Below are 113,431 nucleotides of genomic sequence, written 5' to 3'. Positions count from 1 at the left end.
GTCGACACCACGGTGATCACCGCGGAGCTTGGGCCCGGCCAGTTCGAGATCAACTTCGGCCACCTCAATGATGGCCTGCAAGCCGCGGACTGGGCCGCACTGTTCTGCCGCAGCACCCGGGGCGTCGCCCTCAAGCACGGCTATCGCGCCAGCTTCATGGCCAAGCCCTACCTGCAGCACCCGGGCAGCGGCATGCACGTGCACGTCAGCCTCTACGATGGCGAAGGCCAGAACCTGTTGGCCGCCAACCAGCAACAGGCCCTGCGCCATGCCGTGGCCGGCTGCCTGGAGCTGTTGCCCCACTGCATGCCGATCTTCGCCCCGAACCAGAACGCCTTCCGCCGCCTGGGCGGCACCGTGAACGCGGCAACCCAGGCCAGCTGGGGCTTCGAAGACCGCGACGCCTGCGTACGCATCCCCGAGTCGGACAGCAAAAACCTGCGCATCGAACACCGCCTGGCCGGCGCCGACGCCAACCCCTACCTGGTGTTGGCGGCGATCCTGGTCGGACTGGAGCAGGGCCTGGAAGCCGGCCGCGAACCGATCCCACCCCTCAACGAAGACCGTAACAGCGGCATCGACTTCCCCCTGGAAATGCTCGAAGCCGTACGTGCCATGCAACACCAACCGCAGCTGCGCCAAGGCTTGGGGGCCGAGTTCGTCGACGTCTACTGCGAGAACAAGCGCCAGGACCACCTGGCCTTCCAACAGGAAATCACCGCCCGGGAATATCGCTGGTACCTCTAGCGAACGCCGGAGTGAACTGTGGTTCGGCCACCATGGCCGAACCATAGTGTTGACCGGGTTGGAGATTTTTTACTTCCCGTTCTTGACATGCCCAGAGAAGCAGTCCAGAATTGCGTCCATTCCTGATTAGGGAACGAGAAAAACCCTTTAGATTTCAAAGGGTTGGAAGTAGATGCAAATCTAGATTCCCTCTCCAGTTTGTATGTGTTTGATGTTGCTTTTAGGGCATCTGACATTTGAGGCCGAGTAGCAAAATGGTTATGCAGTGGATTGCAAATCCACCTACGCCGGTTCGATTCCGACCTCGGCCTCCACTTTTAAAAACCCCGCAGATCAATGATCTACGGGGTTTTTTATTGCCCTCAGGAAAGTGAAGTGTTCTGTAATTTTCGGGCAGTGTTCCGCAACTGCTAACGATGGGAGCACCTGTGGTCAGAGTGATGACAGGTTGCAATCGGCCAATAGCAGACGTTCAAAGCTGTCAAAAAAAACGTGGGGGGATTTACACATCCCGTTACTCAGAGTAGGAGCTGGAGACCGCGCCTCAATCTCAATTTCCCTGTGCTCATTCAGACAAGGCTAATTGCCATTGCCAAGGGGCAACCGTATGCTGACAATTCGTGACTAATATCTTGATCCTTTACACCGAGTAATTGCCCAATTGCAGAGGTGTCTAGGACTGGGATCACGCCCGTCCAACAAGATATTTGCGAGTTAGGGAGAGAGCGGTGGGTTTCTTTACAGATGGAGAGACGGCTGACCTGAGGATCACAAATATGATCCTGCACGTAGTCGGTGGAGAAGAATTTACCCCGGAGTCCGTACGCCAAGTCGAGCATGAAGAGTTTTTCATCGCACGAATACTCGATACCGATGCGGATGCAATCTATAGCTTCAGGGAGACGTCAGCTACCAAGGCTCAACTAGAAAAAATTGCTACGGGAGCCGAAAATTTTGAGAGAGGAACTCAGAGTCTCTCCGCTACTTTTTCTCGTTGGCACGTTAATAGCAGCCGCGACGGTGCATTATTTATCTTCGAGTTGTCCGGTGGTGATGAGAGTACGAAACTCTATAGCATGATCAAATATGACTACAGCGAGGCTATAGAGCAGGCCCCTGCGGAAGACGGCGGCCTGCTTCGACGCATTGTTCATGCATTTGTCGCTGATAAGAAAGCTATTCAGAAGTCCTCCTTGGTGAGGGTTGTAAACGGTGTAGCGGAAACCCTAGTGTCCGCCCGAGATAGAATGAAAAAAGCTCCTGAGATCGTTGATTACTTTGCCAACTTTCTCGATGTGGTCCGTAGTATGTCTGATCAAGAGCTTAATACTAAGGTCGTTAGTCTGTTACGCGAAACCTTAACTTCTTGTAAAGCCGACTTGGGAGATACAGTTCCAAGAGCTTTTTCCGTAGCCAAAAATTCCTTAGCTCAACGTCGAGAAATCAATGAAGATGCGATCATTGATGCTGTCCTGTTGGCAGCGGGAAACCCTACCGATGAAAAGGTAATTACAAGATTGCAGAATGCAACACGCCGAAAAATTCGTTCCGCTAGAATTGAAAATTTGGTGTTTCCTTCCGATCAAGCAATCCTAGGGCGGCCTCCAATGCGTAGGATCCGAACCACCGAAGGCGTCACAGTTCTGTACCCAGACGATGCTGGGATGACAGTCACTCGCGAGCCTAAGGCTAAAGGTGGGGAATTGATTACGATTGATACTCAGGCAATCACGGAAGACAAACTTGTCTCTGACAACCCTCGCTGAACAACTTGATGTACTCGCTGCTCAGGCTAACGCGCATATCAATGAGAGTGATGAGAGCATCACAGTCTCGAATCTGTGTGCGGACGCGACCCTTGAAATTCTCGCTACTTGCTTGGGGCTCGGTTGGGGGTGCTCCGCATTTGATGAGGAGCAAACACCAACTGAGCCAAGTAATATTGTTGAGGATTTCGAGCCTTTCCGCGTAACAATTCGGAAACCAGATCGCCCCGAAGAGACACTAGATATTCTTACCTCAGTTGGCATTTTACACTGGCTGGAGAAAGGACACGACGCAAAACGCTGGCGGATCGCTGGTCTCTCGAAACCGCTGTTTACTCAGGTTCGCATATATACCGGCTGGACGCTCCCCGAAGCAGTTACGGCAGTTACGGTTTCTCCTACGACTAAGTCTCCCAGGGCTCTCGTAAGGGAATCAGGCTCTTTGAAGATCGTCCCAGGAGACATTCGCCCATGGCTCCTTCTAGATCAATCGCAGTTTGATTTAGATCAGCCATTCCATAAAACATGGGGTGTAAAGGCGTTTGATGCAATAGTGCACACTCTCGCGAATGAGATCGATCCAGATAGTCATTCACTAATATTCAAGGGGGCGCCAAAGCTGGTTTTACAACCCCCAAAATCCACTACAACTACTATACAAGAATTTGGTGTAGATGCTTTTCTGCATCTCCAAACAGCCGCTCATTGGGTTTATGAAAATAGCCGCGAAGCGGAAGTCAAACATAGCTTGTTAGCGATGGAAATTGCCCGTTCAGGGCGTGAGAATGGCCCTGCCGCTGATTACTTAAAAGCCAATCTCTCAACAGCGCTGGAAAGTGCAAAGATCGCGTATCAAATGTCGCTGTCAGACTTAGGCAAAGACACTCTTAAGTCGCTAGGCGATCTGCGCAAAGCAATCACCGAAGAAACCGCTAAAGCTACTGACGCAACAAGACAAACGATAACAGCTGTTTCAGGGGCCTTGGCCGTAGGCGTAGGTCTAGTGGCCGCGAGGCTGAGCACTGACATCAATCCTTGGTTAATCAGCATGGTGATGTTGATAGCAACTGGGTACATCGGGATGATCGTCTACTCCGGGTGGAGCTTCATAAGTTTACAGCGCGGACTTCGGAAGGACTGGCAACCAAAACTCTACCGTTTCCTACCACAGGACGAATACAACAAGATGGTAGCAGCACCGGCCGAAAAATCTGAGCAAGTCTTCAAATACTCAGCGATGATTGGAATGGGGGCCGTGATAGTAATGTTTGTTGGTGTATCGATATTCAGCTTTGTTAGTGAACCTAAAGTAAACGGCCCCAAACCCGATCATTCAGAATCAAAAAGAAATGAAAGCAATACTGCCGTCGTCATCCAACTGAATGAGCAATTGCAGAGACTGAATGTACCGCTCTCTGCCCCCGTCCCGTTTCGCAAGGATTGGATCTCACCGCTCCCGATCTCTGCTGAGTCTAGTGAAGTTCCAGCGAGGCCTTGAATCCCCTCTGAGTCTGTGGACATTGTTCTCTGTCTGCTATAGGTCAAAGCCGCCCCTATTGATCGGCGGCTTTTGGCCGTTTTCTACCTGCCGCGACCGGCTAAAAACGACCCACAGCTGTCATTCAGATGTGTCTACGATTTTGAGGGCGATTCAGGGTTTTACGTCTCGCCTACAAGATTTGATTTACGTCCATCCATATGGAACTACTAATCGTGCCAGATGCGTTAGCACACTTATCGAGACTTGTGCGTAAGGTATGTTCTGATATAAAGATCAATTAACTTACTAAGCTGTTTGTTGGCCTCATCATGTTTCTGCAAGCTGCGCATCTTTGATAGATGGCGCTCAAGAAACTTATGTGAAATTTTAATTATTATTTTGTTGTGATTGTCATAGATTTCTTTTGCCCATTGAAGCTCGCGATTTTTCTCCAGGTTATCATTAAAGTCTCGATTGATGATAAATGCTAATCTTCCGTAATCTTTATAAAGATAGCCATTTACCTGTCTATAGTCGGAAGAGGTGAGGTCGCGATAATTTTTAACTTCAAAAATAACTTGGCGAGTCTGATAGTCTGTGAGTATTCGGGACCAAACCCCTGAATCAGCAAGGTTTGTAGCAACAATATCTCGCTGCTGAAGACCATTTTTATTAGGATGCAATTCTATATTTGTTAAATTTGTCGCAAAGAGTATTTTTACAGCTTTCAAGGCCCATGCCTCAAAATCTACAGCACCTGCTGCTCCCTCTGGAATTTCACTCAGCTCCTTTAATAGCGAACCTATGCGGTGCTTTCGTTGCTCCTCAGATACCGAGCTTACTTCGATGTCGTATTCATCGTGGATGTCTTCCGCTGCACGACTATCAATATCGAACTCTTGTACGCTCAATGCTAGCCAATAGCACGGATGTATAAGTATTTTTGAGCTTTCCGTAAAATCTTTTTCTGGCTCTTTTCCATCATGACAAAATACATATGAAGAAGACGGAGTGTTGTATAGACCTAGAAAGCCTATGCTATATAGGCGCTGTATGACTTGAATAGGGCCGTCAAGCAGTAGAATATCTTGTAGCTTGACCTTGCTTTCAAGTGAATTAGCTGTTAGCGCGACAGTTATTATTTTTGCCGCCTCTGACACCTGATAATCAGGCTTTTTATTTGAAAACAAAGAAGTGAATATATCCAGCGCCGGAAAAACAGTTTCATATTCTTTCAGCAAATCATTCAGGCGATTTTGGGAAATTGTATTTGCAGTGGCATTTATGTCGTCAATTATGATTTTATCACGGCCTTGTACGAAAGCTCGGAGAAAAGCATCGTTGAGCAAAACAAGTATATCTCTCGGTCGATAAAGCGTAAGTTTTAGTGCGTCACGGAAGCCTGTACTAGATTGAAGGCCATTTGCAGTATAAGCATTCCACAAGCGAGTATTATTTTCGATCTTTGATTCAAAAGCGGATCGGATCCTGTTGCATACTAGATTGAAAAGATTGTATTCATCCCAGTGCAGCCTTAAAACCTGGCCTTCAATGTTTCTGGTAAAGTCTGGATCCATTTTTGAAATTGCACGATGGATGTTATCTCTAACAAATGCAAAGGCGATGACTTTTTCTCTGAAAGTTTGTTTTATGTCGATTACTGATTGAATGAAGCCGTCAACAATGGCAACTCCTAGGTCATCTGGAGTATAGCCTTCGTCCAATCTGTCAGCAAAAATCACGAATTGAAACTTGTTTTTTTCAAGTGAGTCAAGTATCGCATCTTCCAGCTCTTCGAATTCAAATGCGTCCGAAAGTTCTGATATACGACGGGCTGGAGTCTGATCTTTAGTGTGATCCAAAATGCTAAGCAATTTCTTTCTTATTTTACCACTAATGTTTTGGCGTTTCGTTCCCCAGAGGCTTAAGTGCTTAATAGCCACTTGACAAGTCAAGCTGCCTTGCAGTTTGTAGTGCCCGCTTATTTCAGACAGGATCTCCATGTAAATTGCATAGCGCCATGCTAACTTGCTGCCTGCTTTAATGTGCAGATAGTTGTCGCCAAACAGCGATACAATGTCTCTTAAGCCAATTATTTGCTCTTCTACTGGAGTTATGGTTAAGGCGTGAGTTTTGGGTTTGCTGTGCCAATGCTTAGAAAGCATATATACAAGAGCACTTTTACCCGTTCCCCGGCGCCCGACTACTATGCACCTATCGTGGGACTCTAAGAGAGACTTGTAATCCGAAGTTGGCCAAAAGGACGCTTCGAGCATTTTTGCATCATGCTCAGCACGAATATCGCCCAAAACATTTCCTTTCATAGCGCCATCCTTCTCTGTGATAGCTTTCAAATCTAGCATGGCCCAGAAGCTGGCGTCAGGAATGCTTGGAGTTGGATTGTTAATTGGAAGGTGACATGGGAACCGAACGGCACTTTCTCCCGTTTTTGTTCTGGGCATAAGCTTTGGATCGAGACTAGTCATCCTCGCATCTTGAACCGCCACTGGTTCCAGCGACTGCTTCTGGCCGACAGCGAACCTGGCCTGAACGTCTGCTTCTGGCCGTTTTCTGCCTATCGCGAAGGGCTGCTATGGGTTGTGGATTCGTGCCTTTCAGAGATAACTGGAAGCGACCCATTGCGCCCCATAGTTATTTTGTGGGACGTACAATTTCGCCAACGCGGCGATAAACCTTTTTCGTCATCTCCTGCGCTGAATGACCAAGCAGCCTGCTGGCATGACCAATGTCGTCGATTTCGCTGGCGGCTTTTGGTCGGATGTCGCGGAATTGGAGCCGGCGGATCGTGGTGGCAAGCGTCGCATCACCTTCGGCTGCGGCCTTCGTGGCTGCTTTCTCTCTGGCTTGATCCCAGCGATTTCTCAGCACGGCGTAACTCATTCGCAGGCCCGCCTGGTTGGTGATCAGACTTGAACTTCTGATGCCGGCCATGGCTTTGCGCTCAAGCAGGGCATCAAGGAAGGTGCTGAGGTTTGATGCGTCTGTCCCGTCGTGTAGGCGGATGCGCAGGCGTTTCTCGGTCTTACCCTGGCCTACCAGCAGGAAACCATTATTGAGGTCGTTGGTTGAGGCCTTCAGCACGTCGGCCGGCCGTTGAGCGGTCAGATAGGCCAGGTCCATCGCGTCTTGTGGTTCAGGTGGCGCCTGGGCGATCACCTGAGGGGGTGATCGCTTCGATAGACGCGGCGTCGAATGCGCTGCGTACCTGCTTCAGCCCCTTCATCTAACCCTTCTGCGTGCCCGGCTTCAGCCCGGGGATGATCTTCGATTCGTCATCGTCAAACAGTCGACCCATCTACATCTCCGACTTTCGCGCTGATGCGTCAAGCGGTGGCCGATGGTTCGTGTGGGCAAGCACTAGGGCATTAGCGAAGGCAAGGCCCGAGAGCAGGTAAGGGCAGGGGCTGCCTGGATTGACTGTGCTGTGAGCGAGGTCAGAGCGGCTGCTTGACGTGAGTAACGGTAACTCCATACGACTTTGAAAAGGCGCTGCTGGTCCTGACTGAAGCAACCACGGCCGCCATGCCCGCGGGATATTCCGGGTCTGTCATGAATAGCCAAGCGACTGTCGTCGAATGAAAAGCTCCCCCCCATTTGGGGGGCCTTAATGTCAGTCATAAAAACGCATCTGGCGATTGAGCCAGTCTGGTTGCCCACAAGGCGAGCATAACCAGGCGGGCAAGCTGCAGGCCGGCGTAACGCGATGATTTTGCCAGCCCTGTGTGAATGCACTGCCAGCCTTGGAAGGCCGTTATCCGAGGCGGTGTGTACAGCGTACTGCCGCTTGAACCGACGGATGCGACTGCTTCGCTTGAGTCACGAGTTGCTTGGTACGCTAAGCAGGAGAATAACAATATGAAATTCGTGAAAAGTTTTCTGGCTGCTTCACTCATCATGGCACTGGCCATTGATGCACAGGCATTGGTGTCAAGTCAGGAAGCCGCCGAACTGGGTAACCGCCTGACGCTGGTGGGGGCTGAAAAGGCCGGTAATGCCGATGGCTCCATTCCGCCTTATAGCGGTGGCCTGACCACTGCCCCGGCCAGCTTCAAGACCGGTGATAGCATGCGCCCGGACCCCTATGCGCACGAGAAACCGCTGCTGGTGATCAATGGCAAGAACGTCGACCAGTATAAGGGCTTGCTGACGGCCACCACTGTCGAGTTGGCCAGGCGCTACCCCGGCTACCGCATCGATGTGTATCAGACCCACCGCACCGCTGCGCTGCCGCAGGCGGTACTGGAAAATAGCCGCAAGAACGCCACCGCCGCCAGGTCCCTCGATGATGGGATAGCCTTCGACAATGTATTGCCCGGTGTGCCGTTCCCGATCCCGCAATCGGGTGCCGAGGCGATGTGGAATTTCCTGCTGCGCTACCAGGGCGTCAACATCCATTCCAAGTACGACTCCTGGAGCGTCGACTCGGCGGGGGTGCCGAGCCTGGTTGTCACCGGTGCGGCATACGCCTCCTTCCCGATTTACGAGAACATGTCGAAGCCCATCAACAACTCCGACCTCTACTACCAGTTGAAACTGTCCTATACCGGACCTGCGCGGCGAGCCGGCGAGTCGATTATGCTCAAGAACGCCACCAATCCGCTGCAGCGTCCTGGCCGTGCCTGGCAGTACATGCCGGCCCAGCGCCGGGTCAAACAGATTTCGATCCTGGCCTACGACACACCGAACCCCGGTACCGCCCGTGCCCTCGAACTGTATGACTGGACGCTGGTGGGCAAGCAGGAAATGATCGTGCCCTACAACACCTACAAACTGACCTATGCTCGGGATGCCGCGTCGCTGACCACCCCCAATTACATTTCCCCGGACTTCGTACGCTGGGAAAAACACCGCGTCTACGTGGTGGAGGGCAACCTCAAGCCCGGTGCAAAGCACATCTACCAGAAACGCCGCTTTTACCTGGATGAAGACACCTGGGCCGCTCTGGCCTCCGATCAGTACGGCATGAGTGGCGAGCTTTATCGTGGCTCCTTCGCTTTCCTCAGCCAGAGCTATGACCAGCAGGTCCCGGATGCCACCCCGTTCATGACTTACGATCTGTCGCGCGGCTCCTACAACATCAATGGCGTGGTAGGCCCCCATGGCGGTATTCGGTATATCGAGCCGCTATCGACGGCGCAGTGGGTGCCAGAGTCCATGGCGGGTGCCGGTATTCGCTAGGGTGATACAACGCCAGATCATGCATGACCGATAAATCACAACCCCTCCCGGTTTTGAAAGCAGGCCAGATGCTGTCGATGCGAATCTGGGGGATTGTGTCCATTGCGAGGTTTCCAGACACTTCACAATCCACCCTTCAGCCACTACTTCACGACGCCATTGAGCAGTACCCCGTAGGACTGCAGAAACTCAACCGTGCCGTGGAAGATCAAACCGACCCCCATGGCGGAGACGAAGAAGCCAACGATGCGGGTGGCGGCGTCTATGCCTTGCGGGCCGATTTTCTTGAGGATGTTCTTGGCGTAGACCAGGGACAGATAGACGGTGAGCATGGTGGCGCAGATGGCCAGGGCGACTACGGCGAAAGAGATCACGGCGCGGTCGGAGTCCTTGATGGTGCTGGTCAGGCCGATCACCGTGGCGATGGCGCCCGGGCCGAACATGATCGGCATGGCCAAGGGAATGAAGGATACGTCCTGGTTGCCCTTGCCTGCGCTGGGGATCAGGTTGCTGGCGGGCGAGGGGGCGAATAGCTCGAAGCCGATACGCATCAGGATCACCCCGCCCACTACCCGGATCATGCTCAATGGCACCTCGAACAGGCGCAATAACAGGTTGCCGAAAATGAGGAAGAAGAACATCAGCAGCAGCGCGTAGAAACAGGCCTTGCGTGCCACCTGGCGGTGCTCGGTGTCGCTCTTGCCTTGCAGTAGACCGAGGAACACCGGGATGGCCTCCAATGGATTGATGATTGCCAGTAGCGTGGTGAACATGCCAAGGAATTGTGTGATGTGCGCGTTCATCAGGTGCGTACCGGGTTGGGGGCTACTGAATTACCTTAGTCCAAACGCCGCGCATGCACCTGACAGGCCCCCGGCCGTTGGCTGTTCAGAAATCAGCAACCCAGGCAATTGACAGGAAACCGGTACAAGGCCGGTGTTTACGATGCTTCGCCAAGCAGGCTTTCGTAGGGGATTCTGAGGCCATTGTGCAGCCGTTTGATCATGGCCAGGCTCAGTGCACGTTTGTTGTTGAGTACCTCAGAAACACGTCCGCTTGGGCCAATGAACGCCTCCAGGTCTCGAGGGGTGAGTCCTTGTTGTTCCATTCGAAATTTGATGGCCTCGATAGGGTCCGACGGGGCAATTGGATAATGCTCGTCTTCATATTTTTCAATAAGCATTGAGAGTACTTCCAGTTCGTCGGCTTCTGGGGATCCGGCGGCTGCTCCCCAAAGCTCTTCAAGGCGAGCAAAAGCGGCATTGAGCTCTTCTTCGCTGCGAATCGGTTTCAGGTTCATTACACAGACTCCACGTCAATTTGATCGTACTGGGCGTGAGTGCCTATGAACTTAACCCATGCGATCTGATGGCCATAATCGATGGACACCACGAGTCGATACTTGTTGCCGGCGACGTTGAAAACGACCCGGCCGCTCTTGATGATACTAGCTGTACGTATCTCAGCCTTTAGCTCCTGGGGTGTGCTCCAAACGGCCTTTAGCATCATGTTGTGCCATTCGGTGAGTGCTCGCTCAGCGTCCTTGCACCCTGGTCTTTCCCAGAACTCCTTTAGTGTTCGCTTTGCGATGACTCTCATGTCGCGGTAATTCTCCCAATTTGGGAGAATTATGCTGGTGCCGTATTGGAGTGTCAAGAGAGGACGTGTAACACGGTATAGACGCAAAAAGCCGCTCTGCAACCCAACACTGGCCCCTTGAGAATCTGGCGCGTGGTCCTTTTAAAACCAGCAGCTTGAGCCGTCCGTGGGGGTGAGCGCAGGGCAATCGGGATGGATCGTTAACCAACTGCGCCAGTTCGACTCGCTACCCAAAGCCCGCATCGAATCCCGAAAAAGGGTCCATACAGGCGCTGATCCTCCACGCAGAGCACTGCATGAGTGAATGATCATCACCCCCACCTATTTCATGGACATTCATCGCTTTTCAATATTTTCATCGTCCGTCCGGGCGCCGCTCATTCCAATTCACAGCGGCCTTTGGAGGGCTATGCCTTAATGCAGCGAATTGGCCGGGATCAAAGAGGGTGTTTGATCCACGGCGACCGTTGTTGGGCCAGGCCAGGCAGCAGGCCCGCAACCGATACCTGAGCGACACACTCCCGTTCCCCCGAAAAATGTCGATGTGCGCCGGCTCTCTTGTCTGACCTGAACACGCCGCCCGGAAACCCCAATGATCACTGCCGATACGGTATTTCTTGTCATGGATGATGCTGATGCCCTGCGCACGATCAATAGCCGCCCGTTGCACCTGTTGGCGCAAAACAGCCGGCCGTTCTTGAACAAGATCAATCTGTCGACTGAACTGTACAAGAGCGAAACCAGGCGCCTGGAGTTACACGCAAGTGAAATGACCGAATCCTTGCAACCACACGCTGAAGCACGCAATGACTGCTTAACTCTGGATGTCGACAACCATGCGGACCTGACGCGTTTGCTTATCGGCTTTCCACGTGCGCAAGGGGGTCAAGGGCCATGGGCCGAGTGCTGATCGATGAGCAGGTTGTGTTCGATGAGGACAGCTTCCTGCTGTTTCGTGTGGATGCGCCTGACGTGGCGCCCTTGCGCCTGGGCGCGACCACCAGCAGCTGTCTGGCCTTGTTGCTCCGCTCGGGAGGCGCCGTGGTGCGCAAGCGCGAGTTGATGGAGGGTGCCTGGGGTCAGTATGGCCTGGAGGTTACCGACAACAGCCTTGCCCAGTCGATTCGCCAATTGCGCCTTGCCCTGGAGACACTGCAACCGGGCCGCGAATTCATTCAGACGCTGCCGCGTGTGGGCTACAAGCTCGCCGATGGCGTGCGCACTCGAGCGTTGCAGGCAGCTGGGGAGGAGGCGGCTTCGACTCCCGACTCTCGGGAGATTGACCACGACTTGCCGGATTGCGCGGCGTCAACCTTGCCGCCAGTTGAGGACGTCGTGAGTGTTGTCGCACCTTCAACCACTTCACCCGGGCCTGTCGAGGGTGGCACGTCGAGCGTATTGGCGCGGGCAATGTCTGCGTATAAATACTGGGGACTGCTGATCGCCTTGATCCTGTGGGGCATCGCCAGTTTTTCCCTGGGAGTCGTTCTCCAGACGCCGATGTTGAACACCGATCTCCCGGTATTTGCCCCTCCAGTGACGATAGAAGGCATGCGCGTGCATGTGCCGGTTGAGGGCTTGAGCTCCCTTTCAGCCTCCCAGTTAAAGACCTTGGCCCAGCGCAGCCAGCAGTTGGCGCAATTGCTGGATATCGCGTCGAGCAGCGCAAACCTGTACCTGATACCGGTGTACCACAGGGAGCACGCCATCCTCTGTGACGGCGAGCTGGAGCTGGCCAGGTCCCGCTGCGTGGGAGTACAGCTGAATGACTAAGCGGGGTGCGAAAGCGATCTGGTGCCTGGCCTTCGTCGTCGTCGGGCTGATGGGCATTGGGTTGGGGCGCTTGTCGGGGGTGCAGCCGGTGCCCATGGACCTCTGGTGCGATGGCGAGAGCGCGCGGCAAGTGCAGATCAATGCACGTCCTGCCTGGTTCATGACTCGATTCAGTCTGGACTTGAGTCCTTCGGGCCTCAGTCATTTGCGCATGGCGGCCCGGTTGATCGACGCGGATTCCAAAGCGGAAATTGGCGTCATGAATCGCTATAGCGCTTTTCGAGTCAAGAAAAACGGATCCCGGTTGATGGTCGAAGTGGACAGTAGCCTCAAGAGTAATGCCGACAATCTGAGCCCGGAGCAGTTGTCTTCACTTGATCTTTATATCTTTCAACCTAAGTCCAGCTTGAGTTACTGGATGCAGCCACTGGGTGAAACCCGTTACACGATTGATGTCGGTGAAAATCTGTTTGTGTTGTGCAGCAGGAGAAGTCCGCTGAAACCATGGGCCCGCGTGGTGATGGTGCTGGCACGCAGTAGCCGTCTATAAAAAGTGAAGCATGGTTGAATTCGAAGGTTCAGTGTTCATGTGGTTGAGACTTATTCCTTGAATAGTTTTCTTTTTGTATAGCCCGGATGAAGTAGCCACCCCCATCGCCGCAGGCATGGCGCAACTTACCCGCAGTCGTTACCCCCGACAGTCTTACTTCCCGGTATGCAAACGGTATCGGTTCAGCCATTGAAAAAGTGAGTTATGGAAAACGCTTTTCGCAGAATTCGTGTTTGCTCGGCATTCAAGCGCTTGCTGGCCGCCTTGATGGTGTGTTCGACAGGGCCCACCGTCCAGGCCGCCGCATTGCCGCCGCCCAGCAGCGTGGTCTTTTGGTACGCCGACAAGCCCCCGCTCCTGGAACTGGCCCAGTTCGACTGGGCGGTCGTGGAGCCGGGGCATCTGTCCGTTGCCGACGTCAAGACACTGCGCAGCCAGGGCAGCTTGCCGTTCGCCTATCTGTCGGTCGGCGAGTTCCACGGTGGCCAGGCAGAGCTCGACACGGCGTCCCTCACGGAGGCGGTCAGCCCTGTCCGTAATGGCGCCTGGGGCAGTCAGGTGATGGACCTCACCGCCACGGCCTGGCGTGAGCACCTGTTCAGTCGCGCCAAGGCCTTGCAGGCGGACGGGTATGCCGGGGTGTTCCTCGACACGCTGGACAGCTTTCAGTTGCTGCCCGAGTCGGCGCGAGAACCCCAGCGCCTGGCACTGGCCAGTTTTCTGCGTGAATTGCATCAACGCCAGCCGGACTTGCGGTTGTTTTTCAACCGTGGCTTCGAAGTCTTGCCGCAGCTCGATGGCGTGGCGTCGGCGGTTGCCGTGGAGTCAATCCACGCGGGCTGGGATGCGGCTGCCAAGCGTTATCGGCCGGTGCCCGAAGCGGACCGCCAGTGGCTGGACACCCAGCTGCAACCCCTGCGAGCCAAAGGCACGCCACTGGTGGCGATCGAGTACCTGCCGCCGTCCCGTCGTGACGAAGCCCGCCAGTTGGCCAAGCGCCTGAGCAAAGAGGGGTTCGTTCCGTACATCGGCACACCTGAGCTGAACACCCTGGGCATCAGCAACATCGAAGTTCAGCCGCGTCGAATTGCACTGCTGTACGACCCACGAGAGGGTGACCTGGCCTCCAGCGCCGGGCATACCCTGCTGGGTGGGTTGCTGGAATACCTGGGCTACCGGGTAGATTACCTGGCCGCGGATGCTTCGTTGCCGGAGCAGGGTTTCAGTGGCCTGTATGCCGGTATCCTGACCTGGATGACCAGCGGCCCGCCTCCGGGCAGCCAGGCATTCAACCGCTGGCTCAACCTGCGGCTGGATGAGCAGGTCCCGCTGGTTTTTTTCGCCGGTCTGCCGGTTGAGGACGATGGGCTGCTCAAGCGCCTGGGGCTCAACCGCGCAACGGCGCCGGGCCTGCAAACCTTGCGTATCACCCATCAGGACAAGTCGCTGATCGGTGCATTCGAGGCGCCGGTTAAGCCCAGAAGTCGTGAGTTGATGGCGATTTCGCTGTTACCCCGAGGCCCGAAGGCCGTGTTGTCGCTCATGGCTGAAAACGGTCAGGAATATTCGCCAGTGGCCGTCGCTGACTGGGGCGGCCTGGCCCTGGCGCCTTACCTTCTGGAATCGAACAACGAGCGCGCACGCTGGATCCTTGATCCTTTCGCGTTTCTCCAGGCGGCCCTGCATTTGCCTGCGCTGCCACGCCCGGACGCCACCACGGAAAACGGCCGGCGGATCGCCACCGTGCATATCGATGGCGACGGCTTCCCGTCCCGGGCGGAAGTGCGCGGTATGCCCTATGCCGGCCGGCAGGTGTTGGATGGCTTCGTGCGGCCCAACCCGTTCCTCACCTCGGTTTCGGTGATCGAAGGTGAAGTGTCACCGCAGGGCATGTACCCGTACCTGGCCCAGGAACTGGAACCCATCGCCCGCGAGCTGTTTGCCGAGCCGAAAGTCGAAGTGGCGACACACACCTTCAGCCATCCGTTTTTCATGCAACCGGAACTGGCCCGCAAGCGTGCTCACTTAACGGCGGCATATGGCTTGAAAATGGCGATCCCGGGCTATGACACCATCGACTTCAGGCGCGAAGTCGTGGGTTCGCGCGATTACATCAATCAGCGTCTGACCACCCCTGACAAGCCGGTCAAGCTGATCTTCTGGTCGGGCGATGCCTTGCCGTCGCCTGCCACCGTCAAGCTGGCCTACGACTCAGGCCTGAAAAACGTCAATGGCGCCCAGACCATGCTGACCCGGGCCGATCCGTCCCTGACCGGCTTGAGCCCGTTGCTCAGGCCGACCGAAGGTGGCCTGCAGTACTACGCGCCGATCATCAACGAGAACGTCTACACCAATCTGTGGAAGGGGCCGTACTACGGCTTTCGCGACCTGATCGATACCTTCGAGTTGACCGACAGCCCGCGGCGCATGCGCGGCCTGCACCTGTATTACCACTTCTATTCGGGCACCAAACAGGCCTCGATCAAGGCCGTGAACGATATCTACCGCTACATGAAGGACCAGCAACCGATTTCGCTGTGGATGAGCGATTATCTGGATCGCGTTCATGGGCTGTATCAGGCCAGCCTGGCCCGCACCGCCGACGGCGACTGGCAGGTTCGCGGGATGGATGCATTGCGCACCCTGCGCCTGGACCCGCAACTGGGCTGGCCGGACCTGGCGCGCTCGCAAGGCGTGGCCGGTGTGCGGGATCTGCCCCAGGGGCGTTACGTGCATTTGAGCAGCGACCGGGCGTTGCTGGTGTTGCGGCCCGACAGGGATCCGCGGCCGGCGCTGGAAGAGGCCAATCTGCCGTTGCTGGACTGGCGTTATCTGGCTCCCCGGCGCGTGCGCTTTTCCTTCGCCGGTCAAGTCGAGCTGAACTTTTCCGTGCGCTGCGCTACCGCCTGCCGGGTAGAAGTCGATGGGCAGCGATTTGCCGGCAAGGCCGCTGCCGGACTCTGGCATTTTCAGCTGCCCCTCAAGCACGTGAGCCAGGGGCAACTCATCTGTGAGTGAGGACATCCGCCTGCTCAATCCCTGGGTGCTGGCAGTGGTGGCTGGCGCTGTGGGCGGTCTGTTGCTGCTGGTATTTCAGCGTGAAGCCGTATTCCACCCTGATAGTCGTCAACCGGACGCGGTATCGGCCAACTATGCCGCGCTGCTGTTGATGGCCCGTCCGGACAATGACCGATTGCGTCTGCAACTGGTGGACCTGCTGATCCAGCTCGGTGACACCGTCAAGGCCCGTCGTTACCTGGAGAGCTGGCCGCGACCGGTGCCGGCACTGCTTGATTACTACCGGCTGGAGCTCGACAGCCTGGCGGTGGCCGGTGCTCACGAGACCCTCGAGCAGCGGGCGCGGCTGGAGGCGATCGATCGTCAGTCACTGCCCTTGGCGCAACTGCAGCGCCTGGCCAGGCTGGCGTTGCGCCTGCAGGCACCGGCGATTGCCGCGCAGGTCCATGAAGAGCTGGCCAGCCGCGATCCGCAGCAGCGCAGGGCGTCGCTTGATGCCGCGGCGCAGTGGTACCTGGCCGGGGAGCAACCGGAGCGTGCCGCCGACATCTATGTGCAACTCTGGCAGGGCAGCGAGCACCCCGGGGACCGTCGTCAATACGCGCGGCAGGCCTTCGACAGCCTGCTGGCGAGCGGACGCGGCGAGCAAGCGATAGAGGTCCTCGCCGATGAACTCGACGCGCTGGAGGGGCCACCCATCGATGCGGCCTGGTTGGAGCAGGGCGCCGATATTGCGCTGGCGAACACGCGTACCGCGTTGGCCATGCAGTTTCTTGAGCGATGGCGCACCGTGCAGCCGGACAACCCCGAGCGACTGGGCAAAGACTTCCGCCTGCGCCTGGCGCTGGGCGACGTGCCCGGTGCCAGGGAGAGTGGCCGGCAACTGTTGATCGAGCATCCGCACGACGTGTACGTGCTTGAGCAGTTGGGCCTTCTCGCACAATGGCGGGGCGAGCTGGACGAGTCCCTGGACTACTGGACCCGCCTGTTGGATCTGGGTGAAAACCCCGAGATCCGCGAGCGTGCCTGGCGTCTGGCAATGCACCTGTTCGACTTTGACCGCGCGATCCCGTTGCTGGCCGTCATCATGGACCAGCGAGCACTGACCGATGACGAGCTTGAGGCGTTGGTTTACAGCCATGACTCACGGGGTACCCCGGAGCAGTCTGAAGCCTGGTTGCGGGCTTACTTGCGTCAGTACCCCGGGCATCGCCTGGCCTGGAGCAAATGGCTGCTGAACCTGGACAGTACCGGACAGCTGACGGCCAAGGCGATGGCCTACGAGAACCTGTCGACGCATTTCGAGCTGACCCTGCCCGAACGGCTCGACAGGTCTCGTACCTACCTGAAACTGTTCGATAACCAGGCGGCCTGGCAGGTGTTGCAAGTGGATAGCCGCACCCTCGTGGATAAAGGTTTCTGGCATGCGCGGGCGGCGTTGGCCTGGGATCTCGAGCTTGACGACGCACTGCAGGAGGCCCTTGAACATCTGCTGAGTCTCGAAGGTTCGCTCAGCCGTGCTGATGAGGATCGGCTTGCTGCCCTCTACCATGCCCGCGATCCGCAGCGGGCCTTGAGCCTGCTGGTTGCCGGCTGGCAGCGCAGCCATGAACCACAGCCCTTGATCCGGGCACTGCAACAGGCCCGGGAGCTTCAGGACTGGCCGCAGATCAATGCGTTGCTCAACGACGCCGAGCGCTATCCGGCCCTCTATGACCTGCCGCAGGTCCTGGCGATGCGTGGTGCCTTGGCCGTGGAGCAGGGGCGCTTCGATGAGGCGGCACAGGTGTACCTTGCGGGGCTGGCGCGGTATCCCGACGACAAGCGGTTTCGTGAACACCTGATGTGGTTGTACGTGGATCAGGGCAACGTCGCCGCGCTCGGGCCACTGGTGAGCAAATGGCGTGTCCTGGCACGCCAGGAGCCGACTCTGTGGCTGGCGTTTGCCAGTGCCAGCCAACTGCTCGGCCGTAACCGCGAGGCCCTGGCCTGGTATCGCCTGCACCTCAAGGCCCATCCTCAGGACTGGCTGGTACAGGCCGCTTACGCCGATGCGCTGGACAGCGCCGGTTATCAGGATGCCGCGCAGCGCCTGCGCTTGAAGCTGATACGTGACCTTGATAGTGAAACGCTGCAGCCATCCTCCGAGCGTTACACCACCTGGTTGCGCCTGGTGGCCACCAGCTATTCGCCGCGCAAGGCTCAGCAGCAGGTGCTGCAGTGGCAGGACGGTTCGCCGGCCATGTTGCAGTTGTGGTTCGAACGTCTGCTGGCGCGCCTCGATGCTTCCAACCAGCCCGCGCAAAAGGACCAATGGCTGGCGTGGGCGCGCGGCCAGGGTTTGCAGGTTGAGCGTTACGAGCAGATTCAGGAAGCCCTGCGCAGCCGTAACACGGCCCAGGTCGAAGCGCTGCTGGGCAATGCCGATCTGAATCCGGCGCAGCGCGCCCAGGCCCTCAGCCGCCTGGGGCGTCACCGCGAGGCCTTGGGCGTAAGCCTGTCCGAACTGGGTGAAGAGCAACCCCGGGCCATCCGTGAGCAGCTGCGGCGGCAGGCGGTGGAAGGTCACGAGCGCACGCCGCAGGGGGCACAGCTGGCCTGGCACCAGCAGGATTTCGGCGGGCTTGAATTCAACGGGCCGCGTCTGCGGGTCGCTCAAAGCCTGGGTGATCAGTGGCACGCCAATCTTGAGCTGGAGCAGGGCACCTACGACAGCGATCAACTGATCTCATCGCGCCTGGGGCAGGAGCGTAACGCCGAGCTGACCCTGCAGCGGCAAGTGGAGCGAGGTCATTACACGCTGGTCCTCGATACCAGCCAGCGCCAGGACGATGACCGCAACGGTTTCGGCCTCAGCCGCCATTGGCAACTGGGTGCGGGTGACGAGCTCGAAGCCGGTTTCGACTGGCACCGCGAGAGCGAGGACAGTGGCCTGATGCGCACATTCGGGCAGTACGACGGCGTTCGGCTGGGCGGCCGCCATGGATTCACCGCCCGTGACCAGCTCAGTTGGGAGGTGGCCCAGAAGTCATTCTCCACCCGGGGTGGCGACGCGCTGGGCAATGGTCAGGATGTGAAGGCGGAGTACGGCCACACGCTGCAGTTCGAAGGGCCTGCCTGGACCCTGCGCAGCGGTGTCGCCTACCAGCACAACCAGGTGGACGACCGCACCCTGGACTCACTGTCCAGCAACAACGGTGGCCCGGTGAGGGTCGAGTTGCCAGACCCTGATAGTCCGCTTGATCAACCCACCGTGGTTGCTAGCGACCTGCTGCAGAGCCGTTACGGCCTGCTGTATGTCGGCAGTACCTGGCGTCGAGGCATGCCGGGCGCGCTGAGCCGGGCGCACCCACAGTACACCTGGCTGGTGGACGTGACGGTCGGCTGGCAGTGGCTGGATCGAACCGTCAACTACGGCATCAACACCGGGATGGGCATGGAAGTACTGGGTAATGACGAATTGGCCTTCACCGCGGGCTACCAATCCGAGCCACAAGGCGGCAACGGGCAGGCGGGCGGAACCCTGGGTGTGAGCTACAGCGTGCGCGTTGGGCGCTGATCATGGAATTTCTAGAGGAACATCAAGCGATGCAAGTGATCCGTAATCTGAGTCTGGGCCTGGCGGTCTTGCTGATCGCCAGCTGCACCCGCTTTACCGGTGACGCCGGCCCGAACCTGCCGCGTCAGGCGCAGTGGGGCATTCTGCCCATGGTCAACTATTCGCAGACGCCACAAGCCGGCGAGCGCAGCGAGCAGATCCTGCTCAGTGCGATCAGCCGCCATGGACTGCAGCCCCGCGTCTACCCAGTCAGCACTCAAGGTGAGCAGGCCTTGATGGATGACAACGAACGTTTGGCTGGCGCCATGGACTGGGCGCGCGCCGAGCAGCTCGACTACGTGATCATGGGCAGTGTCGAGGAGTGGCAGTACAAAAGCGGTCTGGATGGCGAGCCGGCGGTGGGTGTCAGCCTGCGTGTGATGGACGTCCGCAGCGGCCGCGTGCTCTGGAGCAAAAGTGGGGCGCGGGCCGGTTGGTCCCGTGAAAGCCTTGCCGGCACGGCACAGCAGGTGATCGAACCGCTGGTTGATACCCTTCGGTTCGAGTGATTGCGATGAAATCTCCCTACATGGATTACAGCCTGGCGCCCCGTGCCAAAGGCCCGGTGTCCTGGCTGGAAACCCTGATCGTCACGGGACTGTTCATTGGCCTGGGGCTGTGGTTGATACCGGAAGACCCGCTGCAGATGCATGCCGCCTTTGCCTGGCCGGTATTGGCTCCGCTGTTGGCCGGTGTGCGCTATGGCTTTGCCCGGGGCCTGCTGAGCGCCAGTCTGTTGGTGATGACCTTGTTCATCCTGCGCGCTGCCGGGCTCGCCGCCTACGAACAGATCGAACCGTCATTCATTGTTGGCCTGTTGCTGTGCGGCATGTTGGTGGGGGAGGTGCACGATCTGTGGCAGCAGCGTTTGCAGCGCCTGCAGAGGGCCAACGACTACAGCCGGTCGCGTCTGGACGAGTTCACCTGCGCTCATCAGATTCTTCGGGTGTCCCATGACTTGCTGGAGCAGCGTGTGGCGGGCAGTGATCAGAGCCTGCGCAGTGCGTTGCTCGGCTTGCGGGAAAAGCTGCGGGTCATGCCCGGCGAAGGCGATGCAGTGACGCTCCTGGCCGGGCCGATCCTGGCGTTGCTGGGCCAGTACGGCTCACTGCGAGTGGCCGGGCTGTATCGAGTGGATGAGCACCGGACAAAGGTTCAGTCAGACGCACTGGCCACCATTGGGGCCATGGGGGATCTGGACACCGATGACGGCTTGATCAGGCTCTGCCTGGAGCGCGGCGAACTGATCAGCGTACGTCAGGAGTTGATCGATTCCGGCGGTCTGGCGCAGATCTACTCGCTGCAGGCCTGTGTGCCGCTGATCGATGCCGAAGGCCATCTGCTGGCGGTCCTGGCGATTCGGCAGATGCCATTCTTTGCCTTTCAGGAGCGGACCCTGAGCCTTCTGGCGCTACTGGCCGGACACATCGCCGACCTGTTGCGCGGTGATCGGCACGCGCTGCAATCGGTGGATGCCGATGCTCACCACTTCAGCCGGCAGCTCAAGCGCTGCCTTTCGGATAACCAGCAACATGGGCTCAATGCGTGTCTGTTCGGCCTGGAAATGACCCGCGCCAATGACCGGCTGGTGCGTCTGCTGGAGCGTCACCAGCGAGGTCTCGACGTGCAACTGCTAGTGCGTAATGGTCGGGGCAACCCGGTGCTGCTGATGCTGCTGCCCTTGACCGACAGGACAGGCGCCACCGGGTATCTCACACGCATTGGTGTGTTGTTGCATGAAGAGTTTGGTGTCGAGAGCGACCTGGCCAGCCTGGGGGTACAGGTCCTGGCCTGCAACCTGGAGCCTGACGACGATTGCGCCGGGTTACGTCATTTTCTATTCGACGAGTGTGGTTTGAATGATCAGCAAGTGGATGTTTAGCGCTGCCCTGGTGCTGGAAGCGGGAAGCTGGAGTCATTTGTGGTCGGCTTCGCCCGAGTGGCAACAGTGGCTGGTCTTCATTCCGGTTCATGGACTTGCCTGTGCGCTGCTGTGTGCGGCGGTGTGGCGGTCGTTGCCGGTGCGCTATCGTTCGCCGCTGCCCTGGAGTCCGTTGTTGATCTTCAGCCTGGCGTTCTTTGTGCCTGTGTTTGGCACCTTGGGGGTCATGGCGATTTTCCCGACGCTGCACGTGTCGCGCCAACGCGACAAACAGACCTGGCAATCCGTCACCATCCCCAAGCTGCCGTTCCTGGCCCAGGTCAACACGGGGTTGTCGACCTTTGCCGGGGGAGGGTTGCAGGATGTGTTGCGCCATGCACCGCAGCCAGAGCAGCGTTCGGCCGGCCTGCTGGCGACCCGGCGCATGGCAGGCCGGGAAGCGGTGCCTATCCTCAAGCTGGCATTGGGCGATCCAAGCGATGACGTGCGGTTGCTGGCGTACTCCATGCTCGACACGCTGGAGAGCGACATCAACCTGCGGATACAAACCGCCCTCGCGCAAGTGCCCGCTGCCACTGCACAAGCGGCAGGCGTACTGCACGCCACACTGGCGCGCTGGTACTGGGAGCTGGCCTATCTTGGGCTGGCCCAGGGCAGTGTGCTGGAGCACGTCCTCAATCAGGCCAGTGAGCATGCCGCACAAGGACTGCAGGCTGGGGAGGGCGGTGAGCTGTTCCTGCTGGCCGGGCGTATTGCCCTGGAGCGTGGCGATGTCGAGCGAGCCGACAAGCTGTTGAGCCTGGCTCAGGAGAGCGGCATAGACGAGGCCCACGTGTTGCCGTATCGCGCGGAACTGGCCTTCGTGGCCGGTCGTTACCATGAGGTGCTCGGGCTGTTGACCCGCCTGCCAGTGGACATGCAGCAGCGACCGCCATTCGCAGCCCTGGTGAGGAGCTGGACATGAGCCGCAAAGACGATGGGCCGCGCGCTGATATCTGCCTGTTGCTTGAAGGTACTTGGCCCTATGTCCGCGGAGGTGTGTCCAGCTGGATCCACCAGATGATTCTCGGTCTGCCGGACCTGACGTTCTCGGTGATGTTCATTGGCGGACAGCGTTCGGCTTACGCGAGCCGGCGCTATGAGATTCCGTCGAATGTTCTGCACATCGAGGAAGTCTTTCTGGAGGATGCCACCCGGCCCACCAGCACCAGGGCATTGCCGCGCAAGGCCTGCGAGCAGCAACTGTCCGACCTGTATCGCTTCCTGCACCACCCGGAAACGCCGGTCCCGGAGCTGGGCGAGTGCTTGCTCGATCTCATGGTCCAGGGGCACTTGACGCTGGACGATGTGTTGCGCAGCCGTGCCAGCTGGGCAGTGCTCAGCAGCGGCTATCGGCAGCACTGCAGCGCTCCGTCGTTCGTCAATTATTTCTGGACCTTGCGCTCCATGCAGTCGCCATTGCTGATGCTCGCCGAAGCCTCGCGGCGAATGCCACCGGCACGGGTGCTGCACGCCATCTCCACCGGTTATGCCGGGGTACTGGGCAGCATGCTCAAGAAGCGCTGGGGTTGTGCCTATCTGCTCAGCGAGCACGGTATCTATACCAAGGAGCGCAAAATCGATCTGGCCCAGGCCAGTTGGCTCGCCGAGAGTACCGAGCATGCCCTGAACGGGAGCCTGGATGCCGGCACGGGTTACCTCCGTGAGCTCTGGATACGCTTCTTCGAGCGCATCGGCCAACTGACCTACCACAGTGCCGACACTATCGTTGCGCTGTACGACGGCAATCGCCAACGGCAGATCCAGGACGGTGCCGACCCGGCCCGCACCCAGGTGATTCCCAACGGCATTGACCTGCCGCAATGGACGGCTGCCTTCAACGCACGCGCGCCCGGTATTGCCCCTGTGGTTGGCTTGATCGGTCGTGTGGTGCCGATCAAGGACGTCAAGACCTTCCTGCGAGCCATGCGGGGTGTGATCAGTGTCATGCCCCAGGTCGAAGGCTGGATTGTCGGGCCCGAAGAAGAGGACCCGGAATACGCCAGTGAGTGCCGCAGCCTGACGGCGAGCCTGGGGCTGGACGGCAAGGTGCGGTTCCTCGGTTTCCAACGCATCCAGGACATCCTGCCGCAGTTGGGCCTGATGGTCCTGACCTCGATCAGCGAGGCCCAGCCGCTGGTGATTCTGGAAGCCTGGGCCGCCGGAACACCGGTGGTCAGCAGCGACGTGGGGTCCTGCCGCGAGTTGATCGAAGGCGGCAGTGCCGAGGACCGCGACCTGGGATGTGGCGGGACGGTGGTGGCGATCGCCGACCCTCAGGCCACGTCTACAGCAATCCTTGGGTTGCTGAGAAACCCGCAGCGCTGGCAAGACGCGCAGACCAGCGGCCAGTTGCGGGTCAACCGTTACTACAGCCAGGCCTTGATGCTGCGCCGCTATCGCGATCTTTATCACGCCGCCATGGGGACCTGTTGAATGGCTGGAATAGGCTTTGAACTGCGCAGAATTCTCTCGCGCGACTCCTACACGGCGACCCTGCATGCCTACCTGTATGCCGGATTGATCAGTTCCGGCCCTTGGGTGCTGTCGATTGTCAGCGTGATGCTGGTCGGCAGCATCAGTCTGGGCTTGTTGCTGCCCGACGTGCTGGTTGGCCAGTTCCTGGTGACCGTGACCTACCTGATGGCCAGTTCGTTGATCCTGACCGGTGGCCTGCAGCTGTTTTTTACCCGTTTCGTTTCCGACCTTCTGTACGAACACCAGCACGAGCGGATATTGCCGAATCTGTTGGGGATCTTACTGTTGGTCACCCTCGGTGCCGGGTTGTTGGGGACCATCGTGCTGAGCCTGCTGTTCGACGAGTCGCTGATCTTCCGCGTGCTGGTGCTGTCAAACTTCGTCGTGCTCTGCAACCTGTGGCTGGTGATTATCTTTCTGTCCGGCATGAAGGCTTACAACCGGATTCTGCTGGTGATGCTGGTGGGCTATTCGCTGATGGTGGCCAGTGCCTATGCGCTGAGTTTCCTGCAGCTGCCGGGCTTGCTGCTGGCCCTGTTGATCGGTCACAGCGCGTTGCTGTTCCTGTATCTCTACGACATCCTGCGCGAATACCAGGCAGAGAAACTGATTGCCTTCGACTTCCTCGACCGCCGCCAGGTGTTTGTCAGCCTGCTCGTCACCGGCTTCTGTTACAACCTGGGTATCTGGGTCGACAAATTCCTGTTCTGGCTCAACCCCGGGACATCGAGTGAAATGGTCGGCCCGCTGCGCGCCTCGATTATCTATGACCTGCCTATCTTCCTCGCCTACCTGGCGATCATCCCCGGCATGGCGGTGTTTCTGGTGCGCATCGAAACCGATTTCGCCGAGTGGTGCGAACGGTTGTTTCAAGCCATTCGAGACGGTGAAACGCTGCAGTACATCGGTCAGCTGAAAACCGAGATGGTCCTGTCGATCCGCCAGGGCCTGCTGGAAATCTGCAAGGTGCAGGGCGTGACAGTGTTGCTGTTGTTCCTGTTCGCCCCGCGTTTGCTCGAGTGGTTGGGGCTGTCCAGTTACTACCTGCCACTGTTTCACATCGCCTTGATTGGCGTGAGTCTCCAGGTGGTGTTCATGGCCTTGCTCAATGTTTTCTTCTACCTGGACAAACGCATGATCGTTCTTGAATTGTGTGTCTGGTTCGTGGTGTTGAATACCGTGTTGACCCTGCTCAGCCAGTACCTTGGCCCCAGCTTCTTCGGCTATGGCTTTACGCTCTCGTTGCTGGTCTGTGTGCTCCTGGGACTGCACCGGCTTTCGAGGGTGCTGGAGGATCTGGAGTACGACACCTTCATGCTGTCGCATTGACGGTCGAGCATCACGTTTGTGAACAAACGCCTATCGATACGCCGCCTTATCAGCCACGTTCACAGGTATTCAGCATTACGCTTCGATTTTCAGCGCAACTGCGCCTCAATTCACAGCGGCCATGCCCGGGGGTATGCGTTACTGCAGGCCATTGTCAGCGCCGTGGTCGGCCCGTCACTGGCGGCGGCCCCGTTTGCCGCCGCGTCCTGACTACCCCCGCGAGCCCATCGCGAGGCCGATGTTGATGCGAGAGAGTTGGACACGGCCGTTCCAGCCTTGCGCAAGATCAGCAGTGGAGCAAGACAACGCGTGCCAGGTGCCGCAGTGGAGCAGGTGTCATGAATTGGGTCGTCGAACACGCGCGCAGCGTCAGGATCGGTTGTTGGTTAGTGGTGGCGGTGCTGTCCCTGGCTGCCTTGCAGGGGCTTGTGCATCAGTACCAACTGCAGCGTGAGTTGTTGCTCGCCGGGCAGCATGCGGCGCTGGTGGAGCGTACTGATCGAGCCTTCTCGGGTCTGGTGAAGCAACTCTCCATCCATGATTTGCATCAGTCGGTGTTGTGGGCCAACTTACCGACGGATACTTGCCTGCCGAACGATGGCATTACCCGTCGGGAGCGGGTCAGTGCGGCGCTGGCCCGGAACATGCCTGAGCTCAAGCAGCAACTGCTGAATGTGCCGCGTGCGATGGCAGACAGCATGCCCGCTATGAACTCGCCGCACATGAGCTTGAACGAAGGCATGATCCGCTTGCTCAGCCGACAAGTCGTCGGCTACGCCTGCATGGGTGATTTGGCCTTGATACGGGAGACGCAGACCGATTTGCCACCGCTGCCTTTACCTGCGCGACCTGACCTGGCGATGGCGTTCGGCGATGGCATTGTCTTGCATGTCGCCATGACCCAAGGGCGCAATCCCGGCTTGTATTTCGACATTCATATGGACCTGGCCTCAGGCAAGGTCGAGTTCCTGGCCTGCTCTGCCGAGCGCTGGAGGGCGCTGGCCCCCCCAGCGTTTGTCTCTGCGTCTGTGGTGGACGAGGGTGTAGACGTGGCAGCGGGCGGCGAGCGATTTATCCGGCGTCTGGTGGACCCCCAGCACGAGTTGCAACTGATTTACTACAGTGAGCCGCTGATCTCGAATTACCTGGCGCTGTTCGTGCGAATCAATAGCTTTCCATTGATATTGCTCGCCGGGTTGCTCCTCTGTTTGCCGTTGATCGGTCTACTGCTGGTGCATCTGGTCGATGTCAGCGTGGGGCATCACCAGGCGGCCACCCGTGACTTTCTTACCGGTGCCTACAACCGGCGTGCGTTGATGGTGCTGGGCGAGCGCGAACTGAGCCGCGCCGTCCGCAACGGTCGTCCGCTGAGCGTGTTGCAGCTGGACATCGACCATTTCAAGCGGATCAACGATACCTATGGCCATGATGGTGGTGACCAGGTGTTGAAATTTTTCGTGCGCCAGCTGGAGCGGATCATCCGCCAGCATGACGTGCTCGCCCGCATGGGCGGCGAGGAGTTTGTCATCCTGCTGCCGGACACCAATCTGGAGGGTGCCCGGCTGCTGGCGGAGCGTCTGCTGAAAACGCTGCGCAAGGCCCCCTTGAGCCATGAAGGGCAGTGCATTGGCGTGACGTGCAGCCTGGGTGTCAGCACGTGGCGCGGTGCCGGCGACAGCCTCGAGGCGTTGCTGATTCGCGCCGACCAATTGCTGTACCAGGCCAAGCAACAGGGGCGCGATCGCTATGTCTGCGACATCAGCCAGGTGCCTGTATCGCCCAGCTGTGCCTGAGCCCTGCCTTGATTGATTGAACAGCGTCCCGGCCGGGCTTGCTTCAAGGCGTCCAATCCACCTCATGCTCATCCAGGTACGCATCCACCGCCGCGCCCACCGTCGGGTGGAACACCTCGCTGCCGATGCGCTCCAGCACTTCCAGGCGTAGCAGCTTGTCCTTGACCGGGTCTTTCATCTCGGCAAATCGCAGTTCGACGCCCATGGCGCGCAGGGCTTGTTCCAGCTCCACCAGCATGTCCGCCGAGGTCACGTCCACGCTGGTGACCGGTTCTGCGGTCACGACCACCCGGCGCACGGGTGTCGGGGACTGGGCGACGGCTTCCATCACGCAGTTCTGGAACAGTTCGGCATTGGCGAAGAACAGCGGTGCGTCCCAGCGGAACAACACCAAGCCCGGGGCGCGGCGGGCGTGGGGGTAGCGCGAGATGTCGTGATAACCGCGAATCCCGTCGACGCGGCCAAGCACGGCGAAATGCGGACGCCAGCCGTCCCAGAGGAATTCGATCACCGCCGCCACCACCGCCAGGCCGATACCGGGTACCGCGCCGAGCACGGCGACGCCGACGAAGCAGGTGACCGACAGCCAGAACTCCCAGCGCTGAATGCGGTAGATGCGCCGCAGGTCCTTGAACTCAAAGAGGCCGATGGCGGCGGCGATCACCACCGCGGCCAGGGCGCTGTTGGGCAGGTGCTGCAGGAGGTTGGGGCCGAACAGCAGCAACAGCGACACACCCACGGCGCCGAACACGCCGGTGAGCTGGGTCTTGGAACCGGCCGCCTCGGCCACCGGGGTGCGCGAGGAGCTGCTGCTGATGGGAAAGCCCTGGAACAGTCCCGCGGCCAGGTTGGCAGCGCCCAGGCCGATCATTTCCTGATTCGGGTCGACGTGGGTGCGGGTCCGCGCGGCGTAGGTGCGCGACAACACGCTGGTGTCGGCGAAGGACACCAGCGCCACGGCGAAGCCGCCTATCAGTACGGTGCTCAGGTCGGTCAGTGTCAGCCAGGGCAGACTGAAACCCGGCAGGCCCTCGGGTAGGGGACCCAGCACCTTGAGGTCATGGGCCGCGTCCAGACTCAGGCCGCCAACCACCAGGGTGGCGGCGACCACCGCGATGAGGATGCCAGGTACGCGGTCAAAGCGCGCAAGCAGCAGGATGAGCGCCAGCGTGCCGATGCCGATGGCGAAGGCCATCCAGTTAGCCTGCCCCGCAAGCAGAGCCTGGCTGAGGGCCAGGATGTCGCGCAGCGGACCGCTGCTGTCGATGGAGATGCCGAACAGCTTGGGCGTCTGGCTGATCAGCACGGTGAAGGCGATGCCGTTCATGTAGCCATAGCGGATCGGCTTGGACAGCAATTCGGTGATGAAACCCAGGCGCAGCAGCCCGGCGCCGATGCAGACCAGGCCCGACACCAGGGCCATGGCGCTGGCCAGCGCGATGGCACGCATGGGGTCGCCACCGGACAGCGGCAGGACCACGGCGATGATGATGGCCGCCAGCGCCGAGTCGGGGCCCAGTACCAGGATGCGGCTGGGGCCGAACAGGGCATAGGTCAGCAGCGGAATGATCGTGGCGTACAGGCCGTAGATGCCCGGCACCCCCGAGGCCTCGGCATAGGCGATGCCCACCGGGATCAGCATGGTGGTCAGCACCAGGCCGGCAATCAGGTCCTTCGGCAGCCAGCCGGGCTGGTAGCTGCGCATCAATTGCAGCCCAGGCAGCCAGCGTTGCCAGCCGGACAGGCCACGGTTCTGAGGGGGCGTTGCTTGCCCGGGTTCGGAGGGCTGGACTTCGCTCATGGCGACGTTTTCCTTGGGTCGATAGGGTTCAGGCGCTCACAGCCTCTGGTATGAAGAAATAGGCCAGGCCGAGGATCAGGTACACCGCCAGTAACTGTACGCCTTTGAGCCAGTCCGATCGCCCGTCGGCCGCCACCTGGCCGGTAATCAGCACGGCCAGCAGCACGCTGAGCACCAGGCCGCCGGGGAAGGCCAGGTCCATGGGCGTTGCACCGATAGCATAGCTGGCCAGGACCAGGACGGGGGCGACGAACAGGGCGACCTGAATGCTGGAGCCGATGGAGATCGAAAGTGCGAGGTCCATGCGATTTTTTCGGGCGGCGGAAATCGCGGAAAAATGCTCGGCCGCGTTGCCGAGTATCGCGACAATGAACACCCCGACGAACAGGTTGCTCAGGCCCAGTTGATGGGCGCTCGGCTCGATGGCGGCCACCAGGATTTCACTGATCCAGGCGATCATCAGGGTGGCTGCCGCCAGTACCAGCAACGCTTTTTTCATCGACCAGAGGGGCGGCATGCTCGCATCGCGCACCACCGGTTCCCCGGCAAACAGGCTTTTGTGGGTGACCAGCGAGTACACCAGGAACAGCCCGTACACCAGCAACAGGACCAGGGAGATGTACAGGCTTAACGCCTGCGGCGCGCTAGGGACACGGGAGGCCACTACTGAACTGAGGATCAGGGCAATGGTTGCCAGGGTCAGCAAGGTGGCCTGGGAGCGGGCGGCGGAGGCATTGAAGTGCTGCTCCTTGTGCCCCAGCCCCCCGGCGAGCATGGCGGCGCCCAGCACCAGCAGGATATTGCCGATGATGGAGCCGACGATGGAGGCTTGCACCACGTCGTGCAAACCGGCGCGCAGTGCACTGAGGGCGATGATCAGTTCGGTGGCGTTGCCGAACGTGGCATTGAGCAGTCCGCCCACGCCCTCGCCGGAGCGCTCCGCCAGTTGCTCGGTAGCCCGGCCCAGCCAGCCGGCCAGCGGCACGATGGCCAGCGCGGCGGTCAGGAAGATCAGCAGGTGCTGCTGCGGTACCAGGAACTCCAGGAGGATGGCACCGGGGATGAAGAGCAGCATCCAGTAGAGCATTGACTTACCTCGCAAGCGGCGCCGGTCATGGGAAATGGCTGGCAGTGGCTGGTTGTTCTGATGGTTCGAATCCGTTTCGCACGCATCGTTGATGCCAGCCGCCGGTGGCGATGGCCCGCGAAAGGGTACTGGAGCACCGGTAGCGCCCCTCTGATATTTATCAACGAACCGCCAACTGCCTGAGGTTGCCGACGTACACCAGGAAACGACCGGCACCTGCCGACAGCCTTGGGGCGGCAGGGAAGGCAAGATGTGCTCAGGGCTAACGGAAAGCCTAGCAGTCGTTTTGCCTGGCAGGCAGCTGTCGTTGACGCCGTGTTGTGTTCCGCCAGGCCTGGCCGGCTCCGGTCGCCGCCGGGTTGAGACGCTCAGGCAGCCCCCAGGGTTTTCACCTAATCTGCCGCAGCGGGCGGTCTTCCTGGTGGTATCCGACGGCCCTGCATCGCGTCATGCAAACACAGACAAAAGGAGCGCTTCACATGCTGCACATGGACTGGCTCGACCAACACATGGATCAGTGCGCCACGATGGCCGAATGGTTGTATCGGCAATTCAGCTACGAATATGCACGGCAGTCTCTTTCCGATTGGCAACGTGAGTTCGCTGATGGGCAGCGTGACGGCAGCTGGAAGTCGTTGATCGTCCTGGACCGAGGGCAACTGCTGGGTGGCGCGGCCCTTGCCAGCGACGATCTGCCTGACCGGCCGGAGTTGGGCCCGTGGCTGGCCTGTGTGTTCATCACCCCTCAAGCCCGAGGGAAAGGGCTCGCAGCGCAGTTGATCGAAGGTATCTGCGACCACGCCAGGGAAACCGGCATCCCGACCCTGTATTTGCACACCCACGACCAACGTGATTATTACGCCCGGCGCGGCTGGAAAGTCATGGAGCGATTCGAGGCATGGGGCAAAGAGCAGTGGCTGATGTCGCGGGACTTATAGCGTCAACCCGCGCAACCTCATGGCTGCGCAGATACTCTCGCCACAACAGCCCTGCCTGCCCCTGGCTATTGCCGATCGCCGGGCCCTGGTCTCAAGGCCCGACGGCATTCAACGCCCGTGCTGCGACAACGTCGGAAACAACGCATGCTCCATGGGCGCGCCCGGCGCCAGGCTTTCCTGCAGCCCGGGAAAGTCGGGGGAAGTGGCCCAGGCCCTGGGCGCATGCCTGACGTCGTCACCGATGACCCGCACCGAAAACGCGCGACGGCGGTGTTGCCCGCCGACGCCTGCGGAGGCGTGCAAGGTCAGCATGTTGAAGCACACCATGTCCCCCGGTTCCAGTGCCCAGCCGAGGATGGGATAGTCCTGGCGGTGGTTCTCGATGTCCGGCAGTTCGTCCAGGGTGCCCTCGGCAAACCATTTGGCCTGGCTGTCCATGAAGGTGCGGGGCATCAGCCAAGGACCCTTGTGCGAGCCGGCGATGAACTCCAGGGTCGACTCCCTGGACACCGGGTCGACGGGAATCCAGAAGCTGACGGTGTCCGAGCCGCTGATGTTGTAGTAGGGCTGGTCCTGGTGCCAGGGCGTACGCTGGCGGGTATTGGGTTCCTTGACCAGCAAGTGGTCGTGGTGCAGGCGCACCTGTTGGCTGTCCAACAACGCGGCGGCGATGGGGGCGATGGCAGAGTTGAAGATGAAGTCGCGGTAGTGCGCGTTCTCCTGCCAGTTGCAGAAGTCCTCGAAAAACCAGCCCGGGTCCGAAGCGCTGCTGGCCACTTTGGCGCGGGGGCTGGGGCGGGCAAGGTTGCGTTCGATACCCTGGGTCAACTGGCTGATTTGCTGTGCGGTGAACGCGTTACGGATGCACACCGCGCCATGGGCCTGAAAGGCACGCACGGCCTCATCGCTCACGGGGCAGGCAAAACCGGACTCACCGAATGGGATCATGTCGTTCATGGCCTGGCCTCACTCACCGTAAATGTCGAAGTTGAAGTACTTCTTCGCGATCTGGTCGTACTCGCCGGACTGGCGAATGCTGGCAAGGGCCGTGTTCAACTGCGCCTTGAGTTCGGGCTCGTTTTTACGCACACCGATGGCCACCCCGTCGCCGATGATGCTCTTGTCGGTGATGGGCGCGCCTGCAAAGGCGAAGGCCTGGCCCTGGGGCTTTTGCAGCAGACCGACATCGGCCTGTACCGAAGCCTGGAACGTTGCATCCAGGCGCCCGTTGATCAGGTCGGAAAACACCTGGTCCTGGGTCTGGTAGGTCAGGATGCTGACCCCCTGGTTGCCCCAGTGCGAGCGGGCGAAGCTTTCATGCAGCGTGCCCTGGACTACCCCCACCGACTTGCCCTTGAGGGACTCGGCCGTGGGCAGCAGGCCGCTGTCCTTGCGGGCGACGAGCGAGGACGGGGCTGTGTAGATCCGGTCGCTGAAATCGACCTGCTGGCGCCGCGCCGCGGTGGCGCTGAAGGCCGACAGGATGGCGTCGAATTTCTTCGCCTTCAACCCCGGGATCATGCCGTCGAAGGTCTGTTCGACCCAGATGCACTTGACCTGCAACTCGGCGCACAGGGCATTGCCCAGGTCGATATCGAAACCGCTCAGCGAGCCGTCGGGCTGCTTCTGTTCGAAAGGCGGGTAGCTGGGGTCGACGCCGAACTTGATCACCGGCTGCGCCTGGGACAGCGGGGCGAAGATCAACCCGAGCAACATCAGGGTAGAGCGGAGTTTGCGTGGCTGCATGATGACCTCTTTTATTATGGTTTTTCACGGTTTGGCAGGTCTGGGTTCAAGGGTTGAGCGGTAAGAAGGCCTCGGTCAACTTGACCCAGAAGCCAGCGCCGCGCAGCAGGATCTCGTCGTTGAAGTCATAGCGAGGGTCGTGGGCCATACAGCTCTTCTCACCGTCGCCGTTGCCGATAATCAGGTAGCAGCCCGGGCATTGCTGCAGGAAATAGGCGAAATCCTCACTGCCATTGAAGGGCGCGATGTCGTTCATGACTTCGTCCGCACCCAGCCAGTCGGTGGCCACCTGGCTGGCGAACCGGGTCATGTGCGCATCGTTGATCAGCAACGGGTAGTCGGCACTGTAGTCAATTTCGGCGCTCGCGCCGAATGCCTGGGCCTGGGCGTGAATCAGTTGCTTGATCTGGCTCTCCAGGCGGTCCCTGACCGTGTTGTCCAGTGCCCGCACCGAAATCAGCATGTGGGCGCTGTCCGCAATCACATTGGAGGCCTTGCCGGCGTTGACCGCCCCGACGGTGATCACGCTCATTTCCTGCGGCGACACATTGCGCGAGACGATGGTCTGCAAGGCCATGATGATGCTGGCGCAGACCACCACCGGGTCGACGGTCAGGTGGGGCATCGCGCCATGGCCGCCCTTGCCGTGGATCGTGACATTGACCTGGTCGGCGGAGGCCATGAACGGCCCGGCCCGGAACCCGAGTTTGCCGGTGGGGTAGCCCGGCATGTTGTGCGCGGCGAACACCGCATCGCAGGGGAACTGTTGCAGCACGCCTTCCTGGATCATTCTGCGGGCGCCGGCCAGGCCTTCCTCGGCCGGCTGGAAAATCAGGTGCACGGTGCCATCGAACGGGTGGTCGTGGGCCAGGGCGTAGGCGGCGGCGAGCAGCATGACCGTGTGCCCGTCGTGGCCGCAGGCGTGCATTTTTCCCGGTATCCGGCTGGCGTAGGGCAGGCCGGTCTTCTCCAGGATGGGCAACGCGTCCATGTCCGCCCGGATGCCGATCACCCGGGTACCGGTGCCTTTCTTCAGGGTGCCGATGACGGCGGTTTCAGCCAGGCCACGGGTCACTTGGTAGCCCCACTTGAGCAAGCGTTCGGCGACCAGCTGGCTGGTCTCGACTTCCTGATAGCCCAGTTCGGGGTTGGCATGGATCCGGTGGCGCAGTTCGCGCATTTCGTGCTCAATCTCTTGCAGCAGCGTGATGGACTCGGACATGGGCAGCGTTTTCCTTGATGATCGGGAGGCCCAACCCGGCTGTCGCCCGCACCGCAACCTGTGCCAGGGTTCACGACAGCCTGCGTTTGGGCGAACCTTGCGGGCGTTTTCTGCTACGGTCCCTGGCAGCGGTGCAAGGCCCGGGCTCTGTGGTCCGAGCTTAGAGGGCCACGTGAGCGGCCCATAGACATCCGAAAGTCAACACGGCAACCCAGGGTTAACAGTGGCGGACACTATGAAGTTCTATCAACTCAATGCCCTGGTGGCCGTGGCCGATGCGGGCAGTATTCGCGGCGCGGCCAGGCGGCTCGACACCTCACCAGCCGCGGTCACCAAGGCCCTGCAGAAACTCGAGGCCGACACCGCCACGCAATTGCTGATCCGGCACACCTCCGGGATCGTGTTTACCGAAGTCGGCAAGAAATTGCTGGTCGAGGCCCGGTTGCTGGTGGCGCAGATGGTCAGTGCCCGCCAAGTGCTGGCTGACGGCAACGGCGAGCTCACCGGGCGCCTGGCGGTCGCGGTGACGCCGTGGCTGGCGATGACGCTGATGCCCAAGGCCGTGGTGTGTTTTCGCCAGCGCTTTCCCCAGGTGCAACTGGAACTGCATGAAGGGCTTTCGTCCGTGGCCTGCCCGCGGCTGCGCGAAGGCAGCATCGATCTGTTCGTCGGGCGGCTGGATACCCATAGCCGCAACGCCGACCTGACCTGCCAACCCTTGTTCACCGCCGATTGTGCGGTGGTGGCCCGTCAGCAACACCCGCTGTCGGACTGTCACGCCATGGCGGAGCTGGACGCAGCCGACTGGATCCTGGCCTCACAGCAGGACGAAACGATCACCCGCCAGGGGCATGTGCATTTCGCCCACTCGCTGTCGATGCTGTTGAGCCTGCTGCGCGAGACCGACATGTTGAGCATCTTCCCCTGGCCACTGGTGGAGATTTGCGCGCAGCGCGAGGGCTTGTGCGCCTTGCCGTTGCGCGAGCCGGTCGGCAGTGCCTCGGTGGGGGCCATCAGCCGCAGCGGCCAACGCCTGCGCCCGGCGGCCGAGCGGTTCCTGGAGTGCCTGATCGACGTCATTCACTTTGAGATGGGCCAGGCACAGTCGCCGTATCGACGGATGCTGCAGACCGTCGATCTACTGGTCTGAGCACGGCAGTCATACAACGCTCGTTGTGCTGAATTCGTCATCGAGCCTGCCTAAAGCGATCAAGCTTCACACCCTGCAATGGGCCAGTCTGGACGGTCTGTCCAAGGAGTTGATTATGATCCGACTGACCCTGATCGAGGCCCGCGAACTGGCCGAGTCGATCCTGCTGCACAACGGTTTTAACGCGGCCCATGCCCAGGCGGTGGCCGCCACGGTGATCGCCGGTGAGCGCGATGGCTGTGCCTCCCACGGTTTGTACCGGGTCCTGGGCTGCGTGAATTCCCTCAGGGCCGGCAAGGTGGTGGCCGATGCCCAGCCCCAGGTCATCGACCAGGCGCCGTCGATCGTACGGGTGGATGCCGCCGGCGGGTTTTCCCAGTTGGCGTACCAGGCCGGCTTGCCATTGCTGCAGGAGAAAACCCGGGCCAACGGGATTGCCGCCCTGGCGATCAATCGGTGCGTGCATTTTTCCGCCTTGTGGGTGGAGATCGAGCAGTTGACCGCCGCCGGCCTGGTGGCCCTGGCCTGCAACCCCAGCCATGCCTGGGTCGCGCCGGCCGGCGGCAACCAGCCGGTGTTCGGCACCAACCCGATTGCCTTCGGTTGGCCCCGTGCGGGCCAGGACCCCTTTGTCTTCGATTTCGCCACCAGTGCCATTGCCCGGGGCGACATCGAGTTGCACCGGCGTGCCGGCAAGGCGATTCCCGAAGGCTGGGGCGTGGATGCCCAGGGGCGGCCGAGCACCGATGCCAACGTGGTGCTGGATACGGGCGCGATGCTCACGTTCGGTGGGCACAAGGGCTCGGCGCTGGCGGCGATGGTGGAATTGATCGCCGGGCCATTGATCGGTGACCTGACCAGCGCCGAGTCGCTGGCCTATGACGCCGGCAGCAAGTCGTCGCCATACCATGGCGAACTGATCATCGCCCTCGACCCACGGCGCTTTCTCGGCGAGGCTACCGAGCACCACCTGGCCCGGGCCGAAGTCCTGTTCGAGAGTATCCAGGGGCAGGGCGCGCGCTTGCCGTCGCAACGGCGTTACCAAGCGCGAGCGCGCAGCCTGGTGGAAGGGGTGCAGATCCCCGAGGCCTTGTACCACGACCTGAAGGCACTGCTGGCCTGAGTGTACGCAACCTCCGCGGGAACGATCGTGAACCTCTGTGGGAGCCGGCAAGCCGGCGCCCACAGGGTTGGGCGTTCGTCCTTTTTACAGGGCTTCGCGCTGGCTGTTGCCGTCAACCAGGCGGGCAATGCCCAGCGGGTTGGCGTCTTTGAGCGCCTCGGGCAGCAGGGCGTCCGGGCAGTTCTGGTAGCACACCGGGCGCAGGAAACGCTCGATGGCCAGGCTGCCGACCGAGGTGCCACGGGCGTCGGAGGTGGCCGGGTACGGCCCGCCATGGACCATGGCATCGCAGACCTCGACCCCCGTCGGATAACCGTTGAACAGTACTCGGCCGACTTTTTGCTCCAGCAGCGCCAGTAACTCGCCGTGCTCCTGCAGGTCCTGCGCTTCGCCGATCAGGGTGGCGGTGAGTTGGCCGTGCAAACTGTTCAGCACCTGTCGCAACTGTGCCTTGTCGGCGACTTCGACGACGATGGTCGTGGGACCGAACACTTCTTCCTGCAGCAGTGGATCCCCCCTGAGCAAGAGGCTGGCGTCGGCCTTGAACAGTTGCGGTTGTGCGTGATTGCCTGGTTGATCCTGGCCGGCCAGGCGATGGATGCCCGGATGGCTGAGCAACGCTTGCACGCCGTTGCTGTAGCTACGATACGTACCCGCGTTGAGCATGACTTGCCCCGGCTGTTCGGCCATGTGCGCGGCGAGGTGTTCAACGAACGCGCTGAACGCAGGAGAGTGCATGCCGATCACCAGGCCCGGGTTGGTGCAGAACTGACCGCAGCCCTGGACCACCGACGCCACCAGTTCGCTGGCGATTTTCTCGCCCCGCAGGTGCAGGGCTTCGGGCAATACCAGCACCGGGTTGATGCTGCTCATTTCGGCGAACACCGGGATCGGCTGTGGCCGGGCGGCGGCCATGTCACAGAGGGCGCGGCCACCTTTGAGCGAACCGGTGAAACCGACGGCCTGGATCGCCGGATGCTTGACCAGTGCTTCACCGACGCCGGCCCCGTAGATCATGTTGAACACGCCCTTGGGCATGTCGGTTTGCTCGGCGGCGCGCAGGATCGCATTGGCCACGCGCTCGGCCGTCGCCATGTGTCCGCTGTGGGCCTTGAACACCACCGGGCAACCGGCGGCCAACGCCGCTGCGGTGTCGCCACCGGCGGTGGAGAACGCCAGGGGGAAGTTGCTTGCGCCGAACACCGCCACCGGACCGACGCCGATCCGGTACTGGCGGATGTCGACCCGTGGCAGCGGCTGACGCGCGGGCAATGCCCGGTCGATGCGCGCCCCATAGAAATCGCCCCGGCGCAGCACCTGGGCGAACAGGCGCATTTGCCCGCTGGTGCGCCCGCGCTCGCCCTGGATACGCCCGCTGGGTAAGGCGGTTTCCCGGGTGACCAGGGCGACGAATTCGTCATCCAGGGCATCCAGTTGGCTGGCGATGGCCTCGAGAAACTCCGCCCGACGACTGGCTGGCAGGTTGCGAAAGGTCGGGTAGGCCGCCGCGGCGGCCAGGGCGGCAGCGTCCACTTCCTCGAGTGTGGCCTGGGTGAAGGTGTAGGGCAGGGCTTCGCCACGGGTGGCGTCATGGCTGTGCAAGGTGATGTGGCCGGCGGCACTGCGCGCACCGCCGATGTAGTTATGGCCGATGATCTCGGGCATGGAAAACTCCTGTTGAAAAGAGGGGGCTAATGCCTAATGCCGATCAGTTAAGGAGCGGAGGTCGCATTTGTAGGAGTGAGCGTGCTCGCGATGAACTCAAGGGCAACGCGTTTAATCAGAAAGCACGCGTTATCGTTAACGTCCATCGCGAGCACTCGAGCGTCGACCGGCTGCTCCTACACAGGTCGACGTTCGCTTAACTGACCAACTCACTACCCCGGCGCGTAGACGCTGGTGCTGCGTGACCCAACGCCGCGATCCGCGCCGCCGACTCGGCATCCACCTGATGCAGCGACTTGCCACGGGTTTCCCGGGTCAGGCCGACGGCGATGAGGGAAATCACCGAGGCACCGACCAGGTACCAGGCGATCGGCGTGGAGCTGTGGTACTTGTTGAGCAGGGTGATGGCAATCAGCGGCGCCAGGGAGCCGGCGAAGATCGGCGCCACCTGGTAGCACAGGGACAACGCGGTATAGCGCACGTGGGTCGGGAACATTTCGGCCATCAGGGCCGAGTAGGGCGCATAGGTCATCGACTCGATGGCCAGGCCCAGGGTGATCGCGGCCATGATCAGCCAGTTGTTGCCGGTGTCCATCATCGGGAACCCGACGAAACCCCAGAAGGCCGTGAGGACCGCGCCGGTCAAGTACACCGGTTTGCGCCCGACCAGGTCGGACAGGTAACCCATCACCGGAATCAGGAAGAAGTGCAGCAGGTGCGCACCGAACATCAGCAGCAGAATCTCCGAGGTGTCCTTGTGCACTACCAGTTTCAAGTAGGTGATCGAGAAGGTCACCACGGTGTAGTACAGGATGTTTTCGGCAAACCGTGCGCCGATCCCCACCAGCACCGCGCGCCAGTGGTGACGCAGGACTTCCACCACCCCCAGTTGCTGTTGCTTGGTCTGCGCCTGACGGGCCTGGGCTTCCTTGAAAATTGGTGCGTCATCGACACTGGTACGAATCCAGTAGCCGATCAGCACCACCACCGCCGAGAACCAGAACGCCACGCGCCAGCCCCAGGCGAGGAATTGTTCCTCCGACAGGTTCGAGGACAACAGCAGCAGGGCGACCGTGGCCACCAGGTTGCCGGCTGGCACCCCGGCTTGCGGCCAACTGGCCCAGAAACCCCGGCGATTGTCCGGGCAGTGTTCGGAGACCAGCAGGATCGCGCCGCCCCATTCACCACCGAAGGCGAAGCCCTGGATCAGCCGCAGCAGTACCAGTAGCACCGGCGCTGCATAACCGATCTGGTCGAAACCGGGCAGGCAGCCCATCAGGAAGGTGGTGATGCCGACCACCACCAGGCTCAGTTGCAGCAGGTTCTTGCGGCCGAATTTGTCGCCGTAGTGACCAAACACCAGGCCGCCCAGCGGGCGGGCGAGAAAGCCGACCGCGTAGAGGGCGAAGGCGGCGATGATGCCGTCGATCGGGCTGTCGGTCTGGCGAAAGAACAGTTGGCCGAAGACCAGTGCGGAGGCGGTGCCGTAGAGGAAGAATTCATACCATTCGGCGACGGTGCCGGCCATGGCGGCGGCCACGACACGCTTGAGTCCAGAAGGGGTGGTTGCGCTTTGGGGGTGTTGAGGATTGGACATGCTGGCGTTTCCTGTAGGGGCGCAAAGACAGGTAGCCGGGGCTGGCCCGTGAGGGCCGGCCCGGCAATCACTCAGAGACCGACGTCCGGCAACTCCGGACGGTTGGCCAGGGCCTTGGCCATGATCCGCTCGACGAACACCCGGTCGGCTTCCGGCAGGGCCAGGCGTGGCGGACGGGTCAGGGCGCTGCCACGACCGGCGATGGCTTCGCACAGCTTGATGCACTGCACCAGGTCGGCGCGGGCGTCCAGGTGCAGGATCGGCATCAGCCATTCGTAGATCGGCATGGCTTCGGCGAAGCGACCGGCCTTGGCCAGGCGGAAGATGGTTTCGCCTTCTTTCGGGAACACGTTGGACATGCCCGAGACCCAGCCTTCGGCGCCCACGGCGATGCTTTCCAGCACCACGTCGTCGAGGCCTGCGAACAGCACGAAACGATCACCCACTTCATTGCGCACGTCGATGAAACGGCGGGTGTCGCCGGAGGAGTCCTTGAAGCACACCACGTTGTCGCAGTCGGCCAGGGAAATCAGGATGTCCGGGGTGACGTCGTTCTTATAGATCGGTGGGTTGTTGTAGACCATCAGCGGCACGTCGGCATTCTTGGCCACGTAGCGGTAGTGCTCGGCCGTCTCGAACGGCTTGGAGCCGTAGACCAGCGCCGGCATCAGCATCACGCCATCGACGCCGACCCGGCGTACCGCGTTGGCGACCTTGGCCGCCTGCACGCTGGTGAACTCGGCGACACCGCAGATCACCGGCACCCGGCCTCGGGAAGCGTCGACCGCGACTTCGGTCACGGCGATTTTTTCTTCGGCGGTCAGTGAGGTGTTTTCCCCCACCGAACCGCACACCACCAGACCCGACACGCCGTCACGGATCACGTTGGAAATCACCTGGTGGGTTTTTTCCAGGTTGATCGAGAAGTCATCGTTGAATTGAGTGGTCACCGCGGGGAAGACGCCACTCCAGTTAATGCGCTTGCTCATTGTTGCCTCCTGTTCGTTTATTGTATTTCGTATACGATATTTTAAATGTCGATGTTCGGCTAGTGCTTTTTTCAATCAAACAGTGGTTTTTTCAGCCGTTGGTCTGGGGGAACGGTATTTCCCGATTGCGCCGATTCCTGTGGCGAGGGAGCTTGCTCCCTCGCCACAAAAGCTCCGGTTCGGCGTCAGGCGCCGGGCCAGGTGTCGGACAGGCGATAGCCTTGTGGCCACGGATCGCTGGGATCGAGCAGCAACTGGTGGGTGCCGGTGATCCAGGCGCGGCCGGAGATGCACGGGTATATCGCCGGGCGCCCGGCCACTTCGGTCAGCGAATCGATGCGGCAGTGGAACTCGGAGCCAAGGATCGAGCGGCCGATAAAGCGCTCGCCCACCTGCATCAGTCCCTTGGCCTGCATCACCGCCATGCGTGCCGAGCAGCCGGTGCCGGTGGGGGAGCGGTCGATCTTGCCCGGTTGAATCACCACCGCGTTGGCCCCGGTCGCGATGCCGTTCTCATGCACGATGGGGGCAGCGATCTGGCAGAAGGAGATGTGCGACCACTCAGGGTTCAGCGGATGGACGAAACCCAGTTGCTCGTTGGCCGCCCGGGTGATTTTCAGCCCGACCGCCACCAGGTCGGCCGCCTCGTCCGGCGCGATGGCAAAGCCCAGGCCCTTGGCGTCGGCGATCACGAAACTGTCGCCGCCGTACGCGGTGTCGACCTGCAATGAGCCCAGGCCTTCGACTTCGATCCACGCATTGAGGCGGTCGGCGAAGGAGGGTACGTTCTTGACTTCGACCCGTTGGACCTTGCCGTCACGGCAGTCGGCCACGACCTCGATCAGGCCACCGGGGGCTTCGAGCACCAGCCGGGTCTGCGGTTCGGTCATCGGCAGGATGCCGCTGTCGAGCAGCACGGTGGCCACGCACAATGAGTTGGAGCCGGACATGGGCGGGGTATCGGCCGGCTCCATGATAATCCAGGCCATCTGTGCCCTGGGGTCCTTGGCCGGCACCAGCAGGTTGACGTGGCGAAACACCCCGCCGCGCGGTTCGTTGAGTACGAAGTTGCGCAGGGTCTGGTCCTGGGCGATCCAGCGTGACTGTTCCCATACCGTGGCGCCGGGTGGCGGGGCGACGCCGCCGACGATCACGTCGCCGACTTCGCCTTCAGCATGGCAGCTGACTACATGGATGACTTTTGATGAACGCATGGCTTAATCCTTCTATCACCTATTGAGGCCCATCGCGGGCAAGCCCGCTCCCACATTGATCTGTGGCAGCCATCGATTTTGTGTACACCACCCAACCCTGTGGGAGCGAGCTTGCTCGCGATGGTCGCAAGAGCGACGCGTTTATTCAGACTGCACGCGTCATCGTTAACGACCATCGCTGGCAAGCCAGCTCCTACAGGAGGTTTGCGTCGGCCATTGGTTATTTCACTGATTTGAGAAAGGCCGCGGTTTCCGCGTGCAAGGGATTGCCAATGACCTGGTCCGGCGAGCCGATCTCATGCACCAGGCCGTTGCGAAAGAACGCCACGCGGTCGGATACGTCGCGGGCGAAACGGATTTCATGGGTCACCAGGACCATGGTCATGCCGTCTTCGGCGAGCATGCGCATGGTGTCCAGCACCTCGCCCACCAGCTGCGGGTCGAGGGCCGAGGTGGCCTCGTCGAACAGCATGTAGTCCGGCGACATGGCCAGGGCGCGGGCAATTGCCATGCGCTGTTGCTGGCCACCGGAGAGCTTGCCGGGGAAGGTCTTGAGCTTGTCGCCCAGGCCCACGTGGGTCAGTTGCCGGACCGCCAGTTCCTCGGCCTCGGCCTTGCTTTTACCAAGCACCTTGCGCGGCGCCAGCATCACGTTTTCCAGCACCGTGAGGTGGGGAAAGGCGTTCCATTGCTGGAACACGATGCCGATCTTCTGCCGCAGGCGGTTGAGGTCGGTGGCGCTGTGGTGGACCTCGACGCCGTCGACGCGGATGTTGCCTTTCTGGATCGGCTCCAGGCCGTTGATGCACATCAGCAGCGTGGATTTGCCGGAGCCGGAGCCGCCGATGATCGACACCACCTCGCCCTTGTTCACCGTCAGGCTGACACCCTTGACCACTGCCAGGTCGCCGAAGGATTTATGTACGTTGTCGATCTCAATCATTTTCTTGCCACCTTCTTTCCAGACGGGCGCCCAGGCGAGCGACCACCAGGCTCATGACGTAGTAGATGAGGCCCGCGATGCACAGCACCAGCAGAGGTTCCTGGATGCGGGTCACGATGGTTTGCGAGGCGCGCAGCAGTTCGACGATGCCGATCCACATCACCAGCGCAGTGTCTTTCATCACACTGAGCACCAGGTTCAGCCAGCCGGGGAAGGCCACGCGGGTGGCCATCGGCAGGACGATCCAGCGCAGGTCCTGCAGGTAGCTGAGCCCCAGCGAGCGGCTGGCCCGGCGCAGGGTGAACGGCACCGAGAGCACGCCGCTGCGCACGATCTCGGTGAAGTACGCGGCGGCGTAGACCCCCAGCACAATGCAGCCAACGCTGAAGGCGCTGATGTTCAGGCCGACGATGCTCTTGAGCGAGTTGAACAGCACGAACTGGATCAGCAGCGGCACGCTGCGAAACACGTCCAGCACCCAGGCCAGTGGCAGGCTGGCCCGTGGCAACAGGGCGCGCAGCAGACCGAACAGCAGCCCGGCGAAGGAGCCGAGGATGATCGACCAGAACGTCAGTTGTAGCGTGACCCAGGCACCCTCGAGGAGGAACAGCAGGTCATTCATGGAAAAGCCGGTGTTCGACATGTTCACCTCCTCAGTAACGGAACAGCCGCCAGGACATCAGCCGGGCTACCGCGACGATCGCCTTGGCAATCAGGTAATACAGCACCGCTGCAATGGCGAAGTACTCGAAGGTGCGGAACGTCTTGACGTTGTAGTCCTGGGTCACCCCGGTCAGGTCATTGTTCAGCCCGACGATCACCCCCAGCGAGGTCATGAGCACCGCCCAGACCATCTGATTGGTCAACGGGTAGAACACGATCCGCAGCAACTGCGGGACGATGATCATGCGGTAGGCCTGGAAGGCACTCATGCCCAGTGAGCGTGCCGCCCGCACCTGGGTATCGGGCACCGCCTTGAGGCCTCCGCGAAAGTTCTCCGCCAGGTAACCGGCATTGTTGAAGGTGATCCCGGCCAGCAGGGCCAGCCACGAGCTGACATGCAGGCCCAGGGAACCCAGGCCGAAGTACAGGACGTAGATCTGGAACAGCGACGGGGTGTTGCGGGCGATCGACACCCAGCCGTTGCCGATGCCACGCAGCAGCGGGTTTTTGGTTTCTCGCATCACCGTCAGGGCCAGGGCGATCAGCACGCCGAAGATCATCGACAGCGCCGCGGTCTCGAAGGTGACCAGGGCACCGGCGAGCATGTCCGGCAGGGCACGCAGCGCAGAGCGCCATTGGAAGGTGTAGTCAAACATGCGCGGGGCTCTCAAGGTGGGTGGCAGGTTGCAGCCAGGCCGGCAGGCGCCCGCTGGCGGTGGCACTGCAGGCAGCGTCGACGCATTCCTGGAGGCTGGCGAAGTGCACCTTGCGCCCCACCAGGCCCGGTGCGTAATGGGCGTACTTGCCCGAGTTGGTCATCAAGGTGGTGGCGGCCGGCGGGATCACCGGCTCGCCGAGCATGCACCAGCAGGTATCGGTGACCAGGGTCGCGCCAAAGGCCTCGATCACCGCAATGTGCCCGGCCGTGCGCGCCTGCTCCAGCACCGCACGGCCGCAGGTGATGGCGAGCACCACCTGCGGGTGCTTACGCCGACCGCGACACAGCCGCGCCAGCCGGGCAAATTCGCTGAGGGAGAAATGCGGGTTGCCCAGCGACACCACATCCACCCGGCTGTCGCGGGCGCTGTTGAGCTCGCGCCAGCTGACCAGCAGGTCCTCCAGGCGGATGCGGTGCAGCGGTATGACGGCCTGCGGGTCCAGCATCTGCGCCGGGTCCATGGCTTCCGGGGTGACCCCGGCGATGTGGAACAAGGGCGCGGCGGAGGTGGTGGCGAAGGCCGCGCCGAAGGCTTTCAGGTCGTCCAGGTCAGGCGTGCGCTGTTCCAGCCCGAGCACCAGCGGAATGCGGCTCCCTGCCAAACCGCCGATGTGGTAACCCAGCAGCGGGTAGAAGGCATCGTCCAGTTCCCCCAGGTCGGGCAGTTCGACGCGCAGCGCCGCTTTGCGCTGCGCGTCCAGGTGGCAGCCAATCAGCGGCGCGCGACCGGTCAGGGCGATGCAGATGTCCAGGTAGTCCGGGTATTTCAGGGTGCGGGCGCCGAGCACGCTGTTGGCGTAGACCACGGCGTTGGACTCGGCCCAGACGATCTGCTCGCCGGCTTTCGGTGCACTGTCGAGCAGGTAGGGGGCGCACGTGAAACTCAGTTGCGCGCCCATTGCCATGTACGCGTCGCCCAAGGCACTGGCCGGTTCCCCAAGGGTCGGGTCGATGCCCAGTTCGCGCCAGCGGCGCTGGTCGACGGAGATCGAATTGAGGGTGGTCGGCACCCGGACCTTTGCTCCCCATTGCACCAGTTGTTCGGCAAAGCGCAGGCTCGCCGGCCCGGTGTAGATGCAGCCATCGATGTGGGCTTGGCTGACATCCACCAGGCCATGGGCACCCTGCAGTTCGGCCATGCGCAGGACGATCTGCATGGCCACCTGGGCGGCCTTGCCCTGCTGGCCGTCGAGCAGCGCCCGATCGAGCTCGCTGAGTTCGATCGACGGTGTGCCCACTGCACTCGGCAACGGGCTGGTGGGTGCCTGCCAGGCATCAGTTGGTGGTTGTTGGAACAGACTCAGGGCGCCGTCCTCGACCCGGGCGAAGGCCTTGCCGCGCAAGGCGGCGAAGGCCTCCCGGCCGATGCACAGCACCGGCAGGGAACGCTCGAAAATGACCTGTGCCACCAGCACGCCCAGGGTGAGGATTTCATCCGCTTCAGCCAGCACCAGGGCAGCGGGTGCATGGCCGTTGCTGATCAACTCCATCAACACACTGCTGCCGGTACAGGAGCCACGGCCACTGGGAATGGCCAGCACCCGGCCGGCCAGGTGTTCACCGCTGAGGGGGTGGTGGCGGTCGATGACTTCCCCGCTGTACGGGTCGACCCCACCCCAGAAGCTCAACCCGACGTCGGCGAACAACAGGGCGCCCTGTGCGGCGCCCGCGACCAGGCTGCGCCCGGTCAGAGCGGTTGGCCCAGGCATACCGGACATCTCAGTAGTAGACCTGTGGCACGGTCAGATTGGTGGGCGGGATCTCGGTGCCGACCCATTTGACGAACAACTCGTTGTAACGACCGGTGCGCACCTGCTGGTTGACGAACAGGTTGAGGTAGTTGAGCAGGCCATACTCGTTGCGCTTGGCGCCCAGGGATACGTAGTCGATCACGTAGGGGGCGTTGCCGGCGACTTTCAGGTTCTTGTATTTGCCTGACTTGAGGGTGGCGGCGGCCACGGTGTTGGTTACCACGGTAGCGTCGATATGGCCCTGGGCGACCGCCAGCAGGGTGTCGTTCTGCGACTGATAGGCGCGGAAGGTGCCGGTGCCCCAGTTCTTCACGTCTTTTTCCAGGGCGATGGCCTCATAGGTGCCGCTGGTGTTGCCCACGGGCTTGCCCTTGAGGTCGGCGAAGCCGTTGATGCCGGTGTTGTCGCGGGTCAGCACCACCATCTGGAAGGCAAAGTAGGGCACGGTCAGGCCGACGGTCTTGGCCCGTTCGAGGGTGTCGGAGGTCGAGGCGACGATCACGTCGGCGCGCCCGGAGACCAGTGCCGGGATGCGGTCGGGGAAGGGGGTTTCCACCACTTCGGCATCCACGCCGAGGATCTTCGCCAGGTCGTGGCAGTAGTCCACGTCGAATCCGGCCGGGTTGTTGCCGGCATCGCGAAAACCCATGGGCGGGAAGTCCAGGGTCACGGCGCAGCGCAGCTTGCCGGAACCGATGATGTCGTCGAGCTTGTCGGCCTGGGCGGTGGCGATGAAGGAGGTACTGAGCACAGCGCTGAGGGCTACGGCAAATGCTGGGTTTTTCATAGAGGCCTCGTGGTGGGTGAAGTGCGGTCAGGTATCGTATTGGGGATTTCGTATACGATATTAACAATAGCAATCACTGTGCCTGTTTCCAGGCCGAAGCACGAATAAATTCTCAGGCCTTGAGCTAGAGGCTTTGCAGGGGGGCAGTCGCCGACAGGGTGACACCCGGCGCGTCGGACGCCCGGTGGTGGGTGTTACATATGGGAGCAGTGGGTGAGGGGGCGCCCCTTTCGGGAACACCGGCGGGGCCCAGGCTCAGCGCCGGTTGTCGCGGTATTGGCTGGGCGAGAGGCTGGTCAAGGCGCGGAACTGCCGGCTGAAGGCGCTGTGGTCGGTGTAACCGCAGCGCAGGGCGATCTCGGTGATGGGCTGTTCGGTCTCCAGTAACAGCCGCGAGGCTTCCTCCAGGCGGGCCTTGTGAATCATCTGCCGTGGGGTGAGCTGGAACACCCGTTTGCAGTGACGCTCCAGTTGCGCCACGGAGAAACCGGCGATGGCCGTCAGCTCGGCCAAGCTGATAGGCCGGGCGAAGTGGCGACGGATATGGGCGTCCACCGCCGCCAGTTTCTGGAACGCCGGGTGGCTGGATTGCGGCAACTGCAAGTCGCGGGAGATGCCGGCCAGGCCGACGATATGACCGTGCTGGTCGCGCAGGGCGAGCTTGTGGGTCAGGCACCAGATGGGCTGGTTGCCGAAGTAGAGATGGAGTTCAAGCTGGTCGGCCAGCTCACGACCGCTGGCCAGCACCCGCCGATCCTGTTCGGTGTAAAGCGGGCCGAAGCGTTCGGGGAAGACCTGGTCGGCGGTCAGCCCGAGCAGGTCGGCACTGTGCTTGAAACCGCCGCGCCGGGCCAGGGTCTGGTTGACGAAGGCATAGCGGGCATCGCGATCCTTGATGAAAAACACCACGTCCGCCAGGGTGTCGAGCAAGGGCGCGATGGGGGCCAGGCTGTCGAGCAAGGTCGGCAGGTCGCAGGGCTTGAAGGCGTTGAGTGAGGGGAACATGGCGCCGAGGGTCTGGTGGGGACCCCCGGGATCATAGAGGCTCGGCCGCGTGGCCGGAAGCCCCGGTGGGATTCAGGCCGGCGGGGTGTCGTCCAGGCACATCAAGGTCGCGATCCGTGCCGGGCTGAACGGTGGGCGTGGTGTCGAAGGTTGCCAGCCGAACAGGTGCTGCACGGCACCGCCGCATACCCGGCCCTGACAGGCACCCATGCCGCAGCGACTGGCCAGCTTGGCCTCGCGCCACTCGGCGTGGCCGGCCAGTGCGGAGTAAGGCACGTCTTCGCAGCGGCAGACCAGGGTGTCGGGAGTGGCCAGGGACTTGAGTGGCGCGCCGAGGGTAAACGCTCGGTTCAGTACCTTGGCAAAGCCCTGCCAACGCGCCCGGCGCGGCCACAGGTGCCGGGCCGCGCCCCTGTCCCCGACGGCGGCGTGGCCGGCAATCGCGCCTTCCACCAGCGCCAGCTCGCTGCCGCCGAAACCGGTGCATTCGCCCGCCGCATAGTGATCGGCACGGCTGCTGGCCTGCCAGGCATCCACCGCCAGGGCTTGCCCTTCGACGGCGCACCCCAGGGCTTGGCCCAATTGGGTATTGGGGATCAAGCCGAAGCCGCAGGCCAGACGATCACAGGCCAGCTCGACGATTTTTCCGTGTTGTTGCAGGCGTACGCCTTCCAGCCGTTCAGTGCCGAGGGCGGCCAGTACATGGGTGCTGCTGCGGTAGTGACGGTCGAACAGGGTGAACGACTGCATCAGCTTGTTGGGCCAGCGTGGCAGGTGCGCGGCGAAGCCGGCGACGGCGGCCAGCGAGGCTTGCTCGGCGATGCGCAGTACGTGGGCGCCGTTGTGTCGGGCGGTGGCGGCGCAGGCCAACAGCAACGGTCCGCTGCCGGCGATCACCAGGCGTTCGCCCTGTACCGGCAGGTCACCCTTGATCAGCGCCTGCAGGCCACCGGCCCCGGTCACCCCCGGCAAGGTCCAGCCGGGGAAGGGCAGGAGCAGTTCACGGGCTCCGGTACACAGGATCAATTTGTCGTAGCCGATCAGCCAGCCACGCTTATCGTCTTCCACCAGCAGCTGTTTCGGGCCGGCGCAGGCGATCACCCGGGTAGCGGGGTGACGGCGGATGTTGCTGCAGGCCTCCAGGCGCTCACGCAGGCGGCGGGCCGGGTTCGGCAGGTTGGCTTGAGGGCCGTCGCGCCAGATTTGCCCACCCGGCAGCGGGTTGTCGTCGAGCAGGACGATGCGTGCGCCACTGGGGGCGGCGGCGAGGGCGGCGGCCATGCCGGCGGGGCCGGCACCGATGATCAGCAGGTCGGCGTAGTCGCTCATGGTCGTGTCTCCACCTGCATGCCATCACGGCATTGAGTTTGGCAGGCCAGGCGCCGCCTGCCGTCAATGGTCACCCGGCATTCCTGGCAGATGCCCATGCCGCACAGCGGTGCGCGGCGCTGGCCACTGACCGAGGTGCGGCTGCAACCGTCGCCCCCCAGGGCCAGCGCGGCGGCCACACTGGTGCCTTCGGCCACGCGCAGGGCACGACCGTCCAGGATCAAGTCAGGCATACACGGCCTCCCCGAGGAAACGTTGTGGCAGATAAGGTTGCGCGGCCAGTGGCGAGGGCTCGTCGAACAACTGCGCCAGCAACAGGTCCGCGGTGCCGGGGGCAGTGGTTACCCCCAGGCCTTCGTGACCGACCGCCAGCCACAAGCCCTGGCGTTGAGGGTGCTGGCCCACCAGCGGCAGGCCGTCGGGGCTGGCGGCACGAAAGCCGGTCCAGGCGCGGATGCCATTGAGCCGGGCCAGCCCCGGCATGTACTCGGTAGCGCGCTTGAGCATCTTCGCCAGCATCCAGCCCTCGACCTGGGGGTCGGTGGTGCCGAACTGGCGCGAGGCACCGATGAACAACTGCCCGGTCGGCCGCGGTTGGATGTTGCAGGCCGTCGATGGGCCTGTGGCATTGTGGGCGCTGGTGACGTAACCGAGTTCCACCAGCGTGTGGGTGACGGTGCCGGGGTAGCGGTCGGTGATCAACAGGTGGCCTTTCTTCGGCTCGATCGGCAACTCCGGGCACAGCTCGCTGGCCTGGACACCGTTGGCCAGCACCACGGCCTCGGCACTCAGCCAGTGGCCGTCGTCCAGACGCACGCGGTTGCCCTCGACTTCGCAGACCCGCGCCCGGCGTTGGCGGATGTTCGCGTGGTCGAGCATCCAGCGAGCGGTGGCCGGGGCATAGAGAATGCCGTCGCCATGGATCAGCAGGCCACCCTCCAGGCCTGCGCGCAGTTCCGGTTCGCGCTGGCGCAGGGCGCTGGCACCGAGCAACTCGCACGCCACGCCCTGGGCCTGCAGGTTCAGGTATTTGCTCTGGGCCACGGCCATTTCTTCGGCATTGGCCGCCAGCCACAGGGTGCCATTGCTGCGGTAGGCGCAGCCTTCGGGCAAGGATGGCGCGTGTTCGCGCCAGCGTTGCAGGGAATACTGACTCAGGGCCAGTTCGGCCGGGTTATCGTCGAGCACCAGCAAATGACCCATGCCGGCTGCCGTGGCGCCGGGCAAACCGGCGTCCAGCACCAGTATGCGCAAGCCGCGAAGGGCCAGGGCCTGGGCACAGGCGGCGCCGATGATGCCGGCGCCGATCACGATCACATCGGCCACCTGGCCCTGGCTCATGGGCGAATGCCCCAGGCGAACGGGTCGTCCTGCTCGATGATCAGGCTGGCTTCGGCGCTGATGAACGCGCGACCGCGAATGGTCGGCACAATGCGCTCGCCCTGCCGTTCGTAAGAGCCTTCGAACTCGCTGCCGATCACACTGGCCTGGCGCCAGATCTGCCCCGGTTGCAACTTGTCGTCGGCGGCCAGGCACGCCAGTTTGGCGCTGGTGCCGGTGCCGCAGGGTGAGCGGTCGTAGGCTTTGCCGGGGCAGAGTACGAAGTTGCGGCTGTCGGCTTGCTCGTCATCGGCGAACAGTTCGACATGATCGATCAGGCCGCCGTCTTCGCCACGGATGCCCTGGACTTCCAGTGCCTGCTGCACGGCGAAGGTGTAGGCGGTCAGGGCGTCCAGGTTGTCGCCGGCCACCCGCAGGCCATGCTCGGCCATCAGGAAAAACCAGTTTCCACCCCAGGCGATGTCGCCAACCACCCGACCGATTCCCGGGACCTCCAGGGCCAGGGCCTTGCGGTAACGGTAGGCCGGTACGTTGCGCACGCTCACCGAATGGTCGTCGTGCAGGGTCGCCTGCACGGTGCCCACCGGGGTCTCGATGCTGTGCACGCCAGGGCCGATCCTGCCCAGGTGTGCCAGCGAGGCTACCAGGCCGATGGTGCCGTGGCCGCACATTCCCAGGTAACCGGTGTTGTTGAAGAAAATCACCCCGGCACAGGCGCTCGGGTCCACAGGCTCGCACAACAGTGCGCCCACCAGTACGTCGCTGCCCCGTGGTTCCAGCACGCAGGCGGCGCGCCATTGATCGTGGTGCTCGGCCAGTCGCTGGCGACGTTCGGCCATGCTGCCGCTGCCCAGGTCAGGGAAACCGGCGGTCACCAGGCGGGTGGGTTCGCCGCCGGTGTGGGAGTCGATCACGGTAATGCGTTTCATGGGTGGGCCACGTCCGTTCAGATGAGTGAACGAAAGAGTGGCCTGTCCAGGGGGGCGCCGGCTTGATGGATTTATCCGGCGCCGATGACGAAATCAGCACAGTGGCCTGGCGGCTCAGTGGCTGTGGGGCAGGTGCTCGAACAGGGTCTTGCAGACCCCGGCAATGTGCTCGTCCAGCAGCTTTACCGCCAGGTCGACGTCACCGGCACGGCAGGCTTTGATGATTTCCCGGTGCTCGTGATCGGCCCGTTCCTTGCCGGCCGAGAGGCTCATCTGCATGCGCAGGTAGCGCTCCAGCTTGTCATTGACCGAACGAATCAGGCTGACCAGGAACGGGCGTTGCGCCGGCTCATACAGGCAGGAATGCAGTTCCCAGTTGAGTTCGGCCCAGCGGCCGACGTCGTCCTCGCCAATGAATTCCTGGCAGATGCGCTCCGCGCGGTCGAAGGTGTCCTGCGTCATGTTGGGGATGGCCAGGCGCAGCACCTTGTCTTCCAGCAGCATGCGCACTTCGAACATCTGCGCCAGTTCCGCGTCGGAAATCCGCGTGACCATCGCCCCGCGATTGCGCTGGAACATCACCAGGCCTTCAGCTTCCAGGCGCTTGAGGGCCTCGCGCACCGGGATCTTGCTGACGTTGAATTGCCGGGCAATGTCGTCCTGACGAATCGGCTCGTCCTCGGCGAAGTGCCCGGCGACGATGGCGTCACGCAGGTGGCGAGTGATGATTTCCGACGTCGAAGGCGTGTTGCCGAGGTCGGGAGCGTTGAGTCTGGGTAGGTTCACGGTGGCGGTCGTTTGGAGTGAGATACCGATAGGGTATACGAAATTCCTTCTTTGGGCTTCCCGGGCCCGTGGCAACCCTGGATGGTGCATCACCTTTGCTAACAGCGCAGGCTGCGGCGCAGAGGCCGTTCATGCTCCAATAACGCCCCGCATTGGCGCTCAGCCACTCCCGACTGGAAACCGAGCATGAAGAACACCGCAGCATTGACCCTCGTCTGGATACTCATGGCCGGACTGGCCAGCCCGGTCAACGCGGGGGCGGGGGATGCCCAGGCGGGCGAAAAGCTGTTCAAGCGCATCTGCGGCGGCTGCCATCAAGTCGGGGAGTCGGCCCGGGCCGGATTCGGCCCGCCACTCAACGCCATTTTTGGCCGACAGGCCGGCAGCGCCGCCGGCTACCAGTACTCCGATGCCATGAAAGCCGCCGACATCGTCTGGACCCGCGACACCCTGACCGCCTACCTCGAAGACCCCAAGGCGGTGGTCCCCGGCACCCGCATGATCTTCTGGGGGCTCAGCGACCAGGAGAAAATCGACAATCTGCTGGCGTATTTGCAGGGCTTTCAGCCGCAGTGATGTGAAAGGCCGTTATCAGCCAGCCACGTGCGCCTGGATCTGCAGTTGGCCATCGATGTCCTTGACCAGTCCACTGGCCACGAACAGCGGCACCAGTCGCTTGTGCAGGTCGGGCTCGACAAATTCCTTGACGGTGTCCAGCGCCAGAATGCCGCTGACTTCCAGCTCGACCTTGGTGTAGGACAGCCAGGCCTTTTTCAGCATCAGCAGGACATCGCTGCCTGAGGTCGAGGCAAAGCGGCGGTTGGTCGGCTGGCCGTCGAAGGTGAAGGTGTGCCGGTGTTCATAGCCCGTCTCGTCGCCTGCGCTGGCGGCACAGCGACTGCACGTGCAGGGGCCGTTGCCGAAGGCGGTGCGCAGGTAGCTGTTGAAGTCCACCACGGGCTTGAGCGCCAGGCGCTTGTCCACTTCGAACAGGTCGCCGGTCATTTTCTCGTCACTATTCAACGTCCACTTCCTCGCAATCAAACCGTTGATCTTTTTCAGCGCGGCACAATAGCAGCCGAATGGGCTGTGCAGGATTTTTTTGCGGCCGGTTGGCTGACCGGTGCTTATTCATACCAGCAGGCTTTCTGGTCAAGGCAACTGTGTTTCTGCCGGGCAGGCGGCAGTGGCGTGTCCAGAGTGGCGATGGCGATGGAGATCCAGTCGGCATAGGGCCCTTGTGAATTGCGCCAGAACAGCGACGCGCCACAGTCGCCGCAGAATTGCCGGGTGACACCGGGGGAGGATTCATACGCCTTGAGCGTGGCGGCGGGGTCAATGAGCGACAACGCCGATCCGGGTACGCTGCCGTAGGTGGCGAAGGCTGCGCCATGGGCCTTTTGGCATCGGCGGCAATGGCAGTGGGTGATCGCCTTGAGCGCGCTGGATAGCTGGTAGTGCACAGCGCCGCACAGGCAACTGCCGTGGTGAAGTTCGTCCATGGGGGTGTCCTCAATGTCGTCGCGCTACTGTAGCGTTCAGGTGCCCCTTGGCGATTGGGGAGCGGCCGGGGCCACTCCCGAGGGCCGGGTTTACTGACGCAGTTTCGCGCAATGGTCCTGTGCCGGTTGCGCGGCGGTGTACCACACATAATCCGCGCTTTCGGCGGTCACGGTCTTGCCGACCTCGGCCAACACCAACACCGCATTGCCTTCGCCCGCTCCCAGGTCTTTCAGGTGCAGGGGCACGCCCAGGTCCTTGCGCACATGGAAGGCCCCGGCCAACAGTACCGCAGGTGTTGGTGCGGCCAGCAGGCGCTCGGCCATGCCTCGGTCACGTTGCTGCTGCACGGCGAGCATCGCCGGCATCTGCGCTTCGGGCAACAGGCCGCAATGGGACTCGCGAATATCGTCCAACAGGGTGGCTTGCACCTGGGGGGCGGTGGAGGCATCGCCGGTAAGCACAGGACGCTGTTTGTAGATCTGCCTGATCTGCGCCCGGTCCAGGTTGGCCGCCAGCAGCGGGTAGGGTTGCCCCAGGGCGTAGGTCACCAGCGCGCCATACACACTCCAGTCCCAGTTGGCTTGCCAGGCCAGTGCCTGGTAAGGATCGGCCAGTGGCTGGCCGGCACGGGTCGCGGCTTGCGCGGCATCGACCCTGGCCTGCTGGTCGGGGTTGAGCATTTCCATCAGCAGGCTGCCCTGGGGGCGCTGCGCCGCCAGTTCGCGCAGCAGCCACAATTGCAAAGCGTGGTGATCGGGGTTGTCGTGCTGTTCGCCGACCAGTACCCGCGGCGCGCTGGCGAGGCGCTCGACCAGTTGCTGCGGGGTGAGAGTGTGGCCGGTGGCGAGTTCACGGATCATTCCCAGGTCGGCGTGGTCACGCCCTTGCGGGGCGATCGGCGCCGGAGGCGGCAGTACGTGATGGGATTGGCAGGCCGCCAACAGGCCGAACAGGCAAAGCAACAGAAGGCGCATCGGTAGTCCTTGTCAGAAAGAGAGCCCCTCGTTCCGATGGGGAGGAGGGGTGATATCAGCGCGCGATGATCAGTGGGTGGCCCCGTTCCGCGTACAGTGCATCGGCGCTCAGCACCTGCTCCGGTGGACCACAGGCAGGGGGCAACCGTCCTGGTGTAACTGTAGAGGGTCACCATAGCGTGCCGCCAGTGTCCCGGTCGTAAACGTCTTCAAGGGTAAACAGAGCGGCTTTGGCCAGGCGGGTTGCCGATGGTTATGATGGCGCACCCGGACGAAGGACTTCATGCCCGGGATGACCATCAAGAGGTGACAATGGACGCATGGACGCTGCACTGGCTGGAAGCCTCGGGGAGCCTTGGCGAGATTCGTGGTGATGTGATCGACGAATTCGACGTCGCCTACCAGGCGATTTCCCGCCTGCTGCCGCCGCCACGACTGGATGTGCTGATCCAGAGGCTGCCGGGCGAGACCATCGCTGAAATGGGCCTCGTCGGGCGAGCGTATCGCAGCAGCATGTTCTCGATGACCCTCGACCCGGACAACCCGAATTTCTCGTCCAGCCTGCGCAACGGCACCTTGCAGCGGCAGGTCATCCACGAGGTTCATCATTGCCTGCGCATGGCGGGGCCAGGCTACGGCTGGACCCTGGGCGAGGCGCTGGTCACCGAGGGGCTGGCCGGCCAGTTTGTCAGGCAGTTGCTCGACAGCGAACCCGAGCCTTGGGAGCAGGCCCTCACCGCCGCAGAGTTGGCACGCTCACCCGTCGACCTCAAGGCACTTGAGGCAACGTACTACGACCACAACGAGTGGTTCTTCGGTACCGGGGCTCGCCCCAAGTGGCTGGGCTATACACTCGGTTACCGGATGGTCGGGCACTGGCTGGCGGCAACGGGGGAAGTCGACGCCGACACCTGGATCAACGTACCGGCGAAGGACATCATCGCCTCGGCGGTTGAGGCAGGCATTGTGCTGCTCGAACCCTGAGTGACGAGGGTGGGGACGCCCACCCTCTACCCAAGCGTCAGAAGCGCTCATCCCCGATCGCGGGCAAGGTGAGTTCCTTGACGAAGCTGGCCGAAGACAGGCTCAAGGCCATGCGCACCACCTGTACAACGTCATGCACCGGGATCAGTTGGCCTTCACCGCGCTGCTCGGCCAGCGCTCGTGGTGTGCTCAGCGCATCCTCGGTATTCAGGTAGCCGAGGTTCAGCAAGGTCACGCCCAGGCGCTGGTCCCGGTAACCCTCGCGCAAGGCGTCGGCGATACCGCGCAGGGCGAACTTGGAGGCACCGAAGGCCACTTCCGGCCGCCCGCTCTGCGGCAAGCCTGATGTCGATCCGGTCAGGATGATCCTTGGATTGGCGCTTTTGAGCAGTACGGGAAGCACGCGCTTGATCAGCAGAATGGCCGAGGTGATGTTGCAGTTGACGATGGCTTGCAGTTGGTCGTCGTGATCCCCCCGGAAGTCGTAGGTCGGATCAAAGGCCAGCGCTTCCCAGATGCCCAGGTTGTAGACCAGGGTGTCCAGTCCATCCTCGATCACCGCCTGCTCGATGATCTGCGCCGCCATTGCGGGTTCGCCCAGGTTGGCCTCAATCCATCTCAGATCAACACCGGCCCTTGCCATCAGGTTTTCAGGGCGGGAGCGGGAGACGCCCACCAGCGTATCGCCTGCCTCACCCAATCCTTCGATCAGGGCCTTGCCCAAGCCTTTGCTGGCGCCTATCACCAGGGTTTTCATCGATTGTCTCCTTGACGTGTGGTTGATCCAGGGAAGCGATGCAAGCAGAGGATGCCCGGGCGTGGCAACTCGCCAGCTGTTTCCAGATGTTTACCGGAGGTCGAGGATCCATCCGCGCCGAGGGTGGGGCGTCGAGGTGACACGTATATTGGCCATTACGATCTCCTTTTGGCCAACCGCCCACTGTGAACCATTGCGCCTGTCAGCAAGAATCAGGAACCGAGCGCGGATTGAGTCGCGTGCGGCGCAACCACCACCACCAGGCTTCAGATCCTCCAGCCCTTGGCCTTTTCCAAGGGTCGCTGCCGTGTACAGAACATAACAACCATCGAACTCACGCCACACTTGGGGAGCCATACATGGACACGATAAAACGCAGGCTGGGTGTCACGCTGTGTGGGCTGACGCTGCTGGCCAGCGCAGTGCACGCCGAACAGCGTGAACTGCGAGTGTACAACTGGGCGGACTACATTCTGCCGTCCGTGCCCAAGGATTTCGCCAGGGACAGTGGGATCAAGGTCACCTGGGACACGTTCGACACCAACGAAGCCCTGGAAGCCAAGCTGTTGACCGGTAACTCGGGATACGACCTGGTGGTGCCGTCAAACCAGTTCATCGATACCCAGATCAAGGCCGGTGTGTTCCAGAAGCTGGATAAATCCAGGTTGCCCAACTGGCAGCACCTGGACCCCGAATTGCTCAAGCTGCTGGACACTAACGACCCCGGCAACCAGTACGGCGTGCCTTACATGTACGGCACTGTGCTGATCGGTTTCAATCCGGCCAAGGTCAAGGCGGCGCTGGGGGAGCATGCTCCGGTGGACAGCTGGGACCTGGTGTTCAAGCCCGAGAACATGGAGAAGCTCAAGTCCTGTGGCGTGGCGATGCTCGACTCTCCCTCGGAAATCCTGCCGCTGGCTCTGCATTACCTGGGGCTTGACCCTAACAGCCAGAACCCGGACGACTACGAAAAAGCCAAGGCGCTGATGTTGAAGATTCGCCCTTACGTCACCTACTTCAACTCTGCCAAGTACATGACCGACATCGCCAATGGCGATATTTGCGTCGCCATCGGCTACTCCGGCAGTTTCTACCAGTTCGGCAATCGCGCCAAAGAGGCGGGTAACGGCGTGGTGGTCGACTGGCGTTTGCCCAAAGAAGGCGCGCCGATCTGGTTCGACACCTTTGCCATTCCAAAAAGCGCGAAGAATGTCACCGAGGCCCACGAATTCCTCAACACCCTGCTGGACCCGAAAGTCATTGCGCCCATCAGTGACTTTCTCGGTTATCCCAACCCCAACAAAGACTCGCTGGCGCTGATCAACAAAGAGATCACGGGCAACCCGGACCTGACGCCGACCCGCGAGGCCTTGAAAAAGCTCTATGTCGTGCAACCGCTGCCGCAAAAACTCGAACGGGTTCGTACCCGGGTCTGGACCAGCATCAAGTCAGACAAGTAATACCCGCGGCCAAACCGTTTCGCCCTTGGGCGGGACGCTCGGCGTCCCGCTTTTTCATGAATGTGGCGATCAGCTTGCCGCTTGTTTGTTCAACGCCTCTTCGGCCGCGGCGATTTCAGCCTGGCGCTTGATGATCATCTCGCCCACGGGCGGGCCCTGGAAGCGCCGGGCTTCAAAGGCGAACCAGACAATGGCGGTCAGGATCAGGAAGCCGATGGTGATGTACAGCGCCCAGTCGTTCGGCGGCTGGATGCCGATGATGAAGATCAGCACCATGGAAAGGATCGAGAGGATTGCGAAGAACGAGTACAACCAGCGGCCCATGTTCCACGGGCCCATGGTCGGCCACTTCGGGGTGCCGAAGGTGAACAGGCCCAGCACGATGGGAATGATGAACGAGAAGAACAGGAAGATCACCGTGCAGGACACCACGATGGTGTAGACCGGCGTTTCGCCGATCGAGACCAGGGACGATCCCCAGACGAACAGCACCGCCAGCGTGGCACCGGTCCAGATCGCCGCGACCGGGCTGCGATGGGTGGGTGAGACCTTGGCCAGTGCTTTCGAGCAGGGCAGGCCGCCGTCACGGGAGAAGGCGAAGATCATCCGCGAGACCGAGGTCACGGTGGCCAGCCCGCAGAGAAACTGCGAGATGAAAATCGCCAGGTACAGCGCCATCTTGACGGCGGGATTGACCTGGGTGTCCATTGCCCAGAAGAACACGTTCCAGCCCTTGGTTGCCGCTTCGTCCATGCTGGGCAGCATCAGCACGAACGAGCTGAGCATGAGCCAGCCAAACAGCAGTGACCAGACCACCGACATGACCATCCCCACCGGCACCGACTTGGCCGCCTGCCGGGTCTCCTCGGAGGTATGTGCCGAAGCGTCATAACCGGTGATGGTGTAGATCGGCAACAGCAGGCCGAGCATGAAGATCCAGCTATTGGAGACCTGTGGCCAGACGTTGCCGCCGCTCTCGCCGGAATAGTTGCCGAAGGTCACCAGCCGGACGAACTCATAGCTGGGGGCCGCGATCAGGCAAGTGATGGTCAGTGCGATCGCCGTGGCGAAGATCAGGTAGCCCGAGAAGTCGGTGAGCTTTGCGGTCAGCCCGATCCCGAAGTGGTTACACAAGGCCTGGATGCCGGTCAGGATGGCCAGGAAAATGATCCGTGTGGTGGTCGTGTCCTCCATGCCAAGGGCCGGTCCGAAGGCACCGAAAAAGAAGTAATAGGTCCCGACGTTGATCGCGCCGAGCACCGTCACCAGTCCCAACAGGTTGAACCAGGCCGTCAGCCAGCCGGTGAAGCGATTACCGAGAATCGAACCCCAATGATAGAGGCCACCTGCGGTGGGGTAGGCCGAGGAGATCTGCGCCATGGCCATGGCGAACACCCCGGAGATCAGGCAGCCGATTGGCCAGCCGATGCCGATGGCCGCGCCGCCCGCGCCTGAGGTGCCCTGGGCCAGTGAATTGATGCCACCCGAGAGGATGCAGATGATCGAAAAGGAAATGGCAAAGTTGGAGAAAACGCCCATTCGGCGTGAGAGTTGCTGGGCATAGCCCATGCTGTGCAGCATCTTGACGTCATCGTCTTGCGCGTCGGTGCCGGGCTGGCTTGCTGGATTCATTGTGTGTGCCCCATCAGGTTTTGATTCAGATCCATTGGCGTATGCGTCGCGCAATGGGCTGGCCTTCAACACCTTGTCGTACTGCTCCTGCTGCTAACGGATCACACCTGTCCTGATGCGTGAACAAGCCTCAGCCCCGGACAGGCGACTGCTCTAGAGGCGGCCGTGATAAGCCGCGTCGAAAATGCTGGCCGCGCCACCCCGGGTCAATGGCAGCGGGTTGCCGCTGGCCGAGGGGTCGACAATCGCCATGTCTGCGATCAGGTCGGCCTGCCGGTCATCCACGCCCAACTCGAACAGCGTGTGGGGGACGCCGATGTCCTTGCGCAGCTTGAGGACGAAAGCCAGGAAACTGTCGAAGCCCGGGGAGGGCAGGCGCAGATACGCCGCCAGGCGGGTGATGCGCTCCTCGATGGCCGGTCGATTGAACTGCAGGACGTAGGGCATGAAAGTGGCGTTGGTCATGCCGTGATGGGTGTCGTACAGGGCGCCCACCGGATGGGAGAGGGCGTGCATCCCGCCCAGGCCTTTCTGGAAGGCGGTAGCGCCCATCGCGGCGGCCGCGAGCATCTGCGCGCGCGCCTCGAGGTCCGAGGGCATGTGGACGGCCCGCACCAGGGCATTGGCGACCAGGCGCATGCCTTCCACCGCAATGCCTTCGGCCATGGGATGAAAGCCGGGGGCGCAGTAGGATTCCAGGCAATGGGCGAACGCATCCATGCCGGTGCCGGCGGTGACCTTGGCCGGCATGCCGACGGTGAGGGCCGGGTCGCTGATGACCACGCGCGGCATCATCTTCGGATGGAAGATGATGCGCTTGGTGTGCGTGCGCTCGTCGATGATCACCGCCGCCCGGCCGACTTCGGAGCCCGTCCCGGCGGTGGTCGGTACTGCAATGACCGGGGCGATGTGGCTGTCGTCGGCGCGGGTCCAGTAGTCGCCGATGTCTTCGAAATCCCAGACCGGTCGGGTCTGGCCGCTCATGAAAGCAATCAGCTTGCCCATGTCCAGGCCACTGCCACCGCCGAAGGCGACCACCCCGTCGTGCTGGCCGGCGCGCCAGGCATCGAGCCCGCCTGCCAGGTTGGCCTCCACCGGATTGGGCTTGAGGTCACAAAACAGCGCGACGCCAAGGCCGGCGGCCGACATGGCGTCCAGCGCCGCGCGGGTGATCGGCGCGCGCGCCAGGCCACTGTCGGTGACCAGCAACGGTCGTTGGATACCCTGGCTGCGACAGACCTCGGCCAGTTCGGCAATGCGTCCGACACCGAAGCGAATGCTCGTGGGGTAGTTCCAGTTTCCGGTCAGGTTCATGCTCTACACCTCGTGGCGCAGATGGAAGGATTTGGCTCGGGTCAGGTGCTCGTAGCCAAGGCGCGAGAGGGTGATGCCGCGTCCGCTGTGTTTCACCCCGGTCCAGGCCAGCGCCGGGTCCAGATAGTCGCAGCGGTTCATGAATACCGTACCGGTGGCGAGCTCATCGCCCAGGCGTTCGGCGGCAGCGAGGTCCTGGGTCCAGAGGGAGGCGCTGAGCCCGAACTGACTGTCGTTCATCAAGGCAATGGCTTGCTCGTCGCCGGCCACCGGCATGATGCCGACCACCGGGCCGAAGCTTTCCTCGCGCATCACCGACATCTGGTGGGTGACATCCACCAGGACCTGCGGGGCCAGGTAGGCACTGCCCGGTACATCGGCGGCAAAGGCCGCTGGATCGATCAGCGCCCTGGCGCCCTGTGCCAGGGCCTGGGCAATCTGTCCGCGAACGAACTCCGCGGCACCGGGTGAGACCAGCGGGCCGAGCGTGGTGGCTTCGTCCAGCGGGTTGCCCAGCACATACTGGCCGGTCAAGGCGACGAAACGCTCGACAAAGGCCGGGTAGAGGCTGTGGTCGACATAGATGCGCTCGATGGCGCAGCAGCTTTGTCCGGAGTTGAAGAAGCTGCCGTCGACCAGGTGTTCCACCGCATGCTCAAGGTTGGCGTCTGCCCGTACGTAGGCCGGGTCTTTGCCGCCCAGCTCCAGCCCCATGCCGATAAAGCGTCCCATGGCGGCGGCCTCCATGGCCTCGCCGGCCTGGACTGAGCCGGTGAAGTTCACTTGTTGCACACGGCCCGAAGCAATGATCGCGGCGGTCTGCCGATGATCGAGCAGCAGGTTGTGGAACAGGCCGGTGGGCAAATGGGCGCGACGCAAGGCTTCGGCGAAACGTTCGCCGACCAGCAGGGTTTGCGTGGCATGCTTGAGGATCACGCTGTTGCCCGCCATCAGCGCCGGGATGATGGTGTTCACCGCCGTCAGGTAGGGGTAGTTCCAGGGCGCGACCACCAGCACCGTGCCCAGCGGCTCGCGCTTGATCGTGCGCCGAAAACCTGAAATCGGCTCGGGCTCTACTGCCGCCAGCGCGTCGGCGGCGATGGCGATCATGTAGCGGGCACGTTCTGCGAAACCACGCAGTTCACCGGCACCAAAGCGCACCGGGCGGCCCATTTGCCACGCCAGCTCTGGCACGATTTGATCCTGCATCGACAGCATCGCGTCCACGGCGGCGTTGCACAACACCGCGCGTTCGTTCAATGGCCGACGTTTCCAGTGCTCCTGGGCCGTTGCGGCGGCCACTAGCGCCTGCTCGATCTGTGCGGCATCGGCGCACTGGCGTTCGACGTAGACCCGGCCATCGACCGGGGAGATGAGCTGAACCTTCGCCGTCATGGTGTTCTCAATAGCGCTCGAAGCCGCGCTGCAGTTCCCAATCGGTTATCCGCCGGTCGTACTCTTTCTGCTCCCACTCGGCGGTGTGTACATAGTGATCGATCACTTCATCACCCAAGGCCTCGCGCAACATGCGCGAGGTCTTGAGTGCGGCGCAGGCCTCGCGCAGGGTCTTGGACACCTCAGGCAACTGTTCATCCTGATAGGCATCACCCTCGAAAGGCGGTGCGAGCTCGAGCTTCTCGTCGATCCCGGCCAGGCCCGCGGCAATCAACGCGGCGAAGGCCAGGTAGGGGTTGAGGTCGGCACCGCCGATGCGGCATTCGATGCGGATGGCCTTGCTGCCTTCGGCACACAAGCGAAAGCCTGCGGTGCGGTTGTCCCGACTCCACACCGCCCGCGTCGGTGCGAAGGTGCCGGCCTGGAAGCGCTTGTAGGAGTTGATATAGGGCGCGAGAAAGCAGGTGATGTCGTTGGCGTACATGAGCTGCCCGGCCACCCACGAGCGCATCAGCGCCGACATGCCAAACTCGGCCTTGGGATCGAAGAACAGCGGCTTTTTAGCGTTCTTGTCCCACAGCGAATTATGGATGTGGCTGCTGGAACCGGCAGCGTCATAGCGCCACTTGGCCATGAACGTGATCGCCTTGCCCTGCAATTGCGCGATCTCCTTGCAGGCGTGCTTGATGATGACATGGTGGTCGGCCATGGTCAGGGCATCGGCATAGCGGATGTTGATCTCTTCCTGGCCGGGGCCCCATTCGCCCTTGGAGTTTTCCACGGGAATGCCGGATGCCTGCAGGTGCTTGCGAATGGCCCGCAGCACCGGCTCCTCGCGAGTCGTCTGCAGGATGTTGTAATCCTCGATGTAATGACCGGCCGTCTTGGGGTGGTGGTAGTTGCGCTGGTGGATCGCCTCATAGCTTTCATCAAACAGGTAGAACTCGAGCTCCGAGGCGAACATGCCGGTATAGCCGCGCTCGCGCAGGCGCTCGACCTGCTTTTTCAGAATTGCTCGCGGGCTGTGCGGCAGGTCCTGCCGATGGTGATGATCGAGCACGTCGCAGAGCACCAGCGCCGTGCATTCCAACCAGGGCACGCGCCGCAGCGTGGCCATGTCGGGCTTGAGCACAAAATCGCCATAGCCTTTGCTCCAGCTGGCCGCGGCGTAACCTGGCACCGGTTCCATATCGATGTCGTCGGCCAGCAGGTAGTTGCAGCAGTGGGTTTCTTCATGGCCGCTGTCGATGAAAAACTCGACCTGGAAGCGCTTGCCGACCAATCGTCCTTGCATGTCGATCATGCAGACCAGCACGGTATCGATTTCACCGCTGGCAGCGGCGCGCTTGAGGGCGTCAAAGCTTAAGAGGGGCTCGGTCATCACGTCAGTCCTGCGTGAACAGTTTGGGCCTGTCTGAGATAGCTGTTGCAGACGCTCTCCAGAAAACCCAAACCTGCAGAATCGAGCATCGTGAGCAATGAGCTGCTCAGAGCCTAGCCTACTGTTGCCGCGCGTGCGTCTCGCCGATCACAGTTTGTAGCCGATCTGGCGCAAAAGGTCCTTGCGCCACAGGATATCGTCGTCGCCCTCGATGTCCCGGGCACAGAAGCCATCCACCACGCCCAGGACCGCCCGCCCTTGTGCCGTCTCGGCGACAATCACTTCAGTGGGATTGGCCGTTGCACAAAAGATCCGGCAGACCTCCGGCACCATCTTCACGGCGTTCAATACATTCAACGGATAAAAGCCGTCGCCCAGGAAGATCATGAAGCTATGACCGGCGCCGATGGTTTGCGCATTCTGGCGGGCCAGTTCGATCATCGCGGTATCGGTGCCGGACCAGCGCACCAGGCATTTGCCGGAGGCTTCACAAAAGGCCACGCCGAACAGGATGCCCGGGACGGCATTGACCAGGGCTTCGTGGATGTCCTCGACGGACTTGATGAAGTGCGTCTGGCCAAAGATGAAGTTTGTTGCCTCCGGCTTGTCGATTTTCAACGTGATGAGCTGCATCTCGAACGCCTCCTTCCACGATGTGGCTGCCAGGGGTTGGCAACAGTTCAAGCATAGCCACTCATGGGCCCTGGCTCTGTCCAGTGAGCGCTATGGAGCCAATACAGCCAGCCCGGGTTGGCAAAAATCGGCCATGGTTGAGGTGTGAATCGCAGTAGCAGATTAATAGCTATGCTTGCTCAGTGACGTGATCGGGCTGAAGGGAACACCGTCCACACAGGCGTGTGGCCGCGTGATCACCTCGCTTCAGACCTCATCGCAATGTGAGTGTGTGCCATGGAGTCGTCACTCGATATGAACAAAAAAGAAGCTAAAGCCAAAGTAAAGGAACTGCTTTCGTCCGGAGTCCCCAAGTCGGAGGTGTTCACTCAGCTTTCAGGCCAGGGGGTCAAGGACAGGCTGCTTGCTTATTTGATCGCTTCAAATCCCGACCCCTATCTCTGCGATATGCATGACCGCAAGGTCAATACCGTGATTACACTCATGTTTATCCAGGCCACCTTGGCGCTGCTGATCGGTTTTGCCGTGGGCTCAAGCATCGGGCCTAACGCCGGGTGGATCATTGGCGGCCTGAGCGCGCTGATCCCGCTGTTGTTTGCCTGGGGGTTCTACAACCACCTGGCGGGTGCTTACAACGCCTACATTATGCTGTCGCTGGTCTCTGCGCCGAGGCAGTTGGAAGGGCTGGCCTCAGGCTCTGTCGCAACCTTTGTCGGCCTGGCTATCAGTATTGGTCTGTTGGTTTTCGTCTGCTACGTTCGCCAGAAGCTGTTTCCGGACCTGGCGTTTCTTGCACCCAAAAAGGTCAAGGGACGCTATGTGTTCTCCGGCTGAATTGCCCGGTTGCTAGCGAAACCGCTCAGGGATGGCGTCGGCAAACGGATAGAGGCAAAAGTAGGGCCTGGCTTCGTCGATGACCCGCTGGAATGACGGTCGGTGCGTCAGCCTGTCGAAATAGGCGCTCAAGTGCCGATAGCCATCGGGAAATGGCAGGAGCGTGCTGGCATAGAACAGTGCCGGGGCCGCGGCGCAATCGGCCATGCTGAAGTCCGGGCTGGCCACCCAGGTTCTGGATGCCATCTGGCGCTCGAGCATGCCGTACGCGGTCATCAGTGTGGTCCGCGCGCCCGTCATGTCGCCGGCAGTGCCACGCAGGCGATCGGCGACGATCTGTTGCATCGGCTCCTGGATGTAGTGGTCAAAAAAACGGTCCCACAGACGGACCTCTAGCGCGGTATCCCAATCGCCGGGAAGCAGGTGGTGTGGGCCTGTATGATATCGGTCCAGATACTCGATGATGACGCTCGACTCCGGCACATCGCGCTGCCGGGCGTGATCGCGGATGACCGGGAATTTGCCGATTGGCCATAGCGCCTGAAGCTCGGCTCTGTCGGCATCGTTGGCGAGATCGATGATCCTCCTTTCGAATTCGATGCCGTGTTCGTAGAGCGCAATCAGCACTTTGTGGCAGAACGACGCCAGCGGATGGAAGTAAAGGGTCAGCGGCATTTTTCGGATCCTCGGCGAACGAGCTGGGAGCACTGCTGGCAATCAGGGAAACCACTGCATTATCAGCCGGCGTGCGCCAATGCGCGAGGTCATCCAGCGGGACGAGTTGACGGGGCGTGTGGCAATGTTGCGTCTCGACAGGCGTTGTCTCTACCCGGTTGCCGAATTTCCCTACCGTTCTGATCGGTATACTCGCCACGGGTACGCTTCGCTAGCCAATGCCCCTGAGCGGTCAGCCGAGGACTTTAATGCCATCGTTCATCAATGCCGAAACAGTCTGGATCGATACACCTTACGGGCGCTTGTTTGCGCGACGCTGGTTGCCGCTGGGCGTGGCGTGCAGCCGGGTAAAGCCACCGATCGTGCTCTTTCATGACTCCCTTGGATGCGTCCAGCTGTGGCGAGACTTTCCAGAGCGGCTCTGTCAGGTCACGGGGCATGAGGTGATTGCCTACGACCGGCTCGGCTTCGGGGAGTCCGATGCTTACCCGGGAGATTTGCCCCTGCATTTCATTCGCGACGAAGCCGAGCGCTTCTTCGCGATTCTCAGGACCGAGTTGCAACTGGACCGGTTCATTGCCCTGGGCCATAGCGTTGGCGGCGCGATGGCAGCGCATTGCGCCGCCCTGTACCCACAAAGCTGCGTCGCGTTGATCACCATCGCGGCACAGGCGTTTGTCGAAGAGCGGACGCTGCACGGCATTCGGGTTGCCAAGGCGCAATTCGAAGCGCCAGGGCAGATGGCGCGTCTTGAGAAGTACCATGGCGACAAAGCGCACTGGGTGCTGTCGGCCTGGACCGACACCTGGTTGTCGGAAGCCTTCAGCGACTGGACGCTTGAAAGCACAATCGACGCCATTGATTGCCCACTGCTTGCGCTGCATGGCGAGCACGACGAATACGGCTCCGCTTTGCATCCCGTGCGCATCGCCAGGCTCGCGACGACGCCCGGGGATTACCTGATTCTGGACAATTGCCAGCATGTCCCCCATCGAGAAGCCCCCGAGGTGGTGCTGGATGCCGTCGGTCGACTCCTTGAGTCCATTGCGGATGAATGACGACGCTTGAGAGCAAGCTGCCAGTCATGAAGGGCGGCTTTCGACTGTGGACTCAATCGGTCGATGCACCGGAGAAGTTCACAGCCCTTGCGGGTCCACCCAGGTAGTCGTATCGTCAGATTTCATGTATCGCGCGGAGGTTTTGTGGGTTGTGAGCGAACGATGTGAGGCATATTTCCCCAGCACATCACTCGGTGAGTGAACGGTCTGGAGCCGGGTGCGGCTGATGATTGGGCACCGAAGTGATCGAGTGTTCTTGAATGGGAGGAAGACCATGATTCGCAAGCACTACTTGATGGTCCTGGCGACACTGGCCATCGCCGCTGGCATGCAGTGGGTGTCGGTACCGGCGTACGCGACCGAACAGGGTGAACAACGGCGTGAAGCGCGGGATACGAGGCAGGAAGGGCGCTCCACTGCAAGACAGACAAAATATGACTGCAGAGCGGACAATGAAAAGAGCAATGCACAATGTCGTCAGGACAAGCGCAGAACCAAGCAGGATACGCGCCGCACGGCTCGTGACATCAAATACTGATCGTTAGATCAATCCCTCTAGACCCCCAGTGGTTGTTCTAAGAGGAGGCGCAGCATGGACCGATTCACGGGTGGCTGCCTGTGCGGCAACGTCCGGATTGTGGCGTCTGGACGCCCATACCGGGTCGGCCTTTGTCACTGTCTCGACTGCCGCAAGCACCATGGGGCGCTTTTTCACGCCTCCGCAATATTCCCTCAGGATGCGGTGACGATCGAAGGTGAAACAGGCGACTACGCCGGGCGGTTTTTCTGTCCCCGTTGCGGCTCGTCCGTTTTCGCGCGCACTGCCGACGAAGTCGAAGTGAACCTGGGATCCCTGGATGCCCCTGATCAACTGGTGCCAACCTACGAAAGCTGGATCGTCCGTCGCGAGTCCTGGTTGCCGCCGTTTGCGCTCACGAGGCGATACGAGCGCGATCGTGACGCTACGGGTCGCTTCGAGGAGTAGGTGGCACGAACGGTGCGACGGCGTTGATGCGCCGTTTCGCTCGGCCGAACGCACCGTGCGCGAGAACAGCCAACACCTGCGGATCACTGTGCGCCTGGCCCACGGCCTGGCGGCTATCGGTCCAGCAGAGGTGCCAGCAGTGCACACATACCGCGCCAGTGCGAACCCTCCCAGTAAATCCGTTGGCAGGCGTCGCAGCGCAGGAAGCGCGAATAGAGCGCGCCAACGCGTGGCGGCACCAGCGGCCGGGCCAGTTCCGGGCTGATCTCGTGCAGCGGCAGGTTGCAATGAAGGCACAGGCTGAATGGCCGCGCGCTACGCGCCAGGTCGAGGCGCTCGTACAATTCGCGCAGCTGTAGCGACGGTTTCAGGGCATGCACATAACAGCCGTGGCTGATGATCCGCCGCTTGAGCAGTTCGCGGTCGCGCGTTAGCACGATGCGCCCTTGCTGCGCAGCGATCCCGGCGATCTCGCCATCCTCGAAGCCATTGTCGTAGAGGGTGTCGAAGCCGCTCATGCGCAGCAGGCTGGCCAGCCCGCCAAGGTGCGCATCAGCGACGAAGCGCAGCACCCGTAAAGGTTGCGCACGAACCTTTAGCAGCGGGCTGATGTCCAGCGCTTCGAACTTGGGATACACCGCCAGCCGGTCACTGTCGAAGATCACCCGCTCGAAGCCCACCGACTCGCCGTTGAGCAGCACCAGCTCGACCTCGGTGTGCGGTACCCCGAGCGCCTCGATCATGTGCTTGACCGTCGCCCCTCGCGCGCACTCGCAGGTGAAGGATTGCCGCCGCCGTTCGGTCGGCAGGAAATCGTTGAGCTCCTCGTAGAAGCGGAAGGTTGCACTGGTCATGCTGAACAGTATGGCAGGGCTGCAGGATGAGCGAGTCTAGTCCGGACATCTTCTCCGGCAGGCCGCTACGAAACACCCGCTGAAAGATTGAGCCAATCTGTTGCATCGACCGGTTGAATCCACAACCCACCAGGGTCTGTTGACGTCGCTGCGAACCGCCGCGATCAGGGAAACACGACCGCCGCCGCGAGATACAGCAGCAACGCCAGCAGCAACACCACGGTGAAGCCCAGGTGGATCGCCAGCAGGGTCGCCAGCACGGCCGCTACCACCGATACGCTGGCGTTGACGCCCCAGGCGATCGGCACCAGTGCTTCGGCGCGCGCGGAGACGCGCCCGAGTCCGAGCGGAAACGGCATGCCCATGGCGAACGCCAGCGGCGCTACCAGCGCGGCGCAGATGCCGAACCTGGCGAGGGTCCGCACCGGCGCCAGCAGCTGGAACAACGAGGGCAGGGCGATCAGGTAGAGCAGGGCGATCGCGCAGATTGCCAGGACTGGCCGCGCGAGCGGATGACGGGGCCCCACACCCGTTCCAATGTCCCCCCGCCGCCGGCCGGAGTAACGGCTGCCGAGGCCAGCGAAGATCAGGAATGCGCTGAGCGTTACCGCCACCGAATACAACGGGTGGCTGAGGAAAAGGGTGAACTTCTGGATGAAGGCGATTTCCACGAACATGAAGGCGAAGCCGATGGCGGCGAAGTAGGACACGACCCGACGTTCGAACCTGGCCAAAGCCGCATTCCGAGAGCGCCGCTGGCGCCGCCGCGCCACCCATAGCGGCGCCAGGATCAGCAGCACGGCGGCCACGCTGGACTGCAGCAGCGTGGCGATCAGCACCGGATAGCCCCACTCCAGCATTGACAGGCCACCCTGCTCCTTCAGCGCCAGCAGTTCCGGCAGCGAGCGCCACTTGAAGAAGTGGAAGAAATACGGCCGGTCATCCATGGTCGGACGCACGTCGAACTTGTAGCGTGCCAGGAACTCCGCGCGCTCGCCGGACAGCAGGGCCTGCGCCGCTTCGAAGAACCAGGGCCGCTCGAGCAGGTTGTAGCGGTTCGCCTCGGCCACGGTCATCCCGGGGTAGTAGGCCAGGTCGAAGGAGCGCGCCCGGCAGAACTCCCGCAGCACGGCGATGCCGGCGTCGTCGAAATCCCTGTTGCTGACCAGCAGCGTCGCGGTCTTCCAGCCGCGGATCATGACGATGCGGCGCGCCGCGCTGGCCTGCCCGTCGCGCTCGATGGCCGCGGCCGCGGTGGCCAGCAGCCTGGGAACATCGCGGGGCGGCAGGGTGACCCAGCGGGTGATGGCCAACAGGCCGCCGGGCGCGAGATGGCGCAGGTACTCGGCGAAGGCATCCACTGTGTACAGGTAGTTCTCGGACAGCGCATGCAGGCCACCCGAGGCGGTGCCGAAGGAGTCCAGTAGGGCGATCTGGATCAGGTCGTAAGGCTCTTCGCGCGAAGCCACCAGGCCGCGCGCCTCGCCGATCAGCACACGGACGTTGGGCGCGCTGTACGGCTTGCCGGAGAAGTCGGCGAAGCGGCGCTGGACCAGATCGATCACCTGCGGGTTCAGTTCGATGGCATCCACCGCGCTGGCGCCGTGGTAGATCGCCTGCAGCACATCGGCGCCGGCGCCGCTGCCCAGCACCAGCACGCGGGGTTGGTGCAGCAGGTGATAGGGCAGAGCCGAGGTCAGGTAGTCCAGGTAGGCGAGCGGCTCGCGGCGCCCGTCATAGCGGTTCAGCACGGAAAGGCCGTCGCCGTCGGTGAAGATGGCCAGTTGTGCGGGCGGTTCCTGCGTCGCATTGAGGCTTAGGCCCGGCGCGTGGCGCAGGGGAATGGTCGGGCTGTCGACGACCGTGAGCAGGCCCAGCGGACTCCAGGTCTGGGCGATTGCGCGCGCATCCTTAATACGCAGCGTCTGGCTCAGTTCCTTGTACTCGGAGGGCGACAGGGCGATCCAGCGCCCGGGCACGCCGGCCGGCACCGCGACTGCCGCCGCCAGCAGCAACGGCGCGAGCCAGTGCCTATGCCCCGTGCAAGCCATGCCGGCCAGCGCCCCGGCGGCGATACCGGTGCCGGCCAGCAGCCGCAGCGCATCGACGGGCGTCAGGGCGAACAGCGCGGCGACGATCGCCAGGCTGCCCACGCCGGCGCCGAGAATGTCGAAGGCGTAGATCCGGTGAATCTGTTCCTGAAAGCAGGTGAAGGTCAGGCAGATGCACACCGCCGCGCAGAAGAACGGCACGAACAGCAGCAGGTAGATCATCAGCAGTCGCGCCGACTGCCGCGCGTCCCAGAGGATCTCGAGGGGATTGAACGGAACCTGCTGGGCCAGGCTGAAGCAGGCAATGGCGCTCAGCCCGAACAGCACCGCGCCGCCGATGAACACGCCGTGGAAGCGTGGCGCCAGCACCGGCCGCGCCAGCGCCACGGCGGTGCCGGCAGCGCCGTAGCCGAGCAGCGCGACGCTGATCATCATGTAGGCGAAATGGTGCCACTGGATGATCGAAAGCAGTCGCAGCAGCAGCACCTCATAGCCGAGCGCGGAGGCAGACAGCAGCGCCAGGGCGAGCAATGGCGGCGAATGCATGCTCAACCGCCTCCGACCAGCGGCACGAAGCGCACAGGCAGCACCTGCCGGGTGGACACACTGCCATCGCCGGCCTTCTCGATCAGCAGCAGGTACTGGATCATGAACGGCGCGCCGACCGGGATTACCATCCGTCCGCCGGCCTTGAGCTGGGCGATCAGTGGCGGCGGCACATGGCTGGCGGCGGCGGTGACGAGGATGGCGTCGTAAGGCCCGTGCTCGGGCCAGCCGTGGTAGCCATCGCCCAGCCGGGCCTGCACCTTCGCATATCCCAGCCGGCCCAGGCGCTCCCTGGCCTGCACTGCCAGCGGCTCGATGATCTCCATCGTGTAGACCGCCTGCGCCAGCTCGGCGAGGATCGCCGCCTGGTAACCCGAGCCAGTGCCGATCTCGAGTACCACGTCGCCGGGCCCGACCTGCGTCAGGTCGGTCATCAGGGCAACGATGTAGGGCTGGGAGATGGTCTGGCCGTAGCCGATCGGCAGCGGGCGGTTCTCGTAGGCGTAGGGCCCCTCGTCGGGCGGGACGAACTTATGGCGTGGCACCTTGGCCATCGCGGCCATCACCGGCGCGGCAAACTCGACCCTGCCGGTTTCGTCGCGGGTGACGGACGACAGGTTGGCGATCTCCCGCACCATGGCGTCACGCAACGGCGCGAACGGGTCGTCGGCATGCAGGCCGGCGGATGCCAGCGCCAGAGCGATGGCAGGCGCCAGGATGCGCGTCAGGAGCATCACCGGCTTCACAATGACTCCTCCGTCTGAGGAATAGTCGAATCGTATGGCCGGCGGGCTGGCTCGGCAAGCCGGGGGAGGGGGGGCGATCAAACCAGGCTGCGGCGACTGCCTGAGAAAATATCGCAACCTGGAATACTACCGGCATTGCGATACCTTAGCTTCATGGCAAGCTGCGACAACAGGCTCACAATGCACGTCATTACTCAGAAACGCATCCGGGACCGAACACCTAGTGGGCGAGCACTGCTATGTCGGGCCGGTTTGAGTCCCGGTTTCGCAGGTTGGCAGAGCAGTGCCCGTGTTGCAGGCGGATTGATCCCGTGGCATCGCACTAGCGACGATAGTAGCGGCGATCGTCCTCGTAGCGGTGCCGCATGGCCCGATCATGGTGGCGCTCCCAATCACGATGGCGTTCGGCTTCTCGGCGGGCTTGCTCTCTACGCCAATTATCTCTACGCCAGTTGTCTCGGCGCCAATCGTCTCTACGATCGTGCCAACGGCCGTCATGCCAGTATCGGTCGTCATGGGCAAGCAATGGCCCTGGCTGCTTGCCGGCCATACTGGCCAAGGTTGGCCAAGGATTGCCGGCAGCCTGGACCGGAGCCTGAACGGCTGCGACTTCAGTTGCGAAAACAGGGGTTGAGGTCTTCATCTGTGTTGCTGATGCCGAGCCCACTGCCGCGAACGCGAACAGGCCGAAGAGCACCATCCGTGGATCATGGAATTTCATGAGCGAAGACAACCTCTGATTGACAATTGGACGTGTGGCCATCTGGCTGCGGGAAACCTGCGGGTTCGTGCTTGCCGAGCGGATGTGCTTATCCAAATAGACCGATAAATAGGGAAAAGTTCTAGGGAACCGCTGCTTAAATAGCCAACGGCCTCAGTGTTCGGCCCCTTTGAGGTTTGCTATCTCGATGTCCGTATATGGACTCCTCTTTCTTAATGCCATACACCCACCCGAGCCCCTGAAGAGTCAGCGACAAATACGATCTGCCAATCTCCTGGCTTGCTGAGTCGCAGCCTCACGCGCGCTGAGATCAACGTCTTCCCCCAGGATGGTTTTCTCCACAATCACCGAATGCACATCCGTCACGCCGACAAATTTTAGCCAGGCTTCAACATAAGGCTTCTGAAAGTCGAAGCGCGCTGCCGGCGTGATCGACTGCGCCGAAAAATCCAATCCGCGGGCGTACATCACCACCGCGGTTTTGTTGAGCAGCATGCCTTCCAGGCCACGCTCCGGGTCAAAGCTGAACAGGATGTCTTTCTGCGACACCAGGTCGATGAAGTGCTTGAGTTTGTACGGGATACTGAAATTCCATAGCGGTACGGACATCACTAGTACATCCGAGCTGTGCAGGTGAGCTGCCAAATCTTTCAACGTGTTCCAGGCGTGTTGTTGTGCGGGGGTCAAGGGCGTGCCATTGAGTCCGGCGTATTTGGCCTCCATTGCCAGGTCATCGAATTCCGGCAAAGCCATGTTCCAAAGGTCGAGCGTGATGATTTCGGTGTCTGGGGTGTTTTCTTGATAGCGCGCAATGAAGCTGCGGGCGACTTCGAGGGAGGCCGAACGTTGCTTGCGTGGAGAACATTGAATATGGAGAAGAGTCGTCATGGCGCGCCTTGAGTGGTAGGGAGATAGGGCAGGTGGGAACATTGCAACATATTTGAATTTGAAATATAAATCGTAAATTAATGCTTGATTGATCACGTAAATAACTATGTTCGATACGCTGCTGCTCAAGACATTTGTCACTGTCGTCGATGAAGAAGGCTTCAGCCGTGCAGCTCAGAAGCTGCACCTCACTCAGTCTGCGGTCAGTGGCCACGTGCGGCGATTGGAAGAGCAGATTGGTAAACCCCTGTTGACGCGTACCACCCGCTCCCAGCAACTGACTCCCGATGGAGAGCGCCTGGTCTCTTATGCGCGCACGATCCTTGTGCTCAATCGTGATGCCTGGGCAGAACTGACGCGCACGCCGTTTCACGGACGGCTGCGGATCGGGGTGTCCGAGGATTTTGTCGAATCGCGGTTACTGCGGTCTTTTCAGGATTTCGCGGCGCAGTACCCGGGCATGGAGATCGACGTGCAGGTGGGTATTCCTGGCACGTTGCTGAACCTGATGAGGCAAGGCCATCTGGAATTGGTCATCGGTTCCCTGTGCGAAACCGGCGAAGAGGGGTTGCTGCTATGGCAAGAACCGCTGGTGTGGGCCTGGTCGGCGCAACCGGTCACTCAGTTACCGACGCCGTTGCCACTGGCCCTGTTCCCAGAGCCGTGCCCTTATCGCGGGGTAGCGTTGACGAGGTTGGCTCAGGCGGGGATCGCCCAACGCACGGCGATGTTATGCAGCAGCACGGCCGGGTTGCGGGCGGCGGCACTAGCAGGCTTCGCGGTAGCCCCCATGGCACTCAGTCAGTTGAGGCAAGGACTGGCGGTTCTTGGGGCTGAACAAGGGCTGCCGGATTTGCCGGATGCGCAATTTCGGTTGTTTACCTCCCCTGAAGCGGATCAGGCGATTGTGGCAGCGCTCACTCAGCTCATTGTGGAGTACTGCTCCACGCGCAGGGCTTGAGAGAACGGGTCGACAGGTCGCTTGTGGCCGATGGCTGCCTGTCGCCGACAGCCGCTTTGCCATCAGCGTAGCCTGTGAGGTCGCGCGCGTTTACGATTGGACAACCACTCGCAGCGAGGTACTCAAGATGGATTGTCAGGTTCGCCTTGCAACCGGTGAGGATGCTGAAGCGATCAGCCATGTTGTGATGAGTGCCCTGCGTGAGTCCAATGCGCGGGACTACCCCGCCGATGTGATCGTTCAAGTGGAGCAGGGCTTTTCACCACAGGCGATCCATCGATTGATGACGCAGCGCCGGGTGTATGTGGCATCTGTCGATCAACGTGTCGTCGCCACCGCCAGTCTGGAGGGGGAGACGGTAAGAAGCGTATTTGTCGAACCACAGCATCAAGGGAACGGGATCGGCAGGCAGCTCATGGCGGTCATTCATGCAACCGCCCTCAACCTGGGCCTTGAAGTTTTGCACGTGCCGTCCTCAATCACCGCAGAAGGCTTTTACGCCACGCTGGGCTTTCGAAAAGTCCGTGATGAATTCCACGGTGCCGAGCGTACTATCATCATGCAGAAGGTGTTGCGTAGTCGCGGATCCTGATCAGAGTCTGCCAGGGTCGTTTTCGACCCCGTGCGATCACCTGGATTTGAAGTGTCGGCAGTCAAGCGCAGGCGTGCAATGAAACGAACGACGTTGTTTTTCGGATCCTTCAGTATTGTCTTTAGCGCGACAGCCGCTGTTCCTCCGCCAGAGGGAGCATTCGATGCGACCGAGTGGCCGGCCTCTCTGAAGGAGGCGGCTTCGAAAAGTGCGACGCTTGGGGCATTCGTCATTCAATTCGAGAAAACAACACTGGCGCAGGTCATGAGCGAAGCTTCCATTGGCACCATCGCGCATCGAGGCGATGCAGGTGGCAGTGTGTATTGGCTGTGCTACAGCCAGCCAGATGCCGGAGTGCGGATATGGATCATCTCGAGTGGTGAGATGGGGGGTGACAATCACTCTGTGACCGGTGTTGTCGCCGAGCAACTCAACGCTGCGCAGGCGAGCACCGACTGTCCTGCGTTACCGGTACAGTTGCGCCCCGTATCATTTGCCAATCACCTATGGCTGGGTTCAACGGATGTCGAAGTTCAAAGAGTACTTGGGATGCCTTCACATCAGGATGGCCCATGGCGGACTTTTGACTTCCAGGGCAAAACGACAGGCAAGTGCGAAGGCGGATATGACGTCTATAACTGGCTCTGGACCCGGTCGGACGAAGGGCGCGTCAACAGGATTGATGCAGGGCAAGTAACCAGTTGCTAGTGCAGCTTTTGATCATGGCTTCTGGCCGGAAACTGCCCGTCGCGGCAGGTAGTAATCGACCCAAAGGTGACTCATCGTATTGCCAAATACGGGCATCACACAAGTCGGATTCAGGCTTCCATCGCCATGGGCCTTGCACTACCCCGTGTAGTATTTGTCCCAGAGCTTGTTCCTGAATCGCTTGTCCGGATCGTATTGCGCCTTGAGTGCAAACAGGCGTCGTGCGTTGGGATAGGCATATGAGAATTGCTCCCGTGTCGCATGCAGTTGGTAGGGCAGGTAATAGGTACCCCCAAGCGATAGCGCGACGTCGATAAGCTTGCGCGTCCACACGCCGACTTCCTCGCGGTCGCTCACGCGAATGTGTTGCCAGTAATAGAGTACGAATGAAAACACCTCTTCGCGTGCCCAAGACAGACACGAGTCGGGGGCGCCCGGCGAGTGCCGGATGGAGATGTTGATGGCGTTAACGCGATGCGCCTGCAGAACGATGGCCATTTGATGTACGAAAGCGTTGAGCTGGGCCACCGGCACAAAATATTCCTGCAGCGCGTAGGTGCTGTTGCGGGTTGCGATAGGCCCGAGCGAGGCGACGTCCGCACTGGCCTCGTAATTGCGGCGTACAACCGGGTGACTGAGGTAACGCAGCGGGTCGACCACATCCTTGCGAATCAGCGGGCCGCCGGGAAGTTTGGCCACGCTCCACATGACGGTCTGGTCGAATTTGTACGATTGCCCCGGAGCGACGAGCCTGTCTGCGACTGTCAGTTCTTTGTCCGTGGTGCGCCAGGTGACAGAAGTGGCCTGGTCAAAGTAGGGCGGTGCCAGATCGGCGTTGTGCAGGATTGCCTGTTCGTTCCCGCGGATCTGGTCATGGAAATATTTCGGGTAATCGGCAACGGGCATGCGGTGTACCTGGCGCTCCATAGTGACATTGGGCGCAAGGTCCAATTCAACCTCGGTGATGACCCCCAGCGCGCCATAGCCACCGATGGCAGCGTGGAACAAGTCGGCATTTGCAGTGCGGGACGCTTCTACTAGCGAACCGTCGGCGAGCACCAGTTGCAGGGAACGCACTGAGTTGATCACCGGGCCGGCGCCGACATAACGCCCATGAGCATTGACCGACAGCGCCCCGCCGACGGTGAAGTTGGCATAGCTCTGCATGATTTTTACCGAGAGGTCGTGCGGGTCGATGACCGATTGCAGGTCGCGCCACCGCATCCCTGTTTGTACGCGTATGACCCTGTTCTCAGGCGAGTAACGGATCACCTGATTGAACTGACGCATATCGAAGTGCAGGCTGTCTTCGGTGGCGATCTGTCCACCCATGCTATAGCGGCCACCACCAATACTGACAGGGCCTGACCACATCGCGAGCGCTTGTCGTATTTCGTCGGTGGTGCGCGGTGCGAACAGGCGATTGACCCAAATCGGATTGAGCAGCGTTACATCGTTAACCAGGATGCCCGAAGGTGCGGCCCATAATGACCAAGGAGACAGCACACTGACCGCAACCCCGGCCATGCTGGCCTGGAGTAGGCTGCGTCGAGTGAGATTATGCGATGGTTCTGAAGGGGAGTGCGCTCGCGTGTTGTCGATCATGCTACGTTACCTCCCTGTGAATCGAGAATGGTGCACACATTCAGACTTCGAAGCAGGCGTTTCAAACCATCGATTGACGGATAGGCCGATCGGTATGTCTGCGAGAGAAAATTCGTCGGCGGATATGATGTCTATAACGGGCTGTGAACCCGGTCGGACGAAGGGTGCCTCAACAGGATTGAGGCGGGGCAAGTAACCAGCTGTTGGTTTGCGGTCCGTCATGCGAACAATTCGCGGTCAAGTATCTTTCGGCGGTCGTTGTAGTTGTCATACCACCACGGTTTCTGCCCGGTCGTTGGGGCTTTCTTCAACTGAATGGGCGTGTTGGATGCGTCGGCTTGGGCCTGGCGTACGCGGAAGTGATAGTGGTCAAAGAGGGTCAGGGCCTGGATCATGTAGGACACCGCGATGCGACGGTCTTTGATGAGGAGAAGGTTCTCGCCATTCTCGTTGTCAGCAGGCTTCGAAAAGTTGTAGGACCCCGTGTAAACGCGGGCCGTGGGCTTGTCGAAATCGATGACGACAAACTTGTGGTGCATGCGCGAGCCCAGGCCGTTGACCCCTTGACCCGTGGGTTCGCTTTTGAAGGGCTCGGGGAGGTTGGCGCTGAGGTTGGCCACATACACGGGTGCGATCTTGCCGTCAGGGAGTTGCACGTCCAGGCCAGCCGTTCTCTTGTCGGAAATGCCATAAACAAAGATGCCCTTTTTCATGGTCACTGCCTTGATGGCTTCGGTCACGGCCCCGTCTGTCTGGTTCAGGAACGCCAATGAATAGAAGACCGAGGATTGCGCGTCCCGTATGTCGTCCGCGACAGCTTGCAGTACGCCTTCATTACTGGAATGCGGCGAGAAGGTGACGTGGGCGTCTATGTCGTCGAGCTGAAGGCTTTGCCAGCCGGTCGAATCCGTCGGCCCGAAACCTCTGACGGAGTCATGCTTCCAGTAGTGCTCAAACGCATTGATGAACGGCCGGATGGCACGTTCTCCGTACACGACGATGGCGTTGTTGGACTGTATGAATTGGCCACGCCAAGTGAAGTTCGTGGAGCCGCAGACAGCTGCCTTGACGTGTTCGCCATCGACCACGATGGTCTTGTTGTGCTGGAGGTCACTCATGTGTTGGCGTTTGACCTGGTCAGCTCCAGCGGTCGTGGCGAGGAGATTGGCAGCTTGTGACTCGGCACAAGTTTCTGGCTTGTGGGCCTTGCTGTTGTCGATGATGACGCGCAACCGCTTTTTGAGCTTCTTGAGGCGAGAGACGATGGCGGGGTCGTTGAGATCAAAGCAAACCACACGCACGAGCGCTGTCTTGTCGGCGATAGCGGCGTCGAGTACTTCGACAATTGCGCTGCGCGTCTCGAAGCCCATCCATTGAAGCGCTTCTTTGGCCTCAGGGTGAGTGGGCACGAACGTCAGGCCTTCGCTGGCGGTGGCGGGGATAAGGGTTTGCATGCCATCTGTGTCGGTGACGTAGCGGTCAACGAAAGCCTGCGAGGAGACGAAGCCTCGAGTGAAGGTGACGTTCAGTTTTCCGGGATAGGTTTCACGTGCCAAGGCAATGCCTGCCTCCTGCGCCTCTCCGTAACTGAGCTCACCGGAAAGGCTCATGAACACAGGTGTAACCCGGTAGGTGAACGTGCCTTTCTTTTCAGCGTTCAGGGGAAAGTGAACCCAGCGGAACTTCTGAATGGGAGCGAGACGGCTGGAGGTTCGCGCCTTGCTCACGCTGCCGTCGGGGTTCGGGAAGCTGATGCGGTTCTTGATCACCCAGTAACGGTCGCCATCGGGCTCTTTGTACTCAAGGGCGAAACCAACGAAATCACGGGGTGGTTTTGCTGCCCTCCAGTTCATGGCAAGGAGCGTCATGCCATCGCCGCGGTGAAGCTTCAAGGTGAAGGGCGCGTTGGCGTTCCCTGCGACAATCTGGAATTCTTCGGACATGTTTCATTCCTTTTGAAACGATGGCGGTGGTTTCCCGGTCTTGCCCTGCCTGACGATTTAGCTGAAGGCGATCAAAAGCGTAGCTGTTGGAGGCACAGGGTGCTGTGAAAGTCTGTGCAGACCGACCCAATAGGCGCACCAGATTAGTATGAACGCCAGTCCCAGGGTGGCGATTAGCAAGAAACCGAAACGGCGTGCCATGGAGCAGATTCCTTTCTCCAGACAGTAACAATCACGTCACCGGGTTTTCGGCTTCCAGGCGGCTCACCAGCCAATCGCTGAAACTGCGCGCCAGCGCATTGGTCTCGCTGTCACGATGGGTCAACAAGGCCCAGTTCGGGCCGCGAATGGTGTGGTCCACCAAGGGTTGCAACAGTCCGTCGGCGCGCGCCTGCCGACTCAGTAGCTGGCTGACCAGAGCGATGCCGAGCCCCGCACACGCGGCGTCCAGCAGCAGGCCGGGGTCGGAAAAGTTCAGCCCCTGGTCTTTCTGACCCACATCTATACCGGCTTCCACGGCCCAGTGACTCCAGTCCATTTCCCGCTCGCCGTGAAGGGTTGTGCGCTGTTCGCCAGGCATCGCCAACTGACTGGGGTGACACGCCGGGTAGAGCCGATCTGCATGCAGCACCTTGAAGCTGCACTCGGCCTGGGAGCTGATGTCGTCCCGGACCGCGAGGTCGATGGTCTGGGTGGTCATGTCCGGGGCTTCATCGGTGGTGAATACCCACAGATCCACTTCTGGATGCTGGCGGCGAAAATCCCCCAGGCGTGGCAGCAGCCAGTGGCGGGCGAACGCCGGGGTGGTGTTGAGGACCAGTTGGTTGGGCTTCTGGTACTGCCCAAGACGGCGGATGCCGACGGCCAGTTGTTGCAGCAGCACCTGGGTGGTGCTGAGCAGGTCGTGCCCCGCATCGGTCAGGCTGACGCTGCGTCCACTGCGAAAGAACAAGGGTTGCTCAAGGTATGCCTCAAGGCTGCGGATTTGCTGACTGATTGCCGACTGGGTGAGGTGCAACTCGGCGGCAGCCTTGTGAAAACTGCCCAGCCGGGCAGCAGCTTCAAAGCCGCGAAGGGAGCTGAGCGGTGGCCAGTGCTTGAGCATATTGATAAGTTCCTCTAATCACTTTTCTGCAAAATCCATCGTTTGTTGGCCCTGTTTTACAGTCGTAGCATGCATGACAAGACCGCCAAGGCAGTTTTGTTGAACACAATGGCTTAACTAACAGGGCTTTTTATCATGCAGCATGTCATGCAACACGAAGAAATTCGCAACAGGGGCTGGTGGATGCCGGCCGAGTGGGTCAGGCACGCCGCGACATGGATGGTCTGGCCCCATAACCAGGCACTCTGGGAGTCGGGTTGGGGCGTCACCCTGGCGCAGGTGCAAGAGGACTTCGCCGGCGTGGCCAACGCTATTGCCCGTTTCGAACCGGTGAAGATGGTCGTCGACCCGGCTGCGGTCACCAGCGCCAAGGCCTTGTGCGGACCCAACATCGAACTGATCGAGTTGGCGGTGAACGACAGCTGGTGTCGGGACTCCGGCCCGAGCTTCGTCTGCCACCCGCAACAGGGGGTGGCGGGTGTGAGCTGGCGCTTCAACGCGTGGGGCGGAAAGTCGGTGCACGACCTGGACGAAAGCCTGGCGCGGCGCGCACTCAACCACCTGGGTTTGCCGTGCTTCGGCACGCCATTGAGTAACGAAGGCGGTGCCATTCATGTCGACGGCGAGGGCACGCTGATCACCACCGAGTCCGTCTTGCTCAACCCCAATCGCAACCCGGGCATGAACAAGGCCGAGATGGAGGAAGTCTTCACGCGCTTGCTGGGCGTGAAGAAGACCGTCTGGCTACCGGGCGATCCGGACTACGTGACCGGCGACATGACGGATGGTCATGTCGATGGCGTGTGCGCGTTCGCGCGCCCAGGCGTGCTGCTGGTCGATGCCACCCACGACAGGGGTTCGGTGTATGCCGAAGTGGTGCGAGAAAACCGTCGCGCCCTGGAACTGGCCACCGATGCCCAGGGCCGCCAGTTCGAGCTGATCGAGTTGTATGAAGCCACCGAAGCCGTGGACACCGACGCTGAAGTGTTCTGTGCCTCCTACACCAACTTCTACATCGCCAACAACGCCATCATCATGCCGGCCTATGGCATTGACGCTGACCATGTGGCTGCGAAAGTTTTGGCTCAAGCCTTCCCCGACCACGAAGTGGTACCGGTGCGGATCAATCACCTGGCCCATGGCGGTGGCGGCGTGCATTGCATCACCCAGCAACAGCCGGCCTGGCCGGTGGAGGGTTGAGGCCATGACGTTATTGACGATTGCGACCACCCAGATGCCCTGCACCTGGGACTTGCCACACAACCTTGATCAAGCTGAGCAACTGGTGCGTGAGGCGGCGGCCAAGGGCGCCCAGGTCATCCTGTTGCAGGAGCTGTTTGCCACGCCGTATTTCTGCATCGAACAAAGCCATCAACACTTGGCGCTGGCCGAAGAATATCGAGACAGCCGTGTCCTCAAGCGCTTCGCGGCGCTGGCCAGGGAGTTGGGCGTGGTACTGCCGCTGAGCTGGTTCGAGAAGGCGGGCAATGCCTACTTCAACTCCTTGAGCGTGGCCGATGCCGATGGACGCCTGCTGGGCGTGTACCGCAAGACCCACATTCCCAACGCCATTGGTTATCAAGAGAAGGAGTATTTCAGCCCCGGCGATACCGGCTTCCGGGTCTGGGATACGGCGTTTGGGCGCATCGGCGTGGGGATCTGCTGGGACCAGTGGTTCCCCGAGACTGCGCGTTGCCTGGCGTTGATGGGCGCCGAAGTCCTGTTGTTTCCCACCGCCATTGGCTCTGAGCCTGGTTGCGCCGCCCTGGACTCACGTGACCACTGGCAGATGACCATGCGCGGCCATGCGGCCGCCAACATCCTGCCGGTCGTGGCGGCCAATCGCGTCGGCCGGGAAGTGGCGACCACCGATCCGGCCCTGCAGATGAGCTTCTATGGCTCGTCCTTTATCTGCAACCACAAGGGCAAGTTGCTCGCCGAGGCCGACCGCGACAGCACGGGGGTGCTGGTCCACAGCCTGGACCTGGCCGCCATGCGTGAAGAACGCCTGAGCTGGGGGATCTACCGCGATCGCCGTCCGGAGATGTACGGGGCGCTGCTGAGCCAGGACGGTCGTCACCGCCATGCACGCTGGAACACAGAAGGGGTTTGACATGGGTATTTCCAACAAACTGTTGATCGGCGCCCTGGGATTGGCGTTTGGCTGTGCCTTGCCATCGCTCCACGCGCAGGAGAAAACCCTCAGGCTGTACAACTGGGCGGATTATTTTGCCGAGGACACCCTGGCCCGGTTCACCGCTGAAACCGGGATCAAGGTGATCTACGACGTCATGGATGGCAGTGAGACGCTGGAAGCCAAGCTGCTGGCGGGCGGCAGTGGTTATGACCTGATCTTCCCGGGCGATACGGTGGCCGAGCGCTTGATGCGTGCCGGCAGCCTGCTGCCGCTGGCCCCGTCAAAGCTCACGGCGCTAAATGATATCGAGCCAGGTTTGCAGAAACTGCGTACCCATTACGTGCATTCAAACCAGGCCACCGTTCCCTACACCTGGGGCACCATCGGCCTGACGTACAATGCCGAGCAGATTCACCAGCGCATGCCGGATGCCCCGGTCAACAGCCTGGACCTGCTGTTCAAGCCGGAACTGGCTGCCCGGTTTGGCGATTGTGGTATTTCGATGATCGACTCGCCGGACGAAGTGCTGGCGGTCGTGCTCAATTACCTGGGTCGTGAACCACGCAGCGCCAAGCCCGAGGACCTGGCGGCGGCGAGTGACTTGCTGCTCAAGTTACGGCCGTACATTCGCAAGTTCCAGTCGCAACCGGTGACCGACCTGGTAAACGGCAACCTGTGCCTGTCGCTAGGCTACAGCGGGGACATGACTCAGGCACAACGGACGTCGGACAGCGCCGGCAAGAGCACCACGTTCCAGTACCGCGTTCCCCGTGAAGGCACCACGGTGTGGATGGACGCCATGGCGATTCCTGTCGACGCCAAACACCCGGAGTACGCCTATGCGTTCATCAACTTCGTCATGCGTCCGGAGAACATGGCTGCAATCAGCAACTTCACCGGCTATCCCACTTCCAATGCCAAGGCCCGTCCGAGCGTCGATGCGAGCATGCGCAACAACCCGGATATTTACCTCGACGATGCCACTTATGCACGGCTGATTCCTGGCAAGGACATCTCCCAGGCCGATATGCGAGCGCGCATGCGGGCTTGGACCAGGTTCAAGACAGCCGCTACTCAATAACGACAGATCGGTGCCCAGGCAGTTGGTCATCCGGGTGGCAGACGCGAGGGACGCAGATAGGCTCCTCGCCGTCATGAAGAAAATATTCAAGGATCAACACATGTCAACGCGTCGTAAGTTCATCAAACAGGCCTCGGTAGTTGCCGGTATGGGCGCTGCCGTGTCCATCGGGCTTGGCCTGACACCCTTGCGCACACAAGCGGCCGCCGCAGGCAGTTGGCACATGCCGGATGAGGGCGACCGGCACCGGCGGGCGTTCATCGCCTTTGGTGCCCAGGAGGCCATCTGGGAGGAATTCACCTCTGACGTGCAAGCGGCGATTGGCCTGATCGCGCGCACCATCGCCCGCCATGAGCCGGTGACCGTGTTCTGTCGCGAGCACGAGCGGGATCTGGCCGAGGAGCACTGCGGTACGGCGAACATCAGCTACGTCGTCACCGAACTCGACGATATCTGGATGCGCGATACCGGAGCCAATTTTGTCATCGATGGGGACGGCGGGCTTGGCGCCGTGGATTTCAATTTCAATGGCTGGGGCAACAAACAGCGGCATGCCAAGGATGCGCGGTTGGCAGCTTGGGTTGCCAGCACCGTGGACGCCCGTCATATCCGCAGCGAGTTGGTGGGCGAGGGCGGTGGTATCGAGGTAGACGGTCACGGAACGGGGATCATGACCGAAAGCAGCTGGATCAATGCCAACCGCAACCCCGACTGGAGCAAGGCCGAGGTCGAGCAAGAGCTGAAAGCCCGACTGGGCCTGCGCAAAATCATCTGGCTGCCGGGCATCAAAGGCAAGGACATCACGGATGCCCATGTGGATTTCTACGCCCGTTTCGTCCAACCCGGCGTGGTGCTCGCCAACCTCGACAACGATCCCGAGTCGTACGACCACAAGGTGACACTGGCTCACCTGGACATTCTCAAAAATGCCACCGATGCCGATGGCCGCACGCTGCAAGTGCATACCGTGTCGCCACCGCTCAATCCACGAAAGAGCACCTTCAGCAACAACAACCCGGACTTCGCTGCTGGCTACATCAACTACTTCGTGATCAATGGCGCGGTCATCGCGCCCGAATTCGGCGACAAGAGGGCAGATGCCAGGGCCTTTGACCTGTTGTCTGAACTCTACCCTGACCGTGAGGTGGTGCAGCTCAACATCGACGCAATCGCAGCCGGTGGCGGCGGTATTCACTGTGTGACCAGTCATCAACCGTGGGTTTAGCCGGGGTCAACGGGTTGCCCGATCAGCAAGACCGTGTTCTGTGCCGTATGGCCAAGTCGGCTGAGCTTCAGCGCGACGGTCACTACCGTTTGCGATTGGCCGGTCACAGTCGGTCGTGACGGGTGGCCCCCGCAGCAATCATCGGCGGTCCAGCCCATCCCCCATAAGCCCGTCGATGAAGGGCAATGCTGTTCAGTTAAGGGGATGAAACCGCCGTTGGAGCGAGCGCGCTCGCGATGGACTCCAGAGCAACGCGGTTACCCAGAAAACACGCGTTATCGTTGACGTCCATCGCGAGCGCGCTCGCTCCTACCTAAGGTCGGCGTTTGCTTAATTGAACAGCATTGCGTCGATGAAGGGGGCCTTTTGTGCCAGGTATTCACCTATGCCACCGGTGTTGGTTGCTTCCAGTTCAAGTTTCAAGTCTTGATACCGTTGGCGAATCACAGGGTCGCTCCTGAGCAGGTCACGAAAACGGAGCATTCTTTCGACTTGACCGTGGCCGGCGATACAGACGTGGACTTTATGGGTTCGAACGCCATCCACATCCCGACGATAAAAATGGTGCCCTGCCGACAGATTGCTTCCTCGTGCGTACCCTAGTTCACGCATGACATCGTCTCGGGAGGACTCGTGTCGATGCTCCGAAACTTCGACCAGGAGATCGATCTCCGGCTTGGCGGCGAGCCCGGGAACGGCGGTGCTGCCGACATGGTGGATGGTAACTGGCTCAGTGCCAAACGCCTTCGCGATCTGCTCTTTGGCGCCAAGAAAGAGCGAGGGCCATCGACTGTCATAGGGGGAAATTCTGCTAGTAAGCGCCATGGTGTTTCTTCCTTGTATCCGCAGGCTTGGCAATAGGGTGATTCCAGGACTGTGCATGCGCGCTCAAGACGCTGCCAGGCAGCCTCCATGCGAAGCCGGAATGTTAGCGTTCCCTGCGTGGAGCAGCTACTAGAGGTGGGAGACCTGGAGTTTGACCGCTGATACACCCACTGGATGCTTATGGCCGAGGTCGGACATTCACGAGGAAGGCGTTTATCGGGCGCTCTCTACCAGCTTCAAGGCAATGATCGTGATGATTGGGGACAGCAACACCAAAGCGCCTAGGGTGCAGGTTACTTCAGACCAATAGCTGCTTTTGCCGGTGAAGCGGCCAAGCGTAATTGCCTTGAGCACCCAGTACCCGACGCGATAGCAAATGACGCGGAAAACAACCTCAATCAGCGTCTCCATGGCATCTCCTTTGGCAGGTTCTTGACTGACTCTAGATGAAGTTGTGAAACGCCTCTGGTTTCGTAGATACACTTGAACGATCAATCATTGCCGGTATCGGCCAGGGTTGACCGAGAGAAGGAGTCCGTCCCATTGCTGTTGGTCGGTAACTGTCTGGGCTGACCGTCCGCTCCTGGCCGCGACTAGCTGCAGCGATGGGTCAGTTGCATTGACCCAGGCCAGCCGATCACGGCCTCGAAGAGGTTCGATGTGGTGCTGGCGACGCAGCTCACGTCGACATCATTCCCCAAGAAGGAACAGGGTCCTGGTGTCTGGCTCGCCGGCGAAGAACTGATCAAGGGCCTGCTGGAACAAGGGCTGTTCGGGCTGGACGCTGGCGAACAGCGTGAGGCAGGAGCGCAACTTCAGGTCATCAGGGTGACCTAGGATTTGCCGTGCAGTCTTGTCTCTGTGTTGCAGGAGGGTGCTGACGCATTCCTCCAGCCGTGGCCCCAGCACATCATGCTGCAGATAGGCCCGGGCTTCATCAGCACCCGAGATGGCAAAGCGTCTGGATGTCTCGCTCTGCCCGAGGCCCTGCAGTTGCGGGAAAATGAACCACATCCAGTGACGGGTCTTGTGCCCGGCACGCAACTCCTCCAGGGCATGGGTAAACACTGGGTGCTGGGCTTCGACGAAACGAAGAAGATTGAAGGGGTCATGCATGCTTGTACTCCCTGAGTTGGCAGGCACTGCGGCCCGGACTGTTTGAACCCGCACGCAATAACGCACTGTCGCGCCAAGTCACGCCGAATGATCCAGCCTGTAAGGGTATGACGCGTCGGCGAAGGCAGTAGTTTCATCGAAGGCAACTGGTGCAGACGACTGCGTTCGACCGGTTGAATCCACAGCCAGGAGCGGTCGCTCACGATAAGAGTGGCGGCGTCATAAGCGACAAATTTTCAACGTGGCGCGCAACCCTACAGGGATACGATTCTCTAGTTTGATCTGCCCGCCCAAGCGATCTGCAATGGCCTGAACGATGGTCAGTCCCAATCCTGCTCCTTGGTCATTTCCGCGGCTGTAGAAACGCTCGAAAAGCCGATCACGATCCTCCTCGTTGATTCCCGGCCCCTCGTCCTCGACAGACAACTCGTAGTCATTGTCTTTTTTTGCCAGTCGTACCGTGATCACTCCATGCGGCGGGGAGAAATTCGCCGCATTGGTTACCAAGTTGTTCAAGGCAATATCGATAGCTGCAGGGTCGACTTTCACACGTATGACTTCGTCACTGACATCGAAAACCAGTTCGAGATCCTTGCTCAACAACCAGGGCGTTAACTGAACCAGACTGTCGCGAACGGTGGCTGCCAGATCAATAGGTGCAGGCGGTTGAGTTCCTGCTTGAGGTTCAATACGAGCCATCGTGAGCAATTGGTTGACCAGTCGGCTGGTACGGTCCACGCCGGCAATCAAATATTCGAGCGATGTGCGACGATCTTCTTCACTCTCCGCTTCCATCAGGTTTTGGGCATGCACCCGGAGCACGGCGAGTGGTGTACGCATTTCGTGAGCCGCGTCAGCGATAAAGCGCCGCTCACGCCCCATTACTTCCTGAATCTGCGCGAGCACTCGGTTGAGGGCTGCCTGCATGGGCTCAAGCTCAGTGGGTAACGGCGTCAATTGCAAGGGTTCGAGTGAACCGGGATATCGCTCCCGCAGCGTTTTAGCCATGTTGACCAGCGGTTTCAATCCCCAGCCAATGGCCAGCCAGATCATTGCGGCCAACATCAGACTTCCCAGAATATTGGGCCACAACGTGTGGCGTACTATCCGGTCCACCAAGTCCGAGCGGACGTCGTCTCGTTCACCAACCCAGATGCGCAAGCTGTTCTGCTTGTCTTCGAGCAGGAAGGCGCGCCAATGGCGGTTGTTCAGGTCTACAACATCGCTGAAGCCTGGTGTGTCCGGTGGTGCGCTGAAGGACGGTGAGCTAGCCGTGTGTACCAGCACTTCGCCCTTGAGGTTCCAGACCTGAAAGGCAATCTTCGTTTCATAGGGATGCCCGTCGCCCCTGGGTTCCGCCTCGCTCAGGGCCTGATTGAAGGCCTGATACAGATCAGCATGTTCTTTGCTGGTCATGGGCATGCGCATGACACCTTGTAGCAGGCGAGCGTTCCGCGCCAGTTGGGCATCATAGACTTCGGCAATTTCATGGTTGCTGTCATACAGGTTGAGTACGCTGATCACGGCAAGGCCGGCCAGCATCAGGCCGATGATCAGAGTCAGAGTGCGACGCCTGATCGAGGTCATCGACGCTCCTCCACCAGATACCCGACACCACGGATGGTGCGGATCAGGTCGGTCGAGAACTTCTTGCGCAGATGATGGATGTGTACTTCCAGGGTGTTGCTTTCAGCTTCCTCGTTCCAGCCGTACAACAACTGCATCAGGTGATCACGGGTCATCACCCGGCCAGGGGGCGAGAGCAGTTCGTGGAGCAACTGGTATTCCTTGGGCGTCAGGGCCACGGGCTCGCCGTTATAGCTGACTTGCTGGGTGCCGGGGTTCAGGCTGATGCCCGCATGATCGATCAACACTTGTGCCCGACCGGCGCTGCGCCGCAACAATGCACGCAGACGCGCCTTGAGCTCGGCCAGGTCAAAGGGCTTGATCAGGTAATCGTCGGCCCCGGCATCCAGCCCGGCGATGCGGTCTTCGGTGGCATCGCGCGCGGTGAGGATCAGCACCGGCAGATTGCAACCGCTGTCGCGCAGGTGCCGCAGTACTTCGAGACCGTCCATGCGCGGCAGGCCAAGGTCGAGCACCGCCAGGTCGAAGGTTTCACTGAGCAGCGAATGCAAGGCACTGCTGCCGTCCTGCAACCAGTCGACGGTATAACCTTCGCGCCCCAGGGCCTGATGGATACCCTCGCCGAGGGCCACGTCATCCTCTATCAGTAGTAAGCGCACATGGACTCCCGTCAGTTGAGTTTCTTGTCAACGTCGACCAGCAACGCTTCTATCTCTTTACGCCGGCCAGCGTCGGCGGTTTCGCGCCCCGGCCGTGGCGCCGCTTGCAGCGCTCTTTGCAGTGCCACTTTGGCTTCAGAGTAGCGTTTTTGACGGTAGAGATGATCACCCCAGAAGTACAGGCTGTCGATGCCGTTCGGGTTCAGTTGCAAGGCCTGCTTGAGTAACTGTTCGGCCTTGTCCGAGTCGCCAAAGCCGATGGGCCAGCCCGGTACACGGTCGTAGAGCGCGCCGAGACTGGTGTAGGCCGAGCCTTGCAGGGCCTTGGGGTCCAGCACCAGTGCTTTTTCCAGATCGGCCTTGGCATCCTTGACCTTGCTCAGCGCCCCGAGCCCTCCCTGGGCGCCGGCCCAACTGCTGGTGACGATGCCGGACCAGACCCAGGCCTCGGCCACGGTCTGGCGCTCTTGAGTGAAGCTCGAAGCCTGAGCGGCGAGTTTTTCGAAAGCGGCAGTTCGTTGGTCCTCCGGCAACTCGTACTGAATGTGTGCCCAACGTTGCTGGATGCTGTTGAGGCGTTGCTGGTCAGCGGTATCCAGGGCCCAGACACTCTGGCTCAAGGCTGCAAACAGCAAGCAAGCGATGGTCTTCTTCATGGTTTGAGATTCTCCTTGTCGGGTTTCTGGCTCAGGCGACGGATCAGCGGCAATTGCTTGCGCAAGCCGCGGTCCACCAGATGGGGCAGCAGGCTGTTGAGGCGTACAAAAAAACGTTCCGGCCAGCCCAGGTACAAGTCGCGACGGTCATCCGCAATGGCGTGAATCACGGCGGCCGCCACGGTTTGCGGATCATCGACATTGGCCTTGAGGGCATCGTTCAGCGCCTGGGCCGCCGGGCTGTTCATGCTGGTGCGGGTGGCACGCGGGGCGACGTAGAGCACGCTGACCGGGGTGTCTGCCAGCTCCCGGCGCAAGGCTTCGGAGAACCCGCGCAGGGCAAACTTGGTGGCGCAATAACTGGCGTAGCCGGCGTAACCGATGGAGCCATAGGTCGAACCGACGTTCACCACCATGGCGCTGTCGGCGCGTTTGAGCAGTGGCAGCAGGAGTTTTGTCAGGCAGATCGGCGCACTGATGTTCACCGCCAGCATCGCGTTGATCTCACTGTCATCCAGTTGTTCGAGCATAGCGAAATGATTGACCCCGGCGGCATTGACCAGCATGTTGATGCCGCCGATGCGGTCGGCCTCCGCCAGCACTTCGCGGCGGTCGGAAATCGACGTCAGGTCAGCACCGATCCAGCAGAGGTTACGGGGGTAACGCTCAAGCAGCGGTACCAATGGTTCCCGATGCCGAGCCACGGCCAATACCCGGGCACCACTGGCGCACAGGGCTGTGGCAATGGCCAGGCCGATGCCGCCGCTGGCACCGGTCAACACGACGCGAGCTTCAGACAGGAGCATGCAGATTCTCCCCGTCACGCGGCAAGCCGCGGAACATATCGGTGTAGAGCCGGTACACCACTTTTGAGGCGTGAATGACGGCGGCCTGATCGTCCGGGTCTTCCAGCTTGTTCATCAGTCGGCGGTAGGTTTGCATGTGTTCGATATCCAACGAACCGTGGGAACTGAGGTAGCTGAAGGCGCTTGCCGGCAGGTCCAGGCGTTCACGAATGCTGCCGGCAGCGTGGGTGGCCAGGGCGATGCTGGTGCCTTCAAGCACGTTGACCATGCCAAACAGCCCCACCGGGTTGTCCCTGGCAATCAGGTCGTAGAGGAAGCTGACCATCAATTCGATCGGCAAGGACGGACGCCCGTCGCGTACGGCATCCTTGTCACCGCCGCAGGCCTGGATGTCATCGAGTACCCACTTTTCGTGGCCGTATTCCTCCTCGATGTACTCGCACACCGCTTCACGCAGCCATTCCAGGCGTAATGGCAGGCGCGCACCGCAGGCCATCATCAACGGCACGGTATGGCGCACGTGGTAATAGGCCTGTGCCAGGAAGGCCCGGTAACTTTCCAGGCTGACCCGGCCTTCGAGGGCGTCGAGAATGATCGGCAGATTGAACAGCTCGTGGCGTTCTTGTTGAGTCGCTTCTTGCAGGGTGTCGAAAAAACTCATGGTACGGATTCCTCGGAAAATGCAGATTCGGTCAGTTGCGCCCGGTAGCGTTCGACAATGGCGTCGCGACGGGGGCGGCCATTGGCGGTCAGCAAACCGTTGGCGGGGGTGAAGGGTTGATCGAGCCGGGTCCAGTGACGGACCTGGGCGTACTCGGGCAAGGCCTTGTTGGACTCGGCCACAGCGTTGGCCAGTTGTTCGTCAGTGCAGTCCGGGCGATGCGGCCAGAGCAGGGCATGGTTGCCCGGCATGGCTTCGCCGTAGACGAAGGCCTGGGCGATATGCCGGCGCTGGGTCAATTCGGCCTCCACCCACTCGGGATTCACGTTGCGCCCGAAGCTGGTGACGAATTGATGCTTCTTGCGACCTTTGAGGTAGAGAAAACCCTCCGGGTCGAATTCGCCGAGATCACCGCTGGGCCACCACTCAGCGGTGTGCGGCGCGTCTCCCAGATAACCCATGAAGGTCGAACCCTTGATCAGCACTTCGCCGTCTTCGGCCAGGCGAATCTCCACATGGGGAAGAGGGCGGCCGACACTGCCGGGACGGCGTGCCTGCGGCTTGTTCAGGCATACCACCGATGCGCACTCCGACAGTCCGTAACCTTCGTATACCGGGACGCCTGTGCGCTGAGCACGCTGCAACAGTTCCTCGGAAACCCGGGCGCCGCCGACAGCGGCAAAACGCAGGCATTGTGGATCGAAGGCCTTCTGCTCGGCAGCGCTGACCAGCATCAGCAACAACTGAGGTACCAGAATCAGGCTTTGGGGGGATCGGCTGGTCAGGCACCCCAACAGTTTTGGCACATCCACACCGCTGGCGCCTTGAATGCCCAGGGTTTTCTGGCTGGGCAGGCTCAAGGTCGCGCCAGCGTACAACGCGGCATAACAACCAATGTTCTCAAGCAAAATGGCCAGCGGCAGGAGGGCCAGATGGTGTTGTGAGTCGGTGGGTTTGCTGGCCAGATCCAGCTCGCGGGTGACACGCAGAATGCTGTCGGCACTTAAGCACACACCCTTGGGTGTACCTGTAGTACCCGAAGTGAAGGTCAACTTGGCGGTGCCTTCGGGCATCCGGTCTGGGCCGTTGAAGGTGCGGCACCAGAACTCTCCGGTTTTCAGATAACCAGCCGCTTGCAGTTCATCTTGCAGTTGCGGCTCGGCAATTACCCGTTCGGCCTGGCTTTGTTCCAGGCAATGCTTGCGTTGCGCTGGACTGAAAAAGGGCGGCAAGGCCACGCAGGTCAAGCCTTCGAATAACACGGCCAGGTCCCAGAGCATGGCTTCGACGCCGTTATCCAGCGCCAGTGCAACCACCTGGACCTGCTCATCGCGCAGGCGCTGCTGGCGATACATGACTTCGGCATAAAGCGTGGCGTAGTCCAACTTCCGCCGATCGTCCCATAACGCGGTGGCATTGGCTTTAAGCTCGGCCTGGTTGCGCAGTGTCTGATTGAAACGCTCCACTTCAGGCGACATGGCAGAATCCCTCCGTGGACGTTGGCAAGCCCAAACGATTGAACAGGCCAATGTTGCGTAGATGAATGAACCCGCAGCGGATATTGCCAACGTGAACCCAAGGTTTGCTTTCGTAGTAGCTGCCCCAGGCGTGGCGGTCTTCGCCCAAACGCGCTGGGTCGGCAGCACACAGCGCCACAGGCTTCAATCCAAGGCGATGAAAGCTGTTCACCAGCCCCAGGTTCCCGGTGAAGGCGACCCATTCCAGACCCCCCATGGCGAGCAGGTAAGTCATCGCGATGATGCTCATCCGTGCACTTCCAGTGTCGCTGGCCGCCAGGTTGCCCACCTCTACGATGGCTGACCGGTCTACTGCCTGGTCTTCTGCGGCACTGATCAGCGGATCAATCGGCTCATCCAGATAACCTTCCAGAAACAGCGGTTCGGCGCCTGCCACGCGCACACCGACCACCGCACACAGCACACCGGTGGCATCACTCATGCCAAACAGCTCCGGCATGAAATGGCGGATGTCGGCACCGTGGGCCTTGCGGAATCGTTGCTGGATAAAACTTTCGAAGACAGGCCGTTGCGGGTCACCCGGCAATGCTCTGACAAGATTCATTTGCAGTTTTTCGGCTTGGCCGAAGTACAGCGGCAACTGAACATTCCAGTTGAAATCGGACATTGGAAAACACCTCCCCCGGATCAATTGGGGAGAAGTATCAAAGGCATTTCTTAACGAAGTCTGAAGGTGACAAAAGATCGGCCCAAATGGTCTTCAGATTGCCTTAAGACTCGGCGGGCAGGGTGGCGCCAGTCGACTCGGTGAAAGCCGCGTCCAGGCTGCTCGAATGAGTCGGCAGCCAGCAATGACGTTCATGAGGCCCACAATGACCGGCGATATAACAACACAGCGTTATGGGAAACTGTCGATCACGATGCACTGGCTGATGCTGGCGCTGTTTATCGGCGTATACGGCTGTATCGAAATCAAGGGGCTGTTGCCGCGCGGCGGTAACTTGAGGAGCTTGTTTCTCGGGCTGCACGGTTTGTTCGGCCTGAGTATTTTTGCCCTCGTCTGGGTCCGCTTGCTCGGACGGCTGACACCGCGCCCGCCGATCAAGCCGGCGCTGCCCGCCTGGCAGACCGGTATTTCCCATCTCATGCATTTGGCGCTGTATATGCTGATGATCGGCACGCCTTTACTGGCTTGGCTGATGCTGGCGGCAGGGGGCAAGCCGATGCCCTATTTTGGTTTTTTGCTGCCGGCGCCGGTGGCGGTCGATCCTGACCTGGCCAAGCAGTTCAAGTATTGGCACGAGCTGCTCGGGAGCGCCGGTTACTGGTTGATCGGCCTGCATGCGGTGGCGGGGTTGCTCCATCATTACTGTGTGGGCGACAACACCTTGACCCGGATGCTGCCAAGGAGTTGATTGCCTTTGCCTTGAGGTTTTGGCTGCGTATGTCCAAGGGCTCGCATCGGGTCAATAGAGGTCACTGAAGCGCAACAGTACTTCGTCAACGCATGCGCTAGCCACGCTGACCGGCACGGAAATTCGCTGCCATCCAGAAGTGAGAGTGCAAGTTTCAGTCATGTCGGCAGCGTTTTTTTATTTGCTGCATATACTGACCGAGCAGCCTGATCTTGCCATCCGTCGTGTTCCTTCTTGAGCAGTGTCGCGTTCACCGTGAACAACTTCAGGCAAAACAAAAACCTACAGAAAGACAAGGAGCGTTATGAGCTATCAAGTCATGAGCAACACGACATTGTCTATCGCCTGATGAGTAGTTAGCTGACCGACTCACTCATCTAATTCAAAGAATGGAGATTCAGGTTCATGATGATCACACTACCGAGAGCACTTGGCTGTGCAATGGTATTGCTCGCGCCCTTTGCATTCACGCTCGCCCATGCCGCGGACACCACTCCTGCCGAAACGAAGGCCATCGCGCAGGAGGGTTACATCTACGGCCTGCCCATCGTGATGAACTATGCGATCATGTACGACTACGCCGTCGACAAGCACTCCAGCCAATACAAGGCTCCGTTCAACCAGATCCATAGCCTGCACCATGTCGCTACTTATCAGGACACGGCCGTTGTTTCGCCGAACAGCGACACGCCGTATTCCATGCTGTTCATGGACCTGCGCAGCGAGCCGATCGTGCTCTCGGTGCCAGCGGTGGAGAAACAGCGTTACTACTCGCTGCAGCTCATCGATGGCAATACCTACAACTTCGGTTACATCGGCAGCCGAGCCACCGGCAGCGAAGCCGGCGATTACATGGTGGTCGGCCCCGATTGGAAGGGCGTGACCCCACCGGGCATCAAGAAGGTGTTTCGTTCCCGCACGCAACTCCCTTTCGTGATCTTTCGCACCCAGCTCTACAACCCGGCAGACATGCCGAACGTCGAAAAGATCCAGTCCGGCTACGCGGCCCAGCCGCTATCGGCTTTTCTCAAGCAGCCCGCGCCGCCTGCCACGCCATCGATCGACTTCCCGAAGATTGACAAGGACCTCGTGAAGACCGACTTCTTCAAGTATCTGGGTTTTGCGTTGCAGTTTGCCCCGGCCACACCGGATGAAGTGGCGATCCGCGCGAAGCTGGCCCGTATCGGCATTGGCGCCGGCAAGGACTTCAACTTCCAGGAACTCCCCGCCGAACAACAGGCCGCAGTGGTTGAGGGCATGCAGGCTGGGCATGCGAAGGTCCGGGATGCGGCCAATCATCTTGGCACGCAGGTCAATGGTTGGAACATCGTGGGGGCCGGCGGGGACGCCGCCTTCTACAAGGGCGATTGGCTAAAGCGTGCCGCCATCGCGCAAGCGGGCATCTACGCCAACGACGCCGAAGAGGCCACGTATCCGATGGCCAAGACCCTGGCCGATGGTAAGCCGCTTGACGGCAGCAAGCACAACTACACCATCACCTTTCCGGCTGGACAGCTCCCGCCGGTCAATGCCTTCTGGTCGGTGACCATGTACGACGGCAAGACGCAACTGCTGATCAAGAATCCGCTCGATCGCTACCTCATCAACTCGCCGATGCTGTCCAACATGAAGAAGAATCCGGACGGCTCGCTCACGCTGTACATCCAGAAGGATTCACCCGGCGCGGACAAGGAAAGCAACTGGTTGCCCGCACCGAATGACCTGATCTACCTGGTGATGCGCCTCTATTGGCCTCGGACGGTATCGCCTTCCATCCTGCCTCCCGGCAAAGGAACGTGGAGTCCACCGCAGATCGTCAAGGTCACGTGACCCGCTAACGCTCCGGTTGCAGCGGACGGCACGGGTGCGCCGCCGCTGAACCGGCGCGTCAGGGGTTACCACTGATCGAAAACTGATCCGGCAACAGCGCTTGTACCAGGCACTGACCCATTTGTTGTGCCGCCCCTGCCAGCAAGAGAATACCGGGGAGTCGAATGCGAAACAGGATAGCCGCCCTGGGTAAAATGTTGACCGGCAGATGGAGTCAGTTTTAGACCAGCGTCGACACTCTTCTGGTTGCATCGACCGGTTGAATCCACAGTCGATAGCTGCCCTTGGTGGCAGGCAGCAAACGGCCCAGAGTGTGTAAAAACGCATGCGCCGTTTTGAAGTCTGCGTTGCTACGTAAAATCCGCTGGTGCTTGTGTAATCAGCAGACCAGAGATTTGCGTAGGAGCGCGATTTTTGTTCAAGCCCCGACTGTCAAACGTGTTCTAAAACGTTTTTACACAGCCTCGGCCAGAAGCAGCTGCTTGGAAATGATCCAAAATCGCTTTTCAGAAGGAGAAAACCGGGTGCCGGCAGCGCCAGGAAGTCAATTGATGAGCTATACCCGCTAATCTCCCATTGCAGTTTTTCAACACAGGGGTTTGGCAATGATACTCAGACATTCACTTGCAGCTCTCATGATCACCGCAAGCCTCTTCGGCTGCACCACGTCATCGGACCATGGAGTGTCCGTTCCTTTGGTTGCCACCCGGCATAACACCGGTCAGATCGGTAATGTAACGTTGGCAAGCTGGGACAAACAGACGGGACTCAGTTTCTTCATCAGTGGTGCTCCAAGCGGGGTCTCGCTGCCGTTGCGCCTCTACACGTTCATCAATAAAGGCAGTTGCCAGCAACCCGGGTCAGTCGCCTACGCAATGAATGATCAGGTCAACACCGAACCCCAACCCATACGCGGCTGGACGTTCTCTAGAAGCGCACCTGTCGAACTGCCCGTCCTGCTTTCCGGTGAGTACTCCATCCTCGTGCGAACTGCACCGGAAAGTGGCAACGTCGATATTTTTTGTGGGGATATCCAGCAAGTAAGCTCGATGAAATAGCCTCGGCCATTTCGACCCGTTCCATAGGTTTGCGCTGGTCAGCCACTCAGTGCAGGTCAAACTGGACGCTGCGCAGTGCAACCGAACCGGCAGAGATCGACCGAAAGCAGGCCTATGATCCTGTCCGGGAACCCAGGTTGTCTCTATGAAACCAGAGGCGATTCAATAAGTGTCCCCCTACGCTTGGAAGAATCGCTCGGGACGGCATGGGCTAAGGGCAGAAGATGCCTTGTCGTCGATTATCTCCTCGCTGGCAAGGCGGCCTACTATCGCCGCCAGAGTAACTCCAGGATGCATCGCGCAAACGTATACACCGCCGATATTGGGTAAATAGCCGATGATGGGGATGCCATCGACAGGAATGGGTCTGAGTCCGACACAAGCCAATTCCGGATCAATGGAAATAACCCCGTAGAGTTCGTTCTGTATGGCCTTGGCGGTTCGTAGCGCTATCGCTACTGGCTGGTTTTCCAAAGAGTCGCCCAAGTAATCTTCCGCCGCTAGCAACGTACCATCCGTGCTTTGTCTCACTTCCATTTCAGGGCTAGAGATGATGGTGTGCACGAGATTGGGTTGTGACTTGTAGCGGATGAATATTGCAGGAGAGGCCTCGATTGGAAGGGGCACTTTTAGCGTCTCTGTCAGCTTCGTGATGCCAGTCCCTGCTGCCAGCACGACAATGTCGGCATCGATGACGCCCATTGCGGTTTCGACTCCCGTCACCTTTGCACTCTGGGTTGTAAAGCCGAGCACCCGAGTCTGTGTGAGAACCTTCGCCCCATGAGCCTGGGCACCTGCGATCAAAGCATGCGTTGCTTGCACTGCGTCCAGCGCGCCTTCTTCAGCTTCATACAAAGCATGCCGAGGGGGATTCTTCAGGTTTGGCTCAAGGCCGAGAATCTGGGAGCGGGACACCAGGGTGGCCGAAGGCTGGTGACCTGAGGCTTGCAGCACTCCACCCAAGCTCGCGCTGTAAGACAGGGAGCCTGTCCATCGTACCTTCAGACCAGGCAGTTCGGTTTCGAGTCGGCGGTACTCGTTGATGGCGGCACCGCGCAATTGCGCGATTGGATCGGTCCCGCTGTGTGAGGTGTTGATCCATGCGAATGAGCTTCCAGTCACTCCAGACGCTATTCCTTCAGCCTCGACCAGGATGACATTCGCGCCTTTGCTAGCCAGGTGATACGCCAGGGACGCACCCACTATGCCTGCGCCAATGACAACGACTCGTTTGTCTACACCATTGCCCATATCAACCTCCGCTTTGTCGACCCGATGATGGTACGACATCCGGATGATCGAATGACCTGGAAACCTGGTCGTCCATGACTCCTTTGCGCGTCCGCTTCTGGCCGGGTCCGTTGAAAAACTCCCGTTGCGATTTCGGCCCGCAATAGAGCATTGCCTATGTCAACGGCTGGGAGTGGTCTGTCGTGAAGGGCTGCTATCGATGGAGGTCGGTGTTTCGAACCCGAACTTATTCGTTAGCCGTTACGCAGTCGCTCGCGGCGCGATCATCGCAGCGGCGAGGGTCAACGTATTCAGGATGGGGTTCATGCGGTTCTTCCTTACCTGCATCAGAGGGGCTGCCGAGGGTGTGGAAATACCAAGCCAAAGGGGAGTTCATCGAATCCATGAAGCACGCCGTTCATCAGCAGACTTTTCGAGGTCACGCTCACCTTTGCACATTACCCGCTACGGTTTACTTCACAGGCACGATCTGATTGAAAGTTGGCGTGAAATGAACAATCCGGATCATCAGGGTGCCGCAAGCTAGCGAAGGATCTGCGTGATCCTCAACGACAAGAATGGCACTCAGAGCGACGGCCCCGAGCACGTTGCGAGGTTTTCGTATGACTAAGGCAACCATGCCCGTTGGCTCCGGTGGGCAACAACCGGAGGCTCCCCGTTCGGTGTTCATCACCGGCGCCAACGGATTTATCGGCAAGGCGCTGCTCAAGCGCTACAAAGCGCTGGGCGCACAGGTTCGGGGCATGGATCTGTACGCCGACCCGGACAACGATGTCATTGCCGGCGACTTGACCCGGCCACAGGTCTGGGCCGAGCATGCCAGGGGTTGCGAGTTGTTCATCAATACCGCAGCGGTGGTATCACTCGCGGCGCCCTGGGCACTCTATCGCGAAGTGTCGGTGCAAGGTGTGCGCAACTGCCTGAACGTCGCGATTGCCGGTGGTGCAAAGCGTTTCTTGCACATTTCTTCAATTGCGGCGCTGGGCTGGAACTACCCGGATATGGCCGATGAGTCCAGCGACGTGGTGATCGGCGACCAATATCGCTACGGCGTGGCCAAGGGCGCGAGCGAGCACGTGGTGCTGGCCAGCCATGCGGCGGGGGAGATCGATTGCACCATTGTGCGTCCGGGGGATGTGTACGGTCCGGGTTCGCGAGCCTGGCTGATCGAACCCTTGAAAATGGCCAAGGCCGGGGCATTGATTCTGCCCAATGGTGGCAAGGGGGTTTTCACTCCGGTGTACGTCGAGGATTTGCTCGACGGCATCATGTTGGCGGCGGGCCTTGTTCAGGCGCGGGGGCATATCTTCCATCTGAGCAGCGCCAGCCCCACCACCTGCAAGACGTTTTTCGCCAATCACTGGCGCTGGGCCGGACGTAGCGGCACACCGCGAACGCTGCCCCTCACACTGGCGACCGCGCTGACCCACTTCATCTGGCGGGTGAACGGTTTGTTCAAGATCAACAGTGAAGTCACCCCGGACGCGATGTACATGCTCGCCCGTACCGGCGATATCTCGATCGCCAAGGCCCGGCGTTTGTTGGGTTATGAACCGAAGGTTTCCCTGGAAGACGGGTTGCGCCGGTCCGAGGACTGGTTGCGGGTGAATGGGCAGATTGCGCCTTGACCTGTGGGGGAGGGCTTGCTCGCGAACCCATGGCTGCCAGTCATTCTTAACGCATGAATCCATGATGTCTTCGTGCTAAGGCTTGAGCACGGAAGTCACCCTAGGCTTCAGCAGTGATCAGAAGGTTTCCAGCTCGTGTTGTTACATCACGATGGGCATCGGTCAGAGCGCTTGAGCACCGTACTGAGGACGCGCTGTCCGTATAAGCCGACACCTAGCCCCGACACGATGAGAACGACGGCAACTATTTTGTTGAGTGACAGGCTCTCATTGAAAATCATGACTGAACCGAGCAGTCCGAATACCGGCACCAATAAGGACAATGGCGCGACTGTAGACACTGGATATCGTTTCAGAAGTGAGTTCCACACCCAGTAGCCGAACAGTGTATTGGGGTATACCTGGAACAGGATCGACAGGACAGCGCGGTAGTCGAGTTGGTTCACCAATGCGCTGTAACCCGTCGAGCCGTTCACCGCGTAATCAAGCGCGAACAAAGGGATGGGCGAAAACGCGCTGGACCACACAAGGAAAGCGAAGACCTGAGTGGTCTTCGCTTTTTTATTGATCACGTTGGCCGCACTCCAGGCGACCGCTCCCAGCAGCGTCAAGACCAGCCCGGCCATCGTTACTGTCCCATCAGCAATTGAGATGATGCTCAACAAGCCACAGGAGGCGATACCTATACCCGCAAGTTGGTAGCGGGAAATCGCTTCCTTGAAAATCCATGAGCCCAGCAGGAGGGTGAAAAACGCGCTGAACTGAAGCACCAGCGAAGCGATTCCTGCTGATAGACCAGACTTGATGCCAATGTTAACGACGCCCCAAAGTCCGATACCGAAGACCAGACCGTAACCGATGATATAGCGCCACTGCACATCAGGTTTCGGAATGAAAAAGATTGCTGGAAGGGCGCAAAGCGTGAAGCGAATACCAGCAAGAATCAGCGGGTCAACGCTGATGAGGCCCAGTTTGATCACCGAGAAATTCAAGCCCCATATGGCAGTAATCGAGATTGCGAGTAGTAGGTGCCCGGCTTTCATGCTGATCTTCCTTGAGTGGTAGTCGAGAAATGACTCGTAAGAACCCACAGCGCCAAAGCTGTAGCGCTGATCAAGGCGCCCAGCAGGCTTACTGCCATCCAGCCCCAGAGCGCATAAACCTGTGTCGCGGCTGCCGCCCCCAGCGCGCTACCGACCGAGTAGAAGCACATGTAGGCGCCGACCATGCGACTTTGGGCATCGGGTCGTGCAGCAAAAATGAGGCTCTGGTTGGTGACGTGTACTGCTTGCACCGCGAAGTCGAGCAAGACCACTCCGCAAACCAGCGCGATCAGGGACGTCTCGGCAAAAGTGATGAACAACCAGGAAAGCGTCAGGAGCCCCAGCGAAATGCCGGTAACTCGTTGTCCCAAACCTTGATCGGCCCAGCGACCTGCTTTTCTGGCAGCAAGGGCACCGGCGACGCCGGCCAAGCCAAACATGCCGATGGCAGTGTGTGAAAGCGTCAGTGGCGGAGCGCTCAACGGCAGCACCATAGATGTCCATAGCACGGAAAAAGCGGCAAAGATCAGTAAGGCCAGCAGGCCCCTGATCCGCAAAACCGGTTCGGTCATGAACAGCTTGAACAGTGACCCGATGAGCGCTTGGTAGGAGTGTTGATTGCGTGGCGACACTGTGCCAGGAACCACTTTCCAGAACACCGCCGCGATGGTCAGCATCAATCCTGAGGAAACGAAATAAACGGCGCGCCAGCCCGCTAGATCTGCGATCAGCCCAGAGGCAAACCGTGCCAGAAGAATACCCAGGACAACTCCGCTGGTTACTGTTCCCACTGCCTGCCCACGTTGTGATGGCGTTGCCAGCACGGCGGCATAGGCCACAAGCACCTGAACGACCACTGCCAGTAAGCCCATCACGATCATGGCCCCCAGCAGGGCCAGCCATTGCTGTGATGCGCCAACTGCCGCCAGCGCAATCGCAGACAGGATCACTTGAGTGAAAATCAGCCGTTTACGGTTGACCATATCGCCCAGCGGTACGATCAATAGCAACCCCAGTGCGTATCCAACCTGAGTGGCCGTCACCACGACCCCGATCAATCCTGAGGTGACGCCCAGGCTCTGCGCCATTGAGGCCAGCAAGGGTTGGGCAAAGTAAACATTGGCTACTGCAAGTGCGCAGGTGACGGAAAACAATAACGTGAGTGACGGAGAAAGCCCCGGAGACCGGTCGGTCCTGCTGATTTCTCCGGTATCCGTATGCGGCAATCCCGAAGGCTGCCTGGAGAAACGTTTGGTGGCTGAGTCGGCATCTGCTGTCATGTACGCCTCCATGGCGTTAAACTGGTTTCAATTCAAAACCTGTTTCAATTGTTGCTGGATCAGGTTTCAAATTGCAACTACATTGAGCCAGATTGATCGACAGACTTGGCAATCCTTATCCAAAAGGTAAATACGATGGTCGAAGGTGCTTCACCGCAAAGCAGCGAATGCCCGGTAGCAAGAACACTGGAGGTAATTGGAGATCGCTGGTCGCTCATGATCATCCGCGACGCATTTGACGACATTCGCCGATTCAGCGAATTTCAAAAAAGCTTGGGCGTGGCCAAGAATATTCTGGCATCGCGACTGAAAACGTTGGTTGAGGTCGGTGTATTCGACGTTCGACCGGCGTCAGATGGCAGCGCCTACAAGGAGTACGTTCTTACGAACAAAGGACGGGAAATCTTTCCGGTTGTGGTCAGTATGAGGCAGTGGGGCGAACGTTTCCTGTTCGAGCCGGGAGAGATACGTTCTGTGCTGTTGGACAACGAGTCCGGACAGGCTCTAATGCCGATTGATGTTCGCTCATCAAGCGGTCAAAAACTTGGACCGTCTGACTGCCACAGAGTGAGACTTGTTGCCGACGAGTCGTGAATCGACAGCAGACTTACCTCATACCAGAACGACCCTAGGGGCATTCGAGCCAGTTTGCTAGGTGTTCAGTCTCGCAGAGTCATGATGCTTGCGCCTCTTCGCGAGCGGTAGGTACGGGTCGAGCCATGGCCCTTGTCGCATAAAGTTGAAATGCACGGCGTTGCTCGACAGAATTGCGCCCCGATCCGGCCAGAGGTGCCGGACGTTCGTGGTGAAAAGGGGCTGCAGTTGAACGAACAGACATTGTCCATGCGCCTGGAGCGCGTGGCGGCGCATGTGCCAGCAGGTGCGCGCCTGGCCGATATTGGCTCGGATCACGGCTACCTGCCAGTGGCGTTGATGCGCCGTGGCGCCATCGCGGCGGCGGTGGCCGGCGAGGTGGCATTGACGCCGTTCCGCTCGGCCGAACGCACCGTGCGCGAGAACGGCCAAGACCTGCGGATTACTGTGCGCCTGGCCAACGGCCTGGCGGCGATAGAACCGGGAGACGGGATCACGGCGATCAGCCTCTGCGGCATGGGCGGCGAGACGATCCGCGACATCCTCGACAGCGGCAAGGCGCGCCTGAGCGGCCAGGAACGCCTGATCCTGCAGCCCAACGGCGGCGAGCAGCCACTGCGCCAATGGCTGATGGAAAATGGCTACTGCATCCTCTGCGAGGAAGTGCTGCGGGAAAACCGCTTCGACTACGAAATCATCGTCGCCGAGCGCGCCGGGCCGGTGCTGTACACCGCCGAGGAGCTGTACTTTGGCCCGCTGCAGATGCAGGCACGCAGCCCGGCATTCCTGCGCAAGTGGCAGCGCATGCTGCGCCTGAAGCAGCAGACCCTGACCCACTTCGCCCGGGCGCGGCAGGCCGTGCCCGAGGAGAAGGTGCAAGACATCGCCCGGCAGGCCCGGTGGATCACCGAGCTACTGGCTTGAGTCCGGTCCAGGGGTTGTACGAAAAGTCGCCGAGCGGCGATCAGGCAAGGCAAACACAGGCGAGGAGCGGCCGGGGTCGCGCTCGACTATTGGGTTGTCAATGAGCATTCCGACCGGGCTCGCGTCCGAGCCGGTTTTCAACGCGGCATGATCGGCGCGTAGGCACTTTTCGTACAAAGCTTAAGACGAATCGAGGGCCAATTTGAATCGCCCTCAAATTCGTAGACACATCTGAATGACAGCTTCCGGCCGACTGCTGCCTGGCAGTGAGAGCCGCTATCGGCCCATTGCAGATGTTCACAATGCCCAGTAAGCATTCGGCCCACACCCGTCACGGCTTACCTGAAAGCGTATGATGGCCAGCCTTCATTGCCGATATGGAAATCGCCATGCTCCCTGACAAGGCCTGCTCAGTAGTTCTTTCATCCACGCGGCTCCCCAGGATCCTCTTGTTCCGTCATCCGCAAGCTGGGGTGCAACTGGTAAAGGGCACCATTGAAAAGGGGGAAACACCGGGGCAAGCGGCCCTGCGTGAACTAGCGGAAGAGTCTGGTATAAGTGCAGCCATAATCAAAGACGATCTAGGGTGTTGGGATACCGGTCATCACGGTCAGATCTGGTCGTTTCAACTGTGCCAGCCAGGTGGACCACTACCTGAGCAATGGTCTCATCAGACGCTCGATGACCATGGCCACCTTTTCGAATTTTTCTGGGCTTCGCTCGACCAGTTACCCTATACCGATTGCCACCCTGTCTTTCGTCGAGCGCTGGTCTTTTTGTGCGAGGCTTTGGAAGCGCGTGGGCACTGGACGGACAAGCATCCCTGATTCATCTGCCGAACGACTGCTTTTGGCCCAGAGTGTGTAAAAACGCATGCGCCGTTTTGAAGTCTGCGTTGCTACGTAAAATCTGCAGGTGTGCTTGTGTAATCAGCAGACCAGAAACTTGCGTAGGAGCGCGATTTTTGCTCCAAGCCCGACTATCAAACGTGTTCTAAAACGTTTTTACACCGCCTCGGCCGAAAGCAGCCGTCCACGAATGGCCGCTTACGGCCCAGCTCTCATCCCAGGCCAACGATCCGAGAGATTGCATGGGCGCTAAAATGGCGCCTACGGCGTTTTCGTTGAGCCGCGGCAAGTCAGTACTATCAGTTTACAAACTGTCTTTTTTGTAGCCAGGTGATTGCGCCAGAAACTCTGCTATCAGTGATGTAATTTGCTGCTGAATCAACCCACGAGCGCGACCGTTATCGCCATCCCGGCAAATGATGCCATCGCCTGGTACGTCTTCTTCGAGCATTACCTGCGCACCAGGTTTGCACATCGACATGAAGCTGAAATGGCTTGCGTCGCTGATCTCGACGTAATGGCTTGACGCCGCAGGCAGGCGTTTGGCCAGGTTGGCAGACTCCAACTCAGCGGGAAGTTCGCGCGACGGTACGCCGGCAGCGATCACCAGAGAGGGTACAGGCAGCGCGGCCAGGCTTTCATTGGTTAGACCCCGTGAAAGGCCCAGGTCCAATGTAACCACGGCAGTGACGCGTTTATCGCGCCAATCGGCGGCCAGCGCGGCCTTTGATTCTGAGGTGTTTGCGGGGCTTATCTGTCCGTAAACGATGCAACCGGCTAACTGCGGGTGGGCTTTGCAGTCATGGGCGAACAGGTCTGGATCGAAACGAGCACCGGCGATCTGCAGGGCGGTCCAGCCGCCGAGTGAATGGCCCACTACTGCAATTCGGCCATTGGCGACCTGGCCAAATTTTTCAGGTTGAGTCGTGACCCTATCAATGGCTCGGCGCAGATCAACGGGCCGCTGCCATAACTGCGCAGCTGCTTGAGGGCTGAGGTCATGGGTGGTGGTGCCAGGGTGATTGATTGCGGCGACGATGTAACCCCTATGAGCCAGAGCACTGGCAAGCCAAATCTGGTTGCTCCAGTTACCCCTGTATCCGTGGGATAGCACCACCAATGGATGTTCGCCGGCAGATGGCGGCGCGTTACGAACGGCAGAGGCACCAACAAACACCACAGTATCGGCGATCAGTTGCGTGGCTGCGGTAGTTGCACTCGGGTACCAAACAACCATCTCCAGTGCGCGGTCATTGTGCGAATCCGGCAGTGTGGAAGATTGGAAACCGACGGGGTTCTCGTCAGCAAATGCGATAGTCGTCAGCCAAGCCAACAACAGGGCGCCGAAAGCTATTTTCAATGTCGTTTCTTCCTTGATTAGACAAGTGCATAGCACCTGACCCCGCCGTAAGGCGCATCCACCTTCCTACGGAGTCGAAATTAATGTGGTTGCATACAAGCACGGGCATTAAAGCCCAGATTCGAACCGCCGCTCATAATTTTCATCGTTAACGCTATTCGCGGTCTTAGCGAGAAGGCTGACGTTCGCTTTTGGCCGAGGGTGTGTAAAAACGTTTTTGAGCGCGACAGGTACTCAAAACTGGACTGGAAATCGCGCTTCTACGCGAAACCCACATCTGCCTGACGTGCCGATAAATTTCAGATTTAACGTAGACGCGCACACTTCAATTTTGGCGAAGCGTTTTTACACACTTTGGGCCGACTGCTGCCGGTCGCAAAGAGCCGCTAACGACCGAGGCTGTGTAAAAACGTTCTCGACCAGTAACGGCGATCTGAATCGGGTCAAATAACGCGATCCCACGCAAATTTCAGGTCTTGATTTGACCAGAACTCCGGCAGATTTCACGTAGCAACGCAGACCTAAAAATGATGCAGGCGTTTTTACACAGCCTGGACCCATAGCTGGCCTCGGTGTCGGAAATTCCGTGTCCGGAACAAGTGGTTGCTATCCGAGGTGCCCCAACTGGTGTGTCAGGCCAAAGAGTACGCTGCCCTCGATACAGCAAGGGCAGAGTCGTTGTCGCGCTGGCAACGGATGCCAGCTGCTGTCCAGTTGTTTACATGACCTGGATGAATGTCGGCGGTTGGCGCCGGTTAGAGCTTTGCAAGCCGCGCGCCTGCGCCGCCTCAGTGTACGATTTGCGCAAGAAACGCCTTGGCCCGCGCGCTTTTCGGGGCGCTGAAGAAGTCCTGGGGCGGGGCGTCCTCGATGATCTGGCCGCCGTCGAGAAACAGCACGCGCTCGGCCACTTGCCGGGCAAAGCCCATCTCGTGGGTGACGCACAGCATGGTCATGCCGCTGCCTGCCAGCTTCACCATCACATCCAGCACTTCGCTGACCATCTCCGGGTCGAGCGCCGAGGTGGGTTCGTCGAACAGCATGATTTTCGGTTCCATGCATAACGCCCGGGCGATGGCCACGCGTTGTTGCTGGCCGCCCGAGAGCTGGCTGGGGTACTTGTCGGCCTGGCTGGCGATTCCGACTTTTTGCAGGAAATGCCGGGCCAATTCCTCGGCCTTCTTGCGGCTCAGGCCGCGTACCGAGATCGGGGCCAGGGTGCAGTTGTCGAGCACGCTCATGTGCGGGAACAGATTGAAATGCTGGAACACCATGCCCACTTCGCTACGAACCTTGGCGGCCTCGCGGGTGGTCTGGGACAAGTCGGTGTCGTTGACCAGGATGCGGCCTTTTTCGGCGACTTCCAGCCGGTTGATGCAGCGGATCAGTGTCGATTTTCCGGAGCCGGAAGGCCCGCAGAGCACGATGCGTTCACCTTCGCGAACTTTCAGGTCAATGTTGTGCAACACATGGAATGCGCCATAGAACTTGTTCAGGCCGGCGATATCGACCACCACTTTACGGGTGTCGGGGCGAGCGGCGAGCGGCGTATCTACAAGGGCAGAGAGGGCGTTCATGGTCTGGTCTCCGGCAATCAGTGGAAGCGCTCGGCGCTGTATGGGGCAGGGTCGGTAAAGGGCATGGCGCCGGTCATCAACTCGGCCAGCAAACGGCCGCAGACCGGGCCGAGGGTCAGGCCATGGTGGGCATGCCCGAAGTTGAACCACAAACCCTTGTGCCGCGGTGCCGGGCCGATTACCGGGCACATGTCCGGCAGGCACGGGCGGCGACCCAGCCAGGGCTCGGCGTCCAGGCGTTCGCCCAGCGGGTAGAAGGCGCGTGCCAGTTCTTCGCAGCGACGCAACTGGATTTCGTTGATCGGGTCTTCGCTGTCGGCGAACTCGATACCCGTGGTCAGGCGAATGCCCCCCACCATCGGTGCCAGGACATAACCGCCCACGGGGTCGAGCAGCGGCTGTTGCAAACGGGTGCCAGGCAGGGCGGCATAGTGCATGTGGTAGCCGCGCTTGATTGCCAGCGGAATGTCATACCCCAAGGGTTCGAAGATGCCCCGGGCTTGCGGGCCGAGGGCCACGACGGCTTCGTCGGCAATCACCAGGCCCTGTTCGCTCTGCACGTCCCATTTACCGACGCGCTGGCGCAGGGAGAGGGCATCGCCGAGCACGAACACGCCACCGCGCTTGACGAACAGTTCGGCATAACCACGGGTCAGGCCGCCGGGGTCGCTGACGGTCTTGGGGTCCAGCCAGTGAATGCCGCCGACCACGCTGCTGTGCAAGCCCGGTTGACGGGCATGCACCTGGTCCCGGTCGAGCACTTCATAATTCAGGCCATAGTCCTTGAGCGCGGCGGCATCGCGTTGGGCCTTGGCAAACGCCGGTTGCGCGCTGTAGGCCTCGACCCAACCACTGGCCTGGATCAACTTGTCCATGCCGGCCGGCGCCGAGAGCAGGTCATGTTCGCTGACGCAGCGCTCCACCAACGGCAACATGGCCCGGGTCGCGGCGGCCAATCCCTTGGCCCCAGAGTGCCGCCAGTATTGCAGCAACCACGGCCCGGCCTTGGGCAGGTGTTTCAGGCTGTAGCGCACGTCCGACTGCTGGTTGAGGGCGTAGCGCACCAGGCTCGAGAGCTGGCGCGGGAACGCATAGGGAATCACGCTGGCGCGCTCGATCAGCCCGGCGTTGCCGTGGCTGGTGCCATTGCCCGGCTGTTGGCGGTCGATCAGTACGACCTTGCGGCCACGGGCCTGTAACTGGAGTGCGGTACTGACGCCGACAATCCCGGCGCCCAGAACGATGGTTTCGCAATGCATGGGTAGATCCTTGATGCAGGGGCGCTCACGGCAGCCCGAGAAAAAACCGGTTTACTGCAGGTGACGGCCGAGGCGGCCCTCCAGCGCTTTCAGGCTGCGCCTCACCACTTCCACGATCAGCAGGTAGAGCACGGCGGCCCAGAGGTAGATCTGGAAGTCGAAACTGCGCGAGAAGGCCAGCTTGGTCACCCCCATCAAGTCGTAGATGGTCACCAGCGAGGCAATGGCGCTGGCCTTGATCATCAGGATCAGTTCATTGCCCAGCGGACCGATGGCCACCAACAGGGATTGCGGCAGGATGATTTTGCGGAAGGTGGTCCAGCGCGACAGGCTGAGGGCTTTCGAGGCTTCGCGCTGGCCCTGGGCCACGGCCAGGATGCTGCCGCGCAGAATCTCGGCCTGATAGGCCGCCGTGTTCAGGGTGAAGGCCAGGAGCGTGCAGAACCAGGCGTCACGGAAGAACCACCACAGGCCCACGTCCTGCCAGAAGCCTTTGAACGAACCCAGGCCGTAATAGAGCATGAACAGCTGGGCTAGCAGCGGCGAGCCGCGGAAGAAATACACATAGACGCTGGTAAAACGGCTGATAAAGCGGTTATTCGACAACCGGCCCAACGCGATCAGCAGACCGAGCAGGGCGCCGAGCGTGAAGGAAATGGCCACCAGCTTGGCGGTCACCAACAGGCCATCGATGAAGCGTGGACCATAGCGCTCCAACAAGTCAGGGCTGAGGAACAGGTTCTGCAATTCATCGAAGCTCATGGGCGAACGCTCCGTTGATGGCGGCTGAAATACTGCTCCAGGAACTGGAACAACCGGCCGGAAATGGCCGAGAAAAACAGGTAGCCAAAGCAGGCCACCGTGTAGAACAGCATCGGTTCCTTGGTGACGCTGACCGCCAGGTTCGTCTGGCGCATCAGGTCGACCAGAGAGATGGTCGACACCAGCGAGGTGTCCTTGAGCAGCGACAGCCAGTTATTCGACAGGCCCGGCAGGGCAATGCGCACCAGCTGTGGCAGTACCACCTTGGTAAAGGTGGTGCGCCGGGACAGGCCAAGGGCGGCCGCAGCTTCGAACTGGCCCTTGGGTACGGTCTTGAAGGCGCCCAGCCAGATCTGGCTGGAGAACGCGGCGAACACCAGGCTGAAGGCGATCATCGCGGCGACGAAAGGATTGATCGCAACTTCGGCCTCGTAGCCCATCGCGGCCAACAGTTTCTGTGCGCCGATCTGGCAGCCGTAGTAGATGATCAACAGCGTCAGCAACTCGGGCAGCCCGCGGAACACGGTGGAAAAAACCGTGCTCATGGCCTGCGGCCAGCGTCGTCGCGAGCGGGCGGCCAAGGCCAGGCCCAAGCCCAGCGGCAGACCGATCGGCAGGCAGCTCAGGGCCAGGACAATGGTCACCAGGGCGCCGGCCACCAAGGCCGAACCCCAGCCGCCGCTGGCGAAGGATAGCAGTGACAGGTTTTCGAACATGCTCGAACCCTCTCGGTCAATTAAGCTCGCACGTGCTCGCCGCCCCTGGGGAAGGGGCGGTGCAACGTGTCGGCACGGAACGACCCTCAGGCTCGCCTGAGGGCCAGGGGATCAATAGATATCGAAGGAGAAGTAGCGGCTGGAGATCTTCTTGTAGGTGCCGTCGGCGACGATTTCATCCAGCGCTTTGTTGAAGCGCTCGCGCAGGGCGTCGTCACCCTTGCGCACCGCGATGGACGCATCGGCGGTGGTGCCGTTGACGTCACCGATGATCTTGCAGCAGTCCTTGCCGGCGCTGTCGATCCAGGCCAGCAGCGGGAACTTGTCGGCAATCACCCCGTCGACCCGGCCGGCAGCCAGGTCGCTGTTGGCTTCATCCAGGGTCGGGTAGAACTTCACGTCGGCTCCCGCCGGGCCGTAATGGTCTTCGGCATAGATGGCTTGGGTCGAGGATGCCTGGGCGCCGACCGTGAGGCCCTTGAAGTTGGTCTGGGCGTCAGTGATGTTCGAGTCCTTGGGCACGGCCACGGACAGGGGAGTGCGGTAGTAGTGATGGGTGAAATCGATTTTCTGCTTGCGTTCATCCGTGGCGATCATTGAGGCCACGACGGCATCGTATTTCTTGGCCATCAGCGCCGGGATAATCCCTTCCCAGTCCTGGGCGACGATGCTGCACTGCACGTTCATGCGTTCGCACAGCGCGTTGGCGATGTCCACATCGAAACCGTGCAGCTTGTTGTCCGAGTCAACGTAGTTGAACGGCGGGTAAGCCCCTTCGGTGGCGATCTTCAGTACTTCAGCCTGCGCCCCGGTTGCACCGGCCAGGACCATTGCACATGCACTGGCAAAGCGAATGACGTGTTTCATCTAGCACCTCGTTTTATTGTTTTGAGCTGGGTGACGATGTGTATCCAACGAACTCGTTGTGTAGGACCGCAATCGCTTCAAGACGCTTTTCGACTTCCGGGCCCAGCTGCTTGCAGACGTCGTTGACCAGCAGGTGCACCAGCGACAGCATCGCCGCCGTCGATTCCCAGAACAGGTTGAACTCGGTGGGCACGCGGAACACTTCGTCGGCGTTCTGCTCGGCCCAATCGCAAAAGGTATCGGTGACCAGGGTCACGGGGATTCCCGCCTCGCGGGCCTTGCGGCACAGAGTGAGGGCGTGACGCGAATAGCGGCGGGCTTCGAACACCACCAGCGCACTGTCCTCGGGGGCGCTGAGCAGCACTTCGGCGTAATGCCCGGCGGCACCGTCGACCCAGTGCACGTCATCGCGCAGGTACTGCAGCAGATGCACCATGGAGGCAGCGATGCCGCGTTCGGTCTGGAACCCGGCGACGAACACCTTGCGCCGAGTGGCCAAGCGCTGGCTGACGGTGTGCCAGGCCTGGGTGAGGCTGTATTCGTAGACCTTGACCAGCGCCGCGACTTCCAGCTCGAAACTGCGGGGTAAACCTTGCGGGCCTTGACTGGCCTGCTGGCGGAACTCCTGCAAACGATCGCCAACCAGCCACGGGCCATCGCCCAGGTCGGCCTTGAGGTCGTTTTTCAGGTCTTTGAAGTGGCTATAACCGATGGAGCGACAAAAACGCCCGACGCTGGATTCACTGACGTTCAACTTCGCGGCGATATCGGCAGCGGTCTGGAACGGCAGCTCATAGAGGTTGGCCAGCATGTAATTGGCAATCGCCCGACCGGAGGCGGCGGCGGTTGACAGACTGCTTTCAAGGCGTTGTTTGATCGGCTGGCTCAAGGCTGTTTCCTGTTGTTATTCAGCGCTTGCGGAAGAAAGTGGATGTTTTCTGTCATAAAGTCAATATTTGACAGATAACTGTCACGGCCGGATAGTTCGTCACGCTGTTCCACAGCCATAACAACAACTCGACTGGAGCCTCAGCATGTCCCAACTCAACGCCGCCTTGCCCGCAGTGGAGCCCGTTTCGTTCGCCGATCTGAGTCAGATGTTGCAACGGATCCTCGAGCGTCATGGCACCTCGGCCGAGGTGGCCCGGGTGCTGGCTCACAACTGTGCCAGTGCCCAGCGTGACGGTTCCCATAGCCATGGGGTGTTCCGCATTCCCGGTTACCTGTCGTCGCTGGCCAGCGGCTGGGTGGAGGGTCGGGCCGTGCCGTTGGTCGAGGATGTGGCTTCGGGCTTTGTGCGGGTCGATGCCGGCAATGGCTTCGCCCAGCCAGCCTTGGCCGCGGCCCGTGGGTTGCTGGTTGAAAAGGCCCGCAGCGCCGGAATCGCGGTCCTGGCGATTCGCAACTCTCACCATTTCGCCGCGCTCTGGCCGGACGTCGAACCCTTTGCCGATGAAGGCCTGGTGGCCTTGAGCGTGGTCAACAGCATGACCTGCGTGGTGCCCCATGGCGCGCAACGGCCGCTGTTTGGCACCAACCCGATTGCCTTTGCCGCACCCCGCGCCGGTGGTGACCCCATCGTCTTTGACCTGGCCACCAGCGCCATCGCCCACGGCGATGTACAGATTGCCGCGCGCAAGGGGCAGTTATTGCCCGAAGGCATGGGGGTCGATAGCCTGGGCCAACCGACCCGGGACCCTCAAGCGATACTCGCGGGAGGCGCCTTGTTGCCCTTTGGCGGGCACAAGGGCTCGGCCCTGTCGATGATGGTCGAACTATTGGCGGCCGCCTTGACCGGCGGGAACTTCTCGTTTGAATTCGACTGGTCCAAGCACCCCGGCGCACAAACGCCGTGGACCGGTCAGTTGATCATCGTGATCGACCCGAGCAAGGCCGCAGGCGCCAACTTCGCCAGCCGCAGCGAAGAACTGGTGCGGCAGATGCGTGCGGTGGGCTTGCAGCGCATGCCCGGTGACCGGCGTTATCAGGAGCGGGCCAAGTCCCTGGCCGAAGGCATTGCGTTACCGGCGTCCGAGCTTGCGCGGTTGCGCGAACTGGCGGGTTGAGAGCGTTGGTTGTAGTCCCTTACCACTGTTCAACTTGGGGCCAAGGCCGGGGTCTCGAGACCTGAGTTTGTGGGGGGCTTGTTTCAAGGGTTCAAGTCTTGCTCGGCATGGGGTGGAACCAGCTAGTCGACACCCCAGTGGGGGGCCATGCCTGTACCCATCGGCCAAAAATGTCTTTCACGGTTGTCTGTGCTTTCAGCCAATGGCTGCCTGTCATGACTGCCTGTTGCATCGACCGGTTGAATCCACAGCCAAAAGCAATGGGATGGACTCCTCCTCACTTCGGCATCTTGAGTGCCAGACTGAAAGTGCGAACCACAGTCAACGGTGAGAAGGAGTCCACACATGAAGCTTATGCGAATTGGGGTCGACCTGGCCAAGA

General features: G+C 60.6%; 102 protein-coding genes, 1 tRNA gene and 2 pseudogenes (1 of these 105 cut by a window edge). 41 read left to right on the top strand and 64 right to left on the bottom strand.

Annotated elements, in window-relative coordinates:
• From CKW29_RS14735 to CKW29_RS14720, 4 genes are all read left to right on the top strand, one after another.
• A protein-coding gene (locus CKW29_RS14735; RefSeq protein ID WP_095148782.1) for a glutamine synthetase family protein crosses the window boundary here: on the top strand, positions 1-747 show its 3' portion. The gene continues 600 nt to the left of window position 1, outside the view; only the last 747 of its 1,347 coding nucleotides appear in the window; the start codon falls outside the window, past its left edge; its stop codon occupies positions 745-747.
• 240 nt (positions 748-987) lie between these two features.
• Positions 988-1,061, top strand: a tRNA-Cys gene (locus CKW29_RS14730).
• Positions 1,062-1,523: 462 nt separating this feature from the next.
• The gene (locus CKW29_RS14725) at positions 1,524-2,513 is read left to right on the top strand and encodes a hypothetical protein (protein WP_218192187.1); all 990 of its coding nucleotides are present in this window, start codon (positions 1,524-1,526) and stop codon (positions 2,511-2,513) included.
• The gene (locus tag CKW29_RS14720) at positions 2,491-4,011 is read left to right on the top strand and encodes a hypothetical protein (protein ID WP_095077330.1); all 1,521 of its coding nucleotides are present in this window, start codon (positions 2,491-2,493) and stop codon (positions 4,009-4,011) included. Before CKW29_RS14725 ends, CKW29_RS14720 begins: the two co-directional genes overlap by 23 nt.
• A gap of 236 nt (positions 4,012-4,247) precedes the next feature.
• Here the strand turns inward: CKW29_RS14720 and CKW29_RS14715 are convergent, their stop codons facing one another.
• Positions 4,248-6,479, bottom strand: a complete 2,232-nt coding sequence (locus CKW29_RS14715; protein WP_218192186.1) for a P-loop ATPase, Sll1717 family — start codon at positions 6,477-6,479, stop codon at positions 4,248-4,250.
• A gap of 166 nt (positions 6,480-6,645) precedes the next feature.
• A pseudogene (locus CKW29_RS14710) lies at positions 6,646-7,170 on the bottom strand (tyrosine-type recombinase/integrase); the annotation flags it as partial.
• A gap of 699 nt (positions 7,171-7,869) precedes the next feature.
• On the opposite strand from CKW29_RS14710, the gene CKW29_RS14700 reads away from it, so the two are divergent.
• Positions 7,870-9,192, top strand: coding sequence for a DUF1329 domain-containing protein (locus CKW29_RS14700; RefSeq protein ID WP_095148751.1), 1,323 nt, complete (start codon positions 7,870-7,872; stop codon positions 9,190-9,192).
• A gap of 143 nt (positions 9,193-9,335) precedes the next feature.
• Here the strand turns inward: CKW29_RS14700 and CKW29_RS14695 are convergent, their stop codons facing one another.
• The 3 genes from CKW29_RS14695 to CKW29_RS14685 form a co-directional block, all read right to left on the bottom strand.
• Positions 9,336-9,995 (bottom strand): MarC family protein, encoded by a 660-nt coding sequence (locus tag CKW29_RS14695; RefSeq protein WP_095146387.1) that lies wholly within the window; start codon positions 9,993-9,995, stop codon positions 9,336-9,338.
• 137 nt (positions 9,996-10,132) lie between these two features.
• The gene (locus CKW29_RS14690) at positions 10,133-10,492 is read right to left on the bottom strand and encodes a type II toxin-antitoxin system HigA family antitoxin (protein WP_095146388.1); all 360 of its coding nucleotides are present in this window, start codon (positions 10,490-10,492) and stop codon (positions 10,133-10,135) included.
• The gene (locus CKW29_RS14685) at positions 10,492-10,791 is read right to left on the bottom strand and encodes a type II toxin-antitoxin system HigB family toxin (protein ID WP_095146389.1); all 300 of its coding nucleotides are present in this window, start codon (positions 10,789-10,791) and stop codon (positions 10,492-10,494) included. Before CKW29_RS14685 ends, CKW29_RS14690 begins: the two co-directional genes overlap by 1 nt.
• A 592-nt stretch (positions 10,792-11,383) precedes the next feature.
• Here CKW29_RS14685 and CKW29_RS14680 point away from each other — a divergent pair.
• The 11 genes from CKW29_RS14680 to CKW29_RS14630 all read left to right on the top strand — a co-directional run bounded on the left by CKW29_RS14680 (position 11,384) and on the right by CKW29_RS14630 (position 27,251).
• Positions 11,384-11,701, top strand: a complete 318-nt coding sequence (locus tag CKW29_RS14680; protein WP_095146390.1) for a hypothetical protein — start codon at positions 11,384-11,386, stop codon at positions 11,699-11,701.
• A complete protein-coding gene (locus CKW29_RS14675; RefSeq protein WP_095148750.1) occupies positions 11,686-12,564 on the top strand; it encodes a transcriptional regulator in 879 nt (292 codons plus the stop codon). The genes CKW29_RS14680 and CKW29_RS14675 overlap by 16 nt, the downstream gene beginning before the upstream one ends.
• Positions 12,557-13,114, top strand: coding sequence for a hypothetical protein (locus CKW29_RS14670; protein ID WP_095146392.1), 558 nt, complete (start codon positions 12,557-12,559; stop codon positions 13,112-13,114). The genes CKW29_RS14675 and CKW29_RS14670 overlap by 8 nt, the downstream gene beginning before the upstream one ends.
• Before the next feature lie 204 nt (positions 13,115-13,318).
• Positions 13,319-16,132: a bifunctional glycoside hydrolase 114/ polysaccharide deacetylase family protein gene (locus tag CKW29_RS14665; RefSeq protein WP_095148749.1), complete on the top strand. Its 2,814-nt coding sequence runs from the start codon at positions 13,319-13,321 to the stop codon at positions 16,130-16,132.
• The gene (locus tag CKW29_RS14660) at positions 16,125-19,691 is read left to right on the top strand and encodes a tetratricopeptide repeat protein (RefSeq protein ID WP_256584916.1); all 3,567 of its coding nucleotides are present in this window, start codon (positions 16,125-16,127) and stop codon (positions 19,689-19,691) included. Before CKW29_RS14665 ends, CKW29_RS14660 begins: the two co-directional genes overlap by 8 nt.
• Before the next feature lie 29 nt (positions 19,692-19,720).
• Positions 19,721-20,239: a penicillin-binding protein activator LpoB gene (locus CKW29_RS14655; protein ID WP_095148748.1), complete on the top strand. Its 519-nt coding sequence runs from the start codon at positions 19,721-19,723 to the stop codon at positions 20,237-20,239.
• Between the two features lie 5 nt (positions 20,240-20,244).
• Complete coding sequence (locus tag CKW29_RS14650) at positions 20,245-21,612, top strand: PelD GGDEF domain-containing protein (RefSeq protein ID WP_256584915.1); 1,368 nt, start codon at positions 20,245-20,247, stop codon at positions 21,610-21,612.
• Positions 21,590-22,576: a transporter gene (locus tag CKW29_RS14645; protein ID WP_095148746.1), complete on the top strand. Its 987-nt coding sequence runs from the start codon at positions 21,590-21,592 to the stop codon at positions 22,574-22,576. The genes CKW29_RS14650 and CKW29_RS14645 overlap by 23 nt, the downstream gene beginning before the upstream one ends.
• Positions 22,573-24,087 carry a GT4 family glycosyltransferase PelF gene (pelF, locus tag CKW29_RS14640; protein WP_095148745.1) on the top strand — a complete coding sequence of 505 codons (1,515 nt, stop codon included), beginning with the start codon at positions 22,573-22,575 and terminating at the stop codon, positions 24,085-24,087. The genes CKW29_RS14645 and pelF overlap by 4 nt, the downstream gene beginning before the upstream one ends.
• A complete protein-coding gene (pelG, locus tag CKW29_RS14635) occupies positions 24,088-25,458 on the top strand; it encodes an exopolysaccharide Pel transporter PelG (RefSeq protein WP_095148744.1) in 1,371 nt (456 codons plus the stop codon).
• 338 nt (positions 25,459-25,796) lie between these two features.
• On the top strand, positions 25,797-27,251 hold the full coding sequence (locus tag CKW29_RS14630) for a GGDEF domain-containing protein (protein WP_095148743.1): 1,455 nt from the start codon (positions 25,797-25,799) through the stop codon (positions 27,249-27,251).
• Between the two features lie 43 nt (positions 27,252-27,294).
• Here the strand turns inward: CKW29_RS14630 and CKW29_RS14625 are convergent, their stop codons facing one another.
• Both CKW29_RS14625 and cax read right to left on the bottom strand, forming a co-directional pair.
• Positions 27,295-29,052, bottom strand: a complete 1,758-nt coding sequence (locus tag CKW29_RS14625) for a SulP family inorganic anion transporter (protein ID WP_095148742.1) — start codon at positions 29,050-29,052, stop codon at positions 27,295-27,297.
• A gap of 28 nt (positions 29,053-29,080) precedes the next feature.
• Entirely contained in the window at positions 29,081-30,139 is a 1,059-nt protein-coding gene (cax, locus tag CKW29_RS14620) for a calcium/proton exchanger (protein ID WP_095148741.1), read from the bottom strand.
• A gap of 479 nt (positions 30,140-30,618) precedes the next feature.
• On the opposite strand from cax, the gene CKW29_RS14615 reads away from it, so the two are divergent.
• Positions 30,619-31,077, top strand: coding sequence for a GNAT family N-acetyltransferase (locus CKW29_RS14615; protein ID WP_095148740.1), 459 nt, complete (start codon positions 30,619-30,621; stop codon positions 31,075-31,077).
• A gap of 108 nt (positions 31,078-31,185) precedes the next feature.
• Here CKW29_RS14615 and CKW29_RS14610 read toward each other — a convergent pair whose 3' ends face one another.
• Genes CKW29_RS14610 through CKW29_RS14600 form a run of 3 tightly spaced genes read right to left on the bottom strand, consistent with a single transcriptional unit; the run spans position 31,186 to position 34,045 of the window.
• On the bottom strand, positions 31,186-32,034 hold the full coding sequence (locus CKW29_RS14610) for a phytanoyl-CoA dioxygenase family protein (protein WP_095148739.1): 849 nt from the start codon (positions 32,032-32,034) through the stop codon (positions 31,186-31,188).
• Between the two features lie 9 nt (positions 32,035-32,043).
• The gene (locus CKW29_RS14605) at positions 32,044-32,823 is read right to left on the bottom strand and encodes an ABC transporter substrate-binding protein (RefSeq protein WP_095146404.1); all 780 of its coding nucleotides are present in this window, start codon (positions 32,821-32,823) and stop codon (positions 32,044-32,046) included.
• Between the two features lie 46 nt (positions 32,824-32,869).
• The gene (locus tag CKW29_RS14600; RefSeq protein WP_095148738.1) at positions 32,870-34,045 is read right to left on the bottom strand and encodes a M20 aminoacylase family protein; all 1,176 of its coding nucleotides are present in this window, start codon (positions 34,043-34,045) and stop codon (positions 32,870-32,872) included.
• 235 nt (positions 34,046-34,280) lie between these two features.
• On the opposite strand from CKW29_RS14600, the gene CKW29_RS14595 reads away from it, so the two are divergent.
• Together CKW29_RS14595 and CKW29_RS14590 are read left to right on the top strand one after the other, a co-directional pair.
• Positions 34,281-35,195 carry a LysR family transcriptional regulator gene (locus CKW29_RS14595; protein ID WP_095148737.1) on the top strand — a complete coding sequence of 305 codons (915 nt, stop codon included), beginning with the start codon at positions 34,281-34,283 and terminating at the stop codon, positions 35,193-35,195.
• 115 nt (positions 35,196-35,310) lie between these two features.
• The gene (locus CKW29_RS14590) at positions 35,311-36,318 is read left to right on the top strand and encodes an Ldh family oxidoreductase (protein WP_095148736.1); all 1,008 of its coding nucleotides are present in this window, start codon (positions 35,311-35,313) and stop codon (positions 36,316-36,318) included.
• Between the two features lie 84 nt (positions 36,319-36,402).
• On the opposite strand, the gene CKW29_RS14585 is transcribed toward CKW29_RS14590, so the two are convergent.
• The 15 genes from CKW29_RS14585 to CKW29_RS14510 all read right to left on the bottom strand — a co-directional run bounded on the left by CKW29_RS14585 (position 36,403) and on the right by CKW29_RS14510 (position 52,035).
• Positions 36,403-37,983, bottom strand: a complete 1,581-nt coding sequence (locus CKW29_RS14585) for an aldehyde dehydrogenase (NADP(+)) (RefSeq protein WP_095148735.1) — start codon at positions 37,981-37,983, stop codon at positions 36,403-36,405.
• 196 nt (positions 37,984-38,179) lie between these two features.
• Positions 38,180-39,580, bottom strand: a complete 1,401-nt coding sequence (abaF, locus tag CKW29_RS14580) for a fosfomycin efflux MFS transporter AbaF (RefSeq protein ID WP_095148734.1) — start codon at positions 39,578-39,580, stop codon at positions 38,180-38,182.
• Positions 39,581-39,651: 71 nt separating this feature from the next.
• Positions 39,652-40,569, bottom strand: a complete 918-nt coding sequence (locus tag CKW29_RS14575) for a dihydrodipicolinate synthase family protein (RefSeq protein ID WP_095077304.1) — start codon at positions 40,567-40,569, stop codon at positions 39,652-39,654.
• Between the two features lie 185 nt (positions 40,570-40,754).
• Positions 40,755-41,783 carry a proline racemase family protein gene (locus tag CKW29_RS14570; RefSeq protein WP_095077303.1) on the bottom strand — a complete coding sequence of 343 codons (1,029 nt, stop codon included), beginning with the start codon at positions 41,781-41,783 and terminating at the stop codon, positions 40,755-40,757.
• A 220-nt stretch (positions 41,784-42,003) separates the two neighbouring features.
• Entirely contained in the window at positions 42,004-42,726 is a 723-nt protein-coding gene (locus CKW29_RS14560) for an amino acid ABC transporter ATP-binding protein (protein WP_095077301.1), read from the bottom strand.
• Complete coding sequence (locus tag CKW29_RS14555; RefSeq protein WP_095148733.1) at positions 42,719-43,369, bottom strand: amino acid ABC transporter permease; 651 nt, start codon at positions 43,367-43,369, stop codon at positions 42,719-42,721. The genes CKW29_RS14560 and CKW29_RS14555 overlap by 8 nt, the downstream gene beginning before the upstream one ends.
• Before the next feature lie 10 nt (positions 43,370-43,379).
• On the bottom strand, positions 43,380-44,045 hold the full coding sequence (locus CKW29_RS14550; RefSeq protein WP_095146411.1) for an amino acid ABC transporter permease: 666 nt from the start codon (positions 44,043-44,045) through the stop codon (positions 43,380-43,382).
• On the bottom strand, positions 44,038-45,816 hold the full coding sequence (locus tag CKW29_RS14545) for an aconitase X (protein ID WP_095148732.1): 1,779 nt from the start codon (positions 45,814-45,816) through the stop codon (positions 44,038-44,040). Before CKW29_RS14545 ends, CKW29_RS14550 begins: the two co-directional genes overlap by 8 nt.
• Before the next feature lie 10 nt (positions 45,817-45,826).
• Positions 45,827-46,645 carry a transporter substrate-binding domain-containing protein gene (locus tag CKW29_RS14540; protein WP_095077297.1) on the bottom strand — a complete coding sequence of 273 codons (819 nt, stop codon included), beginning with the start codon at positions 46,643-46,645 and terminating at the stop codon, positions 45,827-45,829.
• A gap of 255 nt (positions 46,646-46,900) precedes the next feature.
• Positions 46,901-47,650 (bottom strand): AraC family transcriptional regulator, encoded by a 750-nt coding sequence (locus CKW29_RS14535; protein WP_095148731.1) that lies wholly within the window; start codon positions 47,648-47,650, stop codon positions 46,901-46,903.
• Positions 47,651-47,722: 72 nt separating this feature from the next.
• Positions 47,723-48,979 (bottom strand): FAD/NAD(P)-binding oxidoreductase, encoded by a 1,257-nt coding sequence (locus CKW29_RS14530; RefSeq protein WP_095148730.1) that lies wholly within the window; start codon positions 48,977-48,979, stop codon positions 47,723-47,725.
• Complete coding sequence (locus CKW29_RS14525) at positions 48,976-49,212, bottom strand: (2Fe-2S)-binding protein (protein WP_095077294.1); 237 nt, start codon at positions 49,210-49,212, stop codon at positions 48,976-48,978. The genes CKW29_RS14530 and CKW29_RS14525 overlap by 4 nt, the downstream gene beginning before the upstream one ends.
• Positions 49,205-50,320 (bottom strand): FAD-binding oxidoreductase, encoded by a 1,116-nt coding sequence (locus tag CKW29_RS14520; RefSeq protein WP_095148729.1) that lies wholly within the window; start codon positions 50,318-50,320, stop codon positions 49,205-49,207. The genes CKW29_RS14525 and CKW29_RS14520 overlap by 8 nt, the downstream gene beginning before the upstream one ends.
• On the bottom strand, positions 50,317-51,249 hold the full coding sequence (locus tag CKW29_RS14515; protein ID WP_095148728.1) for a 4-hydroxyproline epimerase: 933 nt from the start codon (positions 51,247-51,249) through the stop codon (positions 50,317-50,319). The genes CKW29_RS14520 and CKW29_RS14515 overlap by 4 nt, the downstream gene beginning before the upstream one ends.
• 114 nt (positions 51,250-51,363) lie before the next feature.
• The gene (locus CKW29_RS14510; protein WP_095146417.1) at positions 51,364-52,035 is read right to left on the bottom strand and encodes a GntR family transcriptional regulator; all 672 of its coding nucleotides are present in this window, start codon (positions 52,033-52,035) and stop codon (positions 51,364-51,366) included.
• 186 nt (positions 52,036-52,221) lie between these two features.
• Between CKW29_RS14510 and CKW29_RS14505 the strand changes: the two genes are divergently transcribed.
• Positions 52,222-52,611 carry a cytochrome c family protein gene (locus tag CKW29_RS14505; protein WP_095146418.1) on the top strand — a complete coding sequence of 130 codons (390 nt, stop codon included), beginning with the start codon at positions 52,222-52,224 and terminating at the stop codon, positions 52,609-52,611.
• A gap of 15 nt (positions 52,612-52,626) precedes the next feature.
• Here CKW29_RS14505 and CKW29_RS14500 read toward each other — a convergent pair whose 3' ends face one another.
• The 3 genes from CKW29_RS14500 to CKW29_RS14490 all read right to left on the bottom strand — a co-directional run bounded on the left by CKW29_RS14500 (position 52,627) and on the right by CKW29_RS14490 (position 54,512).
• Positions 52,627-53,058, bottom strand: coding sequence for a hypothetical protein (locus CKW29_RS14500; RefSeq protein ID WP_095148727.1), 432 nt, complete (start codon positions 53,056-53,058; stop codon positions 52,627-52,629).
• A 104-nt stretch (positions 53,059-53,162) separates the two neighbouring features.
• Entirely contained in the window at positions 53,163-53,537 is a 375-nt protein-coding gene (locus CKW29_RS14495) for a GFA family protein (RefSeq protein WP_095077288.1), read from the bottom strand.
• Between the two features lie 90 nt (positions 53,538-53,627).
• Positions 53,628-54,512 (bottom strand): ChaN family lipoprotein, encoded by an 885-nt coding sequence (locus CKW29_RS14490; RefSeq protein ID WP_095146421.1) that lies wholly within the window; start codon positions 54,510-54,512, stop codon positions 53,628-53,630.
• Positions 54,513-54,824: 312 nt separating this feature from the next.
• Between CKW29_RS14490 and CKW29_RS14485 the strand changes: the two genes are divergently transcribed.
• On the top strand, positions 54,825-55,496 hold the full coding sequence (locus tag CKW29_RS14485) for a DUF2268 domain-containing putative Zn-dependent protease (protein ID WP_095146422.1): 672 nt from the start codon (positions 54,825-54,827) through the stop codon (positions 55,494-55,496).
• Positions 55,497-55,533: 37 nt separating this feature from the next.
• On the opposite strand, the gene CKW29_RS14480 is transcribed toward CKW29_RS14485, so the two are convergent.
• Positions 55,534-56,253 (bottom strand): SDR family oxidoreductase, encoded by a 720-nt coding sequence (locus CKW29_RS14480; RefSeq protein ID WP_095148726.1) that lies wholly within the window; start codon positions 56,251-56,253, stop codon positions 55,534-55,536.
• Between the two features lie 359 nt (positions 56,254-56,612).
• Here CKW29_RS14480 and CKW29_RS14470 point away from each other — a divergent pair, with 359 nt between their 5' ends.
• On the top strand, positions 56,613-57,713 hold the full coding sequence (locus CKW29_RS14470; RefSeq protein WP_095148724.1) for a polyamine ABC transporter substrate-binding protein: 1,101 nt from the start codon (positions 56,613-56,615) through the stop codon (positions 57,711-57,713).
• Between the two features lie 69 nt (positions 57,714-57,782).
• Here CKW29_RS14470 and CKW29_RS14465 read toward each other — a convergent pair whose 3' ends face one another.
• The 5 genes from CKW29_RS14465 to CKW29_RS14445 form a co-directional block, all read right to left on the bottom strand.
• Positions 57,783-59,345 (bottom strand): amino acid permease, encoded by a 1,563-nt coding sequence (locus CKW29_RS14465; protein ID WP_095148723.1) that lies wholly within the window; start codon positions 59,343-59,345, stop codon positions 57,783-57,785.
• Positions 59,346-59,498: 153 nt separating this feature from the next.
• Positions 59,499-60,659 (bottom strand): iron-containing alcohol dehydrogenase, encoded by a 1,161-nt coding sequence (locus CKW29_RS14460; protein WP_095148722.1) that lies wholly within the window; start codon positions 60,657-60,659, stop codon positions 59,499-59,501.
• 3 nt (positions 60,660-60,662) lie between these two features.
• On the bottom strand, positions 60,663-62,054 hold the full coding sequence (locus CKW29_RS14455; RefSeq protein ID WP_095148721.1) for an aldehyde dehydrogenase family protein: 1,392 nt from the start codon (positions 62,052-62,054) through the stop codon (positions 60,663-60,665).
• A gap of 7 nt (positions 62,055-62,061) precedes the next feature.
• Complete coding sequence (locus tag CKW29_RS14450) at positions 62,062-63,435, bottom strand: glutamine synthetase family protein (RefSeq protein ID WP_095148720.1); 1,374 nt, start codon at positions 63,433-63,435, stop codon at positions 62,062-62,064.
• Positions 63,436-63,582: 147 nt separating this feature from the next.
• Positions 63,583-64,068, bottom strand: coding sequence for an adenosine-specific kinase (locus CKW29_RS14445; RefSeq protein WP_095077278.1), 486 nt, complete (start codon positions 64,066-64,068; stop codon positions 63,583-63,585).
• Positions 64,069-64,362: 294 nt separating this feature from the next.
• Here CKW29_RS14445 and CKW29_RS14440 point away from each other — a divergent pair, with 294 nt between their 5' ends.
• Entirely contained in the window at positions 64,363-64,902 is a 540-nt protein-coding gene (locus CKW29_RS14440; RefSeq protein ID WP_095148719.1) for a hypothetical protein, read from the top strand.
• A gap of 12 nt (positions 64,903-64,914) precedes the next feature.
• Here the strand turns inward: CKW29_RS14440 and CKW29_RS14435 are convergent, their stop codons facing one another.
• Positions 64,915-65,577, bottom strand: a complete 663-nt coding sequence (locus CKW29_RS14435; protein ID WP_095148718.1) for a glutathione S-transferase family protein — start codon at positions 65,575-65,577, stop codon at positions 64,915-64,917.
• 248 nt (positions 65,578-65,825) lie between these two features.
• Between CKW29_RS14435 and CKW29_RS14430 the strand changes: the two genes are divergently transcribed.
• The 3 genes from CKW29_RS14430 (at position 65,826) to CKW29_RS14420 (ending at position 67,620) form a co-directional block, all read left to right on the top strand.
• Complete coding sequence (locus tag CKW29_RS14430; protein WP_095146433.1) at positions 65,826-66,635, top strand: alpha/beta fold hydrolase; 810 nt, start codon at positions 65,826-65,828, stop codon at positions 66,633-66,635.
• A gap of 274 nt (positions 66,636-66,909) precedes the next feature.
• Positions 66,910-67,173 carry a hypothetical protein gene (locus tag CKW29_RS14425; protein WP_095148780.1) on the top strand — a complete coding sequence of 88 codons (264 nt, stop codon included), beginning with the start codon at positions 66,910-66,912 and terminating at the stop codon, positions 67,171-67,173.
• A gap of 54 nt (positions 67,174-67,227) precedes the next feature.
• Positions 67,228-67,620: a GFA family protein gene (locus tag CKW29_RS14420; RefSeq protein ID WP_095146434.1), complete on the top strand. Its 393-nt coding sequence runs from the start codon at positions 67,228-67,230 to the stop codon at positions 67,618-67,620.
• 113 nt (positions 67,621-67,733) lie between these two features.
• Here CKW29_RS14420 and CKW29_RS14410 read toward each other — a convergent pair whose 3' ends face one another.
• The 5 genes from CKW29_RS14410 to CKW29_RS14390 form a co-directional block, all read right to left on the bottom strand.
• Positions 67,734-68,474 carry a Mut7-C RNAse domain-containing protein gene (locus CKW29_RS14410; RefSeq protein WP_095148717.1) on the bottom strand — a complete coding sequence of 247 codons (741 nt, stop codon included), beginning with the start codon at positions 68,472-68,474 and terminating at the stop codon, positions 67,734-67,736.
• A gap of 164 nt (positions 68,475-68,638) precedes the next feature.
• The gene (locus CKW29_RS14405) at positions 68,639-71,071 is read right to left on the bottom strand and encodes an SAM-dependent methyltransferase (RefSeq protein ID WP_095148716.1); all 2,433 of its coding nucleotides are present in this window, start codon (positions 71,069-71,071) and stop codon (positions 68,639-68,641) included.
• 2 nt (positions 71,072-71,073) lie between these two features.
• The gene (locus CKW29_RS14400; RefSeq protein ID WP_256584913.1) at positions 71,074-71,817 is read right to left on the bottom strand and encodes a protein-L-isoaspartate(D-aspartate) O-methyltransferase; all 744 of its coding nucleotides are present in this window, start codon (positions 71,815-71,817) and stop codon (positions 71,074-71,076) included.
• 322 nt (positions 71,818-72,139) lie between these two features.
• Positions 72,140-72,538 carry a hypothetical protein gene (locus CKW29_RS26065; RefSeq protein ID WP_095146448.1) on the bottom strand — a complete coding sequence of 133 codons (399 nt, stop codon included), beginning with the start codon at positions 72,536-72,538 and terminating at the stop codon, positions 72,140-72,142.
• Between the two features lie 246 nt (positions 72,539-72,784).
• The gene (locus CKW29_RS14390) at positions 72,785-73,426 is read right to left on the bottom strand and encodes an FMN-dependent NADH-azoreductase (RefSeq protein WP_095148715.1); all 642 of its coding nucleotides are present in this window, start codon (positions 73,424-73,426) and stop codon (positions 72,785-72,787) included.
• Between the two features lie 106 nt (positions 73,427-73,532).
• Here CKW29_RS14390 and CKW29_RS14385 point away from each other — a divergent pair, with 106 nt between their 5' ends.
• The 3 genes from CKW29_RS14385 to CKW29_RS14375 all read left to right on the top strand — a co-directional run bounded on the left by CKW29_RS14385 (position 73,533) and on the right by CKW29_RS14375 (position 75,687).
• Positions 73,533-74,387: a LysR substrate-binding domain-containing protein gene (locus CKW29_RS14385; protein WP_095148714.1), complete on the top strand. Its 855-nt coding sequence runs from the start codon at positions 73,533-73,535 to the stop codon at positions 74,385-74,387.
• A gap of 127 nt (positions 74,388-74,514) precedes the next feature.
• On the top strand, positions 74,515-74,979 hold the full coding sequence (locus CKW29_RS14380) for a GNAT family N-acetyltransferase (RefSeq protein ID WP_095148713.1): 465 nt from the start codon (positions 74,515-74,517) through the stop codon (positions 74,977-74,979).
• Positions 74,980-75,057: 78 nt separating this feature from the next.
• Positions 75,058-75,687 carry a hypothetical protein gene (locus CKW29_RS14375; protein WP_095148712.1) on the top strand — a complete coding sequence of 210 codons (630 nt, stop codon included), beginning with the start codon at positions 75,058-75,060 and terminating at the stop codon, positions 75,685-75,687.
• Positions 75,688-75,825: 138 nt separating this feature from the next.
• Here CKW29_RS14375 and CKW29_RS14370 read toward each other — a convergent pair whose 3' ends face one another.
• From CKW29_RS14370 to CKW29_RS14360, 4 genes and pseudogenes are all read right to left on the bottom strand, one after another.
• Positions 75,826-77,292 (bottom strand): FAD-binding oxidoreductase, encoded by a 1,467-nt coding sequence (locus CKW29_RS14370; protein WP_256584912.1) that lies wholly within the window; start codon positions 77,290-77,292, stop codon positions 75,826-75,828.
• Between the two features lie 54 nt (positions 77,293-77,346).
• Positions 77,347-77,418 (bottom strand): annotated as a pseudogene (locus tag CKW29_RS26060) (glutathione S-transferase); the annotation flags it as partial.
• Between the two features lie 92 nt (positions 77,419-77,510).
• The gene (locus tag CKW29_RS14365; RefSeq protein ID WP_095146439.1) at positions 77,511-79,235 is read right to left on the bottom strand and encodes a phospholipase D-like domain-containing protein; all 1,725 of its coding nucleotides are present in this window, start codon (positions 79,233-79,235) and stop codon (positions 77,511-77,513) included.
• Between the two features lie 232 nt (positions 79,236-79,467).
• Positions 79,468-80,340: a LysR substrate-binding domain-containing protein gene (locus CKW29_RS14360; RefSeq protein WP_095146440.1), complete on the bottom strand. Its 873-nt coding sequence runs from the start codon at positions 80,338-80,340 to the stop codon at positions 79,468-79,470.
• Positions 80,341-80,487: 147 nt separating this feature from the next.
• Here CKW29_RS14360 and CKW29_RS14355 point away from each other — a divergent pair, with 147 nt between their 5' ends.
• The 4 genes from CKW29_RS14355 to CKW29_RS14340 all read left to right on the top strand — a co-directional run bounded on the left by CKW29_RS14355 (position 80,488) and on the right by CKW29_RS14340 (position 84,783).
• On the top strand, positions 80,488-81,540 hold the full coding sequence (locus CKW29_RS14355) for an agmatine/peptidylarginine deiminase (protein WP_095148778.1): 1,053 nt from the start codon (positions 80,488-80,490) through the stop codon (positions 81,538-81,540).
• A gap of 4 nt (positions 81,541-81,544) precedes the next feature.
• The gene (gene aguB, locus CKW29_RS14350) at positions 81,545-82,453 is read left to right on the top strand and encodes an N-carbamoylputrescine amidase (RefSeq protein WP_095146441.1); all 909 of its coding nucleotides are present in this window, start codon (positions 81,545-81,547) and stop codon (positions 82,451-82,453) included.
• A 1-nt stretch (position 82,454) separates the two neighbouring features.
• Entirely contained in the window at positions 82,455-83,558 is a 1,104-nt protein-coding gene (locus tag CKW29_RS14345) for an extracellular solute-binding protein (RefSeq protein ID WP_095146442.1), read from the top strand.
• 100 nt (positions 83,559-83,658) lie between these two features.
• Positions 83,659-84,783: an agmatine/peptidylarginine deiminase gene (locus CKW29_RS14340; RefSeq protein WP_095148710.1), complete on the top strand. Its 1,125-nt coding sequence runs from the start codon at positions 83,659-83,661 to the stop codon at positions 84,781-84,783.
• Between the two features lie 330 nt (positions 84,784-85,113).
• Here the strand turns inward: CKW29_RS14340 and CKW29_RS14335 are convergent, their stop codons facing one another.
• The 10 genes from CKW29_RS14335 to CKW29_RS14290 all read right to left on the bottom strand — a co-directional run bounded on the left by CKW29_RS14335 (position 85,114) and on the right by CKW29_RS14290 (position 93,238).
• Complete coding sequence (locus CKW29_RS14335) at positions 85,114-85,608, bottom strand: GrpB family protein (RefSeq protein WP_095147466.1); 495 nt, start codon at positions 85,606-85,608, stop codon at positions 85,114-85,116.
• A gap of 213 nt (positions 85,609-85,821) precedes the next feature.
• Positions 85,822-86,019 (bottom strand): hypothetical protein, encoded by a 198-nt coding sequence (locus tag CKW29_RS14330; protein ID WP_095148709.1) that lies wholly within the window; start codon positions 86,017-86,019, stop codon positions 85,822-85,824.
• A 279-nt stretch (positions 86,020-86,298) separates the two neighbouring features.
• Positions 86,299-86,724 (bottom strand): DUF1810 domain-containing protein, encoded by a 426-nt coding sequence (locus CKW29_RS14325; RefSeq protein ID WP_095147464.1) that lies wholly within the window; start codon positions 86,722-86,724, stop codon positions 86,299-86,301.
• Between the two features lie 219 nt (positions 86,725-86,943).
• Positions 86,944-88,311: a HAMP domain-containing sensor histidine kinase gene (locus CKW29_RS14320; protein WP_095147463.1), complete on the bottom strand. Its 1,368-nt coding sequence runs from the start codon at positions 88,309-88,311 to the stop codon at positions 86,944-86,946.
• On the bottom strand, positions 88,308-88,970 hold the full coding sequence (locus CKW29_RS14315; RefSeq protein WP_095147462.1) for a response regulator: 663 nt from the start codon (positions 88,968-88,970) through the stop codon (positions 88,308-88,310). The genes CKW29_RS14320 and CKW29_RS14315 overlap by 4 nt, the downstream gene beginning before the upstream one ends.
• Positions 88,971-88,981: 11 nt before the next feature.
• Positions 88,982-89,626, bottom strand: coding sequence for a tetratricopeptide repeat protein (locus CKW29_RS14310; RefSeq protein ID WP_095147461.1), 645 nt, complete (start codon positions 89,624-89,626; stop codon positions 88,982-88,984).
• Positions 89,623-90,432 carry an SDR family oxidoreductase gene (locus CKW29_RS14305; RefSeq protein ID WP_095148708.1) on the bottom strand — a complete coding sequence of 270 codons (810 nt, stop codon included), beginning with the start codon at positions 90,430-90,432 and terminating at the stop codon, positions 89,623-89,625. Before CKW29_RS14305 ends, CKW29_RS14310 begins: the two co-directional genes overlap by 4 nt.
• Positions 90,419-91,093 (bottom strand): TenA family transcriptional regulator, encoded by a 675-nt coding sequence (locus tag CKW29_RS14300; protein WP_095147459.1) that lies wholly within the window; start codon positions 91,091-91,093, stop codon positions 90,419-90,421. Before CKW29_RS14300 ends, CKW29_RS14305 begins: the two co-directional genes overlap by 14 nt.
• Positions 91,090-92,571: an AMP-binding protein gene (locus tag CKW29_RS14295; RefSeq protein WP_095148707.1), complete on the bottom strand. Its 1,482-nt coding sequence runs from the start codon at positions 92,569-92,571 to the stop codon at positions 91,090-91,092. Before CKW29_RS14295 ends, CKW29_RS14300 begins: the two co-directional genes overlap by 4 nt.
• Positions 92,561-93,238, bottom strand: a complete 678-nt coding sequence (locus CKW29_RS14290) for a thermostable hemolysin (protein ID WP_095148706.1) — start codon at positions 93,236-93,238, stop codon at positions 92,561-92,563. The genes CKW29_RS14295 and CKW29_RS14290 overlap by 11 nt, the downstream gene beginning before the upstream one ends.
• 205 nt (positions 93,239-93,443) lie before the next feature.
• Between CKW29_RS14290 and CKW29_RS14285 the strand changes: the two genes are divergently transcribed.
• From CKW29_RS14285 to CKW29_RS14275, 3 genes are all read left to right on the top strand, one after another.
• Positions 93,444-93,986: a cytochrome b gene (locus CKW29_RS14285; RefSeq protein WP_095147456.1), complete on the top strand. Its 543-nt coding sequence runs from the start codon at positions 93,444-93,446 to the stop codon at positions 93,984-93,986.
• A gap of 441 nt (positions 93,987-94,427) precedes the next feature.
• Entirely contained in the window at positions 94,428-95,816 is a 1,389-nt protein-coding gene (locus CKW29_RS14280; protein ID WP_371850676.1) for a DUF1254 domain-containing protein, read from the top strand.
• Between the two features lie 605 nt (positions 95,817-96,421).
• Positions 96,422-96,874, top strand: a complete 453-nt coding sequence (locus tag CKW29_RS14275) for a hypothetical protein (protein WP_095147454.1) — start codon at positions 96,422-96,424, stop codon at positions 96,872-96,874.
• A gap of 177 nt (positions 96,875-97,051) precedes the next feature.
• Here CKW29_RS14275 and CKW29_RS14270 read toward each other — a convergent pair whose 3' ends face one another.
• Positions 97,052-98,125 carry an FAD-binding oxidoreductase gene (locus CKW29_RS14270; RefSeq protein WP_095147469.1) on the bottom strand — a complete coding sequence of 358 codons (1,074 nt, stop codon included), beginning with the start codon at positions 98,123-98,125 and terminating at the stop codon, positions 97,052-97,054.
• 602 nt (positions 98,126-98,727) lie between these two features.
• Between CKW29_RS14270 and CKW29_RS14265 the strand changes: the two genes are divergently transcribed.
• Positions 98,728-99,753 carry an NAD(P)-dependent oxidoreductase gene (locus CKW29_RS14265; protein WP_159950297.1) on the top strand — a complete coding sequence of 342 codons (1,026 nt, stop codon included), beginning with the start codon at positions 98,728-98,730 and terminating at the stop codon, positions 99,751-99,753.
• Positions 99,754-99,899: 146 nt separating this feature from the next.
• Here CKW29_RS14265 and CKW29_RS14260 read toward each other — a convergent pair whose 3' ends face one another.
• Positions 99,900-100,796 (bottom strand): EamA family transporter, encoded by an 897-nt coding sequence (locus CKW29_RS14260; protein ID WP_095148705.1) that lies wholly within the window; start codon positions 100,794-100,796, stop codon positions 99,900-99,902.
• Positions 100,793-102,076: an MFS transporter gene (locus CKW29_RS14255; protein WP_095147451.1), complete on the bottom strand. Its 1,284-nt coding sequence runs from the start codon at positions 102,074-102,076 to the stop codon at positions 100,793-100,795. Before CKW29_RS14255 ends, CKW29_RS14260 begins: the two co-directional genes overlap by 4 nt.
• Positions 102,077-102,211: 135 nt before the next feature.
• On the opposite strand from CKW29_RS14255, the gene CKW29_RS14250 reads away from it, so the two are divergent.
• From CKW29_RS14250 to CKW29_RS14240, 3 genes are all read left to right on the top strand, one after another.
• Complete coding sequence (locus CKW29_RS14250; RefSeq protein ID WP_095147468.1) at positions 102,212-102,670, top strand: helix-turn-helix domain-containing protein; 459 nt, start codon at positions 102,212-102,214, stop codon at positions 102,668-102,670.
• 228 nt (positions 102,671-102,898) lie between these two features.
• A complete protein-coding gene (locus tag CKW29_RS14245) occupies positions 102,899-103,594 on the top strand; it encodes a tRNA (adenine(22)-N(1))-methyltransferase TrmK (RefSeq protein ID WP_305883054.1) in 696 nt (231 codons plus the stop codon).
• Positions 103,595-103,983: 389 nt separating this feature from the next.
• Positions 103,984-104,421 carry an NUDIX domain-containing protein gene (locus CKW29_RS14240; protein ID WP_095147449.1) on the top strand — a complete coding sequence of 146 codons (438 nt, stop codon included), beginning with the start codon at positions 103,984-103,986 and terminating at the stop codon, positions 104,419-104,421.
• 325 nt (positions 104,422-104,746) lie between these two features.
• On the opposite strand, the gene CKW29_RS14235 is transcribed toward CKW29_RS14240, so the two are convergent.
• From CKW29_RS14235 to CKW29_RS14205, 7 genes are all read right to left on the bottom strand, one after another.
• Entirely contained in the window at positions 104,747-105,802 is a 1,056-nt protein-coding gene (locus tag CKW29_RS14235; protein ID WP_095148704.1) for an alpha/beta fold hydrolase, read from the bottom strand.
• 788 nt (positions 105,803-106,590) lie between these two features.
• A complete protein-coding gene (locus CKW29_RS14230) occupies positions 106,591-107,379 on the bottom strand; it encodes an amino acid ABC transporter ATP-binding protein (protein WP_305887442.1) in 789 nt (262 codons plus the stop codon).
• A 17-nt stretch (positions 107,380-107,396) separates the two neighbouring features.
• Positions 107,397-108,638 (bottom strand): FAD-binding oxidoreductase, encoded by a 1,242-nt coding sequence (locus tag CKW29_RS14225; RefSeq protein WP_095148703.1) that lies wholly within the window; start codon positions 108,636-108,638, stop codon positions 107,397-107,399.
• 51 nt (positions 108,639-108,689) lie between these two features.
• Positions 108,690-109,400 (bottom strand): ABC transporter permease, encoded by a 711-nt coding sequence (locus CKW29_RS14220; protein WP_095147446.1) that lies wholly within the window; start codon positions 109,398-109,400, stop codon positions 108,690-108,692.
• The gene (locus CKW29_RS14215; protein WP_095148702.1) at positions 109,397-110,116 is read right to left on the bottom strand and encodes an ABC transporter permease; all 720 of its coding nucleotides are present in this window, start codon (positions 110,114-110,116) and stop codon (positions 109,397-109,399) included. Before CKW29_RS14215 ends, CKW29_RS14220 begins: the two co-directional genes overlap by 4 nt.
• A gap of 111 nt (positions 110,117-110,227) precedes the next feature.
• Positions 110,228-110,983, bottom strand: a complete 756-nt coding sequence (locus tag CKW29_RS14210; RefSeq protein ID WP_095148701.1) for a transporter substrate-binding domain-containing protein — start codon at positions 110,981-110,983, stop codon at positions 110,228-110,230.
• Positions 110,984-110,996: 13 nt separating this feature from the next.
• Positions 110,997-111,872 (bottom strand): MurR/RpiR family transcriptional regulator, encoded by an 876-nt coding sequence (locus CKW29_RS14205; RefSeq protein ID WP_095147444.1) that lies wholly within the window; start codon positions 111,870-111,872, stop codon positions 110,997-110,999.
• A 145-nt stretch (positions 111,873-112,017) separates the two neighbouring features.
• Here CKW29_RS14205 and CKW29_RS14200 point away from each other — a divergent pair, with 145 nt between their 5' ends.
• Positions 112,018-113,049, top strand: a complete 1,032-nt coding sequence (locus tag CKW29_RS14200; RefSeq protein ID WP_095147443.1) for an Ldh family oxidoreductase — start codon at positions 112,018-112,020, stop codon at positions 113,047-113,049.
• The last annotated feature ends 382 nt before the right edge of the window (positions 113,050-113,431 follow it).

This window comes from Pseudomonas sp. Irchel s3a18, assembly GCF_900187535.1.
Taxonomy (GTDB): Bacteria; Pseudomonadota; Gammaproteobacteria; order Pseudomonadales; family Pseudomonadaceae; genus Aquipseudomonas.
Note: the sequence above shows the minus strand (reverse complement) of the source record. Positions and strands in the feature narration are given on the sequence as shown.

Excerpts from the sequence above, each read along its gene's own strand:
- CKW29_RS14725 (WP_218192187.1), top strand. The coding sequence starts at position 1,524 with ATGATCCTGCACGTAGTCGGTGGAGAAGAATTTACCCCGGAGTCCGTA.
- CKW29_RS14715 (WP_218192186.1), bottom strand. The coding sequence starts at position 6,479 with ATGACTAGTCTCGATCCAAAGCTTATGCCCAGAACAAAAACGGGAGAA.
- CKW29_RS14700 (WP_095148751.1), top strand. The coding sequence starts at position 7,870 with ATGAAATTCGTGAAAAGTTTTCTGGCTGCTTCACTCATCATGGCACTG.
- CKW29_RS14695 (WP_095146387.1), bottom strand. The coding sequence starts at position 9,995 with ATGAACGCGCACATCACACAATTCCTTGGCATGTTCACCACGCTACTG.
- CKW29_RS14690 (WP_095146388.1), bottom strand. The coding sequence starts at position 10,492 with ATGAACCTGAAACCGATTCGCAGCGAAGAAGAGCTCAATGCCGCTTTT.
- CKW29_RS14685 (WP_095146389.1), bottom strand. The coding sequence starts at position 10,791 with ATGAGAGTCATCGCAAAGCGAACACTAAAGGAGTTCTGGGAAAGACCA.
- CKW29_RS14680 (WP_095146390.1), top strand. The coding sequence starts at position 11,384 with ATGATCACTGCCGATACGGTATTTCTTGTCATGGATGATGCTGATGCC.
- CKW29_RS14675 (WP_095148750.1), top strand. The coding sequence starts at position 11,686 with ATGGGCCGAGTGCTGATCGATGAGCAGGTTGTGTTCGATGAGGACAGC.
- CKW29_RS14670 (WP_095146392.1), top strand. The coding sequence starts at position 12,557 with ATGACTAAGCGGGGTGCGAAAGCGATCTGGTGCCTGGCCTTCGTCGTC.
- CKW29_RS14665 (WP_095148749.1), top strand. The coding sequence starts at position 13,319 with ATGGAAAACGCTTTTCGCAGAATTCGTGTTTGCTCGGCATTCAAGCGC.
- CKW29_RS14655 (WP_095148748.1), top strand. The coding sequence starts at position 19,721 with ATGCAAGTGATCCGTAATCTGAGTCTGGGCCTGGCGGTCTTGCTGATC.
- CKW29_RS14650 (WP_256584915.1), top strand. The coding sequence starts at position 20,245 with ATGAAATCTCCCTACATGGATTACAGCCTGGCGCCCCGTGCCAAAGGC.
- CKW29_RS14645 (WP_095148746.1), top strand. The coding sequence starts at position 21,590 with ATGATCAGCAAGTGGATGTTTAGCGCTGCCCTGGTGCTGGAAGCGGGA.
- pelF (WP_095148745.1), top strand. The coding sequence starts at position 22,573 with ATGAGCCGCAAAGACGATGGGCCGCGCGCTGATATCTGCCTGTTGCTT.
- pelG (WP_095148744.1), top strand. The coding sequence starts at position 24,088 with ATGGCTGGAATAGGCTTTGAACTGCGCAGAATTCTCTCGCGCGACTCC.
- CKW29_RS14630 (WP_095148743.1), top strand. The coding sequence starts at position 25,797 with ATGAATTGGGTCGTCGAACACGCGCGCAGCGTCAGGATCGGTTGTTGG.
- CKW29_RS14625 (WP_095148742.1), bottom strand. The coding sequence starts at position 29,052 with ATGAGCGAAGTCCAGCCCTCCGAACCCGGGCAAGCAACGCCCCCTCAG.
- cax (WP_095148741.1), bottom strand. The coding sequence starts at position 30,139 with ATGCTCTACTGGATGCTGCTCTTCATCCCCGGTGCCATCCTCCTGGAG.
- CKW29_RS14615 (WP_095148740.1), top strand. The coding sequence starts at position 30,619 with ATGCTGCACATGGACTGGCTCGACCAACACATGGATCAGTGCGCCACG.
- CKW29_RS14610 (WP_095148739.1), bottom strand. The coding sequence starts at position 32,034 with ATGAACGACATGATCCCATTCGGTGAGTCCGGTTTTGCCTGCCCCGTG.
- CKW29_RS14605 (WP_095146404.1), bottom strand. The coding sequence starts at position 32,823 with ATGCAGCCACGCAAACTCCGCTCTACCCTGATGTTGCTCGGGTTGATC.
- CKW29_RS14600 (WP_095148738.1), bottom strand. The coding sequence starts at position 34,045 with ATGTCCGAGTCCATCACGCTGCTGCAAGAGATTGAGCACGAAATGCGC.
- CKW29_RS14595 (WP_095148737.1), top strand. The coding sequence starts at position 34,281 with ATGAAGTTCTATCAACTCAATGCCCTGGTGGCCGTGGCCGATGCGGGC.
- CKW29_RS14590 (WP_095148736.1), top strand. The coding sequence starts at position 35,311 with ATGATCCGACTGACCCTGATCGAGGCCCGCGAACTGGCCGAGTCGATC.
- CKW29_RS14585 (WP_095148735.1), bottom strand. The coding sequence starts at position 37,983 with ATGCCCGAGATCATCGGCCATAACTACATCGGCGGTGCGCGCAGTGCC.
- abaF (WP_095148734.1), bottom strand. The coding sequence starts at position 39,580 with ATGTCCAATCCTCAACACCCCCAAAGCGCAACCACCCCTTCTGGACTC.
- CKW29_RS14575 (WP_095077304.1), bottom strand. The coding sequence starts at position 40,569 with ATGAGCAAGCGCATTAACTGGAGTGGCGTCTTCCCCGCGGTGACCACT.
- CKW29_RS14570 (WP_095077303.1), bottom strand. The coding sequence starts at position 41,783 with ATGCGTTCATCAAAAGTCATCCATGTAGTCAGCTGCCATGCTGAAGGC.
- CKW29_RS14560 (WP_095077301.1), bottom strand. The coding sequence starts at position 42,726 with ATGATTGAGATCGACAACGTACATAAATCCTTCGGCGACCTGGCAGTG.
- CKW29_RS14555 (WP_095148733.1), bottom strand. The coding sequence starts at position 43,369 with ATGTCGAACACCGGCTTTTCCATGAATGACCTGCTGTTCCTCCTCGAG.
- CKW29_RS14550 (WP_095146411.1), bottom strand. The coding sequence starts at position 44,045 with ATGTTTGACTACACCTTCCAATGGCGCTCTGCGCTGCGTGCCCTGCCG.
- CKW29_RS14545 (WP_095148732.1), bottom strand. The coding sequence starts at position 45,816 with ATGCCTGGGCCAACCGCTCTGACCGGGCGCAGCCTGGTCGCGGGCGCC.
- CKW29_RS14540 (WP_095077297.1), bottom strand. The coding sequence starts at position 46,645 with ATGAAAAACCCAGCATTTGCCGTAGCCCTCAGCGCTGTGCTCAGTACC.
- CKW29_RS14535 (WP_095148731.1), bottom strand. The coding sequence starts at position 47,650 with ATGTTCCCCTCACTCAACGCCTTCAAGCCCTGCGACCTGCCGACCTTG.
- CKW29_RS14530 (WP_095148730.1), bottom strand. The coding sequence starts at position 48,979 with ATGAGCGACTACGCCGACCTGCTGATCATCGGTGCCGGCCCCGCCGGC.
- CKW29_RS14525 (WP_095077294.1), bottom strand. The coding sequence starts at position 49,212 with ATGCCTGACTTGATCCTGGACGGTCGTGCCCTGCGCGTGGCCGAAGGC.
- CKW29_RS14520 (WP_095148729.1), bottom strand. The coding sequence starts at position 50,320 with ATGAGCCAGGGCCAGGTGGCCGATGTGATCGTGATCGGCGCCGGCATC.
- CKW29_RS14515 (WP_095148728.1), bottom strand. The coding sequence starts at position 51,249 with ATGAAACGCATTACCGTGATCGACTCCCACACCGGCGGCGAACCCACC.
- CKW29_RS14505 (WP_095146418.1), top strand. The coding sequence starts at position 52,222 with ATGAAGAACACCGCAGCATTGACCCTCGTCTGGATACTCATGGCCGGA.
- CKW29_RS14495 (WP_095077288.1), bottom strand. The coding sequence starts at position 53,537 with ATGGACGAACTTCACCACGGCAGTTGCCTGTGCGGCGCTGTGCACTAC.
- CKW29_RS14490 (WP_095146421.1), bottom strand. The coding sequence starts at position 54,512 with ATGCGCCTTCTGTTGCTTTGCCTGTTCGGCCTGTTGGCGGCCTGCCAA.
- CKW29_RS14485 (WP_095146422.1), top strand. The coding sequence starts at position 54,825 with ATGGACGCATGGACGCTGCACTGGCTGGAAGCCTCGGGGAGCCTTGGC.
- CKW29_RS14480 (WP_095148726.1), bottom strand. The coding sequence starts at position 56,253 with ATGAAAACCCTGGTGATAGGCGCCAGCAAAGGCTTGGGCAAGGCCCTG.
- CKW29_RS14470 (WP_095148724.1), top strand. The coding sequence starts at position 56,613 with ATGGACACGATAAAACGCAGGCTGGGTGTCACGCTGTGTGGGCTGACG.
- CKW29_RS14465 (WP_095148723.1), bottom strand. The coding sequence starts at position 59,345 with ATGAATCCAGCAAGCCAGCCCGGCACCGACGCGCAAGACGATGACGTC.
- CKW29_RS14460 (WP_095148722.1), bottom strand. The coding sequence starts at position 60,659 with ATGAACCTGACCGGAAACTGGAACTACCCCACGAGCATTCGCTTCGGT.
- CKW29_RS14455 (WP_095148721.1), bottom strand. The coding sequence starts at position 62,054 with ATGACGGCGAAGGTTCAGCTCATCTCCCCGGTCGATGGCCGGGTCTAC.
- CKW29_RS14450 (WP_095148720.1), bottom strand. The coding sequence starts at position 63,435 with ATGACCGAGCCCCTCTTAAGCTTTGACGCCCTCAAGCGCGCCGCTGCC.
- CKW29_RS14445 (WP_095077278.1), bottom strand. The coding sequence starts at position 64,068 with ATGCAGCTCATCACGTTGAAAATCGACAAGCCGGAGGCAACAAACTTC.
- CKW29_RS14440 (WP_095148719.1), top strand. The coding sequence starts at position 64,363 with ATGAACAAAAAAGAAGCTAAAGCCAAAGTAAAGGAACTGCTTTCGTCC.
- CKW29_RS14435 (WP_095148718.1), bottom strand. The coding sequence starts at position 65,577 with ATGCCGCTGACCCTTTACTTCCATCCGCTGGCGTCGTTCTGCCACAAA.
- CKW29_RS14430 (WP_095146433.1), top strand. The coding sequence starts at position 65,826 with ATGCCATCGTTCATCAATGCCGAAACAGTCTGGATCGATACACCTTAC.
- CKW29_RS14425 (WP_095148780.1), top strand. The coding sequence starts at position 66,910 with ATGATTCGCAAGCACTACTTGATGGTCCTGGCGACACTGGCCATCGCC.
- CKW29_RS14420 (WP_095146434.1), top strand. The coding sequence starts at position 67,228 with ATGGACCGATTCACGGGTGGCTGCCTGTGCGGCAACGTCCGGATTGTG.
- CKW29_RS14410 (WP_095148717.1), bottom strand. The coding sequence starts at position 68,474 with ATGACCAGTGCAACCTTCCGCTTCTACGAGGAGCTCAACGATTTCCTG.
- CKW29_RS14405 (WP_095148716.1), bottom strand. The coding sequence starts at position 71,071 with ATGCATTCGCCGCCATTGCTCGCCCTGGCGCTGCTGTCTGCCTCCGCG.
- CKW29_RS26065 (WP_095146448.1), bottom strand. The coding sequence starts at position 72,538 with ATGAAATTCCATGATCCACGGATGGTGCTCTTCGGCCTGTTCGCGTTC.
- CKW29_RS14390 (WP_095148715.1), bottom strand. The coding sequence starts at position 73,426 with ATGACGACTCTTCTCCATATTCAATGTTCTCCACGCAAGCAACGTTCG.
- CKW29_RS14385 (WP_095148714.1), top strand. The coding sequence starts at position 73,533 with ATGTTCGATACGCTGCTGCTCAAGACATTTGTCACTGTCGTCGATGAA.
- CKW29_RS14380 (WP_095148713.1), top strand. The coding sequence starts at position 74,515 with ATGGATTGTCAGGTTCGCCTTGCAACCGGTGAGGATGCTGAAGCGATC.
- CKW29_RS14375 (WP_095148712.1), top strand. The coding sequence starts at position 75,058 with ATGAAACGAACGACGTTGTTTTTCGGATCCTTCAGTATTGTCTTTAGC.
- CKW29_RS14370 (WP_256584912.1), bottom strand. The coding sequence starts at position 77,292 with ATGATCGACAACACGCGAGCGCACTCCCCTTCAGAACCATCGCATAAT.
- CKW29_RS14365 (WP_095146439.1), bottom strand. The coding sequence starts at position 79,235 with ATGTCCGAAGAATTCCAGATTGTCGCAGGGAACGCCAACGCGCCCTTC.
- CKW29_RS14360 (WP_095146440.1), bottom strand. The coding sequence starts at position 80,340 with ATGCTCAAGCACTGGCCACCGCTCAGCTCCCTTCGCGGCTTTGAAGCT.
- CKW29_RS14355 (WP_095148778.1), top strand. The coding sequence starts at position 80,488 with ATGCAACACGAAGAAATTCGCAACAGGGGCTGGTGGATGCCGGCCGAG.
- aguB (WP_095146441.1), top strand. The coding sequence starts at position 81,545 with ATGACGTTATTGACGATTGCGACCACCCAGATGCCCTGCACCTGGGAC.
- CKW29_RS14345 (WP_095146442.1), top strand. The coding sequence starts at position 82,455 with ATGGGTATTTCCAACAAACTGTTGATCGGCGCCCTGGGATTGGCGTTT.
- CKW29_RS14340 (WP_095148710.1), top strand. The coding sequence starts at position 83,659 with ATGTCAACGCGTCGTAAGTTCATCAAACAGGCCTCGGTAGTTGCCGGT.
- CKW29_RS14335 (WP_095147466.1), bottom strand. The coding sequence starts at position 85,608 with ATGGCGCTTACTAGCAGAATTTCCCCCTATGACAGTCGATGGCCCTCG.
- CKW29_RS14330 (WP_095148709.1), bottom strand. The coding sequence starts at position 86,019 with ATGGAGACGCTGATTGAGGTTGTTTTCCGCGTCATTTGCTATCGCGTC.
- CKW29_RS14325 (WP_095147464.1), bottom strand. The coding sequence starts at position 86,724 with ATGCATGACCCCTTCAATCTTCTTCGTTTCGTCGAAGCCCAGCACCCA.
- CKW29_RS14320 (WP_095147463.1), bottom strand. The coding sequence starts at position 88,311 with ATGACCTCGATCAGGCGTCGCACTCTGACTCTGATCATCGGCCTGATG.
- CKW29_RS14310 (WP_095147461.1), bottom strand. The coding sequence starts at position 89,626 with ATGAAGAAGACCATCGCTTGCTTGCTGTTTGCAGCCTTGAGCCAGAGT.
- CKW29_RS14305 (WP_095148708.1), bottom strand. The coding sequence starts at position 90,432 with ATGCTCCTGTCTGAAGCTCGCGTCGTGTTGACCGGTGCCAGCGGCGGC.
- CKW29_RS14300 (WP_095147459.1), bottom strand. The coding sequence starts at position 91,093 with ATGAGTTTTTTCGACACCCTGCAAGAAGCGACTCAACAAGAACGCCAC.
- CKW29_RS14295 (WP_095148707.1), bottom strand. The coding sequence starts at position 92,571 with ATGTCGCCTGAAGTGGAGCGTTTCAATCAGACACTGCGCAACCAGGCC.
- CKW29_RS14290 (WP_095148706.1), bottom strand. The coding sequence starts at position 93,238 with ATGTCCGATTTCAACTGGAATGTTCAGTTGCCGCTGTACTTCGGCCAA.
- CKW29_RS14285 (WP_095147456.1), top strand. The coding sequence starts at position 93,444 with ATGACCGGCGATATAACAACACAGCGTTATGGGAAACTGTCGATCACG.
- CKW29_RS14280 (WP_371850676.1), top strand. The coding sequence starts at position 94,428 with ATGGTATTGCTCGCGCCCTTTGCATTCACGCTCGCCCATGCCGCGGAC.
- CKW29_RS14275 (WP_095147454.1), top strand. The coding sequence starts at position 96,422 with ATGATACTCAGACATTCACTTGCAGCTCTCATGATCACCGCAAGCCTC.
- CKW29_RS14270 (WP_095147469.1), bottom strand. The coding sequence starts at position 98,125 with ATGGGCAATGGTGTAGACAAACGAGTCGTTGTCATTGGCGCAGGCATA.
- CKW29_RS14265 (WP_159950297.1), top strand. The coding sequence starts at position 98,728 with ATGACTAAGGCAACCATGCCCGTTGGCTCCGGTGGGCAACAACCGGAG.
- CKW29_RS14260 (WP_095148705.1), bottom strand. The coding sequence starts at position 100,796 with ATGAAAGCCGGGCACCTACTACTCGCAATCTCGATTACTGCCATATGG.
- CKW29_RS14255 (WP_095147451.1), bottom strand. The coding sequence starts at position 102,076 with ATGACAGCAGATGCCGACTCAGCCACCAAACGTTTCTCCAGGCAGCCT.
- CKW29_RS14250 (WP_095147468.1), top strand. The coding sequence starts at position 102,212 with ATGGTCGAAGGTGCTTCACCGCAAAGCAGCGAATGCCCGGTAGCAAGA.
- CKW29_RS14240 (WP_095147449.1), top strand. The coding sequence starts at position 103,984 with ATGCTCCCTGACAAGGCCTGCTCAGTAGTTCTTTCATCCACGCGGCTC.
- CKW29_RS14230 (WP_305887442.1), bottom strand. The coding sequence starts at position 107,379 with ATGAACGCCCTCTCTGCCCTTGTAGATACGCCGCTCGCCGCTCGCCCC.
- CKW29_RS14225 (WP_095148703.1), bottom strand. The coding sequence starts at position 108,638 with ATGCATTGCGAAACCATCGTTCTGGGCGCCGGGATTGTCGGCGTCAGT.
- CKW29_RS14220 (WP_095147446.1), bottom strand. The coding sequence starts at position 109,400 with ATGAGCTTCGATGAATTGCAGAACCTGTTCCTCAGCCCTGACTTGTTG.
- CKW29_RS14215 (WP_095148702.1), bottom strand. The coding sequence starts at position 110,116 with ATGTTCGAAAACCTGTCACTGCTATCCTTCGCCAGCGGCGGCTGGGGT.
- CKW29_RS14210 (WP_095148701.1), bottom strand. The coding sequence starts at position 110,983 with ATGAAACACGTCATTCGCTTTGCCAGTGCATGTGCAATGGTCCTGGCC.
- CKW29_RS14200 (WP_095147443.1), top strand. The coding sequence starts at position 112,018 with ATGTCCCAACTCAACGCCGCCTTGCCCGCAGTGGAGCCCGTTTCGTTC.